The organism is Mucisphaera sp., assembly GCF_965279675.1.
GTDB lineage: Bacteria > Planctomycetota > Phycisphaerae > Phycisphaerales > Phycisphaeraceae > Mucisphaera.
The window spans coordinates 1,888,317-2,003,659 of sequence record NZ_CBDIIJ010000002.1; the positions used below are offsets into that span (position 1 = coordinate 1,888,317).

The window sequence follows — 115,343 nt, forward strand, 5'->3', positions numbered from 1 at the left end:
GCCTGTGATTCGGGGGATGGCTGCGTTTCCGAGGCTTCGTGGGTTGGTGCTGACGGCTCCGCGGCCGGATGCGCGGGTGGTGAATGCTCTGGTGGGCTCGGAGGGTGAGCCGCTTCTGGCGCACTGGCAGGTGGGGTTGGGTCGTTCGGCGGCGTTCACGTCGGATGCGCACAATCGGTGGGCGGTGGACTGGATGACGTGGGAGGGGTATTCGGATTTCTGGGCGCGGATGATCCGGACGATTGCGAGGCCTTCGGCGTCTCGGGAGCTGGAGCTGACGACGGAGCGGCGGGGTGATCGGCTGGTGATTCGGTTGGATGCGGCGTTGTCGGGGGACGGGTCGGGGACGTTCGCGGATTTCCTGGATGCTTATGGGGCGGTGATCGGTCCGGATCAGGAGCCGATGGCGGTGGAGCTTCGTCAGGTCGGGCCGGGGTTGTATGAGGGGGAGACGCGGGCGGAGCAGCAGGGGAGTTACATCGTATCGCTTCGGGTGGATGATCCTGCGGGCGGGTCGCGGCTGGTGGTGGGTGGGGCGACGCGGCCGGCGGGGGCGGAGTTGTCGAGTTTTTCGTCGAACGATGAGTTGTTGGCGCAGGTGGCGGAGATCACGGGTGGTCGTGTGCTGGATGCTTCGGTGGGGGCGGAGCCGAATCTGTTTGCGCGGGATCGATCGTTTTCGATCGACTGGTCTAGGTCGCTTTGGCCTTATCTGCTGCTGGGGTTGCTGCCGGTGTTGTTAATGGATGTGGCGTCGCGGCGGATTGCGTGGAACGGGAGCGAGATGGTGGCGATGGTGCGTGCGGGTTGGCAGCGTCGGCGAGTGGTGTCGGCGGATGCGGCGGAGCGGACGCTTTCGGCGCTGAAGACGAAGCGGATGCGGGGGTCGGTGGTGGAGGAGGCGGAGCGTGCGCCGCAGGTGTCGTCTCGGGTGCAGGCTGAGCCTGCTGAGCGAGCCAGGCCGAAGCCGCGGCCGGTTGCGGAGTCGGTGTCGGGTGGTGGGCGGAGCGAGCGGGCGGCAGGCGGCGGGGATCGTGAGGGGGCGACGGGGCAAGCGGAGGGGTCGGAGGGTGAGGGTTTGACGGGGCGGTTGCTGGCGGCGCGTCGTCGTCAGAAGGGGGACTCATCGTGAAGGCAGAGATTCCTGAAGCAGGGAGTGTGTTATGAGTGAGTCGGCAACGATGGAGCAGGCAGAGCGTTTTCGTGCGGATTATCAGCGTATTCGCGAGCAGGTGACGCGGGTGATTGTGGGTCAGCAGGCGGTGGTGGATGGGGCGCTGACGGCGCTGTTTGTGGGGGGGCATGTGCTGCTGGAGGGTGTGCCGGGGCTGGGTAAGACGTTGCTGGTGCGAACGCTGGCGGAGGCGATGTCGCTGGATTTCTCGCGGATTCAGTTCACGCCTGACCTGATGCCTGCTGACATCACGGGGACGACGATCGTGGTGGAGGGTCGCGATGAGCAGGGCCAGACGGTGCGGGATTTTCAGTTTCGTAAAGGGCCGATCTTCAGCCAGATTGTGTTGGCGGACGAGATCAACCGGGCGACGCCAAAGACGCAGTCGGCGATGCTGGAGGCGATGCAGGAGCGGAGCGTGACGGTGTCGGGCGGGGCCGGCGGGACGTATGCGATGGCCAAGCCGTTCCTGGTGATGGCGACGCAGAACCCTATCGAGCAGGAGGGGACGTACCCGCTTCCTGAGGCGCAGCTGGATCGTTTTCTGTTCAAGCTGGAGGTTGGGTTTGTGAGTCGCGGGGAGTTGCACGAGATCATCGATCGGACGACGGGATCGGAGGAGGCGAAGGTGGAGCCGGTGTTGGATGGGGAGACAATTCTGGCTCATCAGCGGTTGGTGCGGAGCGTGATCGCGGCGCCGACGGTGCGGGATTATGCGGTGCGTGCGGTGCTGGCGACGCATCCGACGAGTGAGGTGGCGACGAAGATGGTGAAGCAGTTTGTGCGGTTTGGGGCTTCGCCCCGGGCTGCTCAGTCGCTGATTCTGGCGGGCAAGGCGCGGGCGCTTTTGGAGGGTCGGGTGCATGTGGCGGTCGAAGATATTCGTGGGGCCTTGGGGGATGCGCTTCGGCATCGTGTGCTGATGAACTTCGAGGGGACGGCGGAGGGGATCACGCCTGATCTCGTGATTCAGGATCTGGTGAATGAGCTGCCGGCTGAGGCGGCGGGTGTTCCGGGTGTGGCGTGAGCGAGCGAGGTGATTGATGGCGGTAACGTCTGAACTGCTGCCGGCTGAGTTGATGGCGCGACTGGATCGCCTGGATGTGCGGTCGCGGAAGCTATTGCGTGGTGGGCTGCCGGGCGAGCGGCGGTCGAAGCGTCGTGGTCAGTCGGTGGAGTTTGCGGACTATCGGCCTTACGTGGTGGGGGATGACCTGCGGTTTATCGACTGGAATCTGTACGCGCGGCTCGATCGGTTGTTTCTGCGGATCTTCATGGAGGAGGAGGATCTGTCGGTGACGGTGGTGATTGATCAGTCGATGTCGATGCGGTTTGGGGAGCCGTCGAAGTTGTTGTTTGCGGCGCGGGCGGCGGCGGCGCTTGGGTATGTGACGCTGACGCATCAGAATCGGTTGAGTGTGCTGGCGTTTGATGGTCCGGGGAGTCGGGCTGGGGATCCCGGGTCGATTCAGCGGCTGACGGGTTTGCGTGGGCATCGGGATTTGCCGCGGCTGCTGGAGATGCTGGAGCCGATGGCGGGGATGGGTTCGGAGATTGAGGGTGAGGTGGAGTCGGTGGATGCTGCGGGGTCGCTTCGGCTGATTGGGGCGACGCATCGGACGCCCGGGATTTTGATTCTGATTTCGGACATGCTGCATAAGGGTGATGCGGCGGAGGGGCTGAGGTATCTGATGCACCCGCGATGGGATGCGATGCTGATTCACGTGCTGAGTCCGGAGGAGTTGTCACCAAGTGCGCACGGGATTACGGGTGATCTGCGGCTTCGGGATGCTGAGGATGGGATGGAGGCGGAGGTGTCGGTGTCGCCTGGGTTGTTGAAGCGTTATCAGCTGCGGCTGGAGGCGTTTCGGGAGTCGGTGCGGGAGGGTTGTTTGAATCGGGACATGGCTTATCTGTTTGCGGACAGCAGTGCGTCGGTGGATCGGACGATTCTGGATCCGCTTCGGCGGCAGCGGGTGCTGAGTTAGGAAGGAGCTGGTGATGACATTTCTGGCTCCGTTGGTGGCGGGGATCGCGGCGGCGGTGGCGATTCCTGCGTTGCTGGTGCTTTATTTTTTGAAGCTGCGTCGTCAGCGTCGGGATGTGGCTTCGACGCTTTTGTGGCAGAAGGCGATTCAGGATTTTGAGGTGAACTCGCCGTTTCAGCGGCTGCGGGGGTCGTGGTTGTTGCTGCTGCAGTTGTTGTTGCTGGTTGTTTTGTTGTTGGCGTTGTCGCGGCCGGTGATTGATGCGCTGTCGATCGAGACGGGTCGGGCGGTGATTCTGATTGACGCTTCTGCGTCGATGGGGGCTCGGAGTGCTTCGGGGCAGACGCGGCTGGAACGGGCTCAGGCGGTGGCTGAGGATCTGGTGGAGCGACTGGATGTGGAGGAGGGCGGCGGGCGCGCGATGGTGGTTCGGTATGCGATGCGGCCGACGGTGTTGCAGACGATGACGGGGGACAAGGGGTTGTTGCGGGCGGCGATTGCTGGGGTGTCGGGGAGTGATGAGCCGACGCGGCTGCTGCCGGCGCTACGGCTGGTGCAGCCGATGGCGGAGCAAGCGGCAGCGGCTGAGACGGCGATGACGGTGTATGTGGTGAGTGATGGGGGATCGGATCAGGCGGAGGTGGTGGATCGGCTGGATCTGCATGGGGCGGAGGTGGTGTTCGTGCCGGTGGATCCGGAGGCGATGGATGAGGCGGAGAACGTAGCGATCACGGCGTTCTCGGGGCGGCGGGATCCTGAGTCGCCTGAGCGGGTGGCGTTGTTTGCGCAGGTGACGAATTTCGGGGCCGAGGCTCGGAGCGTGACGGTTCGTTTTCGGGTGGATGGCGAGGTTCGTCGGACGCAGGAGGTGTCGCTGGCTGGTGCTGGTGTGGGGGCTGTGGGGCGGGAGGCGATGGGTCTGAGTCTGGAGCTGCCTGAGGTGGCGCTGGTGAGCGTGGAGCATGATGGGGTGGATGCGCTGGTGGCGGATGATCGGGCGCATCTGGTGGTGGCGGCTTCGCGGACGACGTCGGTGCTGCTGGTTTCGGAGGGGAACCGGTTGATGGAGCACGCGCTCGAGGCGGCGGGGATCGAGCGGGTGACGGTGGGGGATCTGTCGGTGCTGGACACGCCTGGGGCGTTGGCGGCGGATGTGTGGATTTTTGATCGGTTGGAGCCGGTGGGGATTCCGCAGCGGCCGAGCCTGTCGTTTGGGGTGGTGCCGGGGATTGCGGGGTTGGAACTGGTGGAGCGGGGTGAGGGGGAGGCGCTCACGACGCGGCTGCTGGACTGGCGGCGTGGGCATCCGCTGCTGCGTCATGTGTCGTTTGATGACCTGCTGTTGCGGGATGCGGGTCGGCTGGTGTTGCCGCAGGGGGCTCGGGTGCTGGCGACGTCGGCTTCGGGTCCGTTGATGGCGGAGGTGCGGGTGGGGACGCAGCGGCATGTGGTGGCGGCTTTTGATCCGCTGCGGAGTAACTGGCCTGTGATGGTTGGGTTCCCGGTGTTCTTTGATAATGCGCTGCGTTATCTGGGGGCCGGGGGTGAGGGTGAGACGGGGGTGCTGTCGGTGTCGGCGGGAGAGGCGTGGTCGATCCCGCGGCCGGGCGGGGGTGCGGCGGTGGATGTGGTTTACGAGGGGCCGGAGCGGGTGGTGGCCGCGTATGAGGGTGGGTCGCTGGTGTTCCCGCCTCTGGAACGTGTGGGGTTGTATCGGGCGGCGGGTGACGTGGAACCGTTGTACGGGGTGGTGGCGGTGAATCTGCTGGATCCGGCGGAGAGTGATCTGCGGCGGGTGGCGGCGGATGGTGGTGGTGCGTCGGGGGGTGGCGGGGGTGTCGTGGAGGTGACGGTGCCGACGGAGTTGTGGGGTTATCTGGCGGTGGCGGGGTTGGTGTTGTTGATGGGTGAGTGGGTGTTTTACACGTTGAGGACGCGGGTTTAGGAGGTGGGGTTTTGGCGTGGCACCCGGCTTGGGCTAGTTGGGAGTTGGAAACACAGCCGCGGTGACACACCGCGGCTCGAATGCAGTTGGTTGTTGGTTACTTGGATTTGTTGTTTTTGGTGCCAATGAGTTCGAGGCAGATGCGTTCGATTTTGTAGCCGGTTTTTTGTTGGATGCGTTGGAGGGTTTGTTGGGGGATGGCGTCCATGAGTTCGCGGCCGAGGTCGTGGGGAAGGTCGGCGAACTCGCCTGTGGTCTGGTCGCGGAGGTGGGGGTGGCAGTGGCAGTCGGCGTCGTAGCGAGCGGGGCCTTTGCCGGTGTGTCCGGAGAGTTTGCGGGCGAGGCCGGCGTCGCAGAGGGTTTCGAGGGAGTTGTAGATGGTGGCGAGGCTGACGTTGAGCTGGGGGTGTTGGCAGAGGACGATCTGGTAGAGCTGTTCGGCGGTGGGGTGTTGTTTGCTCTGTTCGAGGCAGGCGTAGATGGCGGCGCGCTGCTCGGTGCAGCGGATGCCGTGGGCGGCGAGTTTGGTTTTGGCGTGGTCGTTCATGCGGTTGTGTCGGATCGGTTGGAGCCGGGCGGGTTGGGTGATCCGTGGTCAGTTTAGGCGTGGTGGCGTGAGAGTGAAGCCGAGGGTGCGAGGTTTCGTACACTGCGGGTATGGGCCAGAAAAGCAGCCAGTCGAGATCGCGGTCTTCTCAGTCGGCGAAGAGGTCGAAAGAGGGTTCGGGGCTGTCTTATGCGGGTTCGGGGGTGGATATTGAGGCGGGTGATCTGGCGGTGCAGCGGATCATGGGGCATCTGCGTAAAACGCATACCCAGCGGGTGCTTGGGAATGATGGGGGTTTCGCGGGGCTGTTCCGGCTGGATTACAACGAGCGGCTGTTTCAGCGGAATTACAGGGACCCGGTGCTGGTGGCGGCGACGGATGGGGTGGGGACGAAGGTGCTGCTGGCGATCGAGATGGGTGAGCATCGGACGGTGGGTCAGGACCTCGTGGCGATGAGCGTGAACGACATGGCGGTTCAGGGGGCGGAGCCGCTTTTCTTTTTGGATTACATGGCGGTGAACAAAGTGGACCCGGTGCTGGTGGAGCAGGTGGTGTCGGGGGTGGCGGAAGCGTGTCGGGCGTGCGGGGCGGCTTTGCTTGGGGGTGAGACGGCGGAGATGCCGGACCTGTATGAGGCGGGGCATTACGACCTGGCGGGGTTTGCGGTGGGTGTGATGGAGTTGAAGCGGGCGGTGGACCCGGTGCGGGTGGAGCAGGGGGATGTGGTGCTGGGGCTTGGGAGTTCGGGGGTGCACAGCAACGGGTATTCGCTGGTGCGTGCGATCATCAAGAGGAAGCGGCTGAAGCTGGATCGGGTGTATGGCGAGTTGGGATCGGAGCGGACGCTGGGCGAGGTGCTGCTGGAGCCGACGCGGCTGTATGCGTCGCCGGTGACGCGGCTGCTACGGGGTTATGCGGTGAAGAAGCCGGTGTCAGCGATGGCGCATATCACGGGGGGTGGGCTGCCTGGGAATCTGAATCGCGCGCTGCCTAAGCATCTGGATGCGGTGCTGGACGGGAAGTCTTGGGAGGTGCCGTCGGTGTTCGGGGCGTTGCAGGGGTGGGGGGATGTGGCGGAGGAGGAGATGCTGAAGGTGTTCAACATGGGGATCGGGTACACGCTGGTGGTGCGGCCTCACTTTGCGGAGGCGATCGCGGAGCGGCTGCGAAAGCTGGGCGAGCGGGTGTACCGGATCGGGAAGATTGCTCGGGGGACGGGTCGGGTGAAGATCAAGGGGTGAGTCGGGGTGTGTGGGTTGTGTCGGGGGTGTGGTGGAGGGTGTGATGGGGTCTGGGTGTGGTCTGGCGGCCACACTTGACGTAAGTGTTTTTTAAATCATGGTTTAGCATTGCGATCGCGTGTGCTGGGGTGTGGTGATCGGGCGACGGGGCTGTGCAGGTGGCACAGGCGGGGCAGGTGTTATGGGCGGCTTTTTTGATATTAGTCTATTTCTGACAGTAATTTATGGCTTAGTAGCGTGGGTTTTGGGTGGGTTGGGGTTTGTGGCATGGGCTTCGTTGATAGAGGGGTGTGCGTGACGGTCTGGCGTTTGGCCGTTGCTTGGGGCTTGACCCGCCCGGTTATGGAAAAGAGAAAGAAAGAGGTGCCCGATGGATGAGAACACCTTCCAGACCAAGTTGACGGAGCTGATGAGCCAGATTTCTTCGCTGCCTGAGGCGGAGCGTGAGAAGCTCACGCGGCTGGCGGAGCAGACGCAGGGTCGTCACGCGCGGTTGAAGAAGAGCATCGGGCAGTTGCAGGAGTCGCTGGATTATCTGCGGTTGTCGCTGAAGTACATGGTGTTTGATCTTGAGGCGACGCGTCGCGAGAACAGCTACCTGCGTTCGATGATCGAGAATAACGAGGAGCACGATCAGGACTGATCGTTGTTCTGTGTGGGGTGGTGGTGGTCGATTCGGTTTCGGCAGTGATTGGGGTTCATGGTTCTGGTGTGTTATGGGTCACGGCTCAGTGGTTCGTCTGACATGGGGTGCGGTGAGGTCATACAATCCGATAGACAAAGGACTGTTTAACCTCACTGCGCCCTTCCTTTCTGTTTGCCGGCTTTGCCGGTGATCGCGGGTTTGGAGGGGCGGCTTCACGGAGCACATGATTCGATGACAGAGCCGCATTTTTCGTCGACGGGTTTCAATCCGATGGATGTTCTGGGGCAGGTGGCTCGGATGCCTGGAGCGGCTGGGATGTATGACCCGGCGATGCCGGCGTCGCAGCTGTCGGCGCCGTACCAGCGTTATCGCGAGATGACGATTGATGAGTTGCTGCTCGAGAACCGGGTGATCTTTCTGGTAGGTGAGATCAACCATGCTTCGGCGATGGGTGTGATCATGCGCCTGCTGCACCTGCAGAACACGAAGCCGGGGGTGGATATCAATCTGTACATCAACTCGCCTGGCGGGGCGGTGGATGACACGCTGGCGATGATCGACACGATGAATCACATCGATTCGGATGTCGCGACGTACTGCATCGGCAAGGCGATGTCGGGTGGGGCGCTTACTTTGGCGTGTGGAGCGAAGGGCAAGCGGTATTGTCTGCCGCACGCAAAGGTGATGATCCATCAGCCTTATGGGGGGATTTACGGGCAGACCACGGATGTGCAGATTCAGGCGGAAGAGATCCTGAAGACCAAGGATGAGCTGAATCAGTTGCTGGCGGATCAGACGGGTCAGCCGGTGGAGCGGATCCAGGAAGATTCGGAGCGGGACAAGTTCTTCTCGGCGGAAGAGGCGAAGGCTTACGGGCTGGTGGATGAGGTGCTGACGCGGCCGTCGCCAAGCGAGAAATCTGCGAGCTGATTTTGAAGGATGAGCGTGCGAGTGCGTCGTCCGGTGGTGAGGTGTCATCGCCGGGGCGGTGGCGGCGTGGTTGGGTTGGGAGTTTTAGGTGTGCGTTTCGGGGGGTGGGTGATCTGATTGCGAGTCAGCGGCATGCGCGGGTGCATCTGCTGGCGTCGGTTCTGGTGGTAGTGTTGGGTGGGGTGGTGGGGCTTGATCGGTGGTCGTGGGTGGCGGTGGTGTTGGCGATGGGGTTGGTGTGGATGGCGGAGGCGCTGAACACGGCGGTGGAGGTGTTGGCGGATGTGGTGACGCTGGAGGAGCATCCTGGGATTCGGCGGGCGAAGGATCTGGCGGCGGGTGGGGTGTTGCTGGCTTCGGTGGCTGCGGGGGTGGTCGGGGTGGTTGTGTTTGGTGGGGTGTTGTTGTTTTGAATGATGGTTGTTTGTGATGGGCACACGCTGGTCTAACTGGCGTCGGGACAAGGTGTGGCACCCGGGAGATGGCTCAGGCGGTTTCGATGGGTTTGGGTTGGTTTTTAAGGACGCGGGAGCCGATGTCTTTGCGGTAGTGGGCGCCTTCGAACTTGATTTTGGCGCAGGCTTCGTTGGCTTTCTGCTGGGCTTCTTCGAGGGTGTTGCCCATGGCGCAGACGCTCAGGACGCGACCGCCATCGGTGACGAGTTGTCCGTCTTTGAGGGTGGTTCCGGCCTGGAAGACGCGGACGTCGGGGTCCTGCTCGGCGTCTTCGATGCCGGTGATGGGGATGCCTTTGCGGTAGCTGCCGGGGTATCCGCCTGAGGCCATGACGACGGAGGTGCAGCAGCGTTTGTCCCAGTTGATCTGGACTTTGTCGAGGGTGGCGTCGCAGGTGGCTTCGATGATGTCGAGGAGGTCGCCTTGGAGGCGCATCATGAGGGGCTGGGTTTCGGGGTCGCCGAAGCGGCAGTTGAACTCGAGGACTTTGGGGCCGCCGGCGGTGAGCATGAGTCCTGCGTAGAGGACGCCTCGGTAGTCGATGTCGCTTCGTCGGAGGGCGTCGACGATGGGGACGAGGACTTCGGCTTCGATGGTGGTCATGGTGGCGTCGTCGATGATAGGTGTGGGGGTGTAGGCGCCCATGCCGCCGGTGTTGGGTCCTTTGTCGCCTTCCTTGACTTGCTTGTGGTCCTGGGCGGGTTCGAGGACGTAGATGTTCTGTCCGTCGACGAGGGCGAGGAGAGAGACTTCCTGTCCGACGAGTCGTTCTTCGACGATGACGGAGGCTCCTGCGTCGCCGAAGGCTTTGTCCTTCATGATGAGGTTGACGGCTTCCATGGCCTGCTCGTTGTTGTCGCAGACGATGACGCCTTTGCCTTTGGCGAGTCCTGAGGCTTTGACGACGACGGGGAGTTCGCGGGCTTCGCAGTAGGCGAGGGCGGCGGATCGTTCGGTGAAGGTCTTGGCGTCGGCGGTGGGTACGGAGCACGCGCGCATGAGGTCTTTGGCCCAGGCTTTGTCGGCTTCGAGTCTGGCGGCTTCGGCGGAGGGTCCGAAGACGCGTCGGTCTTTGGCGCCTGGGGTTTTGGCGAGTCGGTCGGCGAGTCCGGCGGCGAGTGGGTCTTCGGGGCCGATGACGATGAGGGTGACGTTGTTCTTGCGGCAGAAGTAGTCGATGTCGTCGACGAGTTTGGTGTCGATGCGATCGACGTTGAGTTTGAGGTTTTCGCCGAGGGAGGCGGTTCCGCCGTTGCCGGGTGCGAAGTAGAGTTTTCCGCAGCGTTTGGACTTGGCGAGTTTCCAGCCGAGTGCGTGTTCGCGGCCGCCGGCACCGATGATGAGGACGTTGGTCTTCTGCATGGGTGCAATGTAGCAGGGCTTGGCGGGGCGATTTGGTGGGTGTTAGCGCAAGAAAAAACGGGACGGCCCTAAGGCACATCCCGCTTGGTGGGAGCCTGTTTTGGAGGCGGGTCAGCCGGCCTTGTCCAGTTTGAACTTGGTCACGAGCAGGTTGAGCTGTTCAGCCTTGGAGGCGAGGGTGGTGGCGGCCTGGGCAGCCTGATGGGCGCCCTTGTTGGACTCCTCGGTGATGACCTGGATGGAGGAGATGCTTCGGGCGACCTGTTCGCCGGCGGCGGACTGCTGCTCGGCGGCGGCAGCGATGGACTGGATCATGGAGGCGACCTCGCGGGAGGCGTTGACGATTTTTTCGAGGCTTTCGCCGGCGGCGGTGGCCTGGTTGACGCCTTCGGCGACCTGGGCGGTTCCTCGGCCCATCTTATCGACGGCGGCGGTGGTTTCGGTCTGGATGGCCTCGATGGACTCGCCGATTTCCTCGGTGGCCTTGGTGGTTCGGTCGGCGAGTTTGCGGACCTCATCGGCGACGACGGCGAAGCCGCGGCCGTGTTCGCCGGCTCGCGCGGCTTCGATGGCGGCGTTGAGGGCGAGGAGGTTGGTTTGGTCGGCGATGTCGTTGATGACTTCGATGATGGCGCCGATCTGCTCGCCACGCTTGCCGAGTTCCTGGACGGATTTCGAGGAGTCGGTGACGGCGTCGTTGATGGCCTGCATGCCGTCGACGGTCTGGCGGACGGTGTCTCCGCCTGATTCGGCCATGCGTCCGGAGTCGTCGGCGGCCTTGGAGGCGTCGGCGGACTTGCGGGCGACTTCGATGACTGAGGAGGACATCTCTTCGATGGCGGCGGAGACCTGAGAGACCTGGCTGGTCTGGTCGGTCATGCCGGAAGAGATTTCCTCGGAGGCGGCAGCGATCTGGGTGGCCTCCTGGGTAACGCCTTCTGCGGAGGATCGGACCTCGCCGATGAGTTCGCGGAGCGACTCACTCATGCGGTCGGTCGCACGTCCGAGGGAGGCGAGTTCGTCGGAGCCCCTGGGGTTGAGGGGTTCGGCGGTGAGGTCGCCGGCGGCGACGGCTCGGACGGTACCGAGCAGAGCGCTGATGGTTCCGGTGAACTGCTTGATGAGGATCGTAGCGATGGCCACGGCGAGGAGGATGGCGAAGCCGCTGGTGATGAGCGTCCAGGTCATGGTGGAGGCGGTGGTGGCGTCGTTCTCTGCTTTGAGTTGATCGGTGACGACGGTCAGCTCTTGGATCAACTCCTCACCGGCGGCGGCGATCTGGGGGCCGTAGACGTCGAGCTGGTTGAAGACGAGGTCGTCACTTCTTTCGATGGCCTGGCTCATGGCTTCGAGCCTGTCGCTGTAGAAAGCGAGGCCTGCCATGGTTTCGCGAACCCACTTCTTGCGTGTGGGGTTCTGGATTTCCTGATCGAGGCGTTCCAGGGCGCTGTAGGCCTTGGCGAGGTCCTCGAGCGCAGCCTTTTCATCGCTGATGTCGTGTGACTGGAGGTACTTCATCACATCGATGCGGGCGAGGCTCAGACTGCTGAGCGTTTCCGAAGCCACCATCGCGGCGGCGTGATCGTTGTCCTGCGCGGCGGTTTGCTTGATGGCTGTCAGGAGCTTTGCGAGGCGTGGACCGGTCTGATTCAGCTGGCTTTCGAGGATGCCGTTACGGATGTCGCTGGCGGTGACTGTCTCTACAAAGGCTGCGTCGTAGAGGGCCAGCTGTTCGTGGGCCGACTTGAGCCTGGCCTGCTGCTGGGGGTCGGTCAGGTCTTGCTCCAGCTTGGTGAGGAGGCTGTCGGCCTTACCGGCGTACTTTGTGTAGCTAATGAGGTAGCTGTCTTCGTAAAGACGGAGATACTTCTGGCTGTTGAGGCGGAGGCTCAATACGCAGAGCTCGAGTTCATCGAGGTGGGTTTTGTGGGCGTTGGCGGTGGAGTAGCCTTTGAATTTGTTGTCGATCTCGAAGATGCCGTTGATGGCCATGGCGCTGACGAGGAGGATAAGGGTGGCCTGGAGGCCGAGGACGGCGGAGAGTTTGGCGCCGACGGTGAGTTTCCAGCCGGCTTTTTCGTCTTCATCCGCTTTGCTGCGGCCGAGGTGGTAGGCGAGGGCGAGTGTAAGCAGCAGCGAGAGGGCGGTCAGGCCCCAGACGGCGGTGCCGATCCAGTCGTTGCTGGCCTTGGTTTCGTAGGCGGGCTGTTCGGTGGTGTTGGCGGCGGCGAGGCCGAACTCGGGGCGGTCGAAGGTGGCGAGGGCGGGTTCGGTGAAGGTGCCGGGTGCGCCGAGCTCGGCCTGCCATTGTGCGAGGGAGCGGGGCTCGGCCTGCTGGGTGGCGGCCGGGGCGGTGGGTGTCGTGGTTTCAGCGGTGGCGGCGGCCGGCCAGCCGAGGAGGAGTCCGCAGAGGATGGCGGCGGCGAGCAGTGTGGTTCGGCTGGTGTTTTTTAGGCTTTCCAACAGTGAATTGGACAGGCACAGGCGCATGTTGGTGTCTCCCTAGCTCATAGGCTGGAGCGAAGATGCTCCAAGTAAAGGGAAAGATCGGATTGCGCGAATTGAAGGTTTAGGTTGTTTCGAAGCCTATTTCAGCTAACCCCTTTCAGAGCCGTCAGGGGCTATTTTGGCGTGTTGATTGTGGGTAACTACCTAGGTAGAAGCGAGCTATATGCATGGCCAGAAGGCCGTCCGACTTTTTTCGTCGGGCGGCCTGGTCTTTGTTTGATTCGAATTGATCGTTTTGTGACCTAGAAAGGCGACCGGGGTGGTGCGCCGGGAATCTGCTGTGGGGCAGTTGGCGGGGTGGGTGGGGTCATGCCGCCTCCCATCATGAGGCCCATGGCGTTCTGGGCTTCGTTGGCGATGAAGGCGGCGGTGTCGTAGGGGATGTGGATGCGATAGACGAGGCTGTTCTGGTCGATGCCGAGACCGAGGGCCAGGGGTTTGAGGTCGCCCGGGTCTTCGATGGCGGGCATGCCGGTGGCGGGGAGGACGTTGTTGAGGACCTGGAGCAGGCCTGAGGGGCTCAGGTAGGCCTCGGCGGCGAGTCCGGCGGGGAGGTTGGTGCGGGCGTTGGTGATGAACTCGGGGTCGGGGGCTGCCTGGCGGGTGGCGCGGATGGCTTCGGCGAGGAGGTTCTCGTCGGGGACCATGGTGGCGATGAGGGAATCCTCGGTGGTGGTCATGAAGCCGGAGTAGTTGCTGGTCATCTGGACGAAACCGGCCATGGGTCCGAGTTCGGCGGCGACTTCGGGAGGCATCTGCATCGCGACGGAATACTGGTCGTAGGCGAGTCCTTCGGCGGTGCCGGCGTTGGGTCGTTGGGAGGCTTCGTAAGTGGCGCGGATGCCTTGTGATCCCATGGCCTGCTCGTGGCCGTCGACGCTATCGATGGTGTTCGCCACAGCTTGTCGGCCAGCCTCGGGATCGTCGAGGATCATGTTGGCGACCGTTTGGGTGAGGCCGCTGGCCGTGGTGTTGGGGGCTGGTGGGTAGGTGGCGACGCTGTAGCGTTTCATCTGTTTGGCCATGGGGATCCAGTGTTCGTGGCCGATGAAGGACTCGTCGAACTCCGGGGCGACATTGAGCATGGTTTCGTAGAAGAGGCCGAGGTTGAGGGCTTTGGTATCGATGGCGAGGGTGGAGACGCTGGGTCGGTTCGGCAGGACACCGAAGGCACCTTCGAGGTTGGCGTCGCCTGGGAAGATGGAGGTCATGAAGGAGCCGGACTTCATCTGGATGGCGGTGTCGATGGTGGCGGCGTCATCGGTGAGATTGATGGCGAAGACGGCGGCGTTGGCGTCGTTCAGGAGCTGCTTGACGGCGGCTCCGAAGAGTTTGAAGGAGCCGATGGTTTGATCGATGGTGGCGTCGTCCATGTCGGTGCCGCTGAGCTGCATCTCGATCTGGTTGATCTGGGTGTCGAGGCCCATGGTGACGAAGGGCAGGGCGATGGGGCTGAGGGCTTCGAGGTTGATGTAGAAGCCGACGGCGGAGCCATCGAGGGTTTGTTCGAGGGCGTCGGGGAGCTGGTTGATGGCGGGCGAGTTCTGGTTGCCGGGCTGGTAGCCCTGGATGGTGACCTGGTTGGGGCTGAGTGCGGCGTAGTCGCCTAGCTTCTTGACGTGCATGGGGGGGCTGTCGGGCGGGAAGATCTGGGTGATGGCGTCGGAGCCGGAGCCGCCCATGTTTTCGACGAAGCTGTCGTAGTTGCTGACCGGGACGAGTGCGACGAAGGCGGGCTGGCCCATCTGGGCGGTGGGGGCGATCATCATGACGTTGGGGATGACGATGACGGCGGGTCGGCTGGCGTCGTAGCCGGGTCCGAGTTCTTCGAGCATCTCGTTGATGTTCTGCACGGCTTCGGCGAGGGGGATGGCGGGGATGGCCTGCTGGATGGTGTCGAGTCGGGTGGTGACTTCGTCGAGGCCGGGGATGGTGACGGCGATGTGGGCGTTCTCGGGGATGAGTTCGAGGGTGCTCTGGGCCAGCAGGGGGGAGGCCGGCAGCAGGGCTGCTGAGAGCAGGGCTGCGGCGGAGAGGCCGAGGCGGGACTGGGAGCGGATGGTACGCATGGGGTATCTCCTGTCGGTCGTGGCGGCGGCCTGTGTGGTCGCGCTGTGGGGCTCGTCGGCCTCGGGCGGTTTACGGCCGGGGCGGTTGGGGGGTTCGTCAGAGCATTGGTCGGGGCCCAACACCCTTTATTACACACGGCTGCGGATTTTGGTGGCCACAGCGGTGGATTAACCATCTTACAGGGGCTTCGAGGCGGATGAACACGGGTAAGATTGGGATATGTCTGAAGGTCGAGGCAAGAAGGTTGTGCTGGCGATGTCCGGCGGCGTAGACAGCTCTGTGGCGGCGGTGCTGCTGCAGGAGGCGGGTTACGAGGTGGTGGGGTGTTTCATGCGGCTGGGGTCGGACCGGGACAACGAGATTGAGTACGACAACCTGTCGGAGGAGGGCTGCGAGCCGTCGAAGGTGCGGATCGGCAAGCAGGGGTGTTGTTCGGTGAACGATGCGTCGGATGCGCGGCTGGTGGCGGCGATGCTGGGTATTCCGTTTTATGTGTTGAACTTCAAGGCGGATTTCGGGCGGATCATCGATTACTTCGTGGATGCCTATCACGCGGGGCGGACGCCTAATCCTTGTGTGCGGTGTAATGACTGGCTGAAGTTCGGGAAGCTGCATGACTATGCGCGGTCGATCGATGCGGATTTTGTGGCGTCGGGTCATTACGCGAGGATCGAGCGGCGGGAGGGTGAGCCTCGTTTGATGCGTGGGGTGGATGACCACAAGGATCAGAGTTACGTGCTGTTTGGGGCGTCGGCGGAGCGGCGGGCGCAGATGCTGTTGCCGGTTGGGGGTTTGACAAAGGATGAGACGCGGGCGGTGGCGGAGCGACATCGGCTGCCGGTGTTCAACAAGCCGGACAGTCAGGAGATCTGCTTTGTGCCGGATAACGATTACGCGCGTCTGGTGAAGAAGCGGTCGGAGCCCGGGCGGGTGCGGCCGGGGCCGATTGTTGACAGCCGTGGGAAGCAGTTGGGAGAGCATCCGGGTCAGCAGCACTTCACGATCGGTCAGCGTCGGGGGGTGAACCTGGCGCTGGGTTATCCGATTTATGTGGTGGATAAGGACCCGGTTACGAACACGGTGACGGTTGGGACGCAGGACGAGTTGCTGGCGGAGGGCGCGACGGCGAATCAGGTGACGTGGCACGAGCCAGTGTTGCCTGAGGACTGGGTGGGTTGCGAGGTGAAGGTGCGTTACAACTCGCGGCCGGTGCCGGGCAGGGTGCGCGGGGCTGAGGGCGGTTTTGAGGTGCGGTTTGATGAACCGGTGTCGGCGGTGACGCCCGGTCAGGCGGTGGTTTGTTACCGGGAGGATGTGGTGATGGGCGGGGGATGGATCGAGCGGGCGATTCGGTAGGGCGTGGAATCAAAAGTGATGGTTGAGTGTTGAGTTGGGGTCAGTGATCGCGAGGCGATCGGAAAGGCTGTTTTTATGGAAGCGTTTGACCCTGTGTTTCTAGATGCGTTGAAGTCGGCGTCGCGGGCGGTGTTGTGGCTGGTGCTGGGGGCGATGCTTGTGGTGCTGGGCGTTGCAGGAGCGATGCGTCGGGTGGCTCGGGGCGGGGTGCTGGTGGAATCCCGGCGATAGGGCGGGTCGGGGGCGGATGAAGAAAAACCGAAGAATCTGGCCGGGCGGTGACACACAGTTGTCACCGGGTCTGGTTGGGGTGCTCGTAAGTTCGGGTCATGGCAACAAAGTCCACGAGACCTGGTTCGAGAACCTCTTCCCATCCCTTTTCGAAGGAGCCCTTTGCGATGGCCAGACAGACCTTTATGGCATACCTGCGTGAGCATGAGTGTGAGATATCGGAGTTTCACGGGAAGGCTTTGGTGACGCGACGCGAGCGGGTGTCGGCGTTTGAGTTGGGGCAGGGTCGGCGTGGCTCGATTCGTCAGGAGACGATTGCGCGGGTTTGTACGCATCTGGCGATTCCGATTCCGCGTTGAAGCGGACTGGTGGGCGGGCCCCAGCCCTCTCCGGGGCCCGCCTGGCGGTTTTGAAGGTTGGGGCCCGGCTTGGTGTTATCGCTTGATCGAGTAGGTGGTTTCTGCTGTACCTGCTTGCTGCTGTGGGTTGAATCGGTGCCTGAGTGTGCTGCTGGCGTCTACGACACTCCTGTAGGCGACGCCCCCAGGGACGGGCTGCTGGTGTATCGCTGGCTGTGCTGGCTACGAGGTGCTGACGTTGGGTGGTGTTGTCTGGCTTGGTTGTGGCTCTTTTAGGGTTGGATGGCAGCGGCTTAGCTTCGGCTGAGGCGGGTGATGAGGGTGGCGAGTTTGGCGGGGTCGGCGGCCTGGGTGACCTGTTCGATGTCGGCGGGGGTGGCGCCGGCGGATTTGAGGTGGGTGGCGGCGGCAGCCCAGAGTTTTTTGGATTTGGCGGGGGTGTCGGCGAGGTACAGCTCGGAGGCGATTTCCTGAAGCTTGGTGAAGGCGATGGTGTCGCGGTGCTCGTAGTAGCGTTTGACGATTTTTTCCTGGTGGCGGCTGAGGCCCTGTCCTTTGGCCATGGTGGTTTCCTGTGGTTGGGTTGGTTGGTGGGAGCATATGTTGTGGATGGGCTTACGTGGGGCGGGGACCGTTTTTGTGATTGGGGTGGTGTTGGGGGGCGTGCCGATAACCTGAGGGATGTTGCGCAACGGTCAGATCTTGCAAGGGGCGGCTCTCGGGCTGCTGGCGATTGGCTGGGTGATGGTTCACTCGGCGGGGGTGTCGCTGCATGGCTCGGGTGCTGATGCGGGAGTAGGTTGGATGTCGAGTCGGCATACGCTTTATGCGTTGCTGGCGGCGTTGACGCTTTTTGCGGCGTCGCGGATCGATGTTCGGGCGTTGTACCGACATCATTCCTGGCGGAACCCGCTTTTCTGGGTGGTGATCGCTTCGCTGGTGATGGTTCTGCTGACGATGGTTCCGGGTCTGGGGGTGCGGGTGAACGGGGCGACGCGGTGGTTGCGGCTGGGGACGGAGTCGGTGGGGGTCCAGTTTCAGCCGAGCGAATTGGTGAAGTGGTCGCTGGTGGGGGCGTTGGCGTGGTGGGGTGCGCGGCGGGCGTCGGTGCTGCCGAGCCTGACGCAGGGCTTATTGCCGCCTCTGGTGCTGGTGGGTTTGTGCTGTGGGTTGATTGCGTTGCAGGATCTGGGGTCGGCGGCGCTGATCGGGGCGGTGGCGTTGGGGGTGCTGCTGGCGGCAGGGGCCCGGGTGTGGCATGTGGGGGTGTTCTGTGGGATGGGTGTGGCGGCGGTGGCGACGTTGGCGGTGGTGACGCCTTATCGTTTTCGTCGGTTGACGGCGTTTATGGATCCGTGGGCGGACTCGGCGGGGGCGGGGTATCACCCGATCGAGTCGATGACGGCGTTTGCACACGGCGGGCCGTGGGGGATGGGTCTGGGGAACTCGGTGCGGAAGTACTACCTGCCTGAGGACACGACGGATTTTCTGTTTCCGATTCTGACCGAGGAGTTGGGGCTTTTTGGGGCGGCGGCGGTGGTGGTCTTGCTGCTGGTGGTGCTGTGGGCGGGCTGGTCGATTCTGCGGTCGTCGACGGATTTGTTTGCACGGCTGTTTGCGTTGGGGGTGCTGCTGACCTTTGGGATGCAGGCGCTGATGAACCTGGCGGTGGTGACGAGCCTGATGCCGACGAAGGGGATTGCGCTCCCGCTTTTGAGTGCCGGGGGTACGGGTTGGGTGATGACGGCGTTCGCGTTGGGGTTGGTGGCGGGGTTGGATCGGCAGACGGCGGTGGTGGCGGCAGAGGTGCGGGAAGATTGGGCAGACGCTGAGTGTGAGATCGAGGCTGAGAAGACCACGGCGAGGCGTTTGCCGATGCGGGTTCGTCGGACGGCGCGGGATCGGGCGGTGATCGGTGGGTTGATCGGGTCGGTGATTGCGGCGCGGGTGGATGCGGGCGAGGCGCGGGGTTGAGCGGGCCGGTGATGCTGGCTGGTGGGGGGACGGGTGGACATATTTATCCGAATGCGGCGATCGCGGAGCGGCTGATTGAACGGGCTCAGGGGCAGCGGGTGGCTTTTGTGGTCAGTGATCGAGCGGTGGATGCGCGGGTGCGTGAGAGTCTGTCGGTGGGAGGGGCGGATTGGGTGGTATCGGCGGCGCGGCCTTTGGGGCGGTCGGTGCGTGGGGTGCTGGGTTTCGGGATCGGATGGCGGCGGGCGGTGAAGGCGGCGCGGGCTCGGTATCAGCGGGAGCGGCCTTTGGCGGTGGTGGCGACGGGTGGGTTTGTGAGCGGGCCGGAGATCGAGGCGGCGAGGGGATTGGGGATTCCGACGGCGTTGGTGAGTCTGGATGCGACGCCTGGCCGGGCGATTCGGCGGTTGGCCCCGCGGGTGGATCGGGTGTTCTCGGCGTATGCGACCCTTGAGTTGCCGATGGCGGAGGTGATCGGGTTTCCGCTTCGGCGTGAGGTGATGGTGGACGTCGGCGTCGCGGAGGCGCGGGAGCGGCTGGGGCTGGATCCTGAGCGGCCGGTGTTGCTGGTGACGGCAGGGTCGCAGGGGGCGACGACGGTGAATCTCGGGATGGCGCGGGCGCTGGATGAGACGGGGCTGGGTGGGGTTCTGAGCGAAGGGGGGTGGCAGGTGCTGCATCTGACGGGCGAGAAGGATGTGGCTGAGGTCTCGCGCGCGTACGTGAGGGCGGGGGTACCGGCACTGATCAGCAAGTACAAGGACGAGATGGGGCTAGTTTGGCGGGCGGCGGAGCTGGCGGTGGCGCGGCCGGGTGCGAGTTCGGTGGCGGAGGCCTGGGCGAACGGGGTGCCAACGGTGTTTCTGCCTTATCCGTTTCATCGGGACGAGCATCAGCGGCTCAACGCGGAGCCGATGGTCGCGGCGGGTGGGGCGGTGTTGCTGAGGGATCTGGTCAGACCTGAGGCAAATGCAAAGCCTTTGAAGCAAGCGGTTTGTGATCTTGTTCGTGATGTGGAGCGGTTGGGTGTGATGCGGGAGCGTTTGATGGCTTCGGGTGCTTCAGATGGGGCTGCGGTGGTGGCGCGGTGGGTGCTGGAGCGAGCGGGGCGGGGCGGCTGACTCCGGGAAAACCTATACTCGCGTCCGATATAGGGGTTTGTTCTGACGGGAGTTTTTGATGGTTGAATCCCAGGCAGCGGTGTCGTTTGACCTCGACGCCATGATGGCACCGACGGCTCAGGTCGAGAGCTTCATGGCGGATTTTCTGGCGAATCGGCCTTTCCCGGCGAATCTTCGGGACGCGGTGGGTTATGCGCTGCTGGGTGGTGGCAAGCGGCTGCGGCCGTTGCTGGTGCTTCGGTGCTGCGAGGCGATTGGCGGGAAGGTGGATCGGGCGTTGCCAGCGGCGGCGGCGATCGAGATGGTGCATGCCTTTTCGCTGGTGCACGACGATCTGCCGGCGATGGATGATGACGATCTGCGGCGGGGCAAGCCGACCCTTCACAAGCACACGTCGGAGGCGATGGCGATTCTGGCGGGGGATGCGCTTTTGGCGTTGGCGTTTGAGCTGCTGGCCTGTCGGATTTCGGATGCCTCGATTCTGGCTTCGATCGTACGGGAGTTGGCGATTGCCTCGAACAACATGGTGGCGGGTCAGGTGTATGACACGCTGCCTGCGTTCGATGAGGAGGTGAGTGACCGGGAGAAGCTGGAGATCATCCACGAGCACAAGACCGGGGCTTTGCTGCGGTCGGCGTGTCGGATGGGGGCGATTTCGGGGGGGGCGGATGCGGCTCAGCTGGATGCGTTGTCGCGTTACGCGGATCGGGTGGGGCTGATGTTCCAGGTGGTGGATGATCTGCTGGACGCGACAGCGAGCACGGAGCAGCTGGGTAAGGCGTCGGGCAAGGATCAAGAGGCTGGCAAGCTGACGTATCCGGGGGTTTTGGGTATCGAGGCGAGCCGGCAGGAGGTAGAGCGTTTGCGTGGGGAGGCGATGGCTGCGTTGGAAGGATTTGGGGATCGGGCGAACCCGCTGCGTGAATTGTGCGAATACATGGCGGTGCGCACGAGCTAACCGATCATCTTTACGGACTTTGCGTCTCTGCGGCGGTAGCATATGGCGTCGCGAAGCGTTGCATGGTTAAGGAATCTCACTTGTCTGATCGCTCTACCAAGACCGATTTGTCTGCGGGCGTGCTCGCGAGTCTGAAGGGACCCGGAGAGCTTCGCTCGATGAGCCTGGAGGCTTTGGAGGGGCTGGCGGGTGAGATTCGGCAGGCGATCTGCGACCAGGTGTCGCAGACGGGCGGGCATCTGGCGCCGAATCTGGGCGTGGTGGAACTGACGCTGGCTCTGCATCGGGTGTTTGATTTCAGCCGGGACCGGTTGCTGTTTGATGTGGGGCATCAGTGTTATCCGCACAAGCTGCTGACGGGTCGGTACGAGGCGTTTTCGAGGCTGCGGACGCGGGCGGGCATGGCGGGCTTTCCGGAGCCGAGGGAGTCGGATTACGACCTGTTTTCCGTGGGTCATGCGGGTACGGCGATCTCGACGGCGGTCGGGATGGCGCGTGGTGATGACTTCAAGGCGGGTGGGGTGGGCAAGAGCGACCGGAAGGCGGTGGCACTGGTTGGGGATGCGTCGATTGTGAACGGGGTAGCGCTGGAAGGGCTGAACAACGCGGGGACGTTGAAGCGGCAGTTCCTGACGGTGCTGAATGACAACGGGATGTCGATCGCGAAACCGCAGGGGGCCATGGCGGGCTACTTCGATCGGATCCGGGTGTCGTCGACGTATTCGGGGATCAAGCGGGCCGGGAAGAAGGTGCTGGACAAGCTGCCGGGCGGGTCGCTGGTGGAGGAGATCTACCATCGTGGCGGGGACATGCTGAAGGCGGCGATCGCGACGGATCACCTGTTTGAGCATTTTGGGCTGGTGTGCATCGGGCCGATTGACGGGCATGACCTGCCGGGTCTGATCGAGATGCTCGAAGAGGTCAAGGACATCCATCGTCCGGTGCTGCTGCATGTGAAGACGATTAAGGGCAAGGGGTTTGAGTTCTCGACGGGTGATCCGACGACGTTCCATTCGCCGAAGCCATTTGTGGTGAATGGTTGTCGTGCGGAGTTGAAGGGGTCGGGGCGTGGGTTCACCGCTGCGTTTGCGGACGCGATGATCGAGCGGATGGAAGCCGATCCGTCGATTGTCTCGGTGACAGCGGCGATGCCTGACGGGACCGGGCTGAGCAAGGTGATGCAGGCGTTTCCGGAGCGGACGCTGGATACCGGGATCTGTGAATCCCATGCGATGGACATGTGTGCGGGGATGGCGAAAGCCGGGATGCGGCCGTTTTTCGCGGTGTATTCGACGTTTGCGCAGCGGGCGCTCGATCAGGTGTTTCAGGAGGTGACCCTGCAGGGTCTGCCGGTGCGGATCTGTATGGACCGGGCCGGGTTTGTGGGTGGGGATGGGGCGGTGCACCACGGGTTTATGGATATCGCGATGTTCCGGGCGCTGCCTGGGCTGGTGCAGCTGGCGCCGATCGATGAGCCGACACTGAAAGCGGGGCTGGCGTTTATGAATCAGTATGACGCGGGGCCGTCGGCGACTCGGTATCCAAGGGATAACGTGGCGGAGCGGCCGGTGCAGGCGGAGCCGCCTGCGTTTGAGCTTGGCAAGGCAAATCTGATTCGTGCGAGCCGGGGTTCGAAGCCGGACGTGGCGTTGTTGGCTTACGGGGTGATGGCTTATTCGGCGCTTGAGGCCGCTGAGCGTTTGGATGCGGAGGGTATTGATGCGGCGGTGTATGACGGGCGTTTTGCGGCGCCGGTGGATGGCGACCTGATCGAATCACTGCTTGGCGCGGGTGTCCCGACGGTCACGATTGAGGATCACTCGGTGGTCGGTGGGTTTGGTGATGCCGTGCTTTGTGAAGCGCATGAGCGGGGTTTGGCGACGGGGTTGCTGAAGCTTTGCGGGATGCCGAAGGGTTGGGTGTATCAGGATTCGCGGGTGAATCAGCTGGCGGAGGTGGGGTTGGATGTGGAGTCGTTGGTGAAGATGACGCGGGGACACTTTGAGAACTGTCTGCAGCGGTCGAGTGATACTGCGGAGCCTGTGGTTAGCCCGGTGGTTCGGGTTTGATTTAAGGTGATTATTTCACGCCGGAGGGGCCGCCGTCTTCGCGGAGGTATTTTTTACGGACGGCTTCGGAGAGGTCGACGTTGTTGATGTTGGCGAGGGTGCAGAGCCAGGCGAGGACGTCGGCGAATTCGCCTTCGAGTTCTTCGTGGGTGGACCCGCCTGAGGTTTGGCCGCCTTCGCCTCGGATTTTCTGCAGGTTGGTGGCGAGTTCCCCGATTTCCTCGATGAGCCACATGAAGGTGCCGGGGGTTCCGCGGGCGGCGTCCTGCTCGTAGTACTTGTCGCGGATGTAGGCCTGGAAGCCGGCGAGGGTGAGGTCGTGCTCGGTCGGCTCAGGCATCGCGGCGGCGCCGTTTGTAGAGGTAGACGCCCAGGGCGACGGCGAGGCCAGTGCTGACAGCGCCGAGGATGAGGTGATCGGGCTGGGTGAGCCAGTGCCAGCCGATTTCGGTGGGGGTGCCGGTGTGGTTGCCGGGGTGGGCGAGGAGGCTGGCGGGTGAGAGTGCGACAACCAGGAGAGGAGTGATCTTCTTCATAGATCAGATCATAGCCTAGAAGCGTGAGCGTTCGTGGTCGGGGAGGAGATCGAGCCAGGCTTCGGGGAGAACTTCGAGGAGGTAGCGGCCTGAGGCCTTGCGGACGAAGACGCGGCAGCCGAAGGTCTGGGTGAGGTATTCGGGGGTGATGACGTCGTCGGGTGGGCCTTCGGCGACCATGCGGGTCTCTCGCATCAGGAAGACTCTGTCGGTGTTGGGGGGCATTTCCTCGACGTGGTGGGTGATCATGAGGACAGCGGGTCGGGGTTGGGCCTGGGTGAGCATGCGGAGGGTGAGGAGCATCTGCTCCCGGCCGGCAACATCGAGGCCGGCGGCGGCCTCGTCGAGGATCAGGAGCTGTGGCGGGGTGATCATTGCGCGGGCAAGCAGGAGCCTGCGCTGTTCGCCGGTGGAGAGCGAGCCGATGGGTGTGTGTTCCCGGTGGCTGAGGCCGACGACGCGGAGGAGCTGGGCGGCGCGGTGCTGATCCTCCCGATCCGGCTGGCCGTGGAGCATCAGTGTGCCGTCGATGCCGGTGAGGATGGTGGGGATGGGGTGCATGCGGGGGTTGAGCCCGCTAAGGGAGCCGGTGGCACCTGAGAGGAGTCCGGTAGAGCTGACGATGCGCACGCGTTGGCGTAGCTCGTGGACATCGGTGGCTCCGATGGGCTGGCCGAGGACGTGGAGTTGGCCGGAGCGTGGCGGGAGAAAGCCCATCAGTGTTCGGGCGAGGGTGGTTTTGCCGCAGCCGTTGGGGCCGAGGAGGATGGCGGTCTGTCCCTGTTCGAGGCGCATCGAGACGCGATCGAGGAGCGTGTGGCCCTCGATCTGGATAGTCAGGTTGTGGGCTTCGATGGCCGGAGCGGAAGGGGGCATGTGTGGGTTGTATCAGGCTGGTTCGGGGTGTGTTTGCAGCAGTCTTTGCGCTGCGAGGTTGCGCTGCGGCGCAAGGGTTGCCGAGGTTGGCGGACGCGCAGGGCTTGCGCCCGGGGTGCACTGGCTGCGCTTCGGGCTGAATCCGGGTTTGGCACGGGTTGGCTAGCTCGGGTGACGACGGGTTGATCCGGCCGATCGCGAGGTGCTGTGATTTGTTGGTTTTTTGGCTGTTTTTGGGGTGTGAGGGGCGTCGTGGTTTGTTGGTACGGGTGACTGGCACGGCGGTTGCCTTGGGAACGGTGTCGGCAGGAACCGCCGAACAGACCGTATTGACGAGATCCCGAGGCTTGAACCATGTTTGGAACTGATCCGCGACATCCCGAGACCGACGCAGGCGTGAGTGTGCTGGATCTCGCGCTTCGGCTGGGCTCTGGTGATCTGGCGGGCGGGATGCGTCGGTTGTCCGTGATGCTTGCGGCGGCGGATTGCGGGAAGTCGGAGCCGCGTGCTGAGTTGAATCCACCCATCCAGGCCCATGGAGGGGCCGTCAGGCTCGTAGACCGTTCCATCGGGAGCGGGTCGGTTCGCACGGAGGTGAACCGATGAACTACGGCCTGTATCTCTCGGCGTCGGGGATGTTGACGAACATGTATCGGCTGGATGTGTTCTCCAACAACCTCGCGAACGCTCAGACGACGGGTTTCAAGGAGGTGATCCCGGAGATCATGCAGCGTGATCCCGAGCGGATCGAGGATGGGTTGGGTCCGGATGTGGCGAATCATCTGCTGGAGAAGCTAGGCGGGGGTGTGCTTGCTGCGCCGCAGCGGATTGGCTTTGGTTCCGGTCAGCCGATCGAGACGGGGCGGTCGCTGGACGTGATGCTGACGCAGGAGGATGAGTTCTTCGTGGTGGAGAACATCGATGCGGAGACGGGTGAGGCGGGGTTTCTGCTGACGCGGGATGGCAACTTCACGATCAACAGCAGGGGTGAGCTGGTGAACTCGGCGGGGCGTCGGGTGTTGGATGCCAACGACCGGCCGATTTTTCTGACGGAGTCGCCGGACATTCAGATCACCGATTCTGGGCTGGTGATTCAGGATCAGGAGGAGATCGCGGACATTCAGGTGACGCGTGTGGAGGATCGTTCGGCGATCACGATGCATGGCGGGAACCTAATGCGTCTGTCGGACCCTGAGCTTCGGACGGGTGTGGCTGATCCGCTGATCAAGTCGGGTTATCTGGAGTCGTCGGGCGTCAACATGTTCAAGGCGTTGATGAGCGTGACGCGTGCGACGGGATCGGCGAACAGCAACTCCCGGATGATTCGTTACCACGACTTATTGATGGATCGCGCGGTGAATACGTTTGGGCGTATCGCCTGAGTTTTTAGAAAGGCCCGGATTATGGCGGTCATTGCACTGCATTCTGCTGCGACGGGTTTGTCGAGTCTCTCGACGAATCTGGATGTGATTTCCAACAATCTGGCGAACGTGAACACGCCTGGGTTCAAGACATCGCGGGTGAACTTTGAAGACCTGATTTATCAGCACAAAGAGCAGCCTGGCGTTGAGAATGCGGCGGGTGGCCAGCGGCCTGCCGGGCTGCAGGTGGGTCTTGGCGTGAAGGTCTCGAACACGCAGTACGACTTCTCGCCTGGTTCGCCGATCCAAACGGACCAGGACCTCGACATGATGATCGGCGGAGCCGGTTTTTTCGAGGTTGAAATCGTTACCGAGGATGGCGGGGGCATCGGGTACACGCGTGCCGGCAACTTCAACGTGAACGCCGATGGCGAGGTGGTGCTGGGGACGCGTGAGGGTTATCGGCTGGTGCCCGCGATTCAGGTTCCTGCGGAGACGGTGAGTATCGATATCTCCGAGAGCGGGATTGTTTCTGCGATTGATCGCGAGAACAACGCGCAGGAGATCGGTCAGATCCAGCTGACGAACTTTGTGAACTCGGCAGGTCTGAAATCGATCGGCGGGAACATCTACGTGGAGACGCCTGCTTCGGGCCCGCCTGTGAATGGTGAGCCGGGCCAGGGCAACTTCGGGACGATTCAGCAGGGTTTTATCGAGAACTCGAACGTCAACATGGTTCGGGAGTTGGTGTCGCTGATCAAGACGCAGCGTGCCTTCGAGCTGAACAGCCAGACCATCCAGGCGGCTGACCGTGCTCTCGAAGTGGTTGGCAACCTCCGCCGGTTCTAAGTGAGTTTTCTGAAGGAATGATGTCGTGAATCCTGGACGTGTTCACATCCTGATGACCCTTGTCTTGCTTGGCTGCGGGCTGGGTGTGGTGTCGGCGGATGCCATTCACCTGGAGCGCGAGGCAGCGGGTGGGGCTTACGTCATCCGGCTGGGTGATGTGGCTGAGCTGGAAGGAGCTGACGCTGAGGCGTTGGCAGATATCGAGGTGGGTCGATTTGATGATGGCAGTGATGTCTACACGCTGACTGCGGACCGGGTTCGCCAGAAGCTGGCGGAGGCGGGGGTGAACTGGGCTGACTTTTCACTGATGGGTTTTGCGACGGTGACGGTTCACCGTGGTGAGGGGGGGGCGGATCCGGCTGCATCGATCGGGTTCTTGGATGATCCGGCCGTGAGCCTGGTGGCTTCGCCGGCGATCGCGGGGTCGTTGGTTGCGAATCCCGACCAGCCGGTCGAGGCGGTTGCGCCGGTGAGTCTGCGAGACCTGATTCTTCAGCGTCTGACGGAAGAGACGGGTATCGACAGCGGTGAACTCGTGCTGCACATGGAGCCCCGGGACGAGCGGTTTCTGGGTCGTCCGATGTTTGGTCAGCGTTTCAGCGTACAGCTGGAACGTGCCGGGGCGGGCTGGGTGGCGGTGGTTTCACCTGTGACACGTCAGGTGGAGGAGCGTCCCCGGCGGATTCGGATGCAGGTGCTGCGTTCGGCGAGCGTGCTGGTGTCGACGCGTCCGCTTCGTCGGGGCGATGTGTTGCGGCCAGACCAGCTGGAGGTACGGGAGCTTGAGATCCCGCTTCAGGACCGCGGTTATTTTCGGGCGATTGACCAGGCGGGTGGTCTGGTGGCGGGCAAGTCGATTGCGGCGGGTGAGCCGCTGTCGCCTGAGGATCTGATGGCGGAAGAGGTGGTGCAGCGGGGGGATCTGGTGCACGTCGTCTGTCAGATCGGTGGGATTCGGGTGAAGACGGTGGCGATCGCCCGTGATTCGGGTGCGGTGGGTGACACGATCGCGTTGCGCAGTAGCAGCTCGACGCGCACTTTTTACGCGGTGGTCACCGGGCGTCGTCAGGCGCTGGTGGAAACGCCAGAGACACTTGCTTTGGGAGACGCACGATGAATCAGCGGCTGATTGCTCTGGCGGTATCGATGGCCTGGCTGGCTCTGCCCGCAGCGGCTCAGGATGGGGTGGTTGTGGATTCTTCCGACGACGCGACACAGGTTCAGGAGGGGTCTTTTCTCTTCAGCCCCGCTGCGAACGTGGGCGAGCCCGACGTCTATGAGGCTGTTGACGACCGCAAGCGGATGCACGAAGGCATCTCTGAGGTGAGTTATGCGGCGGTGGAGACGCCAGATATCCGTCGGTTCCAGGTGAACGACCTGATCATGATTATCGTGCGGGAATCCTTCTCCAGCAGCGCGGAGCAGACCACGGAGACGGAGAAGGAAGGGGATGTCAGTGCGAATATTTCAAGGCTTCCCGATCTTCGGGCCTCGGATCTGATTGATCTTCAGCTTCGGATGAACACGTTCGGTGTTCAGCCGGGTGTGGACGCCGATTTTTCCAAGAGTTTTGAGGGCGAGGGTGACTACAGCCGTTCGGACACGATGGCGGGGCGCGTGATGGCGCGGGTGGTGGATGTGAAGCCGAACGCGACGCTGGTGCTTGAGGCCAGGGACCGGATCCAGACGGATGACGAGGTGGTCTCGATTGTGGTTTCTGGCACGGCACGTGCTCAGGACGTGACAGAGCAGAACTCGATCGAGTCTGACCAGCTCTATGGGCTGAGTGTGCGCAAGGAGCATGAAGGTGAACTGCGTAAGGCGAACAAGCGGGGCTGGATCACGAGGACTTTCGATGCCATTTTTGACTTCTAAATCCTGCGACCCTGGCATGTGGTTGCTGGCGGTGGTGGCGGTTCTGGCTCTGTCGGTGCCGGTGAGCGCGACGCAGATCGGCGATCTGGTGCGTATCCGTGGGGCTGAGACCAGCAAGATGACGGGCATGGGATTGGTGGTGGGCCTGAACGGGACCGGCGATGGTCGATTCATGCCTGCTTCGCGTCCATTGGCGGAGATGATTGGTCGTCTGGTTGACCCGAATGTGGACGCTAGCGAGCTGCGTAGTGTGAACAACGTGGCGTTGGTATCGCTGACGGTGACGGTGCCTGCGGAGGGCATCCGGGAGGGTGATCTTCTGGATGTGGAGGTGGCGAGCATCGGGCAGGCGACCAGTCTGGTGAACGGGCGTTTGTTCATGGTCCCGCTGGTTGGTCCCAGGCGTGATGTGGTGACCGGGCCCCTGGCTTTTGCTGAGGGCCGGATCACGGTGCACGATCTGGAGAATCCGCTGACCGGTTTCATAGAGAACGGAGCAACGGCGGCGGTGACGCTTCGGCCGAATTACATGGATCGTTATGGTCGGGTGACGCTGATCATCGATCCGAGTCATGCTTCGGTTCAGTTGGCGAACAACATCGCGAATCTCATCAATGGTCTGGTCGATCCTGACGGTGCGCCGGTGGCCCGGGCGATCGATGCGAAGAACATCGTGGTTCAGGTGCCCGAGGCCGATCGCGCAGACATCGTGCCGTTTTTGAGCCGGATTCTCGATCCGTTCATCTCGCCTGAGTTCATCGCCTCGGGTGCGGTGGTGGTGGTGAATGAGGCGACGGGGACGATTGTTTTTTCGGACGAGGTGGAGATCTCGCCGGTGGGCATCTCGCATCGCGGTCTGACGATTCAGCGGATCACGCCTGAGCCGGTTCCGCTTCCCGGTCAGCCGCTGGTTGAGGAGTTGGACGTGGTGGCTCTGGATACGTCGGAACGGCCGAGCCCGAAGCTCGCCGATCTGGTGGAGGCGTTCAATCAGCTGAAGGTCTCGTCGGAGGATCGGATCGCGATCATCCGGGCGCTGGATCGGGCCAAGCGGCTGCATGCGAGGGTGATTTACGAATGAGCGTGACTCCGATCCAGAACGAGTTGATGATTGAGCGTGTGTCGCCCGCGGTCCAGCAGCGCGCTGCCTCGGCGGGGGCGGGGTCGTTTTTCAATCAGCTGGAACGGCTGGTGGCGAGTGACGATACGGAGGCGGTGGAGCGCCAGGTCCGTGATTCCGCCGAGAAGATGATCGCGGGGATGTTCATCGAGCCCGTGCTCAAGCAGCTTCGTAACGGGCCGTTCAAGACCGAGATGTTCTCGGGGGGGATGGGCGAAGAGGTGTTCGGCGCTCAGCTCGATACTGAGTTGTCGATGCGGATGGCGCGTTCGGCGAACTGGCCGCTGGTCGATTCGCTGGTGGACGAGCTGATGGGCAAGTACCGCGAGGCTCGTGGTCAGGCGGAGCCTCAGAAGATGCATGGATGGGAGCTCGATCTTCATGGATGAACGAAGCCTCCGGCTGTTGAGTGAACTGGAAGCACTGCTGACGCAGATGATCGAGCGTCAGCGGCTGTGGCTGGCGGTCTTCGAGCAGAAGACCGAGGCGCTGCGGCAGGGGGATCAGGCGATGATGGCGGCGTTGTCGACGCAGGAGAGCGACCATCTACGGGCCATGAGCGAGTATGAGAAGCGGCGGCTGCATCTGCTGGCGGCGTTGACGCAGATCCTTGAACCGGGTGCTTCTGAGCCGATGCGACTGGCGGCAATGGCGGAGCGGCTGCCTGCTCCGATACGCGATCGGCTCTTGATCCTGCGGAGCAACCTCCGTCACGAGATCGAGCGGTTCAAGACTCGGCTGGCGTCGGTCTCGCAGGCTTCCAACACTCTGATGCGTCATGTGAACGGGGTGGTTGAGACCGTGGTTGCAGCGGCCTCTGGTCATGGAACCTACGCGCAGCCCGGCCGGAAGGGCCAGCCGGTGGCGGCGACATTGAGCACGTTCAGCCTGACGGCCTGAGCCTGTACTTATTCCTCACCCTGAGAGCGATTCGCTATGGGACTCACCAACGCACTACAGATCGGCAAGTCGGGCATCCTCGCCTCGCAGGCCGCGATCCAGGTGGTCGGTGACAACCTCGCGAATGTGGCGACGGACGGGTATCACCGCAAGCGAGTCACGCTGTCGCCGGTTGGGGATCAGCAGGTTCAGCAGGGCGTTTTCATCGGCAGGGGGGTTCAGCTCGAAGCCATCACGCGGCTGGTGGATGAAGCGCTGGAATCAAGGCTGCGTGGGTCGATCGCGAACCAGTCGGGATCGCTGGAGCGGCAGGCGCTGCTGGAGCAGGTGGAGTCGATTCAGAACGAGCTGGCGGATGTGAACGTCACCTCGCAGCTGGGGGCTTTCTTCGGGGCGTGGAGTGCGCTGGCGGGGAATCCCGGGACAACGTCTGATCCGAGCACGTCGCTTCGGTCGGGCGTGGTGAATCAGGGTGAGATCATCGCCGATCATCTCAAGCAGCTGCGGTTGGAGTTGATCGCGCAGCGGGAGCAGGTGGACGGGGCGATCGCCGACAGCGTGCGCACGGTCGATGGGCTGCTCAGTCGTATCGAGGACCTGAACAATCAGATCGCCATTCAGGAAGCGGGTCAGGGATCGGGTGCATCAGGTCTGCGGGACCAGCGGGATATCGTGCTGAGTGAGTTGGCAACGTTTCTGGATATCTCGACCAACGAGCTGAACAACGGCGAGATCGATGTGTTTGTGGGATCGACGCCTCTGGTGCTGAATGGCGACAGCCGGGGTGTGACGCTCGAGGGCGGGATTGGTGAGGATGCTTCCTCGATCAACGTCGTGATTCGTGACGATGGGCAGACGGTGGATTCGAGTAGCGGCAAGCTGGGGGCGCAGATCGCGTTTCGTCAGAACGACTGGCAGAACGCGCTGGATACGGTTGACACGCTCGCTCAGCAGTTGATTTTTGAGGTCAACAAGATTCACAGCACTGGGCAGGGGTTGGTGCCGCAGTCGCGTGTTCGTGGCCTGAACCAGGTGGAGGACGCGGCTGCTGTGCTCGGCAGTGAGGCTTCGGGGCTGAAGCATTCGCCGGTACATGGGTCGTTTCAGATTCACGTCGTTCAGAACGGGGCAACGACGACGCAGCAGATCAACATCGATCTGGATGGCCTCAACGGCAACGACACGACGCTGAACAGCCTGGTTGCGCAGATCAACGACCCGGCTTCGCGGCTCAATGGTTTGATCACGGCTTCGGTGACCACCGATGGCAGGTTGCAGCTGGATAGCGTGGATGCGTCGGCGACGCTGGCGTTCAGCGATGACACCTCGGGTGTTTTGGCCGCGTTGGGTGTGAACAGCTTCTTCGAGGGTTCGAGTGCCCTTGATATCTCGGTGAACGGGGCCCTCAAGTTGGACCCGCGGCAGATCGCGGCGGCCCGTGACCTGTCGATCACGGGACAGGCCGTCGGGACGAACGAGAACGCGCTGGCGATTGCCGAACTGGCCAATCAGGGGATCGATGCCCTGGCCGGTAGGAGTCTTACGTCCTTCTGGACGGACAAGATCGCTGAGGCGGCCTCGGCGCTCAGCGCGACCAAGCAGCAGGCGGAGTCGGACACGCTGGTGAAGAACTCGCTTGAGGCGCAGCGGCAGCAGCTCTCCGGGGTGAACGTGGATGAAGAGACCATCGATCTGATCCAGTACCAGCGGTCGTTCCAGGCGAGTGCTCGCTTTGTGAATGTCATTGACGAACTGATGGACACGCTGCTGGCGTTGATCTAGGTGCACGGCCATGAGGCAGACGGCGATCGATAACACGGTGTTTGCAGGACGGAGGCCGGCATGTCAGGCGTAGGCTCCGTGACCGGACGTACCACGAGCATCCTCAGCAACAACAACCTGCTGGAGCAGCTTCGGCGCACGCAGGTGGACCTGGATAACCAGCAGCGGCAGATCTCGACCGGCCTGAAGTACGACGCGCCGTCGGATGCACCCGGGGATGCGGCGGCGATCCTGCTGCTTCGGCAGCGGCTGCTCGAACGCGATCAGCAGCTGAGCAATCTGGCGCAGGGCAACACGCTGCTGAATACGGCGGATCAGGCGCTCAAGGATTTCAAGGACATCACGCTTGAGGCTCAGGTGATCGCACAGGAGGCAGCGAACGAGCTGGGTGGGACGAGTGCGGAGGCGAGGGCGGCTCAGGCGTTGGTGATTTCGGAGCAACTGGATGCGCTGCTTGGGATTGCGAATCGCGAGATTCTCGGGGTCCCGCTTTTCGGGAGTAACCAGTACGGCGCGAGTGCCGCACCGTTTGAGGAGTTCCTGGGCGGGGTGCGTTACCGGGGCGGGGATACGAACCTCCGGTTGAACACCGGGCAGCAGGACCTGACCGACATCGCGAGCAATGGAGCCGATGCCTTCGGTGCCCTCACGACGCGGGTACGGGGCAACGCCGATCTCGATCCGGACGTCTCGGCGCAGACGCGGCTGTCGGACCTGGAGGGGGCGAGGGGCAGGGGTGTCCAACTGGGGCAGGTTCGGTTGACGGTGGGTGCTGCCACGGCGGTGATTGATCTGAGTGGGGCCGAGACGGTTCAAGACGTTGTCACGCGTCTGTCGGCGGGTTTTGATGGGTTGGCCCCGGGTGCGGCGGCGCTGACGCTGACGGCGGACGGCTTCGCGTTGCAGGCGACCGGGCCTGATCCCGTGGCCGTGGCTGATCTTCAGAACGGGAGTATCGCTGCGGATCTTGGCATCGCGATCGCGAACGCGGGCGGTCCGGCGACGGCTGGGGGAGATGTGGGCCCACGGCTGACCAAAGCGACCCGGATCGCGGACCTTGGCCCTGCCATCGATCTGGCTTCGGGGCTGGTCATCACTCAGGGCCCGCGTTCTGAGACGGTGAACCTCACGGGTGTGGAGACGATCGAAGACCTGCAGAATCGGATACGGGGTCTGGACCTGGGGGTGCGGCTGGAGATCAACGACGCGGCCGACGGGCTGGACTTTGTGAGTGAGGTCAGCGGGGTTGCTTTCTCGGTGGGTGAGAACGGCGGGACCACGGCGACCGATCTGGGGATCCGGTCGTTCACGACGGATACCCGGTTGGATGATTTCCGTAACGGCCTGGGCGTTCTGACCAATCCCGGTTTCGATGATCTGAACCAGAATCGGTACGAGATGGGTTTTCAGTTACACGATGGGACCACCTTCGAGGTGGACATCGACGGGCTGACGACGGTGGGCGAGGTGATCACACGGATCGAAACCGAAGCGGCGGCGGCGGGTGTGGCGGTGGGGACCGACTTTGTGATCGGCATGAACCCGGTGGGTAACGGGATCCAGCTTGTCGACAACACGGTCGGCCCGAACGACTTCCTGGTGGAGGACCTCGGGACGCAGCTGACGGCGGAGCATCTGGGGATCGCGGGCAATGCTGGGGCGGGCGCGACGATCAATGGCGTCGACACGGCGACGGTGCGCACGGACAACGTTTTCTCGCATCTCATGGATTTACGCGACGCATTGACCGCAGATGACACGACTGGCATAGCACTTGCTATGGATCAATTGAACGGCGATCTGGATCGGCTGGATGCCTCCAGGGCCAACGTCGCCACGGCGGCGAGTCGCAACGAGCAGCAGACGCAAAGGCTTGAAGACATGAAGCTGACTGAACAGATCCTGCTTAGCGACCTTCAGGACGCGGACCTCACGGAAGTGATCACGCGGTTTAACCAGTTGCAGCAGCAGCTGCAGGCCTCGCTGACGGCGGGCTCGCAGATCCAGCAGCTGACGCTCTTGAACTTCTTGCGCTAGAGGCGCAATGGATGCGCGTCGCCAGGCCATTTCGGCCGGGACTGGCGACGAACGAACCCGACGGCAGGACGCCGTCGGCCACCCGGAACGAACGGGTGGTACAGGGACCAGGATGGCAGGCCGCAGAGGTAGGTAGCGATGATCATTCAAACATCGCGGTTCGGCGAAATCGAAGTGGACGACAACCGCGTCATCCACTTCCCCAAAGGCTTGCTCGGCTTCCCGAAGTATCAGCGTTATGTGCTGATTGAGTCGGGCGAGGAGTCGACGTTCTGGTGGCTTCAGTCGGTCGATCTGCCGGAACTGGCCTTTGTGGTGACGGACCCGAGCCTCTTCGTCCCGACGTACCAGGTGCCGCTAAGGCGTGAGCAGCTGGCCGATCTGGGGATCGAGAAGCCGGAAGAAGCCCAGGTGTTCGTGATCGTGAACAAGCACGACACGATGCTCACGGGCAACCTTCAGGGCCCGCTGATCATCCACGTGGCCAAGCGCACCGGTGAGCAGATGGTTCTTTCGGACCGCCGGTTCACGACCCGGGTTCCTCTTGTCGAGCTCCGAGCCCCCGCGGAGGCGATCAGCGCCTGACGCGCTGGAGATGAGACGTGAACACTTTCCCCTTTTCCATCACGAGCGCCGAGCCTTCGCAGGGATGCGACGCCCACGGCCTGAGGCCCAAGGAAGGAGCCCAACCCCATGCTCGTGTTATCCCGTCAGCGGGACGAGACCATCATGATCGGCGACGAGATAGAGATCACCGTCGTCGACATCCGGGGCGACAAGGTTCGTCTCGGCATCAACGCCCCGAGGACCGTGCAGGTGCACCGCAAAGAGGTGTACGAAGCGATCCGCCAAGAAAACACGGCCAGCGCGAATGTTCAGATCACCGATCTGACGCGACTGGAAGGACAAGTCAAGCGCCGCGCAGCCGGCGCGGGTGGCTAAGCCGCCCTACGCACGCCACGATTTCGGGACGCTTTGAAGTGTCCACGAGACCGACAATCAAGGAGGATTGTCCATGACGCGCATTAACTCAAACGTATCTGCCATGATCGCGAGGAATCAGTTGGCTGCGACCAACACCGACCTCGCTACACGACTCGAACGCCTAAGCACCGGTTTGAAGATCAACCGTGGTGCGGACAACCCCGCGGGTCTGATCGTCTCCGAACGCTTGCGCAACGAGATCCAGGCCGTTGGGCAGTCGATCGACAACATCGAACGCGCTTCCAACGTGATCGCGACCACCGAGTCGGCGCTGCAGGAGATCAACGACCTGCTGGTGTCGATGAAGAGTCTGGTGGTGGAAGCGGCCAACACCGGTGCCTTCTCGAACGAGGAGATCCGGGCGAACCAGCTGCAGATCGACTCTGCGGTGGATTCGATCACCCGTATCTCGAACACGGCGAGTTTCGCCGGGCTCCAGATGCTCAACGGCTCGCTGGACTACATCACCGAGAACGTCACCACGAGCCAGATCTCGGATGTCCGGGTGTTCGGAGCCAGCTTCGGCACGAACACCTCGATCCCGGTGACGGTCGAGGTGCTGGCCTCGGCACAGAACGCAACCCTGTTCCTGAGCGGCAACTCCGATCCCGGCAACCCGGGCACGCTGCTGAGTTCGGTTGAGTTCTCGGTGGCCGGCACCAGGGGAACGCAGGCCTTCAAGTTCATCTCCGGCGTCTCGATGTCGGCTGTGGTGGCCCAGATCAACTCCCGTAAGGACGCGACCGGCGTTTCGGCGACGCTGGTGAGTGCGACCGATCCCAGCTCGGGCGTGATCCTCAACTCGATCAACTACGGCTCCGAGGAGTTCGTGTCGGTCAAGGTGCTTCAGGATGGCGATTTCTTCCAGCCGCTGGATGCCCAGGGCGGCACGGCGACCCTCCGCGATGACGGACAGGATGTGCTGGCCATCGTCAACGGCAACCTGGCGCTGGGACGGGGCTCTCTGGTCAGTCTGAATACGACGGTGCTTCAGCTCGAACTCCAGCTGACGGATGCGGCGGCGACGCAGACGGGTGTCGAGTACGACTTCGATATCACCGGCGGTGGCGCGGTCTACCAGATCGGGCCCTCGGTCAACTCGTCGCAGCAGGTCGGCTTCGGTATCCAGTCGGTGGCCGCGGCCAATCTCGGCAACTCGACGGTTGGCTTCCTGAATTCGATCAACTCCGATGGCGACAACGCCCTGGTCAAGGGTCGGGCCCGAGAGGCGAGTGATGTGCTCGATGCGGCGATCGATCAGGTCTCCATCCTCCGGGGTCGGTTGGGTGCTTTCGAGCGGAACACGCTGGATACGACCTCGCGGTCGGCCCAGGTCGCGCTCGAGAACCTGACAGCGTCGGAATCACGTATCCGTGATACGGACTTCGCCGAGGAGACCTCGGCCCTGACGCGTGCTCAGATCCTCCAGCAGGCGGGCACGCAGACGCTATCCTTGGCCAACAACACGGCCCAGTCGGTCCTGACGCTGCTGCAGTAAGCGACGCAACACGAGTAATGACAAGCGGCCCGGTTCACGCCGGGTCGTTTTTTGCGCGTCTAGCGCAAGAAAGCCCAGTCAGTATCTGCAGGTTCAGCCGCCTTCCGGGGCCGGGAGGTTGTCGCAGAAGTCGGCGAGGTCGGTCAGGGTCGGGCTCTTGGCGTTGCGGACGTAGAACCCGCTGGTCCCGACACCGGTGCAGAGGCACTGCTCCAGGCTCAAACCGGCAAGCAGACCCAGGCAGAACCCCGCATTGAAGTTGTCCCCGGCGCCTGTCGAGAGCTTGGGCTGTTTGACGAAAGGACCGGCAAACGTCGCTGAGGTCGACTCGCCGTTGATGATACGACAGGCCGCGGCACCGCTTCGAGGATGGACGACCGTGGCGTGGATCCCCATGGCCTCACGGATGGCGATGGCGGTCTGCTCGATCTCGGCTTCGGCGTCCTTGGCTTCGGGCAGGCCCAGGGCCTTGGCGACGTAGGTCGACTCGGCGAGGTTCATGCCGAGGATGACTTCGGCGTGGGCCTGGACCCGTTTCATGACGTCGAGGGCGCTCCGGAGGTCTTCGATGGTTCGCTTGGCGGGGTCGCAGAGATCGAAGAAAACCATGAGCTTTTTTTCCCGGCCGCTGAGGCTGGGCAGAACGTCATCCGCGAGCAGTTCCCAGATGGACTGGGTGCCCGGCATCATGGTCCAGTTGATCATGGCCAGCAGATCGGTCTCGCCGACGACGTCGGTGAAGGCCTCGACGCCAATGGTCTCGCGGATGGTGTCGGCACCGAGGGTGAGCAGGTGGGCGTACTTACCGAGCATGAGCTTGCCGTCGTCGAACTCGACGGCGTCGGTGGCTCCGGCATCGGCGAGGGGCACCACGGCCTCGGCGCGTTCGACCAGTTCGGCGAAGATCGGGTCCGGGTTTGGATAGCCGACAGCGCCCATGTAGGTGGTGGCGACCTGCCCGGCGGCGAGGGCGTTGGCCATGATGGGTCCATTGCCGCCAAGCTTCTGGAGCGTTGTCACGAACTCGAAGTTGGCGCTCTTGCCAGCGGCGGCGGAGATCCGTCCGCCAAAGACATCGATGGTGGGTATGGCGTCGAAGGAAACGGGGTCGTAACGGCGGTCGACGACGCGGATGATGGAATCGATGAAGCCGTCGAAGCCGATGACGGCCCTGGCACCATCGGCCTTGGTTACGCGTTGGCCATAGGCTCGCAGGCCGGCTGCAGCTGCCTTGGCAATGGCTGTTCGATCTGCCATGGGTCATCTCCTTGGGTACGTCCAAATCTGGGCGGGCAGATTAGCAGATCAGGACAGCTCGACTCACGCCTTGGCTCTGTGGGATACTGCGGTGATGGCTGTGAACAGCATCCAGGACGGGCTGGCGTATCCGTCGATCCGGAGTCGTTGGCACGATGGCCGCGTCGCAGCGGTGTTGCCCATCGCCCCGTGGATCGCCGTGAATCGCGGGGCTCATGCCTGGGGCTGGCCCGGGGCGGCTGCAGCTCACCTCGTGGGGTTGGTTGGTTGGCCGCTCTGGTATGCAGCACCCGAGTTGCTGGGCGAGCCCGGCTACCTGATGGCCATCATCCTGCTGATCGAGCTGGTGCTGATCGCGGCAGCGGGGGGTCTGCAGGTCTGGACCCATCTGGATGGCAAGAGCCTGCGGACCTATCTGCTGGCGATCAAACGCGTCTATCTGTTGATGCCGTTTCTGGCGCTGTTCGGATGGTGTGTCTGGGGCGTGGGCTGGCTGCTCGTGACGGCACAGTTTGGTCTCAGGGATGCCTACTACGAGACCCATCCCGAGCAGAGGGACCTGCGCGAGCTCCAGCGGTGGTTGATCGAAGCCATCAGCTATGTGGGGCTCTGGCTTGCCGTGGTTTGGCCTGTGCTGGTAACGCTTCTGACCGTGCGTGCGGGCCGGCCGGGCTGGTCCTCGCGCTGGCCGGCCCACTGTGAGAAGTGTGATTACACGCTGCTGGGCCTTGAGCCTCACGCGTCTTGCCCTGAGTGCGGGGAGCCTGTGGTGAACTCACTGGTTGAATCGCCAAGGCAGCGCAGGGATCCAGCCTACGAGTCATCGTCCCTATGGAAACGTGGGCGTCTGGTTCTGCGCAAGCCTACAAAGTTCGGCGAGATGGCTCAGAGCAGGTCACCTGAGCGCATCCCCTGGGTTTCCGTCGTCGTCTGGCTGCTTAGCGTCGTGCTGGTCATGGCCTACACCACCTCCATCTACGCCTATAGCCGTCAGTACAGTGCGAACTTTGGATTCGGGAGGTCGATTTCGCCAGAACCCTATGAGCTTCTTGAGGTTTTCACGTTTGGGGCGCTTCGGGATTTCCGTGGGATCGATGATTTTTTCTGGATCGTTGTCTGGGTCCTCGCCTGGCTGGGCTTGTTTTATTCGCTCTGCCTGTTGGGTCTGCTCAGTTCTTCGCTGCTGCTGGCTGAACGCGCGGGTGGCAACCGCGGCTACGGACCCCTGCGGCAGGCGGTCTATGCCTCTCCAGGCCAACTCGCGCTTGCGATCTTCTTTGCCTGCGTCTTGTTCATCTGGTCTGCGTTAGCCGAGATCTGGACTTTTCTGAATCCCCTCCTGATGTTCTTCGAACAACTCGGCCACTGGGGCCTGAGCATCCCTGAGTCTCTCACAGACCTTGCATGGGGCACGCCCTGGGCTTTGTTCTTCCTCTGGTGCATCGGCTTCTACGGCTGGTACACCTACGCGCTATCGTGCGTAGCGCGGGCGGCACGATACGCAAACGCTTAGTTGGGGACGGGTGTCAGCCCTTGGCGCGCTTGTTGAGGAAGGCCTTCGCCGGTGCAGGGAACAGCAGCATCAGCAGCAGGTCGCGGTGGTTCTTGATGATGTCGCCGTGTTCCTTGTAGATCTTTGTCAGATCGGCGCGTTCGACGTACTGAGCCGGCCGGCCGGTAAAGAGTTCACGGCCTTGCGAGACTTTCTTGAGCACTTCCGGATCTGCGGGTCCGGGCAGCTTGCCGTACTTGCCGAGCATCACTTCACGGAAGGGCTCGGAGACAAAGCCGTAGGGCTCGCCCTGGATCACGTTGAAGGCGGCCTGAGTCCCGACGATCTGGCTGGTCGGCGTCACGAGCGGGAGATAGCCGGCGGCGGCCCGGACCTTCGGGATCTCTTCGAGGATCCTGGGCATCTGGTCGAGTTTGCCCTGCTCCTTGAGCTGGTTGTGGAGGTTGGAGATCATCCCGCCGGGGATCTGCGAGGCGAGTTGGGCCTTGTCGATCGCGGGATAGCCCTGTGGTTCCATGATCTTCTGCTCGATGAGATCGACGGCCTGATCGCAGGAGGCCTTGTCCTTTTTTTTGAGCAGGTCGATGGCCTCGCGGATGACCTTGAGCATCTCGGGCGTCGGCTCTGCCGGCCAGGGCTCGCCGAAGTGGTCCGGGTCCTTATCGACCTCGGCCAGCTCCTTGCGGATGGCTCGGAGTTCCTTATCGATGGCGGGGGCCGTCGAGAAGTCGACGTTAAGTTCGACCCCGAGTTCGCTGGCAAAGAAGCGGATCAGCTCCGCGGGCGGCTGGGCCGTGCCGTGAGCCATCGGGCCGTAGCAGGTGTCGAGGTGATCTACGCCGGCGAGCATCCCGACGACGTAGCTCGCCGTTGCGAGGCCGTTCGTGCAGTGGGAATGCAGCGTCAGGTCGAGATTCGGGTAGGTGGCCTTGAGCTTCTCGATCAGCACCCAGGCGTCGGCGGGGTGGAGCAGGCCGGCCATGTCCTTGATAGCGATCGAGTCGGCACCGGCATCGACAACGCGTTGGGCGAATCGGAGGAAGTGATCGGTGTCGTGAACCGGCGAGACGGTGTAGCTGATGGCGGCCTCGGCGTGACCGCTGAAGGTCTTGGTCGCCATGATGGCGGTGGTGAGGTTCCGGTGGTCATTCAGGGCGTCGAAGATACGCATCCGATGCAGCTTGCCGCCGCCGGTTCGGATGGCCTCTTTCAGGAATTCGTAGACGACGTTATCCGGATAGGGGTTGTACCCGAAGAGGTTCTGGCCACGACAGAGGGAGCGGATCTCGATCTCGCAATCGCCCTCATCGAGCACCTGGCGGAGGGTTTCGAGCCGCTCAAAGGGATCGTCGCCGGTGAATCGGAGGGAGGAATCGAGGATGGCCCCGCCCCAGAGTTCGAGGATCGTGTAACCGGAATCACGGAGCAGCGGCAGAACCCGGAGGGACTGTTTGAGGGACATCCTCGTGGCCAGCAGGGACTGATGGCCGTCTCGTAAAGAACAATCAATGAGGTTCACGCGCCGTCCAGACATCACCGATATCCCTAAATAAGACCTGAAAATCCGGGTCACAAGGCCCGGGTGTCCTTAGTTTACGGGATATTCGAAGCCGTATGTGTGGGAGTCTCCCCAGTTGGAATTGATCCTGAAAAACGAGTAGATCGGATCCCCGACCTAGGGTGAAGATCTCATCCGACTGACAGGTTCTCGCGAAGTAGCTGCTTCTACAGAGCACCGGCACGTAGGCTGCTCGTATTGAGCCTGCTTGCAAGCGGTAGCAGACCTGTATTATGCAAAAGCAGCCCTACGGAATTTTTCATTGTCGCGTTCCCGTCCCAGAGTCATCATCGTTGCCGACAATGCTTCCGCCCGCTTCGGCGGCGAGGCGATCCTCCCGCTTCACTACTTCCGCTTCCTGCGGGCTAGGGGTATCGAGGCCCATCTCCTCGTTCACGACCGAACCCGAGACGAGCTGCTCGCGGTCATCGAGCCCGCGGACCATCCCCGCCTGCACTTCGTGCCCGACCTCGCCGCCCACCGTTTGCTCTGGGCCATCGGCCGCAGGCTGCCTCATCGCCTGGGCATCATGTTCACCGGCACGCCGATGCACCTGCTCACGCAGGTCCAGCAGCGGCGTCTGGCCCGTCGGCTGGTCCGGGACCACGCGCTGACGATCGTCCACGAGCCCATCCCCGTGTCGCCCAAGACCCCTTCCCTCATGCACGGGATCGGGGTGCCGGTGGTGATCGGCCCCATGAACGGTGGGATGACCTACCCCGCGGGATTCCGCTACCTCGAATCCTCACTCGAACGCCTGCTGATCGGCCTGGGCCGCGCGGCATCCGGGCTGGCCAACGCCCTGATCCCGGGCAAGCGCCGGGCGGCCGCCCTGCTGGTCGCCAATCAGCGCACTGCCCGGGCCTTGCCAGCAGGCATCAGGGCCCCGGTGATCGAACTCGTCGAGAACGGCGCCGATCTGAGCCTCTGGCAAGCACCCGAGCTTCGGAGCCAGCCCGATGGCGTCACACGCCTTCTCTACATGGGCCGTATGGTCGACTGGAAAGCGATCGACCTGCTGCTTCATGCCCTGGCCCGGCTGGTCCGTCAGCCCGACGCCCCCCGTGTCCACATTGACCTGCTGGGCGATGGCGATCAGCGGCACGCCCTGGAGAGCCTGTCCCGGGAACTGGGCATCGGGCAGCACCTGAGCTTCCACGGCTTCCTGCCCCAGGCCGAGTGCGCCCTGCGGCTCGCGGCCTGCGACGCGCTCGTGCTCCCGAGTCTTTATGAATGCGGCGGCGCGGTGGTCCTCGAGGCCATGGCCATGAGCAAACCCGTCATCGCCACCGACTGGGGCGGACCCGCTGATTACCTCGACCCGACCTGCGGTATCCTCGTCCCGCCCACCGACCGCGAAACCTTTATCAGCGATCTCGCCCGCGCGATCAGTGAACTCGCCCGGGATCCCGACCGCCGTGTCACACTCGGTCACGCCGGTCGGGTCAAGGTCGAGACGCACTACGACTGGCAGGTGAAGATCGACCGCATCCTGGAGATCTACCAGCAGGTGATCCACCGCGATCAGGAGCCCCACTCGTGACCGATGCCCCCCGACGCAGTGTCTCGATGGTCCTCGGCGTCGGCTCGCTCGGCTACGCCCGGCTCTGCCTGCGCAGCCTGCTCCATCACGCGATCGAGCCTCTGAGGCTGCGTCTGATCACCGACAACACCGCCGACGCCGGGCAGCTCGCCGAAGCGGTGGCCGAACTGGAGCCGCCCGAGCGTCACCGTTGGTCAGCCCACGGGTTTGAGGAGCTCAATGACCTCGCCGCCGCGAAGATCCCCCAGCACCGCCACGTGCGCACGTTCATGCTGGGCCATCCCTGCTGGCGGAAGATCACCGATCCTCTGCTGCTCGCCGAGGACGGCGAGGAAGCCATCATCCTCGACCCGGATGTCTTTTTCCCCAGCCCCTTCACCTTCGAGCCCACGCCCGAGTGGGGTCTGCTCCTCATGTGGCAGCCACCCAACTGCCTGCTGCCCCCGGAGACCGTCGAACGCGCCTTCGAACTCGGCCCGCTTGCCGATCACACCGACATCGGCGTCGCGCACGCCCGAGCGCCGCTCGACTGGGACTGGCTCGATACCTACGTCCAGGCCCTGGGCGGCGCGGATCTCCCGCGCTCCATGCACGTCGAGTCGATCGTCTGGGCCGCGCTGGCCCTTCGGATCGGCGGGGGCTACCTCGATCCGGCCCGCTGGTGGTGCTACCGCAGCGCCCAGTGGAAACGCGTCGCCATCAAGCTGGGCGTCCCCGGCACCGCCATCCTGCGGCACGAGCCGCTGGGCTCGGTCAAGGCCTTCCACGCCGGCGGGCTCGCCAAGCACTGGCTGGTCCGGGCCAATCCGGCGGAGCCCGTGCATCCCGACCCCGCACTGACCCGGCCGTCGCCGGTCCGGCCCTTCGTCGCCTTCCCGCAGGCCAAGCACCGGGCCAAGCTCCGCAGGACCGCGGCCCTCCGCTCGCTGGGGTACTACCGCCTGCTCGGTTCCGGCTGAGCCCCGGGATCGCTTATCCTGAGCGGTCCCATGACCAACCCCACCCCCCATACGACCTACGACTTCGCCGCCATCGAGGCCCGCTGGCAGGCGTACTGGGCCGAGCAACACACTTTCCATGCCGCGAATCCCGATGAGGATCGGTTCGATCCGAACAAGCCGAAGTTCTACGTCCTGGATATGTTCCCCTACCCCTCCGGTGTCGGGCTGCACGTAGGGCACCCGCTCGGGTACATCGCGACGGATATCGTCGGCCGTTACAAGCGGATGCGGGGTTTCAATGTCCTCCATCCGATGGGTTTTGATGCCTTCGGTCTGCCCGCGGAGCAGTATGCCGTCGAGACAGGCGTCCACCCGCGCGAGACCACCGACAAGAACATCAACAACATGGTCCGGCAGCTCAAGCAGCTCGGGCTCGGCTACGACTGGAACCGCCAGCTCGCGACGACCGACACCGACTACTACCACTGGACGCAGTGGATCTTCCTGCAGCTGTTCAACAGCTACTTCGACCCGGTCGCCAACGCCGCCCGGCCGATCAGCGAACTCCGCCACAAGCTCGAAGAGGAGGATTACTACGTCGGGATCGATGGCGAACTCATCGAGTCGGGTGATGCCGAGAACATGGCCGCGTTAGCGGGCATCGGCGACCCCAACATCCATAAGTACCACGAGCTTGAGCCCGATCAACGCATGCGCCTGATCGACAGCTACCGGCTGGCCTATCTTGCCGAGGTCGATGTCAACTGGTGCCCGGCGCTCGGCACGGTGCTTGCCAACGAGGAAGTCACCAACGACGGCCGCTCGGAGCGGGGCAACCACCCGGTCTTCAAACGCCCGCTCAAACAGTGGATGCTGAGAATCACCGCCTACTCCGATCGCCTGATCGATGAGCTCGACCGCGTCGACTGGCCCGAGCCCATCAAGCTCCTTCAACGGAACTGGATCGGCCGTTCGACCGGCGCCGAAGTCGACTTCGCCATCGAGGGCTCGGACGAATCGATCCGCGTCTTTACGACCCGACCCGACACGCTGTTCGGCGCGACCTACATGGTGCTCGCCCCCGAGCACCCGCTGGTCGAAGTCGTGACGACCGCCGATCAACGCAAGGCCGTCGACGACTACCAGGCCGAAGCCGCTGCGAAATCCGAGATCGATCGCGGGGCCGAAGGCAAAGAGAAAACAGGTGTGTTCACCGGCGGCTACGCCCTCAACCCGGTCACAGGCCGGCCGATCCCGGTTTGGATCGCCGACTACGTCATGATGGGTTACGGCACCGGCGCGATTATGGCCGTGCCCGCGCACGACACCCGCGACCACGCCTTCGCCACCAAGTTCGGGTTGCCGATCATCCGCGTTGTCGAAGGCGGCTCAACGCCGATCGAAGACGAGGCGTTCACCGGCGTCGGGCCGAACGTCAATTCCGAGAACGATGAGGTCTCCCTCAACGGCCTCGCCACCCCCGAAGCCAAGCAGCGCATCATCGACTGGCTCGTGAGTAAGAAGCTCGGCAAGGCGACCGTGCAGACCAAGCTCCGCGACTGGCTCTTCTCCCGGCAGCGCTACTGGGGCGAGCCGTTCCCGATCCTCCACGAACTCGACGACGACGGTCAGCCGACCGGCATGATCCGTGGCGTCCCCGAACAATTACTGCCTGTCAGCCACCCGCACCTCGATGACTTCCGTCCCGAAGCCGTGGACGATCCGAACGCCCCGCCTCGCCCGCCGCTCGGTCGGGCACCTGAAGACTGGCGCATCGTCGAGCTCGACGGCAAGCGTTACCAGCGGGAACTCAACACCATGCCGCAGTGGGCCGGCTCCTGCTGGTACTACTTGCGCTTCCTCGATCCCTCCAACCAGCACCGCTTCGTCGCCCCCGAGACCGAGCGATACTGGATGACACGCGCTGAAGAACAGCCCGGCGGCTACGAAGGCGGGGTCGATCTCTACGTCGGAGGGGCCGAGCACGCCGTGCTCCACCTGCTCTATGCCCGCTTCTGGCACAAGGTGCTCTTCGACCTCGGGCACGTCCTCGACGGTCGAGCCCTTCGGCCGGCTCTTCAATCAGGGCTACATCCAGGCCTACTATTACGAAAAAGACAACGGCACCCGCGTCGAGGCCACAGAGGTCACCACCGAAGACGGCCGACCGGCCTACGAGGCCCAGGGCCAACCCGGCACGAAGTTCGTCTTCGAAGGCGAACCCGTTACCGAGCGCTACGGCAAGATGGGCAAGTCGCTCAAGAACGCCGTGGCCCCCGACGACATCTGCCACGAGTACGGCGCTGACACCCTCCGGCTCTACGAGATGGCGATGGGCCCCCTCGACCAGTCCAAGCCCTGGAACACCAAGGACATCACCGGCGTCCACCGGTTCCTGCAACGGCTCTGGCGTAATTTCTTCGACCCCGAAACCGGCGTCTGCCAGCTCACCGATGAAGCCCCGTCCGACGAGCTCGAACGGCTGACCCACAAGACCATCGCCCGCGTGACCGAGGCCATGGAGGCGATGACCTTCAACGTCGCCATCGCCGCGATGATCGAGCTCAACAACAAGCTCGTGCCCGAGCCCAAGCTTCCCCGCAGCATCGCCGACCGGCTGGTCCGCATGCTCGCGCCGCTGGCCCCGCACGTCGGCGAAGAGCTCTGGGCCGCCCTTGGCCACGAGCCCTCGGTCGCCGACGCCGACTGGCCGACCTTCGACCCCGAGATGCTCGTCGAAGACACCATCGAGATGCCGATCCAGGTCAACGGCAAGCTACGCGGCAAGATCTCCATCCCCGCCGACGCCGATCAGCCGGCCATCGAAGCCGCCGCTAAGGCCGATCCCAACGTCGCCAGCCACCTAGAGGGCAAGACCATCCGCAAGGTGATCGTCGTGCCCAAGAAGCTGATCAATATCGTGGTGAGCTAAGATCCGGTCATGATCCTCCTCATCGATAACTACGACTCCTTCACCTACAACCTCGTTCAGCGGTTGGGTGAGGTGCTCATGGCCAACGGGCTCACCGCCGAGCAGGCCGAGCAACGGTTGCACGTCGTCCGCAACGACAAGATCACGACCGACCAGATCACCGAGCTGGCTCCCGAAGCCATCATCATCTCGCCCGGCCCCTGCACGCCGAACGAGGCCGGCGTCTCCTGCGCCGTCGCCGAGGCGTTCGCCGGAAAGATCCCGCTCTTCGGCGTCTGCCTCGGGCACCAGTCCATCGGCCAGGCCTACGGCATGACGGTCGCCCGCAACAGTCACGTCATGCACGGCAAGACCTCGCCGATCCACCACGACGGCCAGGGTGTTTTCGCCGGGATGTCCAACCCATTCATCGCGACCCGGTATCACTCACTCGTCGTCACGCCCGAGACAGTCGACAAGGAACGCTTCATCGTCTCGGCCTGGACCGACGAAGGCGAGGTCATGGGCCTCCGTGCCAAGCCCGGCGTCTTCGGCGATGCCTCGGTCGAGTCCGTCCAGTTCCACCCCGAATCGTTCCTGACCACCGAGGGCCACCGACTCCTCGCCAACGTCCTGAGCCTGCCGAACGCCCCGGTTTCCCGGGACGCGGTGGCTTAAGCCAGCAAACTCACTCCAACACCACCGGCCGCTCCAGCACGGTGATGGTCTGCGCGTCCGCGTCCATCTCCACCAGCACGCCGAAGGGAAGCGTCGCGTTGTCCGCCACGTGGCCCGCGGGGAAGTTCTTGATGATCGGCACGCCGAGGTTCAGGAAATAGTCTTCGAGTACCTCGCGCATCGTCGTGGTTTCGTTCGAGGTGTCCTCTCTGGCTCGCCGGGTGAATCGACCGAGGATCGCGCCGCTGATCTGGTCGAGCTGGCCCGAGTCTTTCATCTGTCGCAGCATCCGATCAACCCGGTAGGGGGCTTCGCCGATGTCTTCGAGGTAGAGAATCTTGTCGACGGTGTCGTACTGATAAGGCGTGCCGGTCACGGCCTGCACTAGCGAGAGATTCCCGCCGACGATCTGCCCGCGAGCGATCCCGCCCACCATCGTCTCGACGGGCACTTCGACGCGTTCGTCCGACTTGATGACATAAGGCTCTGCGTCTTCTGCCTCATAGCTCGACTTGAGCAGTGCCCGCCAGAAGTAGTCGGCCGAGAACGGCCGGAGGTTGCTCTCGCTGCCGAGGCCCCACATCGGATTCGGTGAGTGAAACGTCACCAGCCCGGCTCGCTGGTGGAAGGCCGCATGCAAGGCGGTGATGTCACTGAAGCCGATGAAAACCTTCGGGTTGGCCCGGATCACCTCGTAGTCGAGCAGTTCAAGGATTCGCGTCGCCCCGTACCCGCCCGTGCCGGGGAAGATCGCATCGATCTCCGGGTCCTGGAACACCGCCATCAACTCCGCGGCCCGCTCGTGGTCGCTTCCGGCCAGGTAGCCATGCTTCCGGTACAGATTCGGCGGGATCACGATCTTAAAGCCCATGTCCGCGAGCCGGACCTGCGCCCGCTCGATCCGTTCCTGATCCAGTTCGCCCGCAGGGGCGACAAAGGCGATCGTGTCACCCGGTTCGAGAGCTTTGGGCTTGATCAGCGGCCGTACCGGAGCATGAGATCGATCAGCGGTGCTGTTGAACGCTGTGCTGCAGCCGTTAAGCAGCACCGTCGCAGTCAGCAACACAGTGAACGCGCTTCGCAAGGAAAAACTCAACATGGAAAACTCCTCAAGAGTCCTGCAATATACCCAGACGCATCAGTAGCCTCGGGAAACAAGGTGGATTGCGTCGGTATCGACAGAACGACCGCATGGCCTATCCTCTAGCCATGACCACGTTCCAGTCTGCTCAGGGCCGCCCGTTTCGCAAGGACTTCGCTCCGCCGATCGAGATCGGCAAGCTCTTCGGCAAGCTCCCGCCCGTGCCCCGCGAAGCCGAGGCCGCTGTGCTCGGTTCGATCCTGCACGACCCCGAGTCCACCGCCGACATCATCGAGATCATCCGCGGCCCGGAAGACTTCGGGCACGCCCCCAACGCGCTGGTCTACGGAGCCATGGTCGAGCTCTACGACCAGACGCAGACCGTCGACATCGTCCAGCTCAACCAGAAGCTCGCCGACAGGCAGCAACTCGAACTGGCAGGGGGGACGGCCTACCTCGTGGAACTCGCCGAGTCCGTCCCGTCCGCCGCCGGCGGCAAGCACTGGGCCCGGATCGTCCACGACAAGGGCACCGTCCGCCGGATGATCGACGCCGCCGGACAGATCCTCCACGACTGCTACAACACCGACGAAGCCGCCGCCAATATCCTCGACCGTGCTGAACAAAAGGTCTTCGAGCTCGCCGAGGCCAAGACCGATACCGACATCGCTGAGCTCCGGGTGCTCCTGCAGGAGACCTACGAGCGGCTCGAAGCCCAGGAAGGCCGCGCCGTCACCGGCGTCGCCACCGGCTTCTACGAACTCGACGAGATGACCAACGGCCTGCAGCCCGGCGAGATGATCATCATCGCCGCCCGCCCTTCGATGGGGAAGACCGCCTTTGCCCTGAACATCGCCGAACACGTCGCCGCGACCAATCAGCACGGCGTCGCCGTCTTCAGCCTCGAAATGGGTAAGCAGCAACTCGCTCAGCGTCTGCTCTGCTCCCGCTCAGGCGTCGACTCCCACCGCCTCCGTCGAAACATGCTCTCCCGCGACGACTTCGCCAAGCTCTCACTCACCGTCGGCGAACTCTCCGAAGCCCCGATGTTCATCGACGACACCCCCGGCCTTTCACTCCTCTCGCTCCGCGCCAAGGCGCGCCGTCTCAAGGCCCGGCATGACATCCAGTGTGTGGTGATCGACTACCTCCAGCTGATGTCCGCCGCAGGGGCGTCCTCCCGCGAGCAGGAAGTCTCTTCGCTGTCCCGTGGCATCAAGGCCCTGGCACGTGAGCTCGAAGTCCCGGTGATCTGCCTCTCGCAGCTCAACCGTGCCGCCGAACAACGCGAAGGCCACCGCCCCCGGATGTCCGACCTCCGCGAATCCGGCTCGATCGAGCAGGACGCCGACGTCGTGATGATGCTCCACCGGGAGGACTACTACCACCGAGGCGACGAGGACTACGTCGATACCAACACCGCCGAGGTCATCCTCGCCAAGCAGCGTAACGGCCCGACCGGCACCGTCCGGCTCCAGTTCGATGGCGGATCGACCCGGTTCAACAACCTCGCGACCGGCTCGGGCTTCTAGGAAACGCTGCCGGCTTTCACCCCGCTGCGATACCGCTGCGCAATCGGCACCCGACGTCCGAAGCCAAACGCGCGCCCGGTCACCTTGAGACCCGGGGCCGCCTGCTTGCGTTTGTACTCGTTCCGATCGATGAGCCCGGCGATGCGTCGCACGGTCTCTTCGTCGAACCCGGTCTCGTTCACGATCCGATCGACCGGCTGGTCCAGTTCGACGTACCTCTCGATGATCGCATCCAGCACCTCATAGGCAGGCAGCGAATCCTGATCGACCTGGTCAGGGCGGAGCTCAGCTGATGGGGGTTTGGTGATGGTCGGCTCGGGGATGATTTCCTTCGCGTCGCCGGGCACCACCTTCCGGGGGTTGGCGTTCATCCACCGGGCCATCTCGTAGACCTGGGTCTTGGGCACGTCCGATAACACGCCCAGCCCGCCAGCCATGTCGCCATAGAGCGTGCAGTACCCGACGGCGACCTCCGACTTGTTCCCGGTCGTCAGCAGCATGGCCCCGAGCTTGTTCGAGATCGCCATCAGCAGCGTGCCCCGCACCCGCGCCTGGACGTTCTCCTCGGTGACATCCGGCTCCAGGCCCTCGAAGATGCCGCTCAGGGCCGTCTCAAAGGCTCCGTGGGGCTGCTCGATCGGGATCCGTTCGAAGCGGATGCCGAGATTCTTGGCCAGGGTTTTGGCGTCCGAGACCGATCCCTCGGACGAATAACGTGATGGCATAGCGACACCTATGACCCGATCGGCTCCGAGTGCCGCGACCGCGATGGCCGCTGAGACCGCCGAATCGATCCCACCAGACAGCCCGAGCACCACCGATTTGAAGCCGCATTTGACGCAATAATCACGCAATCCGAGCACCAAAGCCTCGAAAACGCCCTCGATTCCCCTCGGATAAACCGGCTCGATGGGCTGTCCGGCACCCCTGAGCGGGACATCGACGGTCATAAAATCCTCAGCAAAGCAGGCGGCATGAGCCAGCAACTGCCCCTCGCTGTCCACCACGCAGGACCCGCCATCGAAGACCAACTCGTCGTTCCCGCCCACCTGATTGACGTAAACCAGCGGCATGGCGTATCGCCTGGCGACGTGCTTCATCAGCCGGAGCCGGAAGTCCTGCTTATCCCTGGTAAACGGCGAGGCTGAGGCGTTGACCAGCATCTCGGCCCCGGCCTGGGCCAGCAAGCCGGCGGGCTCCGAGGTGTAGAGCCGTCGCTCGAACAGGTCTTCCTCGTTCCAGAGGTCCTCGCAGATGCAGACCCCCAGCGAGGCTCCCGCGGCCCGGACCGGCTCCAGACCGGTACCCGGCTCGAAGTAACGGCGTTCATCAAAAACGTCATAGGTGGGCAGAAGCGTCTTGATGACGCTTCGCTGGACGGCCCCATCGGCACAGACCGCAGCGGCATTGACCAGAGGCGGGCCCAGCTTGGCATCCGAAACCGCCGGATAGCCGATAACGGCGGTAAGGCCGTGGCAACGCCCCGCGAGTTCGTGGACGACCTCGCCGCATGCCTCAACCAGGTCCGGCTTAAGGAGCAGGTCTTTGGGCGGATATCCGCAGACCACCAGTTCGGGTAGCACGAGTAAATCCGCCCGAGCCGACAACGCCCGATCGATCGCCGAAGCGATCCGATCGCGGTTGCCAGCTATGTCACCCACCGTCGGATTGATCTGACCAAGTGCCACACGCATTCGATTGACCTCACAAGGGAACCAAACCTCCCCGCAGCGAGTATCGTAGGACCATCATGCACGACACGGGACACACACGACGACGCTCGACCCAAACCCTCCTCGGGGCCGGGCTCCTGCTCACCCTCACCCTCTTCGCTGGCACCGGCTGCGAAACGACGGCTCTGGACCCGCTTCAGACCCGATCCGTCAGCGATTCGAGGGCCACCGTCCTCGTGGCTCAGGCCGATGAACTGGTCGACGCGGGCAACACCGGCGAAGCCCTCGCCGTGCTGGCCGAGGCGATCGAGCGTGATCCCGATCTGACCGAGGCTCACGTGGCCGTCGGCGAAATCCACCTCAACGCCGGCAACCTGAACGCTGCCGAGCAGGCGTACGAGCGTGCCGTCCAGACCGACCCACGCGATTACGACGCCCAATACGGCCTCGCGGTCGTGAATCAGCTCCTCGGCCGGGTGAGCGAGTCCGTGACCGGCTATCTCCGGGCTCTCTCGATCGAGCCGGAGTCCTTCGAGGCCCGGCGGAATCTCGCCTCGGCCTACCTCCAGGCCGGCCGGCCCGACCTCGCGCTCCGGCACGCGGTCATGTCCACCGAAAAAGATCCCGAGAGCCGGGGAGCCTGGATCAACCTGGGCGCGACCTACAGCATGCTTGGCGACCACGAGAAGGCTGTCCGCTGCTACCAGCAAGCCGCTGAACTCGGCGAGCTCGACCCGCCTCTGCTGCAGAGCTGGTCGCAGGCCCACCTGAACCTCCGCGAATTCGACCGTGCCGCCAACCTGCTGCAGCAACTGGTGCGCGAGCAGCCCTCGGCCTACGCCCATGAACGCTACGGCTACGCCTTGTTCAAGCAGGGCCGCAGGCAGGACGCGATCGTCCAGTTCCAGGCCGCTCTCGAACTTGACCGGCGGATGCCCCCGGCCCTCAACGGTATCGGCGTCTGCCTGATGGCCGAGTTCCTCGAAACCGGCCGCCGAAACCCTGCGTTGCGTGACCGGGCCATCGCGGCCTGGCGTCGTTCGCTGACCATCGAGCCCCAGCAGCCGAAGATCGTCGACCTGATGTCTCGCTTCGGCCGCATCGCCCTGTGACCACGGCCAACACGCCGGGGTCCAGCGCGTGCCGGCTCTGGCAGGACCTGGTTGACCATCATCCCGACCTGATTCGGCAGGCCGAGCAGATCGATCGCACCTCGGTCTCTGCGATCGCACGGCTGCGCAAGCACGCTTCCCCAGAACTGGCCCATCGGGCCGCACAACTCGCCGAAGCCAGGCAGCGGGCTCGTGCCAAGCTGGGTGATCGAGCCGCCGAGTTGATCGCCGATATCCAGGGCGTCGAGCAGGCCAGCCACCTCGCGATCGCGACCATCAAAGCCGAGCGCTTCCAGCAAGCCGGGTTCACCGAAGCCATGGACCTCTGCTCCGGGATCGGCGTCGATGCCATGGCCTTGTCCGACTCGGGGATCGAGACCCTCGCCGTCGATCTCGATCCGCTCCGAGCCTGGATGACCTCTTGCAATGCCAACTGTTCGGCGACCGCGGGCGATGCCGGGTCCGTCGATGTGAGCCGGTGCGCCGTCCACCTCGACCCCGCCCGACGATCCGAAGGCCAGCGGTCTAAATCTCTGACCGACTATCTGCCCGATGCCGCCGCTATGGCCGCCATCCTCGGCAAGGCCCCCGCGGCCTGCATCAAGCTCAGCCCCGCTGTTGATCTGGCCGAAGCCGAGGACTACCTCACCCCCGCCTGCCAGCAACGCTCGATCGAATTCGTCTCTCTTTACGGCCGACTGGTCCAGGCGCTCTGGTGGACGCAGTCTCTGGCACAACCCGCGACCGACTCGGGTGAGACACCTCGAGCTGCCCTGCGCATCGACGATGCCGGGATCCATCGACTCGTCGCAGAACCCGAGTGGCCGGACATCGGTCCCGTGCCCGAGCAGGGTGTCCTCCACACTCTCGACCCTGCCGCCGAGCGAGCCAACCTCGCCACCCATCTGTGCTCGCTGCATGGCGGGACCATGCCACACCCCCGGGCCGGTCTGATTGCCGCTGCAGAGCCGATCGATTCGCCCTGGCTCACCTCTTTTCGCGTCGAAGCCGAGCTTCCCTGGCGGCAGGACAAGGTCCACGCCTGGCTCAAGCAGCACCGGACCGGGCTCGTCGAGATCAAGCCGCGCGGGCTCACGCTCGACACCGATCAGCTCCAGAAAACTCTCCGTGGGCCGAAGAAGCAGACACCGCGCACCCTCTTCATCACCCGGATCGAATCGAAAGTCCGCTGCTGGATCACTCAGCGGCTTTCGCGGACCTGAGTCCGAATGCCTTGACTCACCCAAACCCACGGGGCCGGAGTCACTAAAATCCTCCGCCCATGACCGCCACCTCGACACGGAGCATCCAAATCACCGGCCTCGGCCTCGTCACGCCGTTGGGCGTCGGCGCTTGGCCGACCTTCCGCGGGCTTCTGGACGGACGCCGAATCACCGACCGGAGGTCCGAACTCCCCGAGGACACCGATGCCACCTCCCTCGTCCGGGCCATCGGCTGCGTTGCTACGGCTCAGCACACCGCCACCGATCCGACGGTCGAACTCGCCGAACGCGCTGCCCGCGAAGCCCTCGATCAGGCCGGCATCGTTAGTGAAGAACGCATCCCGACCTACCTCGGCACGAGCAAGGGAGCTGTTCTGGCTCTCACGCACCAGCACGCCGAGCACCGCCACCTCGCGGTGGCCCTCGGACCCCACGGCTATCTCGATCACCACCTCAGCCAACGGCTGCCCATCGAACCACGAGGCCACCACGTCGCTGCTTGCGCCTCATCACTCACGGCACTCGACGCCGCTCGCCGGGCGATCCTCCGGGGTGACTGCGATCGGGCGCTCGTGCTGACCGCCGAGTCGGCCATGTCGCCCGCTTTCATCCATGCCTATCACCGGCTGGGTGTGCTCGCTTCCCCGAACAAACAGGCTTACCGGGAGACGCCGCTCGCCCAAGAGCGTGGCGGCTTCACGCTCGCCGAACTCGCTGCGGCCGTGGTGCTCTCAGCCAGCGACGCTGTCACAGAGACTGCCCGCACGGGCAGGGGGGTGGAATTGCTCAACACCGCCACCGCCGCCGAGGCCGAGCACCTGATCCATCCCGGCGAGTCGATGTCGGCTCTGGCACATATCGCCGATGAACTGTTTGATGGCCGGGCCATCGATGTTCTCCATCCCCACGCGCCCGGCACGTCCGGCCACGATCCGCGGGAGTGCCGGGTGCTCTCAGCGGCCTGTTCCGAATCTTCCCCGCTGATCTACGCCAACAAGGGCGCCCTCGGCCACGGGCTCGGCGCATCCGGACTCGTCAGCGTGGTGCTGGCCTGCATGTGTCTGCGCACCGGTCGGATCCCGCCGATGTCCTGGCTGGCTGATCCCGACAACCCGCCGATGGAGGGCAGCCAACTTCCACTCACCGCATCGCCTCAAAGCTGCGGCCGTACTGGCACCCACGCCATCTTCGCCGCCGGCTTTGCTGGACACACCGCTGGGGCTGTCATCAAAGGCTGAGCCGTCTTAACGCTCGACTCGGCCAGAGCCATCGCCGCCTGCCAGCTTCAAGACTTCATCGGCGGACACGAGGTTGAAATCACCGGGAATCGTCTGCTTGAGGCACGAGGCTGCCACGGCGAACTCAAGAGCACGCCGGGTATCGCCCAGCGACAGCAAGCCGTAAATCAGACCCGCTGCGAAGCTGTCACCCCCGCCCACCCGATCGACGAGCTGAACGTCATAGACCTTCGAGCGTGTGGCGGTCGAACACGCTTTGTCATCCAGCATGATCGCCGACCAGCCGTTACGCGATGCCGAATGGCTTTCACGGAGTGTGATCGCCACGGTGTCAAACGAAAACTCGGCCTTCAGCCGCTCGGCCAGCTTGCCGTAGCCCGCCAGGTCGAGCTCACCCTTGGTGACATCTGTCCCGTCGGGCGATATGCCGAGTGATTTTTCAGCGTCCTCCTCGTTGGCGATGCAGACGTCCACCTGCTCCATCAGCGGACGCATCACCGCCTGGGCCTGCTCGGTCGTCCAGAGTTTTTTGCGGAAATTCAGATCGCAGGAGACCCGGCAGCCCGCCTGCTTCGCGGCTTCGAGCAACCCAGCGAGTGTCTTCTGAGCCTGCTCTCCTAACGCCGGTGTGATGCCCGTCCAGTGGAACCAGCCAACACCTGCAAACAATCCATCCAGGTTCAGTTCATCGGCGCGGAGCGTGGTCACCGCCGCCGCCGCACGGTCATAGATCACCTTGCTGGCCCGCTGGCTGGCACCCGTTTCGAGAAAGTAGATCCCGATCCGATCCCCGCCACGTACGACGTAGTCGGTGTCGACACCGAAGCGGCGCAGGTGATTCACCGCCGCCTGCCCGATCTCGTGCTCCGGCAGTTTGCAGACGAAACGACTCGGGATGCCGAACTGCGACAACGACGCCGCGACATTGGCTTCGCCCCCGCCGAAGGTCACATCGAGTGAGTTGGTCTGCGTGAAGCGTGTGAACCCCGGCGTCGACAGCCGCAGCATGATCTCGCCGAACGTCACGACCCCAAGTCGATCATCAGCCATCCGATTTATCTCCAGTCTCTGAGCATTGCAGAATCAACCGACACCATCGGCCGACGCACGGACCCTCGCAGCGTTCGCCGTAATCGCATCCCAGTCACGGTCCACGAGCTGCTGCTTCGTCGCGAGAGCACTACCCACGCCCACGGCCACCGCGCCGGCCTTCAGCCAGTCGCCGGCGTTATCGAGTGTCACCCCGCCGGTTGGCATCAGCCGCAGCCCGGGCATCGGTGCGAGGACTGCTTTGAAAAAGCCCATGCCCACGACGTCCGCAGGAAACACCTTCATCACATCGGCACCGGCTTTCGCTGCACGATGGATCTCGGTCGGCGTCAGGCAACCGGGCATGGCCGCGGCCCCGCCGGCGTGAGCCGCCCGCACCACGTCCTCATCGAAGACCGGGCTCACGACATACTTGGCACCCGCCTCGACCGCGGCTGAGGCCGTTGCCCCATCGGTAACCGAGCCGACACCAATGAAAAGCTCATCCCCACGCTGCGCCGAGAGGCCGCGGATCACCTCGATGGCGTTCGGCGTGCTCATCGTGATCTCCAGGGCCCGGACGCCCCCTGCGACCAGCGCATCAGCCAGACCATCGACCATCTCGGCATCGGGCAGCCGCAAGACGGCCACCACACGCTCTGTTACCAGCCTGTCGAAGATCCCTTCACGACTCATCGGAACACCTCATCCTCGGGCTCAAAGCCGCTGCGTTGTCAGCCCGCCATCGACCATGATGGCCTGACCCGTTGCATAGGGTAGATCGCCACGAACCAAAGCCGCCACCGCCGAGCCCACATCTTCTGGCGTCCCCCAGCGGCGATCAATCGCGATCCCGTCCGCGAACAGTTTGTCGTATTTCTCGGTCACTCCCGCGGTCATGTCCGTCTTGATGATGCCGGGCCGCACCTCGTAGCAGTTGATGCCGTATTCACCCAGTCGAGCCGCCCAGAGCTGGGCCGCCATCGCCAGCCCCGCCTTGGTGATGCAGTAATCGCCGCGGTTGGTCGATACCACCGTCGCACTGATCGAGGTCACAAACACGATCGAGGGTGTCCGCGCCGAATCCTGCTGCTTCTGCTCAACCATCCACTTCGCGGCCTGCTGGGTCAGAAAATACGGCCCGCGCAGGTTGATCGACATCAACCGATCAAAACTCTCCGTCGATGCCTCGAGGATGTCGGCCCGCTCTGCTGGCGCTACTCCGGCGTTGTTCACCAGAGCATCGAGCCGACCGAAGCGTTCACGCACCCGGGAAAGCATGGACGCGTGGTCGTCGAGTGATGCCACGTCACCCCGCACGTACAGCGCAGAGACACCAAGACCTTCCAACTCATCGAGCACCGGACGCACATCGTCCTCAGGCCTGCGCCCGTTGATGACCAGATCAAAGCCATCAGTGGCTAGCCGCTTCGCGATGCCCAGACCGATGCCGCGTGACCCACCCGTGACCATCGCCACCAGACGACTCATGATCGGGCTCCCTTCTCAACCGGACCGAAGAAGCAGTAAGCCGGCTCATTTCTGGCCAGCCGCTGCACAGTCAACGCGGCTTCCCGCAGGTGGTAGTCACCCCACATCGCCGCCTCGCCGCAGGGAATCTTCCGTCCCGCGGGGGTGTGATCCCAGTCATTCGGCCGGTGATAGATCTGGTGCAGCAACAGGCCCTGGTGCTCATCGTCCACTGCCAGATAGGTATCCGTCAGCAGCGTGCGCAGCGTCGTCAGACCGGTCTGGAGGTAGCGTTTGCCCGCCGTGTCGTCGTCCTTGCTGCTCAGGTAAAGCCCAAGCCGGATGAGGCCCTGGCAACCGATTGCCGACGCCGAACTATCCACCGGCTCGTGGTCGTTGAACGGCTCTGCGGGACGATCGAGGTAGTCACCCATGTTGGCCAGCCCGGGCGCTCCCGTGTCCCAGTAGGTGATGCCATCGGCGGGCGTGTGCTCGATGAAGAAGTCGCAGGTCGCCCTTGCGGCTTCAAGCATGAAGCCCTCGATCTCAGCCCGCCCGCCGAAGGGTTTCAGTTCGCTGTCGTCCAGCGTCGACAGCCATTCCAACTGTTCGGGATAGCCGACCATGGCCCATGACAATCCGCGTGTCCAGGTGCTGAAGGCCGAGTAACCCTGCTGCGTCGAAGGACACCGGTAGTCGCCGTTGTTGGTATTGAAGACCGATTCGTGAGCCGTCCGGCCGCGCACGTCGTAGTAGTCACGCGGGCCGTTCTCGCTGTCTGGCCCGTACCAGATGTTGTATCTCGCCGTGTTCCGGGCGTGCTCGATGATGCGGCCGAGCAGGTTGATGCGTTCATCTCGCTCGCCCTGCAGCTCGTGGCCAAGCTGATGGCTCACCGCCAGCGCCCGGCAGCTGCGGATGGTGTCCACAAACAAGGATTGTGGCCCGTTGAACGAGCAGATGTAGCCGGTGCCATCTGATGTAACCGACCACCGGGCCGCCTGCACGGCACCGGTTACTTTCAGAGCCAGTTCATAGAAATCGATCTCCGCCGCAGAAGCCTCAAACCGGCCTTCCTTCGCCAGCCGCCAGAGATTGCCGTAGGTCGAGACATTATTGAATCCGTGATCGTGGACACCGACATGGGTCAGGTGTGGGGCCATGACGCCCCGCGTGCGATCTCTGGCCAGTTGCAGGAAGCGCTCGTCGTCGGTCGCGTCGAACTGCAGGGCCGCGGAGCCATATTGAAAGCCCTGGGTCCACTCGGTCCAGCCCTGGGCCACGTACTTGCCGTCCACCGTGAACACCGGCGTCGATGAACCGGGCGGGAAAGCCTTCTCCATCATGTCGATCTTCGCCGCGGACAGCGACCACATCCGCTCGATCCCGGGCAGCAGGTCCTGTGCTGTCAGGCCGTTGTCTATCTGAATCATCGATTCACTCCGATTGTGTCCTTAGAAACACCTCACGCCCCGAGAATAGACCCCAACGCAGCACCCCGCCACACCCAAGAAAAATTTTAGACAGATCTGGACACAAAACGTCTTGATAAGCATAATCTAATGGCGGCGCACCATGGATTCGAGCGATGGAAAAAGCCAGAAGCCTCGACAGCATGACCTCGGATCAGGCGGTGATCGACACCTGTGCCCGACTCTTCCGCGAGCAGCAGCCCATCGTCGACACCATCGCACGGCGGGTTGGTTCGGCGATCGAAGTCCTGCCCCACGCGCACCGCTCAGGGTTTCAGCTCGTTCTGCTGCGGCGTTGTGCGGGCCGTGCCATGGCCGCTGGCGACTGGGTCGGCGTCTCGGGCACGACCCTCATGGCCTCCTATCCCAACGATCGTCATGGCTACGAGATCAAGCCCACGTCGGCTTCGGCGGAGATGGTGGTCATCAAGCTTGCCATGGCCGCCAACTGGCCGGCCGCCCGCCATCGCCCCTGGCCCGCCGTGGTCACCGCAACCAGTGAAACACCCCGCCTGACCGAAGCCATCGACCGTCTCCGCAGAGATGTTCGCCCCGTCGGAGCCGCCATCCCTTCCTGGGTGGCCGACGCCACCGCCGTCTTGTGCGCCTGGATCCGATCCGACCAGCCCAACGCCCCGCAGCACGACGCTGAGGCCGATGACCCAGCCATCCAGGCCGCTCTGAGCCTCATCGAAGAACGCCCAGCGGACCCGCCATCACTCGAAGAAATGGCCGCTGTGGCACATCTCTCTCCCCGGCAGTTCGCCAGACGCTTCGAGCGCGCGGTCGGTCGAACCCCGCACGAATACACGTCCGAACGCAGGCTGGAACGAGCCAAAGCCCTGCTCTTTGACGACCGCATCTCGGGCGAGCAGGTCGCCCGTGCCGTCGGGTTCAGCTCGCAGGCCACCTTCACCCGCTGGTTCCGCCAGCGCGTCGGCCGCACGCCGATGCAGTACCGCTCGGACCCGATGGTCCTCTAGCCCATATGCGACATATCTGTCCAGATGCGCATAGCAGGTGGTCCGCACAAATTGAAGCTCGCAGGGCCTCGTCGCATAGGCTTCTGTGAACCTACCCTTCAGGAGATCAGCGATGGCAGAGCAGCGAATCGGCGTCATCATGTCGGGCGTCACCGGGCGCATGGGCACCAACCAACACCTCATCCGTTCCATCCTCGCCATCATCAAGCAGGGGGGTGTCAAGGTCTCTCCGGAGCTGACGCTCATGCCCGACCCCATCCTCGTCGGCCGCAATGAGAACAAGCTCCGCGCACTGGCCGAAGCCCACGGCCCCGATGCCATCGGCAAGCCTCTCCGCTACACCACCGACCTCGAAGCTGTCCTCGCCGATGAAAACGAGCACGTCTTCTTCGATGCCTCGCTCACCCAACTCCGCACGCAGTTTGTGAACAAAGCCATCGAAGCCGGCAAGGCCATCTACTGCGAGAAACCCACCGCCACCAACACCGCCGAGGCCCTCGCGCTGGCCGACAAGGCCGAAGCCGCGGGCGTCAAGAATGGCGTCGTTCAGGACAAGCTCTGGCTGCCGGGCATCCGCAAGCTCTCGATGCTCATCCAGCAGGGGTTCTTCGGAAAAATCCTCTCCGTCAAGGGGGACTTCGGCTACTGGGTCTTCTCGGGCGAGATCGACGACCAGCCCGCCCAGCGACCCAGCTGGAACTACCGGGAAGAAGACGGCGGCGGCATCATGGTCGACATGTTCTGTCACTGGCGCTACGTGATCGACAACGTCTTCGGTCCCGTCGCCTCCCTCGTCGCCCACGGCTCGGTCGATCTCGACAAGCGCATCGATGAAAACGGCAAGCCCTACAAGGCCACCGCCGACGACTCCGCCTACGGCATCTTCCTCCTCGAAGACGGCACCACCTGCCAGTTCAACTCCTCTTGGTGCACCCGTGTCCGCCGGGACGACCTGCTCACCATCCAGGTCGATGGCACCCACGGCTCCGCCGTCGCCGGCCTCCGCGAGTGCTGGGTCCAGTCAATCGCCGAGACCCCCAAGCCCATCTGGAACCCCGATATCGAGCAGCCCATTAAGTTTTTCGAGAACTGGCAGCAGGTCCCCAACGCCACCCACTACGACAACGCCTTCAAGATCCAGTGGGAACTGTTTCTCCGACACGTCGCCCTCGACGAGCCCTTCCGATGGGACCTCCGCGAAGCCGCCAAAGGCGTCCAACTCGCCGAACTCGGCCTCGAAAGCTGGAAGAACCGCACCTGGGTGGATGTGCCCGCCCTCGAGCCGGCGGCCGCCGCCCGATGAGCGCTTCGCCCATCACCCTCGACCGGATCGCCATCCACACGATGACCAACAAGCCATGGTCGTTGGCCGAGTGTTGCGAGCACTACGGCCAGGCAGGCGTCGCGGGCATCTCCGTCTGGCGCAACGTCATCGAGCCCATCGGCATCGATGAGGCCAGCCGGATCGTCAGGGATTCCGGGCTTGCCGTTCCCGCACTCGTGCGAGGCGGGTTCTTTGTCACCAATGATGCCACGCAGCGACAACCCGCCATCGACGACAACAAAGCCTGTATCGATGAAGCCGCCGCACTCGGTGCCGAGATGGTCGTCCTCGTGGTCGGTGCACAGCCGGGCACACCCCTGGCTGAAGCCCGCCAGCAGGTCGCCGATGGCATCGCCGACTGCCTCGCACACGCCGAGCAGGCCAACGTCAAGCTCGCCATCGAGCCGCTGCATCCGATGTACGCCGCCGACAAATCCTGCATCAACCGCATCGCCGAAGCCCGCTGGGTCTGCGACCGGCTCAACCACCCGCTCGTCGGCGTTGCCGTGGATGTCTACCACGTCTGGTGGGACCCGGACCTCGAAACCGAGATCCAGCGACTCGGTCAGACCCGCCGTCTGTTCGGCTTCCACGTCTGCGACTGGCGCGTCAACACCCGCCACCTCCTCACCGACCGCGGGCTCATGGGCGAAGGCTGCATCGACATCCCGGGCATCAGAGCCATGGTCGAAGCCGCCGGCTTCTCCGGCCTGAACGAAGTCGAGGTCTTCTCCGAAGAGCACTGGGCCGAAGACCAGGCGGTCTACCTCAAGCAGATCACCAATGCCTGCCTGACCGCCACTTGATTGCACACCTCGGTCAGTGCTGCTTCCATGCGCCACAGCCCGCATAGCGAACTAGGGGTCTTTTCTAGGCTGGCTTATAAGTTGTTTCTGGTATGCTTCAGAGCGCCTGCAACATGGTTTCGGAGAGGAAAACCCATGAAGAAGCGAACAACGCTGGCTATGTGTAGCGCTTTCGCCATGGCAACCCCGGCTTTTGCCACCACCATCGGCTTCGATCTCACAGGCGCGGGCGGGCTTCTCGGCTCCTCGTTCGACTTTACCGAGGACGGCCTGACCCTCACCGTCGCCGCTTTCACCATCAACACCAACACCAGCCCCGTCGGCTCCACGCCGGCAGGACTGGTTCAGACCGGCTTCGGCCTAGGCGTCGATTCCGGTCCGGGCATCTTTATCGACAACCCGATCTCGATCGATGAACTCATCTTCAACTTCACCGAAGCCCTCGTCATCTCCTTTGATGTCGATGTGACGCTCGACAGCATCGACCTCTTCACCATCGATCCAGGCGACAACGCCCTTATCCGCGTGCTTGGTGGAGGCCCGACCTTCATCACCGCACTCGGCTCAGGCGTGAACACCATCACCGGCCCCATCACGCTGCCGGCTGGGTCTCAGGTGGCTATTGGTGCTCCGATCGGCGGGGCTGCCATCCTCGATAATGCCTTCACCCTCAGCGGCCTCACCGCCACGACCTCGGATGATCCCGACCCACCACCCACGGTGCCATCACCCGCTGCTGCCGGTGCCGGGCTCGTGCTTCTGGCTGGTCTGACACTCCGACGCCAACGCTGACCGCCACGCAGTCGGGTCACTCCCGGAACGAAGATAGTTATTTCGTAGGCTAGACGGGCGCGTTCGCCTCGTGCTCGGCAATGATGGCGTACAACGCCTCTGCATCTTCTGCCGCCTTAAGCGAGGCACGCAGTGATTCGTCCGTCAGCATCCGGCTGATCTTCGCCAGAGCCTGGATGTGCGGACCCGTCTGGTCCAGCGGTGATGCCAGCAGCAGGATCAGGTCCACCGGCTGACCGTCGATCGCGCCGAACTCGATCGGCTCACTCGGACGGCCGATCGCCATCCGCAGCTTGTCCACGCCTGAAGCCTTGCCATGAGGGATCCCGATGCCGTGACCGATGCCCGTCGTCCGGGTCTCTTCACGCTGCCAGATCGCCTCCTTCAACTCATCCGCCGAAGCGATAGGCGAGTTGGCGGCCAGCAAAGAGGCAAGCTCATCGATCACACCATGCTTGTCCGTGCCCTGCAGAGGAACCACCACGCACTCGGGCTGAAGAATATCGGTCAGACGCATCGATCTCATCCGTGATTAGAGAAAACCCCAGGCTCTGCCTGGAGTCGGTCCAGCACCTTACTGACGGCCCCATCCCCGGGCAACCGCAAGCCTGCAACGCACCTGATAGCCGCCTCGACGTACCGATCTGTCCCTGTTTACAATGCGTGGCTCGCGACCCCACGCGAGGCCGCCGAGCAGGGCTTCTTCCAGAACACCGGGTACAGCCGAGACGCCTCATGATTACAGCCGATCGACTGGTCAAATGGTACGGACCCACCCTCGCCGTCGATGACGTCAGCTTCACCGTCAACCCGGGCGAGGTCGTCGGATTCCTCGGCCCCAACGGGGCCGGCAAGTCCACCACGATCCGTATGCTCACCGGCTACCTCCCGCCGTCGTCCGGCACCGCCACCGTGAATCAGCACAACATCCTCACCGCCTCCAAAGCCGCCAGAGCCGACATCGGCTACCTCCCCGAATCCACCCCGCTCTACCCCGAGATGCGGGTCCGCGAATACCTCGACTTCCGCGGCAAGCTGCTGGGCCTCAGCCGCTCCGACCGCCGGGAACGCTCAGCCAGCGTGATCGACCGCTGCGGGCTCACCGCCGTTGAGGCCAGAACCATCGGCCGCCTCTCCAAGGGCAACCGCCAACGCGTCGGCCTCGCCCAGGCCCTCCTCCACGACCCCGCCGTGCTCATTCTCGACGAGCCCACCTCCGGCCTCGACCCCGCGCAGATCGGCCAGTTCCGCGGCCTCATCCGAGAACTCGCCCAGAAGCACACCATCCTGCTCTCCTCCCACATCCTCCCGGAGATCGAGAAGACCGCCGACCGCGTCGTCATGATCGCCTCCGGCCGCAAGGTCGCCGAGGGCACCATCGAGGAACTCCGCAACCAGACTTCGACGGCCGGACGGCTGATTGTCGAAGCCCGTACGGACGCTCAGAAGCTTAAGTCGATCCTCACCGCCGACCTGGCCATCGACACTATCGAGGCCAGCGACCTCACCGAAGGCTGGACCCGAGCTCGGATCACCACCAAAGACCACGCCGACCGCCGGGAGGCCATCGCCGCCAAACTCAGCGAGGCCGGCGTCCGTATCCGAGAGCTCCGAGCCGAAACCGCCTCCCTCGAAGCCTTCTTCATCGAGATGACCGCCAGCCAGCGTCAACCCAACGCCGCCTGACCCAACCCACGCAGCCACACGCGAGACAGACCGAATGCACGCGACCTGGACCATCGCCAAAAGAGAAACCCTCAGCCTCTTCTACGCGCCCGTCGCTTATCTCGTGCTCGGGCTCTTTGCCGTGATCTCATCCATGCTCTTCCTTGCTGGTTTCGACGCCGGGGCCCCCGCCAACCTCCGCTACCCGTTCACCGGCGTTGTTTGGCTGCTCGCCTTCACCCTCCCGGCCATCAGCATGCGTCTGCTCAGCGAAGAACTCCGCACCGGCACCCTCGAACTGATGATGACCGCCCCCATCTCCGACGCCCAACTTGTTGCCGGCAAATGGCTCGGTGCCATGTGCTTCTACCTGGCCCTGCTCAGCCCGCTCGTCCTCCACGTTGTCATCCTCGAAGTCCACGGCACCCCCGACTACGGCCCCATCCTCACAGGTCTCGTCGGCATGGTCCTTGTCGGCGGGCTCTACCTCGCCATTGGCACCTTCGCCTCCTCCATGAGCGACAGCCAGATCGTCGCCTACATGGTCACGGCCCTCTTCACCGGCATCATGACCGTCGGCATGGCCATCATCCCCAACGCCGTCACCTGGCTGCCCCAGTGGGCCCGCGAGGCCTGCTACGTCATCAGCGTCGACCGCCAGTACGAAGACTTCGCCAAGGGCCTTATCGATACCAGCAACTTCGTCTACTTCGTCTCCCTGATCGCGTTGTTCCTCTTCCTCGCCGTCAAGCTCATCGAGAGCCGCCGCTGGCGATGAACCTTACAGCCTCTGTTAGAACCCACGGAGCCGGACAGGCATGAGCCAACCACCGACACCGACATCCACCGCCCCCAAACGAGCTGTGATAGGCCTGAGCGTGATCCTCGCCGTCGCCGCTGCGCTCGCTATCGTTGTGTTCGTCAACTTCATCGCCTACCGGCAGTTTCTCCGCTTCGACTTCACCCAGACCGGCCGCTACAGCCTCTCCGAGCAAACCCAACGCGTCCTCGCCGACCTCGACACCCAGCACCAGATCGTTGGCCGCTTCCGCACCGACACCGAACCCACCCAGCAGCTCGCCGACCTCCTCAACGAATACGACCTCCGCTCCGACCGCATCGATCTCCAGATGATCATCCCCGGCCGCGACGTCGTGGCCCTGGATAACTTCAACAACACCCTCAAAGAGCGCTACGTCGAGAAACTCGAACCCGCCCAGCAGGCCATCGACAGCGCTCTGACTCGGATCGACGCCATCCTCACCGGCCTGACCCCGCCCATCGCCGAACTCGCCACCGCTCTCGAAGACGACACCCTCCGCGGACGCAACGCCGACCAGCTCCGTCAGCTCGTCAACGTCATGCGCCTCCTGCCCTCCTCCTGGTCCGAGCAGGCCTCTGCCTGGCGGGACCAGATGGAAGAGCCCCTGCCGCCCCTCGAAGCCATCCGCAGCCAACTCTCCGGCAGCCTCCGCGAGATCGAACAGTCCATCCTCGTCGCCGCCAACGCCTGGCTCGACGACGCAGGTTCGGACAGCTCACTCCCGCCCGCCATCCGCGACGCCTCTCTCCGCGCGGCCGCCCAGACCGGCCGCTTCCGCGCCGCCGCCGAAACCATCACTGGCGAACTCGACCAGCTCGCCGGCCTCGACGAGTACGACCAGCTGACCCAGGACCTCCAGCGAGAATCCGTTGTCGTCCTCTCACCCGACAAGGCTCGCGTCATCCCGATCGACCAGATGATCCAGGCGACGCTCCCCGATGAAGCACAGGACCAGACGCAGTACCGCTTCCTCGCCGAAGAACAACTCACCGGTGCCCTCATCAGCCTCGGCCTCGAACAGCAACCGCTCGCCGTCTTCCTCGCACTCGGTCCCGGACGCCCCGCCATCGGCGCGCGAGGCGACTACGCCCACGTCGCCTCCCGACTCCGCAGCGCCGACTTCGAACTCATCGAGTGGAACCCGTCAGGCGGCATCGCCCCCACAGGCCAACGCCTGCCGCCGACCCCGCCGCCGACGGTTGAGTCCGGCCGTCCGGCCGTCTGGATCGTCCTCCCCGCATCCCCGCCCGATCCCCGCAACCCCATGGCTGGCGGGGCCACCGCCGCTGCCAAGCAGCAGGCCGCCAGCCTCCTCCAGCAGCGCCTCGAAGCCGGCGATGGCGTCATGATGATGCTTGCCAACGACCCCGGCGCCCGCTTCGGCACCACCGATCCCCTCGCCGACCTCGCCGCCAGCCGCGGCCTTCAGGCCCGCACCGATCAAATCATTCTCAGCGAGATCCCCCAGGGCGAACGCCAGAACCGCGCCTCGACCTACCAGGAACTCCGCCAGTGGCCCGATGACAACCCGGTCAGCCGGGCCCTCGCCGGCCTCCCGGGCATCGTCATGCAGGCCAGCCCCATCACCCTCCTCCCGCAGGACACAGCCGCAAGCGACGGAGACCAAACAGAACCAGGCACAGAGGCCTCCGAAACCACCGACCCCCAGCCCGAAGCCGCACCCGCCACCTATACCACCTCGATCATCGCTCAGGTCTCGGGCCCAAGACTCTGGGCCACCGCCGAGGCCGCTGCCGCAGGGTCGCTGGAAGAAGTCCCCTTCGACCCCGCCCTCGCCGCACCCGACTTCGTCGTCGGTGCCGCCTCCCAGCCCGATCAAGCCGATGGCGGTCGCCTCATCGTCGTCACCGACCCCGTCTGGGCCACCGACCAGATCACGACCTATGGCGTCATCCCCGCCCTCGGCATGGCCTCCGTCGGCTTCCCGGAATTCGCACTCTACCCGGCCAACGCCGAACTGTTCGTCAACAGCGTCTTCTGGCTCAGCGAGATGGACCACCTCATCGCCGCCAGCGCCCGCACCCAACGCGTGCCCCGCATCGGCGATCTCTCCGCCGAAACCCTCACCGCCTACCAGCTCGGACTCCTGCTCGGACTGCCCACGCTCATCCTTGCGATGGGTGTCTCGATGCACCTCATCCGACGCTCTGGCTGAACAAGCAACCAGCCTCCAGACCACGGAGACACTTAGATGAATCTCAAGACGACCATCGCACTCCTGCTGATGCTCGCCGGCGTAGGCTCCTACGTCTTCTTCGTCGAGCTCGACCGCGAAACCACCTTCGACCGCGAACAGCGCGAAGCCGAAACCATCCAACTCGATGGCGAAGCCCTCTTCCCCCGCGATACCCGCCCCGACGTCACCGACATCCAACGCCTCGAACTCACCCTCGACAAGCAGACCGTGGTCATCGAACGCCAGGACAACGGCTGGCAGCAGATCGCACCCGTCACCTTCCCCATGCAGGGCTTCGCCGTCGACCGCGTGATCCGTGAACTGCTCGAGATGCGCCGCTTCGAAACCCTCGAAACCTCAGATACCGACACGCCCACCACCGCCATCGCCCGCCTCGACCCGCCCGAAGCCACCCTCACCCTCACTACTGCTGACAACCAGAAAATCCAGGCAAGGCTCGGCAAGCGTCTCCCAGGCGACAAGGCCTACCTCCAACGCCTCGATACCACAGACGCACCCGATCCCACTCTCCCCATCCTCGTTGTCGATGACGACCTCCACCTCGCCATCCTGGACGAAGGTGTCAACAACTGGCGCACCACCACACTGAGCGCGCCCACCCCCAACCAGATCGACAGCCTCATCATCACCCCCGCCGCCGAAGACCCCCTCACCCTCTTCCGCCAGGCCGACCGCTGGAGCCTCGACAACAACGGCATCGAACGCACCGACCAGCAGGCCGCCACCAGCCTCATCCAGGCCCTCTCCCGACTGCGCATCGACAGCTTCACCGCCGACAACCCCATCGACCTCACCCTCTACGGCCTGCTCCGCCCGCGACTGGTCGTCAGCGCTATCCCGAAGAAAACCGAAGACGCCGTCCCGGCCACCGGGTCATCCGAAAACGACCCCGCACTGCCCGGCCCGACACACACACCCGCTCTCAACCTCCTCATCGGCGCACCCGCCGACATGGAAACCACCACTCGCTTCGCCGCCATCGCCCAAGGCGACGAACCCATCTCCGTCGTCTTCACCCTCCGCGACGGCGACATCGAAGCTTTCCGCCAAACCGCTGATGATCTCCGCGACCCGCGCGTTCTCGCCATCACCACCACCGATATCGAACGCATCACCGTCGATACCGACCAGCAGGCATACACCCTGCTCCGGGGCGATAACGGCGCCCTCAGCTTCGACAACCCATCCCCCGGCTACGCGCCCGACACGCTCGTTACCGACGAAGCACTGAACAACCTCGCCGGCCTCGCGTCCAACGAGTTCGTCCCCACCTCACGCACCAACCAGCAGCTCGCCAGCCTCACCGTCAACGTCCTTGGCGAAACCGAACCCATCCGGCTCACAATCTATACACCCACTGACCTGGAGGAAGACACCGAGCCCCGTCTCCTCGTCGTCCGCGATCCCGAACCCTTCGCCTACATGGTTCCCCCCGACACCCTCAGCGACTGGCTCGACGGCCCGCTTACACTCAAAGAGCGCACCCTCTTCTCGGCAGCCCGGCAGGACATCACCCAGATCGAAGTCCGCTACCCGCTGCGCCAGACCGTCGAACTGATCCGGAACCCCGAGACCAACGCCTGGGTCGTCAACGGCGAAACCTCAGCCAACCCGGCCATCGATCGCCTGCTCAACGAACTCTCGATCCTCCGTGCCGACCGATGGTTGTCACCCGAAGACACCCCCGCGGCGCAGATCGAAGCCGATCAGTCACGCCTGACCGTCTGGACCGGCAACGCCAGCGAACCCGCCCTCCAGATCACCCTCCACGCGCCCTCTGGGACAGGTCACCACACCGACAACCCGGCCGAACCCTTCACACTCACCAACAGCACCCTCGAAACCCTGCTCGCCGAACTCCGGCCCACCGACCTCCTGACCGTCTCACCCGCAGAGGTCCGGTCCGTCACCCTCACCAGCCAGAGTCAGGAACTCACCCTCCAACGCGATCCCGCCGGCACCCTCACAAGTGCCGACGGAGCAGAGCTCCTCGATCCCGAGTCCGCTATCCGCTTGATCGATGAACTCGCTCAGCTCCGCGCTGAACGCCTGCTGACTGAACGCCAGACGCCCGATCCCGACTACGGCGTCAGGCTCCGCCTCACCCTCCAGGACAGTCGCCAGATCACCCTCCAACTCACCGACCTAGCCCCCAGAGACCTGATGCTCCCCAGTTCTGACACCGCCGCCGTCGCGATCTTCAACCGCCGGCCCGTCCTCGTTGACCAATCCCTCCATGACCTCGCCGTCCAGATCCTTACGACCGAATCACGCATCCCCTGAGATAGCACACCATCGGTAACAGGCAAGTGTAGAAGGGGGGCTAGCGGCCGTTGAGGTCCGTGACCCTGCCACTGCCCGACATCACCCGCTCGCGTTCCTGCTTGGCCTCATCGCTCCGCTGCTGTTCCAGCCGACTCAGGTAAGGCTCATCCACATCCCCGGTCACGTAGACACCATCGAACACCGAGCACTCGAACTGATCGATCGCCGGGTTCCCCTCCGCCGCCGCCGCGACCAGATCATCCAGATCCTGATACACCAGCCAGTCCGCCCCGAGCACCTCCGCCACCTCTTCATCCGTCCGACCGTGGGCGACCAACTCCGAGGCCGTCGGCATATCGATGCCGTACACGTTCGGATACCGGATCGCCGGCGCCGCCGAGCAGTAAAACACCTTCTTGGCCCCTGCGTCCCGCGCCATCTGAATCAGCTGCCGGCTCGTCGTGCCCCGCACGATCGAGTCGTCCACCAGCAGCACGTTCTTGCCCTTGAACTCCAGGCCGATCGGGTTGAGCTTCTGCCGCACGCTCTTATCCCGAACCTTTTGGCCCGGCATGATGAACGTCCGCCCGATGTAGCGATTCTTGATGAACCCTTCCCGGTACTTGAGCCCCAGATCGTTCGCCAACTGCAGCGCAGCCGTCCGGCTCGTATCCGGAATCGGGATCACCACATCGATCTGATCCTTCACCCCCAGCCGTTCGAGCTTGACCGCCAGGTGTTCACCCATCCGCAGCCGAGCCTTGTAAACAGAGACCGAATCGATGATCGAGTCCGGCCGAGCGAGATAGACATGCTCGAAGATACAGGGCGTCAGCTTCGTCTCATCAGCACAGATCGCGCTGTGAAGCTCCCCCTGCTCCGTGATGTAAACGGCCTCACCCGGGGCCACATCACGAATCAGCTCAAACCCGAGCGCGTCCAGCGCCACCGACTCAGAAGCCAGCAGGTACTCCGTGCCCAACAATGACTCCCGCTGACCGATCACCAGCGGCCGAATCCCATGAGGATCCCGCACCCCCACCATCCCATACCCCGCGATCATCGCCACGAACGCATAAGCCCCCCGGCATCGCTCGTGCACACGCCTCACCGCCTGAAACACGTCCTCCGGCTCAGGCTTCAGCTTGTGCTGCACCCCTAACTCGTGCGCAAATACATTCAGGAGCGCTTCCGAGTCAGATCCCGTATTCACGTGCCTCAGGTCCGATTCGAACAGCTCCGCCGACAGTGCTTCGGTGTTCGTCAGGTTACCGTTGTGGGCCAGCGTGATGCCGTAAGGCGAGTTCACGTAAAACGGCTGCGCCTCAGAATCGGAGGAACACCCCGCGGTCGGATACCGACAGTGGCCGATGCCCATCCCACCGGTCAGCGCCGTCATCTCGTCCTGCTCGAAGACGTCCCGAACCAGGCCGTTGCCCTTCCGCAGCATCAGCCGACCCCGATCACACGTCACAATCCCCGCCGCATCCTGACCGCGGTGCTGAAGCACCGTCAGGGCGTCATAGAGATCACGGCAGGCGTCGACCTGAGCGACGATCCCGGCGATACCACACAAGGTGGAAGCTCCATCACAGTTGAGTAGGCGGCACCCGAACACACGCTCCGCGTGTTCCTCTACTCACACTAGCCCTCGCCCATGACACGGTCAACTCAATCCCCCGCAGCCCCAGCCAGACCCGCCGCAGACCCTCGATTCAGGCTCGACGAAGGGCCTGATCCTCCTGGACAAAACTCAACTCCAGATACCGGGCCACGTAATCGATGATCGATGCCGCCTCGGGAATCTCAGGATTGTTCGTCGCCCCCATCGGCTCAAACCGCATCCCCTTGAACCGACGCACCGCCTCATCAAGGGGCAGCCCGTACTGAAGCGCTAGCGAGAACGCCCGACAGTAAGCCTGAACCATGCCGGACAACGTCGAACCCTCCTTGGCCATCTTGATAAACACCTCACCCGGCTGCCCATCTTCGAACAAGCCGATCGTCAGGTACCCCTCGTAGCCCATGATCTGAAACTTGTGCGTGATCGACTCACGGGTCACCGGCAGGGAAGATCGGATCGAGGTAGACACCATCAGATAGCAACTCCTGTCAGACACAACGCACGGCCTTCAGCGGACCTCCGCCGACGATGGCTAAGATCGACCGTTTCAGGTTATCGGCTCCAATCCCAGACACAACGCCATGCCCAGAACCCACACCCTCTCCACCGCCAGCACCGAAGCTAAAACGGCCACCGATCTGACCACTTGGCACAGCAAAAACCGCCGAGACCTCCCCTGGCGTGCTCCCTGGGGCCAAAATCCCGATCCTTACCACGTCCTCGTCTCCGAGTTCATGCTCCAGCAGACCCAGGTCGCCACCGTCATCCCCTACTTCCACCGCTTCCTCGAAGCCTTCCCGACCCTCCAGCACCTGGCTGAAGCCCCCGCAGACACCGTCATGCGCCACTGGCAGGGCCTCGGCTACTACCGACGGGCCAAACGCCTTCAGGCGTGCGCACAGGCCATCGTCCAGCAGCACCAAGGCCGCTTTCCCCAGACCTACGACCAGCTCGCCGACCTGCCTGGCGTTGGCCCCTACACCGCCGGCGCGATTGCCTCCATCGCCTTCAACCAGCCCGTCCCCGCCATCGACGGCAACGCCAACCGTGTCCTCGCCCGCCTCTTCGACATCCCCGACCCCGTCGATAAAACCCCCGGCAAAAAAGCCATCCAGCAAGCCGCTGAAAGCCTCCACGCCGCCGCACCACGCGCCAACCCGGGGATGCTCAACGAGGCCATCATCGAACTCGGCGCCACTCTCTGCACACCCACGGAACCCCAGTGCCTCCTCTGCCCCGTCGCCGACCACTGCCAGGCCCGCGCTTCTAACACCATCCACCTCCGCCCGGTCACCACGCCCAAAAAGAAACCCACCGCCGTCACCCATCACATCCTCGCTATCTTCAAACCGAGAAGGGGGTCAGTCCCAGAGTCTGCCGGACACTGGCTCCTCCGCCAACGTCCCGCCTCCGGCCTCTGGGCCGACCTCTGGGAACTCCCCACCCTCGAAGAGGACGCCACGCCCGAAGCCCTCACCGAATGGGCCCACGACACCTTCGGTCTCCGCATCACCACCCCCAAGCGACGCCACCGCTTCCAGCACCAGACCACCCACCGCACCATCACCTTCGTGCTCTGGCACGCCACGCCCCAGTCCGGCCGCCTCAAGCCCCCCTCAGCCCGCTGGCTGACCCCTGCGCAGATTGATCAGGTCCCACTCGCCAAACCCCAGACAACCGCTCTCAGCCAACTCAGTGTTCTGAACCCCTCAGGCTAACCTCACATGCCCAGCAGCTTCTCCGGACTCTCCGACTGCCCCGTCCTGAGACTCAAAACCGATGCACGGCAGCAGGCCACCACACGATCAAGCATCCCGGCAGACATCCCCCGTTCCACGCCGTAACCCTCCATGCAACGCTTGATCTCTCTGGCAATCAGCCCGCCACGTCCCATCTTCTCCCCCGTCCAGGCATCGATCAGCGACCCGTCTGCCCCCATCAGCCGATAGCCCTCATCCGTCAGCTCCAGACTCCCGCCATCCCCGATCACCCGCATCCGCCGTTGCCACCGCCCCGTCTGATCCGTCACGGCCAGCAGCACCGCCTCCCGACCCATCGACCGTCCCGAGACCGCCAGCGATCCACCCAGCAACCGCTCACCCTCCAGGCGTCCGCCAACCAGCGACGCCGATACCTCCTCAGGCAGACCCACCATCCCCAGCGCCGCCAACCAGGCCTGAAACAGCCCCGCCGACAACAGCCCGCTGCTCTTCTCCAACTCGAACTCCAGCGTGGCCAGACGACCCTCCCCAAGCAAGTCACCCGGATCGTTCGCCGCCTGCATCCCCGGCGAGGCCAGCAACTCAGGTGAAAACACCATCTGTCCCCCATCCCCACCGAGCCGCTTTCTCAGCCCGCCGATCTGCTCCAGACGCTCCGCTGGCAACTCCGCAAAAACCACCAGATCGCAACGCTCAGCAGCTTCCAGTATCTCCGCCTCGCCAGGAGGAACCGCCGAAGCCACCAGCACCACCCGTGCCGGCCGATCGATCACCAGCTTCCGCAGATCGGCCTCACAACTCAGCGACAACGCCTTACACAGGTCGTCAGGCAGCGCCCCCGCAGGCCCACCAATCCCCAGCACACGCCAGCTCGATCCTAAACCGTCAAGCACCTCACGCACGAGGTCCTGACGATCGCGATCGACCCACACCACCAGCTCAGACGTTGCCTCTCCGTCAGCCATGCCCCAACAATATCACCCAAAACCATCACCGGCCTGATACCCTCAGCGCGTGGCGTGGCCGTGGCGGCCGCGTGTCTCCCCGCGAGGCACGAGGAAAGTCCGAACACGGCAGGACACGGTGGTGGGTAACACCCACCCGCCCGGTTGGCGACGACCGGGTGCGAGACAGGGCCACAGAAAGCAAACCGCCGATGGTCTCCTCACCGAGGCACAGGCAAGGGTGAAAGGGTGCGGTAAGAGCGCACCGCTCCGTTGGCGACAGCGGAGGCACGGTAAACCTCACCGCGTGCAAGGCCAAGCAGCGGGGTCTGCTCGCAGCCGGGTGGTCCGCCCGGTCGAAAGAGCCCCGTGGGTAGGCCGCTCGAGCCCACCGGCAACGGTGGGCCTGGAGAAATGGCCGCCGCCCGGCGTCAAAACCGGGTCACAGAATTCGGCTTACGAGCCACGCCACCTTCGAAAAAGCCCCGGCGTTTAGACGCCAGGGCTTTTTTGATATCCAAAAAATATCAGTGAGATCAACGCACGTAGCGAAGCACCTGGTTGACACCGCTCTCGGTCGGCAGCGACAGGGCCCCGTGAGCCCGAGCCGCCGCCAACGCCAGCTCGCCCGTGCTCTCAACCACGAGATCGCGTACGCCATCGACCAGCCGGGAATCAATCAGGTTGCCGTGGAACCGGGCCGACTCAGCCAGACTGCTCAGCAGCGCCAGCTGTACCGCACCCGACGCCTGCAGCGCCCTGTCGGCAAGAGCCGCCTGAGCCGCCGGCGACGGGAGGTGCTCCAGCGCCTGACCCGAAGCCATGATCACCGTCTCACGCTCGTCGCCGAGCGCCTGGATCATCGCCACTTCTGCATCACCCGCGTAGTACACCGGGTCCGTCGAGCCGATCTGTTCCAGTAGCTCCAGCGCCGTCATCGCAAAGGCCTCCGCCTCCGCACCACGGATGCTGTAGCCCTCGTACTGCTCCGACACCGCATCAATCGCGCCACGCAGCGCCGCCGCACTGTCCACCATCAGGGCACTCGCAAAACGAGGCTCAGCACGGAACGTCTCGGTCAGCGTGATCTGCTCAGGCGCCGTCACCATCGCCAGCACCGGCGAACCCCCCAACCGAGGATCGCCCTTGGTATCCAGGAAGAACGCTTCCACATCCCCCTCGCTCATCGCCAGCACCACCAGGTCAACACCCGGCCGCAATGCGATCTCATTATCAATGTCCTCGCGGGACAGACCACCGAAGGCCTCAAAGCCCGCGTCGCTGAGCACGCCCAGCAGCAGGTTCAGCGTCTCGAAGTCATCAGCCACCACCGCCGCATAACGCGAATCCGACTGACGAACCGCCTCACCCAGCGTCGGCACGACACGCTCCGATTCCGGGAAGCTCACCACCGGCCGTGCCGCCGCCAGCGTCTCCGCCGCGCGGAAACGCACCCGACGATCGGGATAAGTCAGAGCCCGCAAAAGCGGCTGCCGACCCGAAGCCCCGTCAACCAACGCGTTCGCACCCGCCGTCTTCCGCAGCGCTTCGATCGCATCCAACGCCAACGCCGGGTCCTCATCCGATAGCGCCCTATCCAGCACCTCATGCAGCCGCTTCGGACCAGACAGCATCGCGTAGTACGAAGCCTCCAGCATGTCCGCCGGGTAGCTCGCATCGACCTCGCCCGCAGGCAGCCGGTTCTCCCGACGAAGATTCGAACGAAGGAAAAGCGTCATCGCCGCATCCGTGTCCGGGGCCAGCTTCAGCGCCTTGATCGAGGACCGAACCGCTAGCGAATCTGCGAAAATCTCCGCGGGCACCTGAATCGCCACCAGACCTGTCTCAGGCGTGTACTCCCAGAGCGTCGCGTCCAGCGTCTCCGCGCCCAGACCCGGGATGTCCGCGCGATTCGTCCCCGCCACGTACTGAGCCTCACCCGCCGCCACATAAAGCAACGCCGCGCTCGTGTCCGGCCGCACGTTCACCGTGCCAACCAGTTCGTTGTAGGCAGCCATCAGATAAGCCAGCGCCGTCGGGTCGGTGCGCGGGTCCTCGATCGCTTCCTTCAGATAAGGCAGCGCCTGCGGATAACCGATCCGCATCAGCACCTGAGCAATCTGACCCTGCTGCACCGGCTCCAGCTTCGGCAGCGCCTCAGACAGCGGGTAAACCATCGACCGCCCGATCGCCACCATCGCCTCCTGCACGAACGGATGCAGGTTGGCACGCTGCCGATCCTGAAGCGTCTCCAGCAGCAGAGGGGCCGCGAACTGACCCGCTCCACGCAGACGCTCAACCGCATTCATAAACGCACGCCGATTCACCGAAAGCCGCTCGATGTTCTCCAAAATCCGGGCCGGATCCCGCGACACCGAGATCTGCGCCTCCTGGATCCGAGCCAGCAATCGGGTCGCCACCGGCTCAACGGCTTCCACCCGCGTCGCTCGGATCAGAGCCGCCTCGTAGTCGGAGAAGTCAGAAGACTCAACGACCTCCAGCAGCAGCCCGTCGTCATCGCCCACCTCACGAAGCAACGCCTGGCCCGCGCCAGCCGCCAGCTCCGGACGAGCGATCAATAGATAGTGATTGAAGTCATCCCAGAGCGACGACGCCGTCTGCGCCAACGCCGTTGCGGGACTCATACCAGCCACCATCGCCAACACCGCGAACAAGACCGCCAATCGGCGTCCCGTTGGACGTGAAAGAACCGTCATAACCGGGCTACTCCTGCAGGGATATCGGATGCCTGAGCACTCTAAAGACGCCCGGAACCACCGTCAAACACATCCTTCCCTCGCCAGCTACAGGTTCAGCCCCATCAAGCCCTTAGCGAAGCCCGCTTGCTCAGCCGCCCCCATCCGGCCATCATCCACGTATCCGGTCATATCGACCGACGGTTAGGAACCAGAAAACGACATGCTCAGGTTCGCCCTGCCAACCATCGCAGGCTTCGGCCCCGACTGGACCCCCCGAAACGCCCACAGCCTCGGGCCCGACGGACACCCCCTCCGTGCCAGCATCACCGTCGAGAATGGCGAGATCATCGTCGACCGCCGCGAAGTCATCGCTACCGCCCTCGGACTCCTCTATCCCGTCGACGAGCTGGGCGAACTCACCCTCCAGACCTGCCTGCTCCCCGACAGCGACCAGCCCTACCGCCTCAGCATCGAGCTCGCCCGCCACCGACTGATGGTGCTCTACACCCACCTCGAGGAATGGTCCATGTTCGACCTCCCCGAGCAGCACCCCGTCCATCGGAGAGCTATCGAGGCCCGCGAAGCCTTCATCCAGGCCCTCTGCAGCGCCAAGGAAGACCCCCACGTCGCCGACACCCACGCCAACGCCTCCCTCGTCGCATCGCTCGACGCCTCCGAAGAACTCGCCCTGGCCCACGCCGAACTCCTCCTCGACCGCCGCGTCCAGACCAGCAAGCTCCCCCCGCACATCCTTGGCCTTGGCGTCCCGCTCGATCACAACCACGAGAGCACCACCAAGCTGCTCCAGGGCGTCGGCTCACTGGTCGCCATCCAATCCCCATGGAACGCCCTGGCACCCGTCGAAGACGCCAACGCCTGGGACGCCCTGGACCGCTGGGCCGAATGGGCCAAGCAGGCCGGCACGCCCCTCGCCGCGGGACCCCTCATCAGCTTCGAGACCCACCACGTCCCCGACTGGGTCTACATCTGGGAGCACGACTACGAAACCCTCCGCGACCTCATCTACGACCATGTCGAACGCGTTGTCACCCGCTACAAAGACAGCATCTCGGTCTGGAACGTCGTCTCCGGACTCCACGTCAACCAGAACTTCCCGCTCTCCTTCGACCAGGTGATGGACATCACCCGCACCGCCACCCGGCTGGTCAAGCGACTCCAGCCCGCTGGCCGCGCCCTCATCGGTATCCGCCAGCCCTTTGGCGAGTATTACGCAGCCAACGTCCGCTCCATCCCCCCCGCCCTCTACGCCGACCTCGTCGTCCAGGCCGGCAACGCCTTCGACGGCTTCAGCCTCCAGATCCTCATGGGCCAGGCCCGCCCCGGCCAGTTCTGCCGCGACCTCATGCAGTTCGCCAACCTCATCGACCGCTTCGGCGCCTTCGGCAAACCCCTCCAGGTTGTCATAGGGGCCCCCAGCTCACCCGTCACCTCCGAAATGATCCACGAGCCCTCCTCCGACCTCCCCGCCGACGACCGCGCCGGCACCTGGCGACGCCCATGGAACGGAACCGTCCAGGGACACTGGCTCGAAGCCGTCACCCAAATCGCCGCCAGCCGACCCTTCGTCGAAACCGTTCTCTGGAAAGAAACCGTCGATCATCCCGACATGACCCTTCCCCTGTCAGGCCTTCTCTCCGAAACCCACGAACCCAAACCCGCCGCCGCCCGCCTCCTCGAACTCAAACAACGCTTCAAGCTCGGCAACAACTAGCAAGACGCAGGCCACTCACCGTCACCGATACATCAGATACCGCTCACGTACCGGCAGAAACGCCGCCAACTCTGCCTGCCACACGCCCGGAATCGTCTCCGGATCCACCGTCGTCATCAGCTCATCCATCGCCGCATCGTCCTGGATCATCCGCCGCACCGAATCAAGGTCGTAAGCCTCCGGGAAAAGCCGCTCGATTTCCCACGCGATCGTCATCCCCGCCGACACCGGCTCCAACGCCTCACGATCCATCACCATCACATACACCCCGCCGCACACCTGATCCTTGTAATGACGGACGGTTGGCGTAAACCGCATCGGCACAAACCGCAGCCCCGGAATCCGCCGCTCATTCAGCGCCGCCGCCAGCGCGACCCCATCGATAAACGGCGCCCCGAAATACTCGAATGGCTGATCCGTCCCGCGACCCACCGAAATCATCCGCCCCGACTCCAACAAACCAATCCCCGCATAAAGCGTCGCCTGCGTCAGATTCCTCATATTCGGGGACGGATTCGTCCACATCTGTCCCGTCTCATCAAACCACATCTCCCGACGCCAACCCTCCACCGGCACCACCGTCAGATCACAACCAATCCCGTACTCCGTGTTGAACAGCTTCGCCAACTCACCCGCCGTCATCCCATGCCGTAGCGGGATCGGTCCATACGCCGTAAACCCCTGATGCCGCTCATCCGCAATCGGCCCCGACACATCCACCCCGTTGATCGGATTCACCCGATCCAGCACCACCACCCGCACCCCGTGCTCCTTCGCCGCCTCCATGCACAAACCCATCGTCGAGATGTACGTATAGAAACGCGTCCCGATGTCCTGAATATCAAACACCAGCGTGTCCACACCCTCCAGCATGTTCGCCGTCGGGATCCGCGTCTCGCCATAAAGTGAATACACCCGTAAACCGGTATCCGGGTCCACCCCGTGATCCACCTTCTCATCCAGCTCGCCATACAGCCCGTGCTCAGGCGAGAACAGCTTCATCACGTCCACATTTGGTGCTTCATTCAGAAGCGTCACGATATGCTCACCCGCCCGGTTCAAACCCGTGTGATTCGTCACAATCGCCACCCGCTGACCCTCGAGCAGCTCAAACCCGTCCCGCTCCAGCACATCAATCCCATTTAACACAACAGGCGTCGTGACAACCTCGTCGTAGGTCACCTGTCCGATCGACTCACACCCAGCCAACACCATCACCAGCAACAACAGCACGACAGGTTTCATCACGTCATCACCTCATGCAGGTAAAAGTCCCGAACGCCCGCGAGTCTAACAAACCCGAATCACCTCCAGCCCCAGCAGCTTCCCGAGCTTGTCCAGCCGATCCCCCGCATGCCCCACGCCGATCGCGCAGTGATGCGCCGGACCCTGCTCGTTCCACGCCTCCACAAACGTCCGCGCCCCGCACGCAAACCGATACCGGCTGTTCGTGTTCCCGATCTCCAGAATCGGCCCCGGCACCGACGCCCCTTCCGCCACCAGCAACGCCAGCGTCCCATCCCGACGCTGCACCACCGACAGCAACGTCACCTCCCCATGCTTCACCGTCATCTCCACCGACAAACCACGACCCACCTTCCCGTGATACACCTCCAGAGGCCGCACCTTCGTCTTCCCCTCCGCAATCTTCAGGTGCCCCGGCCCGTCATGCCCCATCAGCACGATGTCATCCTCAAAGTCCATCGCGTAGTACTCCGTAAACGACCCCCCGATCCCGAAGCTGTCAAGGATCTTCATCGCCTGAGCATTCTTGATCTCATACTCACCCGCCACCGGCACACCCCGCGCCGTCAATAGCGACGTCCCCAGAATCACCGACGAAATCACATCCTCGTGCTCATGCCCCGGCACCGAATGATAGAAATAAGCCATCGACCCCAGCCGCCGCTCATCCACCAGCCGATCGAGCGCCACACTCGTCTTCGCCGCCCGCGCTAACTCTTCTTCCGCGCAGTCCGCCTGCACCTCAAACACCTCCCGGAAATGTGCCACCCGCTCAGCCGCCTCCGCATCACCCACCCCCTTGCGCAGCTCCGCCAACGCGTCCACCTCAACGATCTCGACATGCCCCCCGAACGCAGCCAGCTGCTGCGTCATATCCGAATAAATATCCAGCATTCCGTTGTAGTAATGCCCCATCACCCCCAGCCGGTTGTGCTCCATCTCATGCTTCACCCTCGCGGCACTCACCCAGTCCTCAAGCTCCTTCCAGCAGCCATCCGACGCATCCAGCACCCCCGTCACCTGATGAAACGAAACCCCCGCCCGATTGAACACATTCGCGATCTCCGGCACAGGACACGCCCCACACGAAGCCAGCCACGTCCCCGTCATCGTCGTCCGATCCCCCAGCCGATTGAAGCTCGCATAGTCAATCGCTTTCTCCGGCTGCACGTTCAGCACAATCACCGGCACCCCCGCGCGACGAACCACCGGCAGCACCGTCGACGACAACGCATAGGTCGTCACATGCAGCACGATCAGATCTACATCTTCCCGCCGAAACGCATGACCCGCCTCGAACGCCTTCTCCACCGTGTCCACCAGCCCCAGATTCACCACCTCCACGCCGGGCGAAGCCAGCCGCTCCGCCGTCACCCCCAGGTACCCCTCCAACCGGTCCTTCAACCCCGCAAACTGCGACCAGTAAGCCTCCAGTCCAATCCCGAACAACCCAATGCGAACAGAACCGCCTTGTGCAGACATCGCCATTCCTCAATAAGAACCATCAGGCACGCCAGGCCAGAAACAATCAGGAGCTAGGTGCAACATACCGCAGCATCAGAAGGGGGGTCACACCACCGCGTGGACCCATCGGAAACCGCATCTAGATTTTCAGGTGCGCACTCCAAAGCGGGGGTATGACCGGGAGTCGAAGCCAGAAATGACGAATATATGCATGCATAAATACAATATTAACCATATTTTATACCAATTACAGGATGAGCCCAAGATTGTCTGGGAGTTTGGCCATCATTCAGGTACACTTCCTTCCAGAAGACTTTTTGGCTCTCTCGATTCGATTCGGACGCATGTGAGGAGATGAAGTGATGATGCGATACGCAACCTTGCTGGCCTGCGGCCTGGCGATCACCGCACCCGCAACGGCTCAGATCACCACCAGTTCAACCTTCGACACCGATACCTTCGCCTTCGACAGCCTCCTGCTCGACGACGACCTCGTCGCCGGCAAACTCGCCACCGAACTCCCCGAAGACCAGGGCTGGCACCCCGCCAATGCCGCATCCATCTTCGGCTCCACCTGGCCCTCCGGGCTCCCCGCCTTCACCGATGGCATCAACGGACTCGCCACCGACGGAACCTACGGACTCCTCAACGACTTCCCCGGCGAAGGCACACCCACCAAGGCCATCCAGTTCGACCTCGATGAACCCTCGAACATCACCAACATCAACATCCTCTCAGGCAACAATAACAACGCCGACGGACGCATCTTCACCACCACCGTCATCCGCTACTCCACCGACAACGCCGCCAGCTTCACCGAACTCGGCTACTTCGAGTCCGCCGATCTTGGATCACTCAACAACGAGTCAGGCGACCCAGGCACCAACGCCTTCAAAGCCCTCTTCTTCGAGATCTTCGACGCCAACAACGGCAACCTCGCCTCAGGCGTCACCAATCTCCAGTTCGACTTCTACGCCGTCGATAACACCGGCGGCCAGTACCGCGATCCCTTCGAAGGCGTCAACCCCTTCACAGGGATCGACGACGGCCTGAGCTTCGCCTTTGTCTCGCCCCTCGTCCTCGAGATCGATGTCATCGGTGCACCAGGCACCGCCATACCCAACGACCTCAACGGCGACGGACTCGTCAACGCCGACGACGTCGACTTCATCGCCGCTGGCTTCGGCGGCACAGACTCCGCCCGAGACGTCGACGGCTCCGGCACCGTCGATCAGGACGACGTCGTCGAATACGTCACCGTCGACCTAGGTACCTTCCTGGGCGACGCCAACCTCGACCAGGCCGTCGATCTCATCGACCTCAGTGCCCTCGCCACCAACTTCGGCAGCAACGCCGGATGGGCCGGCGGTGACTTCAGCAGCGATGGCCTCGTCGACCTCATCGACCTCTCAACCCTCGCCACCAACTTCGGTAACGCCAACCCCGTGCCTGAACCCATGAGCGCCCTCCTGCTGGGCCTCGGCCTCCTCGCCTCCGCCAGGCGTCGCTAAGCACCCAACCGAGTGCTCATGGTTCCAGAGCGGGCCCTTCCGGGTCCGCTTTTTTTCAGTCATCCGCAATCTTCAGAGCTGGACCTACTCAACGCGCCGAATACGCGGATCCGTAAACACATCCAACTCATCTCGACTTGTGCTCGAAAACTCCGTCACCACCGCGCCGGTCGGTCCCCCCTGAAACCAATGCAGCGTGTTTGGCGGGATCGTGTACTGATCTCCCGGATGCAGCACAATCTCGTGAAACACCGTGTAGTACGACTCGCTGCCCGCCGGCACCCGAGCCTTGATTTCCCCGCGATCCCCCTCACCCTCCACGTACAGATACACAACTCCCGACCGACACCGGAACGTCTCCATCTTCCCGGGGTCCGTCCGCCCATCCTCCAAGGGGACAGGCGGATGCCGATGCTCCGGACACGTCTGATGCGGCAGCAACACCAACTCCTTCCCGCAATAACGATCCGTGTTGGCATACACCACCAACGCCAACCCCTCCTTCGCAAAATCATCCAACCCGAAACCCGCTAGCTCGATCTCGTCCAGCTCCTTCGCCGTCAGAACAATCCCCGCATCTCGCATCCGGTGAATCGCCTGCTCACGAGCCCGTTCGGGAGTCATTGCGTCTGACACGTCGGTCTCCTTCGATCCATGAACCAGCTAAGAACGTGATTCCGGTTTCAGATGATTCGCCGCCAGCAACGCCCGCGTCACATCTCCCTGAATCTTAACCGCTGGCCGATCAACGCCCTGATTGGCATGATGCCGACGGATCAGCGACATGAAAGCCTTTGGACTCACAAACCGCAGACGATCAGCCGCGTCACCACGCTTCAGATGCTCAATCAGCTCAGCCAGCCACCCAGGCGACTTCAACACACTCCGAAACACAAGAAACTGCGTCCCTCCCTCCGCAAGATGGGACATCACAGACTCCGCCGCCACGGCCGGAGGACCATCAAGGTCGGCTGTCATCCTCGCATAAGGCATCTGCCCTTCGTGCACGCCATGCTCGGGCAGATGGCGATGCGCGATCACCCCGCCCCGCGAGAAGCGGGCATAAGCAGCCAACCCCCGCTCGCCGATCCCCGGCGCCCGCCCCTCAATGATGAACCCCGTGATGCTCAGGTCGTAACGCTCATAAAAGCGCCGGCAGTGCTCGCACCATACGTCGTAACCATCACCGATCCCCGACTCACGCAGAGCCCCCTCCAGCATCGCTGGGCTGACATACCCGGCCCCCGAATCGCCCGCCACAAAGTAATCCCGCGACGTCGCCATGACCCGGGCATAGTGCATCGCGTGCGGGGCCCGCTGGTCAAGATTCGGGTTGAACGCCCAGCACAAATCCACCGAACCACGTGCCGGATCCCTAAATAGCCTCGGGAGTTCCTGATTCAGCCACGCCGACGCGTCATAATCCCCCATGTAGAAAAGCACATAAGCCCGCTCCGCGACCCCGCCCCCAGCATCCTCCACGACCCCGGATTCATCAGCCACCACCCCATTCACCTCAACCTGCGGGTAATGATCCCGCAAGGGAAAATGCTGGTAAAACGAAGCATTCGACATCCCCGCCAGCGAGATCGCATCCGCATCCAGATAGGCGTTATACGAACTCAATATCTTGATGAGCTCCCACTCGCTCTGGACACCATGATGAGCCGAACCCGCCCCCGGCTCACTCGAATACTTCCAGGCCCAGGGCGTAAACCCACCCACCTGCAGCATCTCCCGCCCCCGAGCCCCATGCAGACCCCTCAGTAGCCCCTTCAACGTCATCAGATCAAGCCCCGCCGGCTGATCCGGCTCATCCACCGATGATTCATCCCCCCACGCGTTCAGGTCCAGAATCATCGCACGATGCCCAATGAAATAATCATGGTTGACCAGCGTGCAGTTCTGAAGCGGCTGAATCCCCGGTCGCTCCAACCAATAGCTATCGATGTAGTAACCCAGCTTCGAAACACTCATCCGCCCCGTCGCCATATAACGTGCAGCCAGCCACCGATAGGCATTGTTCTTTGTGCTCGTTGTCGCCTCATACCCACCACGCTCCTCCGCCCGCTCCCAGATCGGCCGCCCGCCCTCATCCACCAGATCGATCCGGTCCTCGAACAACACTGGCAGACGTGCTTCGAGCCTCTCCGCCAGATCACCAGCATCCCCCGACAAAAACACCGGCAGCCTCTCCTCCACACCCGCAATCGTCGACGCCACATTCGACGCCGCATAAGGCCGCGCCCGATACGTCACCACACCCCCAAGCTCATCCCGGAAGTGTTCCACCGCATCCTCAACACGAGTTAGCTTCACCGCCTCACTGCTATGCAGCCATCCATCTGGCTCGTGAAACCAGTCCCACCAGAAATCATCCACCTCAGGCAGAAACCGGATAAACAGCCGCGGCCCCCGCCGATTCACCAGACCCTGCAACCCCGCCGCCGCATGAAGCATCCCCCACGCCTCCCTCGCAGATGCCGGTCGTTCCAGGTCAACCCGCTGCAGCCATTGCAGGTCAAGCAGCACCACACCCGCCCGCTTGTCCCCATGACTCAGGGGTTCTTCTGAAACGACATGCGGGGTCATCAGCCATCCAATCGCTCTTACGAGCCACGAAACAGAAACGAGTCAGCCGAAATACGGTTCAGATACGGTCTGAGAAGGGTAAAAAAACAGCGGCTGAAACTACCTAAAGCAGCATAACCCAGTAAAACAACGCCTACAAGACAAAAAACCCGGAGAATTCAATCGCGAAAAAGTCTTGACGCAGTTGCGCACTCGCAGTACGCTTCAAAACAGGTAAGCAGAATCTCGGCCGTTTCACGCGATTCACCAAGGCTCACACGAATGTCCATCACGCCCGCCAACCGAGCCGTCATGGAAATCACCAACGAGCTCCGTACGTTCGCCAAGAGCATGCCCAAAGGCAGCCAGCTGCCCTCCACGCGTGACCTCATGAAACGCTACCGCGTCGGCCAGGCCTCCGTCCAGCAGGCCATGGAATCCCTCGAACAGGAAGGCCTCCTCGTCCGACGCATCGGCAAAGGAACCTTTGTCGCCACCCAGGAACCCATGACGACCACCCGAACCATCATGATCCTGAGAAGCGATTACCCCAGCCGACGCGGCGACCGCATCACCCGCGAACTCCAGAACACCCTCAGCAAAGCCGGCGACCAGTCCCTCGTCATCACCTACTCAAGCATGACCACCGTCGTCGGCATGCTCAAAGGCGCCGCACGACCCGACGCCATCATCCTCCAGCCCATGACGCCAAGCGTCCCCCTCGACGTCATCTGGAACCTCCTGCGCATGAGCGACACCCTCGTTGTCGATCACCCCGTCGATGGCGTCAACCTCGACTCCATCGGCATCGACTGGCGCGACGGCCTCACCACCGCCGTCCGACACCTCCAGGACCTCGGCCACCACCGCATCGCACTCGCCTCAGGAGAACCCGCCCAGGCCTGGGACCAGCTCGCAAGACACTTCCAGCTCATCGAAGGCCTCGCCGCACCCGATGGCGACAGCCTCCACGGCACCGTGGTCACCGCCAAAACCGAGCAGGGGGGCTCCGCCGCCCGCGGCATGCGCGAAGCCACGGCGCAGCTCATCAATGACAACAACGGCAAGCTGCCCTTCACCGCCATGATTATCAGCAGCTACGCCAGCGCTGTCGGCGCTATCGACGCCCTCCACGAACACGGCATCAATGTGCCAACCGACCTCAGCATCGTCGTCCTCGATAACCCCGACCTCGGACAGGACCCCGACCACGTACCCCTCACCATGGTCGGCTGCAGCAGCGCCACCCACGCCGAGGCGCTCATCGAACTCGCCAACAAACGCATCGATGGCGACAGCAGCCAGCACGGCTGCGTCTGGCAGACCCCTGACCTCGTGACCCGCGCTAGCACACAGCAACTGACCTAGTTTCTCGAGCCGCCGCAGCGTAGCGCCGGCTCACGCCTTGGTTTCAAACGTATCTGGCATGTCTTATTCACCACAGAGGATTGAGGAGAAAATCATGAAACACGCAGCACTCACCCTGGCCGCCACGGCCCTCACCACCGGCTCAGCGATGGCCGCCGTCACCAGCACGACGACCTTCGACGCCAACGCCTTCGGCTTCGAAGCCCTGCTCAGCAACACCGACATCATCGCAGGGCAGGTCGGCGTCGAACTGCCGGACAACGGCTGGCACCCCGCCACACCGGGCGAACCCGCTCGCCTCATCCAACTCACCGACGGCACAACCGGCGGCGGCCTCAACGGCCTGCTTAACGACTTCCCAGGCGTCGGCGTCCCCACCAAACGTGTGGTCTATGACGCGGGCGGTCAAGACATCGCCGGCATCAACATCCTCTCCGGCAACGAAGGCGGAGACGGCCGCATCTTCAACACCGTCGCCATCTACACCGACGGCAACCTCCTCGGCTACTTCGAGTCCGGCCTCCTCGGCACACTCAACCCCGACCCAACCGCTGGACCCAGCCGCGCAGCCTTCATGCAGATCTTCGACGACGCCTCCAACACCCTCGCCGCTGGCGTCAACGAACTGCAATTCGATTTCTACGCCGTCGACAACACCGGCGGCCAGTACCGCGACCCCTTCGACGGCGTCAATCCCTTCACCAGCATCGACGACGGCCTCTCAGCCGCCTTTGTCTCGCCCCTGATCTGGGAAATCGACGTCCTCGCCGTCCCCGAACCCGCCTCCATCGCCCTACTGGGCCTTGGCGGGCTCGCCCTCGCCGCACGCCGACGCGCCTGATCCAACACCACCACCCGGTCCGGCTCAGCGGCCGAACCGGGCCTTGAACGCAGCACAATAAAAGCCTCCCCAAGTGAGCTATCCAATGCGCGCAAACAAGCTGGCCACCAAAGGCTTCACCCTGATCGAACTGCTGGTCGTCATCTCGATCATCGCTCTCCTCATCGGCATCCTCCTCCCCGCCCTCGGAGCAGCACGAGCAACAGCAAGATCCATGAGCTGCCTCAGCCTGCTCAGGCAGTACGGCATGGCCAATCAGATGTACGCCGTCGATTTCGATGGATACCACGTCCCACTGCAGAATCCCGGGCATCGAATCGCCAATGGCGAACCAAGGTGGACGCAGAATGACGAGTGGTTCCTCAATGGCGAGTACCTCTCCTACATCTCCAAACAGGATGCAGCAGGTAACTTCGACGGTTTCAGCGACCCCGCATTCCTGTGCCCCAACGCCGAATCGGCACTCGAAGAACAGGACATCCAGTTCTCCTACGGCATGGTCAACGATGGGGCCGCCACCTACGCCATCACCCTGACCGGGCTCGAACCCAACATCAGCCTCCACAGCCAACGCATGATGACCTCCCCCACCCAGGGCATGATGATGATGGACGGCCTCGACTGGCATCTCGAAGGCTATAAAGCGCTAGGCGTCGGTTTCTCCAAAGCCAATCCCGATAACGGATGGAACGAACACAAGGAGCTTGCCTACAGCGACCTTGGCAGTGGATTAGGGCAGCTTAGCTATGGCGTCGTCGCCTACCGGCACCCATCCGAAAGCGCCAACGTCGCCTTCTTCGACGGACACGCCTCTAACCGCAACGTGAACCAGCTCTGGCAGGACGGCCACACCGGTGGCAACGGCGAACCAACATCCGACGCCGACATCTTCATGTACGAAACCTGGCTCGGTCACTATGCCAACCCCAACTGGTGGAACCCCGGCACGCTTCCTCAGGACCTCTACCCCACCCGATGACCGCCGGACCCAGGCAAAAGATCTTCCATAGGAATCTATCTCCCATGCTCGGACTTCGTTCACGTCTTGGCCTGCTGATGATGGCCTGCCTCCTGAGCCTCACGCCATCCCTCCTCGCCAGCGCCCCCACCCACCTCCTCATCGACTTCACCAACCCCACCGCCAAGGTCAACCGCGCCATCTTCGGCATAGAAGGCCATCCCAAGGTCTTTATGGTCGCCCAGCAGAACCCTCACGTCATGGAGGCCTTCCTCCGACTCAACCCCTCCGGCACCGTCGCCCGCATGGAAACCTGGATCGGCTTCCTCGAACCCGAAAACGACAACGACGACCCCTACACCTACAACTGGGACCGCCTCTACCCCGACAAGATGATCCGCTTCATCGAGGACCGACCCGCCTTCGAGAACTGGCTCCGCGAGATCGACGTCGAACTCATGCCCCTGCTCTGCTACAGCACCGAATGGCTCCAATCAGGCAACGAAGACGACCAGATCAGCGACAAACACGAATGGGCCGAGTTCGCCGCCGCCGCCATGCACTCATGGAACGCCGATGGCGACGACCTCCGCGCACGCTACGCCGAAGTCTGGAACGAACCCAACATGCCCATGTTCGGCATGGGCAAGCGCGAGGCCTACTTCGAGCTCTTCAACATCGCCGCCGAAAGACTCCGCGCCGAAGACCCCACGCTCATGGTCGGCGGGCCAGCCCTCACACCCGCCCACTGGGCCGAACCCATGGAGTGGTACGCCGACTTCATCGAAAATTGCGGGCACAACGCCGACTTCGTCATCCACCACATCTACCACGGCTCCGATGTCACCGCCGACGACGAGGTCCAGCAGATCATCGAAATGACCGACCAGTTTCGCGCCGTCCCCGGCCGCGAACACGGCAAGATGGCCCTCACCGAAATCGATGCCTGGTACGCCGGATGGCCCAAGTTCCAGTACCTCATGCAGCGACACTTCGGCTACATGTCCATCGCCGACCGCATCCTCTCCGTCCACCACTTCACCACCCTCGCCTACAACGAGCACGGAACCTACACCTTCGGCGTCATGACCGAACAAGGCGCGCCCATGCTCGGCACCTACTGGCCCTTCTGGATCGTCCGCAACATCGACGGCCTCCTCGTCAACACCATCAAGCGAGGCGACGCCGGCCAACTCGACGCCATGGGCTCCACACACACCAGCGAGCAAGGCCACAGCAACCTCGCCACCGTGATCTACAACCGCACCGAACAACGCGTCACCACCCCCATCACGCTCGTCTTCGAACCCACCGACCACGACCGCTGGCTCCGCATCGACGAAACCACCAGCACCTTCCAGGGCGTCCGCGAACTCATCAAAGTCCCCGCCGGCGAGCAACAACTCACCCTCAACCGAACCATCCAACCCCAGACCGCCGCCGCCATGACCCTTCTCACCCCCGGCGACCGCCATTACCAATTCGCCGACCTCAACGACCAGGAAGCACCCGCCGTCGAACTCTCAGCAACCACCGACCAGATCACCCCCGATCAGGATTTCACCCTCACCGCCCGTGTCGTCAACACCACCGACCAGCCCATCTCCGGCAAGCTCAGCCTCATCGACCTCCCCGAAGGCTGGCAGGCCACCAGCACCACCATCGACACCGGCCTACTCGCCACCGGAGCCGCCGCATCTTTCGACATCACCATCACCGCCTCAAACAAACCTCAACCCCTATCCCGCATGACCGTCGGGGCCACCAGCACCATCCCCCACCTCAACCAGGCCATCGCCCCCGTCGCCCAGTTTGTCGATGAAGCCGGCGCTTCAAAAACGTCCCTCCCAGTCGATATCGTCTACGTCGATCACCAGGAGACAGAAGCGCCATGAGCACCATCGATCGACCCGACACACACACCGCCAAAGACCCGCAGGCCACCACCACCCGACAGGCCCACTACGTCCTCTCTACGCACTGGGACCGCGAGTGGTACCAGCCCTTCCAGCTCTACCGCTACCGCCTCGTCCAACTGATGGACCGCATCCTCGACGGCATCGCTTCAGGCGAACTCCGCGGCCCCTTCCAGACCGACGGCCAGGCCATCATCCTCGACGACTACCTCGAAATCCGACCCGAACGACGCGCCGACATCGAAACCCTCGCCCAATCCGGCAAACTCGTCATCGGACCCTGGTACGTCCTCCCCGATGAGTTCCTCGTCACCGGCGAATCGATCATCCGGAACATCGCCCTCGGACGACAGATCGCCCGCGACTACGGCGGCACACCCTCCAGCGCCGGCTTCGTCTGCGACCTCTTCGGACACATCTCCCAACTCCCGCAGATCCTCGCCGGCTTCGGCGTCAAAGGCGGCTTCCTCTGGCGCGGAACCAACGACGTCCACACCCGACATCTCAACTGGATCGGTGCCGACGGCACCAAACTTCCCTGCTACCGCTTCGGCATCCGCGGCTACTGCGACTACGCCTCCCGCGTCCGCGGCGCCTCCGATTTCGATACCACCTACACCCCCGAACAGCTCGATGAACGCCTCAACAGCTACCTCCAGGAAGAAGCAACAAAGTCCGCCGTCGATCCCATCCTCGTCTTCGATGGCGGCGACCACATGGAATGGGACCGAGACGCCTATACAGCCCTCGCTCACCGCATGGACGATCCCATCCCAGGTATCGAGATCGTCCACAGCTCACTCGACGGCTACCTCGACGCCATGCTCGCCGAGGCCGACCAGATCACCGAAACCCTCCACGGCGAACTCCGCGAGCCCGGCAAGGAACTCATGGAGACCGACGAACAGTGGGTCATCCCAGGCGTCGCCTCCAGCCGAGTCTGGATCAAGCAGGCCAACGCCCACTGCCACGCCCTCCTCACCCAATGGGCCGAACCCCTCTCTCTCTTCACCCACCTCACCCTCGGCACCCAAGGCGACGAAGGCTTCCTCAACACCGCCTGGAAATGGCTCCTCAAAAACCACCCCCACGACTCCATAGGCGGCTGCTCCGTCGACCTCGTCCACGAGGACATGAAGTTCCGCTTCAGCCAGACCCGGCAAATCGGCGAGGAACTCACCGAACGCGCTATCAATCGCATCACCGCCTCGGTCGAAGGGCCCATCGAGGACAACCAGGTCCGCATCGGCGTCTTCAACCCAACCCCCCGCAAACACACCGGCCCGATCAAGTTCGACATCGAAGTCCCCACCGACTGGCCACGCTTCAACGAGTTCTTCTTCTTCGAAGAAAAACCCGCCTTCCGCCTCTACGGACCCGACGGCACAGAAGTCCCCTACCAGCGACTCGCCCAGGACATGGACCGACGCAGAAAACGCCTCGCCACCACCGCCTTCCCCGCCGAAAGACAAGTCAACGTCATCACCGTCATCGCCGATCTCGAGATCCCAGGCATGGGATACACCACCCTCACCGCGGTGCGCGCGGAGAAGACGCACCACCACACCCGGCATCCCGAAAAACCCGGGCTGGCGGTGTCATCCCATGCCCTCGAGAACGGCAAACTCCGCGTCGAAGTCGAACCCGGAGGACGACTCACCCTCACCGACAAACAGACCGGCCGAACCTATCCACACCTCCTCACCTTCGAAGACGCCGCCGACATAGGCGACGGCTGGTACCACGGACAGGCCCTCCGCGATCAGGTCTTCTCCTCCGCCGCCGCAGGACAAACCGATGTCGCCATCGTCGCCGACCTCGCCAGCTACGCCGCCATCCGAGTCCGCACCACCATGCACCTCCCCGAAGCATTCGACTTCAACCGCATGCGCCGCGTCGAATCCTTCAAGCCCCTCACCATCGACTCCCTCATCGAACTCTATCGCGACGCCGACCACCTCAACATCACCACAACCATCGACAACCAGATCAAAGACCACCGCCTCCGCGTCCTCTTCCCCTCCGGCTGCCAATCCGCGAACACTTACCTCGCCGACACAGCCTTCGACGTCGTCGAACGAGACATCCCCCTCCGCAAAGACAACCACCTCTACCGCGAACTCGAAATCGAAACACGACCTCAGCAATCCTGGACCGCCGTCCACGACGATACCGGCGGCCTCGCCGTCATCACCCTGGGACTCCTCGAAACCGCCGTCCGCGACCAACCCGATCGACCCATCGCCCTCACCCTCTCACGCTCAACCCGACGAACCGTCCTGACCAATAGCGAACCCGAAGGCCAAATCCAGGGACCGCTCACCTTCAACTACCGACTCACCCCACTCAACGGCAAACCCGACACCTCCAGACTCTTCGACCTCGCCGAAGACCTCCACGCCGGCAAGAAAACCACGGTCGTCATGCCCGCCGACCGCCGCCACCACCTCGACGGCATGCCCGAACCCAACCAGCCCGCCACTTCTGGACTCCTCGAAGTCGATGGCAAGGCCAAACTCACCGCCGCTCGCAAGATCAACAACGCCATCGAACTCCGACTCTTCAACCCAACCGATGCCAGCATCAACAGCACCCTCAGCCTGCCACGCCTCGGCCCCGCCTGGAAACAGGCCCACCCTGTCGATTTCGAAGGCCACCCGGTCGATAACCCCATCCCCGTCAGCAACGGCACCATCGACATCACCATTGAACCCAGGAAAATCCTGACCCTCCACCTCAAACAGGAATGACCACGATGTTCCGTCACCTGTCCATCACGATCGCCGCAGTCCTCCTGATCGCAGCGCCCGCCGCCGCGCAGGACAAACTCTACGGCGTCCACTGGTGGGACTACGACGGCAACACCGCAGGGCCCGGCACCACCGGCGGCCTCGCCGTCGAAACCATCATCACCCACTCCGCGCCCTGGTGGTCAGCCAACTACTTCCTCCCCCTCTACCAGCAGGCAACCACCCAGCACAACGCCACCTTCGTCACACGCATCGACTACAACTGGGGTGAAACCGTCCCCAGCCCCAACTCGCTCGCCGCCGCCGACTGGGCCACCGCCGTCCTCGACGCCGTCAACACCCTCGGCGACCACGCCAACATCTGGGTCATCGGCAACGAGCCCAACGTCACCTCCGAAGGCAACAACTGGCCCGACCAACGCATCCAGCCCGCCGACTACGCCTCCATCTACACCACCGTCCGCACCGCCATCAAAGCCCAGCGACCCGACGACCTCGTCCTCCTCGCACCCCCAAGCCCCGGACCGGCAGGTGGGATCCGCTGGATGTCCGGCAACGACTACCTCGCCCAAACCATCGACGCCGTCATCGGCCGAAGAGGCGGAGCCATCGACGGCTTTGCCCTCCACGCCTACGGCAACCCCTTCACCTCGAACCCCACCACCGCCGCCGCCGGCTTCCAGGCCAGCTACATCGAACAGCTCAACATTATCGACAACAAAGGCTTCCAAGACGCCCCCGTCTGGATCACCGAGTGGGCACGCTCCACCTCAACCACAGGCGATCTCGCCGCAAATGAAGCTGTCACCGCCCAGTTCATCACCCAGGCACTCGCCGATCTCCACGACTGGAACCAGACACCCGGCAACCACAACATCGTCTCCACCGCATGGTTCGTGAACCAGGGCTACGGCGGCTGGGACGAGTTCGCCCTCGAATGGTGGGCCACCCGTGGCAACCCCGCCGGCGACCCCAACGACATGCTGACCGCCATGCTCAACAGCGCCCAATACCCCGCCGGCCTCTACGGCACACGACCCAACCCCTTCCCAGGCGACCTCAACGCCGACGGCCTCACCGACCACCTAGACATCAATCTCCTCTTCGCCAATCTCGGCAACCCCGCCTACGACGTCGACGGCAACAACACCGCCGACTTCGCCGATGTCGCCCACCTCATCCGTGAACTCATCGGCACCGAGTTTGGCGACATCAACCTCGACCAGGCCGTCGACCTCATCGACCTCTCCATCCTCGCCACCAATTTCAACACCACCGGCATCGGCTGGCAGCGCGGCGACTTCAACGGCGACACCCAGGTCAACCTCAACGACCTCTCCGTCCTCGCCACCTACTTCGGCTTCAACGCAAACCCGGCCATCCCCACACCCGCCACCGCCACACTCATCGCCACACTCGTGCCCGTCGCCAGAAACCGTCAACCCAAGGACACCCCACACCATGCCTGAGTTCGACGGCCTCTTCTGCGACATGGGGAACATCCACCGCCTGTCCAAAGCGCAGACACGATCCATCAGCGCCGAAAACCCCACCGGCGCTAAAGCCCAGGGCGGCAGAGCCACCGAAGGCATCAGCCAGGAGCGCGCCACCGACCTCGGCCGCGGCTGGAAAATCAACCCCGCCATCGAGATCCAACCCGGAAACACCGCCGAGATCGCCGACATCGACGGCCCCGGCGCCCTCCAGCACCTCTGGATGACGCCCACCGGCCACTGGCGCTTCCTCATCCTCCGCATCTACTGGGACAACCAGGACCAACCCTCCGTCGAATGCCCGATGGGTGACTTCTTCGCCTGCGGATGGGGCTCCTACGCCCAGGTCTCATCCATCCCCGTCACCGTCAACCCCGGCAGCGCCCTCAACTGCTACTGGCCCATGCCCTTCCGCAAACACTGCCGCATCACCGTCGAGAACGTCGGCACCCAACCCGCCTATCTCTACTACCAGATCGACTACGCCCTCAACCACGTCCCCGAAGACGCCGCCTACTTCCACGCCCAATTCCGACGCGCCAACCCACAACCCTACGGCAAAGTCTTCACCATCCTCGAAGGCATCAAAGGACATGGACACTACGTCGGCACCTACATGGCCTGGGGCGTCAACAACCGCGGCTGGTGGGGCGAAGGCGAGATCAAGTTCTACATCGACGGCGACCTCGCACCCGATCAATCCGTCGATAACGACGTCGCCGAACACGGCGGCTCCGCCTTCCCAACCATCTGCGGAACCGGTACCGAAGACTACTTCCTCGGCTCCTACAACTTCGAAAACCCCCACACCAGGCAGTATCAGGAATACACCACCCCCTACGCCGGCATGCCCCAGGTCATCCGACCCGATGGCGTCTACGAATCCCAGCAACGCTTCGGACTCTACCGCTGGCACATCCCCGACCCCATCCGCTTCCATCAGGACCTCACCGTCACCATCCAGGCCCTCGGCTGGCGAAAACGAGAGCCCATCCACTACCTCCCCCTCCAGGACGACATCGCCTCCGTCGCCTACTGGTACCAGTCACTACCCACGCCAACCTTCCCGACACTCCCGCACCGCGACCAGCTCGAAGTGGTCTAGCCCAGCTACAAAGAGATAGAACATGAACACCACCACACTCACCGTCGCCGACCAGTACGCCCAGCAGGGCTTCTACATCGCCACCGATCCCGTCATCTCACCAGAGCTTGTCCAGGCCGCCGAACAAGGCATGGAAAGAGTCCGCCAGGGCGAGTACCGCACCGGACAACCTCCCTTCGACTCCCCATGGAAGCCAGGCGACGACGACACCAAACTCTGCAAGATCGAGATGCCCAACCTCGCCGACCCCGACATCCAACAAGCCATCGCCAGCCCGCAACTAGGCGAGCTCGCCGCACGACTCACCGGCGCAAAGATGGTCCAGGTCTGGTGGGTCCAACTTCTCCACAAACCCTCCGTCGATCCCAACAAAGCGGGGGGCCCCGCCGTCGGCTGGCACCAGGACGCCCAGTACTGGCCCGAATGGACCGACGACTCCGAACTCTTCACCGCATGGCTCGCCATCTCCGACGTCACGCCCGAAGCCGGACCCATGGCCTTCGTCCCCGGATCACACCACGCCGGACTCTTCGAAGGCGGCGACTTCTTCTCCTCCGACCTCGACCAGCTCAAAAAGAACATCCAACTCCCACCAGGCGTCGCATGGGAAGAAGTCCCCTCCATCCTCAAGCCGGGCGGGGTCTCCTTCCACCACCGCCACACCCTCCACGGCTCGGGCATCAATACCTCAGACAGCCCCCGTAAATCCTTCGCCATCCACCTCCGCACCGAAAAATCTACCCTCACCGACCACCCCCGCGTCCTCACTCAATACATCGACGACGAAGAAAAGTGCCCCGTCATCTACGGCAAACGCTGACACAACAAAAGCCTCAACTCATCCCGCCGACATCACCGGCCCGTCACCCACCACACGCCACCCCGGCAGCGCAAGACGCACCGGATGACTCGCCCACCCACGCTCAATCCGCCGCTCAACCTCCGCCCAAGCTGGCACCGCGCTCACCGCGTCCGCTGACGCCACACTCGCCGCCCCCACACCGACCGCCGAACGAATCGCCAGCTCAGGCCCTTCGCCCCGCAGCAGCGCCGCTAGCAAACCCGCGATCGTGCAATCGCCAGCGCCCGTCGTCCCCACCACCTCGGTTTGATAGCACGGCACATACAACCGACGCCCCACCCACGCATCCACAGCCAAACCAAGCACCTTCACCACACGATCCAAGCGCCCCACATCATCACCCGTCCGCAGGTACAGCCCCTCATCGCCCAGCTTGATCGCCACGATCCCCGCCCTCATCGCAAGCAGACGCTCACCCACCCGATCCAACGCCTCGATCGTCAACGCCGGCACCTCCCCGTCCAGCATCGTGCACACCTCGTCATAACTCGGCACAAACAGATCAACCTCAGGCAGCACCCGAGCCAGCCAGCCCCGCCAATCCACCCGCCCCGTCTCCGAAGCCGGGTCAATCGCCGCCATGTCCAGCGACGTCACCAGCCCCTCGCCATGCGCACGCTCAAAGATCCCCCGCATCGCCTCACCCCCATCCACCTGCAGGTTCCGCATCAGAGGCGGGTAACCAAAATGCAGCAGCCGCGCACCCCTTAGCGACCCAGCCGGCACATCCTCAAGCCCGAACGTCGCATTGGCCCCCGGACAGTGAAGGAAATAACGATCCACGCCAGGCGGGCTGATCACCACCGTATAACTCGTCGTCTCACCCGCCACCCGACGCATCCGCTCCGCTAGCGAAGCCTCATAACCCTCAAGAATCGCAACCACCTCACCCGCAAACGTATCCTCCCCCAGCTTCCCGAGCAGGGCCGTCGCCACCCCCAGACGATGCAGCGCCAGCCCCGTATTCGCCACCGCACCCCCCGTCGACATCAACGCCGGACCCACCTCCGTCAACGCACCCGGCACCAGCGCCCCATCGCCATGCGTGAACGCCGGGATGATGTCCAGACAGATATGCCCCGCCACCACGACCTCAGCCGCCTTCGCCATCGGGCCCACCTTTCACCGAATCAACCGTCACCGTCCGACCCGTCGCTTCCGACGCAAGAGCCGCCGTAAACAAATCATGCGATGCCGCAGCCTCCTCCGGACGCGCACACGTAAACGGCTGCATCATCCCCTCACGACCATGCACCAACTCATCGCAGAACGCAGCCCACATCTGCAGAATCGAATCCGAGAACCCAAACTCAAAGATCCCACCCGTGATCGTCGGATAAGCCGACTTGTAAGCCGTATCCACCACGTGCCACGCCTGCTCACCTCCCGACACATAAGGCAGCGACCGCAGACACTTCGGGTCCTTCGTCGAAAACGCCGCAGAAAACGCCGTCCCATTGATCCGAATAAACCACGTGTTCGCATGACCCGGCGCAATCCGCTTCGTCGAAAGCACCATCGGCACCGCCTCACCGGCATGCTCGAACGTCGTCGCCAGGATCGCGTTGTCCCACGTCTCGCACGCCACCAGCTCACCCTCAGCCCCAGGCCGCTCCCGCATCACATTCGCCAGCAACGCCCGCACCTCCCCCGGCCGCCACCCATACCGAAGCGGCAAATGCAGAACATGCATCCCCAGATCACCCATGCACCCATAAGCCCCGTTGCTCGCAATCATCCGCTTCCAGTTGATCGCCTTATTAGGATCCAGATCCGAGGAGTGCCAGAACCCCGCCTCCACATCAATCAGCTTCCCGAACCGACCCTCCTCCACCCACCGCGTAATCTGATAAGCCCCGGGAAAAAAAGGAAACTCCGAAGAGCACCGCACCAGCACATCCGGGTGCTCCTCAATCACCGCCATGATCTTCCGATTCGCCTCCCGATCAATCCCAAACGGCTTCTCGCCCAGCAGATGCTTCCCCGCACGAACAATGTCCATGTACAGCCGCTCGTGCAGATGATGAGGCACCGCGCAGTAAACCGCATCGATCTCCGGATCATCCAGCAGCACCCGATAGTCCGCTAGCGCCTTCTTCACCGTCGGCACGTGCGCTTCAAACCAGCCCGTCGCCGCCGGATTCGGATCACAAACCGCCGTGATCATCGGCACGAAATCAACCTCACCGAGATGACACCACCGCCCAACCGCCGAGGCGAACTCTCGCCCCATCAGCCCACACCCAATCACACCAAAACGAATCTCTCGCTTCGCGCCCATGCTCAGCTTCCCTTCACCAAGTGAATCGCGTCAGCAGCAGACATCCCCTCATGCACCACCGCCATCAGCGCCCGCGTGATACCCGCCGGCCGCTCATGCTGGATCACATTCCGCCCGTAAACAATCCCCCGTGCACCCGTCTTCATCAGCCGCTCGGTCCGCTCGAGAATCACCTCGTCCGACACCTTCCCGCCCCCACGCACCAGCACCGGGATCTCACCCGCCGTCTCAATGATCTGCGGATAATCGCTCGGATCATCCGTCGGGTCCGCTTTGATGATGTCCGCCCCCAACTCCACCGCCTGACGAACCAACGGCAGGATCTTCTCCGGATCACCATCCACCATGTACCCGCCCGCCTTCTCGTTCGCCTGGAACACCAGGGGCTCAATCATCAGAGGCATCGCCGCCTCATCCGTCATCGGCTTGAGCTTCAGGATGTTCTGGATGCACTGATCCGTCACCTCCGGCTGCTCCGGAATCTGAAACAGATTGACCACCACACACGCCGCATCCAACCGCACCGCCTGCTTCACCGGCTCCTCAATCATCCGACTGAACAACGCCCGAGGCAGCTTCTTCCCATACACATTCGCCACATCCGTCCGCAGCACCAGCGACGGCTTCTGACGACCCGGCAGCCGCTGCAGCATCCCCGCCTGACCCACCGTCAACTGAATCGCGTCAGGTGACGCATCCACCAACGTCTCGATCGCCCTCCCGATGCTCTCCAAACCACCCCGAATAAAACCGAGCTCATTGAAAAAACCATGGTCGATGGCCACGTCAAAACAGCAACCCGACACCGCGTTGAACAACCGCTTGATCCGATAGTCTTTCATCGATACACCTCATCTTTCCTGTCAATCACAGACCATCAAAGACTCAACCCTTGATAGCACCCAGCTGAATCCCCCGAACCAACTGCTTCTGAAGCAGCACAAACACCACAATCATCGGTATCACCGCCATCGTCACCGCCGCCATCATCAGATGCGTCGCCTGACCCGACGTCGTATCAAAAGCCAACAGCGCAATCGGCAGCGTGAACTTGTAATCACTCCGCAGCATCACCAGCGGCCAGAAGAACGAGTTGTAATTCCCCATGAACGTCAGAATCGTCAGCGTCACCAGACCCGGACGAGCCAACGGCATCACAATCTCCCAGTAAATCTGCCACTTGCTCGCGCCATCAATCGCCGCCGCCTCATCCAAAGACGGTGGAATCGTCAGCATGAACTGCCGCAACAGAAAAGTCCCGAACGCTGTGAAAGACGCCGGAATGATCAGCCCCGCCAGCGTGTCCACCAACCCCAGACTGATCATGATCTGATAGTTCGGAATCATCATCACCAGCCCAGGCAGCATCATCGTCGAGAGATACAGCAGAAACACCCACTCACGACCCGGCCAACGCAGACGCGCAAACGCAAACGCCGCCATCGACGACGTGAACACCTGCAGAAACGTCACCCACGTCGCCACGAATAGACTGTTCATATACGCTCGCGCAAACGGCACACGCTCAAACACCTCCAGATAATTCCCCCACTGAAACCCGCCCTCGCCAGGCAGCCAACTCGCCTCACCCAGATCGCTCACACTCTTCACACTCGTCAGCAACATCCACACAAACGGCAATACCAGCAGAAAACCCATCAACGCCAGAAGCACGTTCAACAGCAATCCGCCAACGTACCGCCGCCGCGCCGCGGCCCCCACAGGATGATGGGTGATCGACTCAGTCATTGACATACCGATTCCCAAACTTCCAGTTGAATAGCGTCACCCCGAACACCAGCAAAAACAAAACCCACGACACCGCCGAAGCCAGCCCCAGCCGACCCGTCACAAACCCCTCCAGATACACGTGCATCTCCAGCGTCGTCGTCGCTCCCGCCGGCCCCCCATTCGTCATCACCCGCGCCATCTCAAACCCGCCCTGCAAACCCGCGATCGTCGAGATCACCACAATGAAAAACGTCGTCGGCGCCAGCTGCGGCCACGTCACACCCCAGAACCGCTGAAACCGCGAAGCCCCATCGATATCCGCTGCCTCGTAAAGCTCCTCGGGCACATTCGTCAACGCAGCCAGATAAAGCAGCATGTTGTTCGAACCCACCGCCGCCCAGAGCGCCGTAATCATCAAAGCCGGCTTCGCATAATCAGGATCATTCAACCAGCTAGGCGGGGCCAACCCATCCTCCGCCATCCCCGGCAGATGAAAAGCCACCACCGCCAGACCCAACACCACAAACTGACCCACCAGACTCACCAGCCCGATCACCAGCGCCGCATCAAAACCGCTCCACGGCCTGCTCGGGAAACGAGCCTCCGACCCTAGCCTCTTGAGTTGATACAAACCCACCAGCACCACCATCACCGCCAGCACCCACCACGTCGCCGCCGTCATCGACCACTGCGAAGCCACCACCACCGGAACCAGACAAACACCCACCGGCAACACCGCCGCCCGACCATCCAACTCACCATCCAGATAAGACCGCCGCATCCGACCCAGCCCCCAGCCAAGCAGCAACGCCACCAACCCGTAACCCACAAACAACAACGATTGCACCACCACACCCGGCAGACCCTGCACCACCACCGCCAAGCCATCCAGCACCGGCTCCAGCCCACGGTTCACCGGCCCCGTCTCCCGGCTGTACATCTTCTTCCACACCAGAAACGTCGCCACACCCGCCACAAACGAAGGCGTGTAGAAGATCGTCCGGTAGAACGTGTTCCCGAAGATCGGCCCACCAATCAGCAACACGCTCAACACCGACAGCAGCATCACCACCATCGCCGACCACCCCATCCCGATCGCCACCAGCACCACACAACTCGAAGCCAGCCCCAGACTCCCCAGCAACCAGGCCAGCACACGCCCCCCACCACCACGAGGGTCCTTGCTCAGCAGCATCGCAAACGTCAGCGATCCCATCACCGCGAACGGTATCCCCATCATGAAAAACAGCGTGTTCCCCAGATAAATAAGAAACTTCGCGTCCCACGAAAACGCATCGCCCACCGAGAACATCTCAATAAAGTTCCCCAGACCAACAAACTCGAGGTTCCCGTCCTCCTTGTACTTGTTGTGAAGCGTGATATCCCAGTTCGTAAACGCCATCATCAGGCTGAAAAACACCGGAAACACCGTGAACACCAGCACCCCCACGATGTTCGGGCTCAGGAACAACAACCCCGCCGCCAGATCCGAACGCCGACGCTTCACAACGAGTCCCCCTCACCATCAGATTCATGTAGTTTCCCCAGCGATCGATAGTAAGCCCGAAGAAACGGATTGCTCACCCACGCCGCCGGGATCGGTCGCCCCTCAGCCTTGAGCGCATCGATCTCCGCCTGCAACGCCAGCCCACGCTCGTAAGACGCCCGCAGACCCGGATCCCGCTCCACCCGCTTCGCGATCTCACGGTTGAGCGTCGCCTCCGTCCGCTCCGCCGCCACCTCCGCCGAGATCATCCCCGCCAGGTAACGATCCCGAAAATCCTTAATCTCCTGCTCCACCACCGTCGGCAACACGAACGGGCTGTACTCATCTCCAATCGCAATCGTCTCCGCGATCCGCGCCGCCGGCCCATGCAGACCCCACTCATTCGGATACGCCTCAGGCCGAAGATAAGCCTCGGTCCGCGTAAACGCCGGGTTAGGCGGGAGCGCATCCGCATCCTCAACAATCAGCTGGTTGTAAGCCTCACTCGCCAGATAAGCCAGAAACAACGTCGCCAACTCAGGATGATCCGTGTCCTTGTAAACAATCGCGCCACGCGTTCCGATACTCGTGTTCGCAAACCCACCATGAGGCGGCTCAGCAAACCCAAGCTCACCCAATTGCTCAAAGTGCCTCAGCTGCAGCAACCAGTACCGCCCACCCTCGATCATCCCGTACTTCCCCGCCCCGAACATCGGCAGGTCCGCACCCCCATAAGCCTGAGCCGATGAAAACGCATCGATGTCATCAGGCGTCGGCACAATGTTCAGGTCATACATCCACCGCCGACCCCGCTCCAGCGACGACGCATACCGAGGATCATCCAGCACCGAAGCCGTCATCGTCTCGTTGAAGCGCGACAACCCCAGCCCGCGATGCATCCGCACCCAGTCGATCTTGTTCAGAAAGAACACCTCCCGTCGCTGCAGACCCTCGTTCGCACGCTCACAGAACGCAACCCCAATCCGCTCAAACGTCTCAAAGTCCCAACGCTCAGGCGGCGGATCCATCCCCAGCGAACGAAACAGGTCTACGTTCACCGTCAGAAAACTCGACGACACATTCCCGGGGAACATGTACTGCCGACCATCCACGAGCAACTCCGGCTCCAACGCCGCATACGTCCGCGACAGATCAAACCCCATCTCCTTCGCACGCTCCGTCACGTCCAGCAGCACCCCCATCTCCACGAACATCCGCATGCTCGAACCGTTGAACACGTCCATGATGTCCGCCGCCACACCCGACACCGCCTGAATCTTCTGCTTCGTATCATCTCGGCTCGCCGTATCCAGCCGCACCTCCGCCAAAGGCAGCCGCACCGTCACAGGTAGCGACGACGCCACCACCGACCCGTCAAACACATCCGCCACACCCGGCTGCACCGCCACAACGTCGTCCACCAGCGTCTCCGGGATCTCCTCCCGAAGCGCTGCCGCTTCATCCACCGAACCCACCACCACCTCCATGTGGTGCTCCGTCTGCATCTGCCAACGATGAAACCGATTGACCTGCTCGCCCCGCGTCGGTGCCGGGTCCGTCACCCAATAAAGCACCGTCACCCGACTCGACAGATCCGGATAGCTCGCGCGCACCAGCACACTCGCCACCACCAGCAGCCCAAACAAACTGGCAAACAGATACTTCATCCACAGTCCAGAACGAGAACCAGAAACTCACGCATACCCGGGCAGATACGCCGCCTGAGTCTCAAACATCTCACCAGCCATCTCAGCAATCTCACCAGGCGTGCAAACCGCCTGACACAACGGATCCAGATACAAAGCCTCCGTCGCCGCCTGCCTGCTCCGCTCGATCGCCGCCGTCGCCGCCAGATCAAAGAAGCCCATGTTGCTCGCGCACACATGCCCCATCACCGCCGGCAACGCTCCATACCGCGTCGGCTGCACCCCGTTGCCATCCACCAGACACGCCACCTCCACCGCACCATCCCCTGGCAGATTCGTAATCAGCTTGCCCGCCTCACCGCTCCCACCCAATGGCCGATTCATCACATTCCCATGAATCCGGTAAGGCACGTCCTTCTCCATCGCCTCGATGATCCACGACGCATACTCCCACGACCGCTCAAGATCGAACGTCTCCTCGCCCCTGAGCATCCGCTCCCGGTACCCATCACTCGCCGCACGCCAGGACGGCCAGTTCGTCGCATAAAACCGCGATCCCCCGTGATACCCGAGCCGAAGCAGCTTCCTCCCCGCCTCAGACTTCCGGTAGTAAGGCAGATACTCCGACAAATGCCCCGAACTCTCCGTGATAAACGCCCCGAAGTGCAGACACATGTCCTTCCGTACCAGATCGTCGTGCCGGTACCCCCGCTCCACCTCCTCGCCCTTCGTGTCATCCGCAGCATCAAACCGAGCCAGCCCCGCCTCCGCCTCAGCGATCCCCTCCCCAACCTCACGCTCAAACCGCGCCATCAGCACCTTCTGATAAAGATCCTCACCCCGATGCTCGAGCTTTGTGAACCACGCCAGGTGATTGATCCCCGCACACGCCCAGTCCATCTCCTCGTAAGGCACCCCCGCGTAGTCCGCCAGCAGATGACTCGTCCCCTGCACGCTGTGACACAATCCAACCACCGGCACCTCGGGCACCGCACGCCCCGCCGCCAGCACCATCATGCTCATCGGGTTCGTGTAGTTGAGCATCGGCGCCCCCGGGCACAGCTCCGCCATGTCCCGAAGAATCTCCAGAAACACCGGGATCGTCCGCAGCCCCTTGAACAACCCGCCCGGACCCATCGTGTCGCCGATGCACTGATCCACGCCATACCGAAACGGGATGTCGTAGTCCGTGTCCACACACGCCCGACCCGAAACCTCGACGCAGCAAACCGCATAGTCCGTCCCAGGCAGCGCCCGACGCCGATCCGTCTCCGCCCGCACCGTCCACGTCCCCGACTGCCCCATCTGCTCGATCAGCAAGCCGATCACTCGCTTCATCAACGCCAGCCGCGCCTCATCCACATCCACCAGCCGAAACTCACCCCCAGACCCACCCGGAATCGCCATCACGTCACGACACAACACCGGACAGAACATCGACCCCGCCCCCAGAAACGTCACGTTCAACGGACGCCCCACCTCACCCGCAAACCCGCGCACACCCTCCGCCCGCTTCACATGCCCCTCATGCCCACCTTTCGCCTGATCCGATGCCATCGACAAGAACCTCAAGTAAGACACGATGCAGTAATTCGTGAAGTTACCATTCGATTCGCTGGCAAAGACGACTATATTGTGAGGATATGTGTGCAAAAAGTGATATCCAGCCCCAGCGACACGCCGCCCGCAAAGCCGGCCCCGCCCTCTGGCAGCTCCGACAGTTCGGCCGCGAAGCCAACCCCACCGGCCGCCGCTACGAGTTCCACAACACCAGGCGATCCCCCGCCGGACTCCTCGTCATCCAGGCCTCACTCCAGGGCCACCTGCAGATCAAAAACCATCAGGGCACCTTCCACGCCCCCGAAAAATCGCTCATCCTCTTCCAGTACGGCGACGATTCCCACTACCAACGACCCAACCCCACCGACGGCCCATACCACTGCGCCTGGATCGGCATCCTCGGCGCCGGCGTCTCCGAACACGCCCGCGAACTCACCGCCATCAACGGCCCCGTCATCGACACCACCACCGACCCCTCACTCATCACCGACCTCGAACACCTCATCGACACCGCCGACCCCATCAACGAACCCGACCAGGCCAAACTCGCCGCCGCCTCGTACCACTACCTCACCCGCCTCTACCACCACGTCACCAACCGCCAGCAGGCCAAACTCCCCCCCGTCGAGCAGGCCGCCCAAACCCTCTACCAGCAACCCCTCCGACCCGTCACCGTCACCCAGATCGCCCAACGCTTCAACGTCTCCCGCGAACACCTCATCCGAACCTTCACCCAGCACCACGCCGAAGCACCCCACGCCTACCTCACCCGAAAACGCACCGACCAGGCCATCCAACTCCTCACCCAAACCTCCCTGCCCCTCGCCGACGTCACCCGACAGGCCGGCTTCAGCTCCCAACACACACTCGCCCGCCAGATACGCGCAGCCACAGGACTCGCACCCACCGCACTCCGCAACCAGCACCGCTAGGCTCTAGCCAACACGGAGACGCACATGCCCAACCACCTCAACCCCCAACTCGTCGAAACCCCCCTCCAACTCGGCGGGATACGCACCGGAACCCTCGACCACCCCCAGCCAATCGGCGCTACCTCCACCCGTGTCGCCTTCATCGATACCGGCTCCGGACTCCGCTACACCGTCGCACTCGACCGAGGCGGCGACATCATCGAAGCCGCCTACAACGACACACCCCTCGCCTACCTCACACCCAACGGCCTCTCGAAACCCGACCAGGCCCACGCCCACGGCATGGACTGGCTCCGATCCTGGGCCGGCGGGCTCGTCACCACCTGCGGGCCACTCCACGTCGGTCCCCCCAAACCCAACGATCCCAACGCCCCCGGCCTCCACGGCCGCCACCACCTCACACCCGCCGCCATCACCGCCATCGACAACCCCAACCCCCGCGCGGGCAAACGCGACTTCGCCCTCCACCTCCGCATCGACCACACCCGCATGTTCGGTCCCTCCCTCTCCATACACCGAACCATCGCTGGCACCCTCGGCCAGCCCACTATCCACCTCACCGACACCCTCACCAACACCGCCGACACCCCCATCCCCCAGAGCACCCTCTACCACTGCAACCTCGGCCACCCCTTCCTCGCACCCGGCTGCACCATCACCACCGACGCACAACCCCTCTCCGCCTGGGGCACCCTCGAAAACGAAACCGACCCCAACGCCTTCAAAACCATCACCGAACCCCGCCCCGACCACACCGGCACCGGCGAAGCAGGCGTCATCCTCAAAGCCATCCCCAGCCAGGACGGCACCACCACCGCCGCCCTCCACAACCCCCACCGCCAACTCACCCTCGCCATCACCTTCAAACCCTCCCAACTCCCAAACCTCGCCATCTGGCAACACCTCAGCCCAACCAGCTATGTCACCGGCATCGAACCCCTCATCGGCCCCACCCCAGGCCCCGACTCCGACGGCTCCAACCCCCACCCACCCATCCAACCCCAGGAATCAAAAACCTACGAGCTCAGCCTGAAACTGACACAGACACCAGACACCCCCAGCTAGCTTGCAACGGCAACACACAATTGGCGAGAAACAAAACCAAGCGGACGGGGTGGGATTCGAACCCACGGTACGGGAAACCCGTACACCGGTTTTCGAAACCGGCTCCTTCAGCCGCTCGGACACCCGTCCAGGGACGCAGATCAGCCCGCCAACACCACCGCAGGCCGACCCGAGCGAATCGCTAAGATAGCACATCAAGCCCGGCCGATCAGCCAATGGCCGCCGAAGGGACCACCACAACCATGGCAGAAACCCAGCACACCTTCGAACCCGGCACGCGGGTCGTCGTCACCCAGCAGATCCCCCAACGAGACGAAGTCTGGACCGAAAAAATCGAAGGCACCGTCGTCCGCTACGAACAATCCAAAACCGGCTCCTGGTTCGCCCACGCCAAAGACGACCGCCTCTGGCTCGACCGACTCGTCCTCAAAAAAGACGATGGCGAAACCGCCGTGGTCAACCTCGATCGCTACACCCACGTCGAACAAGCCCCCTGAACCATCCCCCCAAAGCCACACGGAGCCCAGCCATGACCCAGGCATCCGATCCCGGCAAGGCCGTCCGCGAAGCCTCCGCCGTCGAAGTCAAAACCCTCCTCGACTCCGACAACCCGCCCATCCTCCTTGATGTCCGCGAGCCCGAAGAAGTCGCCACCGCCGCCATCGACGGCGCCATCGTCATCCCCATGGGCGAAATCCCCTCCCGACTCTTCGAACTCCAGGAACACGCCGAGTCCACCGTCGTCACCTTCTGCCACGGCGGGATCCGATCCCTCAACGTCGCCAACTACCTCGCCGCCCAAGGCTTCGAAGACGTCATCTCCATGGCCGGCGGCATCGACGCCTGGTCCCAGCACGTCGACCCCACCGTCCCCCGCTACTAGTCCAGTAATCACCCGCCCCCGACCCCAGCGCCCCGGATGATCGCGACGCCAACCCCGATCACGCCGATACCACCTATCCCATGACCGACACCCAGCCACAACCGATCGACTGGTCAGCCCTCCACGCCGACAGACTCAAAAACAGACGACTACTCGTCACCGGCGGAGCAGGTTTTATCGGGTCCCACCTCACCAGCGCCATCCTCAAGGCCGGCGGCGCCGTCACCGTCCTCGACGACCTCTCCACCGGCGACCGCCGCAACGTCCGCGAACCCTCCGACCACTACCGCTTCGTCGAAGGCACCATCCTCGACCAGGCCACCATCGAACAAGCCGCCGACGGCTGCGACGCCCTCATCCACCTCGCCGCCCTCGGCTCCGTCCCCCAGTCCGTCGCCGAGCCCCACCGCTACCACCAGGTCAACGAACTCGGCACCCTCCGCGTCCTCGAAGCCGCTCGAGCCAAGGGCCTCCGCCGCGTCCTCCTCGCCTCCAGCGCCGCGGTCTACGGCAACGACCCCACCCTCCCCAAACACGAGGACATGCCCGTCGACCCCGCCAGCCCCTACGCAGCCAACAAAGCCGCCGGCGAAGCCATGCTCAAAGCCTGGGCCCGGGCCTACGCTCCCCTCGACACCGTCGCCCTCCGCTTCTTCAACATCTTCGGACCCGGCCAGAACGCCAACTCCGCCTACGCCGCCGCCATCGCCGCCTTCGCCAACCGACTCTCCCACGGACTCCCACCCCGTATCTTTGGCGACGGCGAGCAGTCCCGCGACTTCTGCGAAGTCTCCAACGTCGCCCACGCCTGCCTCCTCGCCATCACCCACCCCGACCGCCTCGAAGGCCTCCCCATCAACATCGCCTGCGCCGAAGCCATCTCCGTCAACCGCCTCGCCCAGGGCATGATCGACCGCTTCCAACGCCCCGACTTCACCCCCGCCTACGAACCCGAACGCCCAGGCGACGTGAAACACTCGCTCGCCTCCATCGACCGCGCCAAGGCCATCCTCGGCTACCAGCCCCTCGTCGACTTTGACACCGGCCTCGCTCGAACCTGCGACTGGTACCTCCAACAGGCCCAAGCCCCCGCAGCCACCTGAACACCCACCTTTTTGCTGGACCCCTACCACGCCACACCCTTAAGCTCTAACCATGACCCAGGCCCCCGTCGAAACCCCCACCACCAGCGGCTACGTCCCGCCACGGAACATCCAGTTCTCCGTCTTCGTCGATAACCGCGTCGGCCAGCTCCTCGACGTCGCCCAGTGCTTCGTCAGCCAGAGCCTCACCCTCGCCGGCCTCTCCGTCGTCGACTCCGCCGACCACGCCGTCGTCCGACTCCTCACCTCCAACGCCGACCTCGCCCGCCGACTCCTCAAACGCAACGAAATGGCCTTCTCCGAAAGCAACGTCCTCGCCGTCGAACTCTCCGAAGGCCGCTCCCTCCAGGACCTCTGCGAACAACTCGTCGCCGCCGAACTCAACATCTACTTCGCTTACCCCCTCCTTGTCCGCCCCCGCGGACTCCCCGTCATGGTCATCCAGACCGACGACATCATGTTCACCGCCCAACTCCTACGCAAAAAACTCTTCACCCTCCTCGCCGAAAATGACCTCGGCGACAACGCCCCCCGAAACCGCCCCGACGCCGGCCTCAGCCCGAATTAGCAGCTCCCCCGATTCACTAAATACGCCCGTAGAACGACACTGTCGATCACCAGGAATCACGGGTGGCTCTGTTCACGGCGCAGCCGTGCCCACAGAACCAACACCCCAAGCCGGGCCGCGACGCGGCCCCGGTCCAACCTGCCCACTCCCTCACCCAATCCGATCCAACGCCAACGCATGCGCCTCGTGATACCGACGCCCGAGGTTGTGCCAGTCAAAGTGCTCCGAGAACGACTCCACCTTGTTCCGCAGCGTGATCCGCTCACGCCGCGATAGCTGACACATCCGGAACATCTGCTCCGCGATCTGATCCGCCGTCGCATGGAAATCTCGATACCGACGCTCCACGATCGAAACCCCCTTCGACTCGTGATCCGCCATCAACTGCAGCAGATAGGAACCAAACCCCGACAGGTCCGACGTCAGCGCCGGCACGCCCAACGCGATCGACTCCAAAGGCGTATACCCCCACGGCTCGTAATACGACGGGAACACCCCGAGGTGACAACCCCGCACAAACTGCTCGTACTCCATCCCGAAAAGCGGGTTACTCGTCGTGATAAAAGCCGGGTGATAGATCACCTTCACCGGATCATGCGGACCATTAAACAAATGACACGCCCGCAACTGATTCAGCACGTCGTCGTTCTGATCATCCAATAGGTCATGCGTCACAATCGGCGGCAACGACCCCCGCCGCCAAGCATGCAGCGACCGCTTCAAACGCAGCCGCCAATACTCATCCACCAGCTCATTCAGATCCGGCACACGCCCCTCCGCCGCCGCCAGCATCACGCCCTTGCCCACCTGCTCCTTGATCGCATTCGCCACATCGTGGAACTCGCTCAGCATCGACCGCGTCTCAAGCGTCTGCACATTGATCGAACGCACCGGCGCCTTCGTGATGATGAAAAACACCACATTCACCGGCGAACCGCTCGCCTTCAACCGATGATTCAGCCGCGCCAGCGCCTCGATCGTGACATCCATCCCCTTGTTCTTGTACTCGTACCGACCCGACGTGAAGAAGTACAGCGTCGTGTCGAGGTCCATCCGGTACGACGGGAAGAAATGCCCGATGGTGAACTCGTGAATCTCCTCCTTGTACTGCGCGTGCAGGTTCTGAAACTCATGCAACGCCGCGAAACGCTGAATGTTCAAGCCATTCGGCAGCAGCACATCAGGCGACCGCTTCAGCAGATGCGTGCACTCATCACCCGTGATGTCCGATACCGTCGTAAACACATGCGACCCATGCGCCGCCGCCGACTCAATCTTGTGCTGCGCCTCCAGGTTGTAATGCTTCGCCTCCGCGTCTCCATCCAGCATCGACAGATGCCCGTAAAACTCCGGATGCTGCATCGCCAGCACGCGCCCCAGCCGCGTCGCATGGGTCGTGAACACCGTCGCCCCCGGCCAGTTTTCCTGCCGAAGCATCGGAATCGCCAGCCCAGCCAGCCACTCATGAAAATGCGCGATCAGCGGCCGCTTGCCCGCCTCCTGCTCCGCCAGCAGCGTCAGCAGCACCCGCACCGCCTCACCGAACGCCACCACGTTGTTGATCTCTTCGTCATCGTTAGGCGTCGGAATGTTGTGATCTCGCCAGATCCGCGCCTTCACGTCATACAGATAACGAAACACCGAAAGATGATTCACCAGAATCACATTCGGCCGACCCGTCACCAGCCACCGACCGAAATGCGCCTCGATCCCCGCCTCATTCAGCGCCTTCACCGCCTGCCCAAACGCACCAATTAGCGGCCGCGGCTCAAACTCCACCTGCGCCTTGTCCGGCAGATAAGGGCCGATCAGGCAATACCGGTTGCTCCACCGACTCACCATGCTCGGCACCTTCGACCGCAGCACCGTGTAGATCCCGCCCACCTGATTGCAAACCTCCCAGGCACACTCAAGCAGCAACGGCTCGGCACGGCGGGAACGCGTCGTCGCATCGCTCCCCGAAGAACCAGCAGGCAGATCTGAAGGCATGAAACATCCTCAAAGACATCGGGCAACACGAACCATGAACAAGGATTGTAAAGCCCCCGCGACCCGCCCGCAGACCGCGTACTATCCACGACACCAACGCCCAGCAGGAGCAACCATGGTTCGACCGGCAGACCTCATCGAAGCCCTGGAACAGGACGACGTCTCGGCCGCCCGAGACCTCATCGCCGCCAACGAAAAAGTCCTACACACCTACGTCGGACGCCAACGCGACTGGGGCGTCGAGCTCTGCCTGCCCCTCCACCTCGCCGTCGAAGCCTGCTCCGTCGAGATGGTCAGCGCCCTCCTCGACCGCGGCGCGATGCCCGACAGCCGCACCCGCTTCGAAACACCTCTTCACGCCCGACGCACCACCCTCCACTTCGCCGCCGCCCGCGGCGACCTCGCCATCCTCGATCTGCTCCTCAACCATCCCGCCGAAGTCGAAGTCCTCGACGCCGACCAGCGAACCCCCGTCACCGAAGCCGCCGCCCACAACCAGCCCGGCTGCCTGGCCCGGCTGCTCGAAGCCGGCGGCACGGTCGATCGGGTTGATCTGGCCGGCCGGACGCCATTGCACCACGCGATCCGTGCCAAAAGCGTGGCCTGCGCGAAGATGCTCATCGAGGCCGGGGCCGACGTCGATCATCCCTGCCCGAAGGAGCCGGAAGCCTTCACACCGCTGCACCGGTGTGTGGCGGTGGGGGAGGAAGCCTACGGCATCGCCGTGTCGCTCCTCGCGGCGGACGCGGATCGTGCGCTGACAGATCCCCGGGAGAACCAGACGGCGCTGGACCGCGCACGGGCGGCCCAGATGCAGAGCTACATCGACTTGCTTGCAGGCGAAGGCAGCTAAAGCAGTTAGATAGAGATGGTGCTGCCTGCCCCGCACATCCGTCGCCGAATCTTTTGACGCATCCACCCACGCACCTTCAGCAGTCGGCGTTGTCCGGTTACGTCCGACTGTGCGCGTGGGCAGTTTCAACCAGCGGCCATCCGGCCAGGCGCGGTGGTGACACAGAAGGTCACTCGACCGCCCATTAGGGGCCTCAGAGGGCTGCGGGGGGGTCAGGCTTGGAAATAGGCGGGTTCGTTGCCGGGCTTCCACTTGATGTTGCAGCCCATGGAGGGGATCTGCTTCTCGGCGGGCTGGTCGCCTTGGAGCATGGCGTCGAGGGCGGCCCGGAGGTCGGCGCCGTGGGCGGGGGTGGTCTCGAAGTCGTAGACGCCCGACTCGATCCGCTTGGGCCGGGTTTCGTCTAACTGGCCGCGGTAAAAGAGTTTGTGGTTGCTATCAAACAGGAAAAAGTCGGGTGTGCAGGCGGCGGTGTAGGCCTTGGCGACGGACTGATCGGCGTCGTAGAGGTAGGGGAAGGGGTAGCCGCGGGCGGCTTTTTCTTCTTTGAGCTTCTCGGGGGCGTCATCGGGGTAGGCGTCGGCGTCGTTGGCGCTGATGGCGACGACGGCGACGCCCCTGGGCTGGTAGTCATCGGCGAGGCGTTTGATCTCTGCGGCGATGTGCTTCACGAAGGGGCAGTGGTTGCATATGAACATGACCAGCAAGGGTTTACCGGCGAAGCTCTCGCGGGTGACGGTCTGGCCGTCGGTGTCGGCGAGGGCAAAATCGGGGGCGCGGGTGCCGAGTTCGAGCATCGTGGAAGCGGTCATGACCATGGTTGGATTTCCTGTATGCGGTTCGGATCCACGAACGATAGGCGCGGTCCGAGACGTTGCGGGCTTTCTAACGGCGGGGGGAGATCGTTTGATGAAAGATGTCCCGATCCGCGCACAAGCGTGACTGGAGGCGCTTTAACCGGGTTGAATCGGGTCGGATTTCGCGCGGTTTTACGCCGGTCTTGCTCGGATCGGTTCGTTCCTGAAGCAGATCGACCGGGTTTGGAGCGCGGATTCCGGCGCGTCGGACAGGTTTGTGCGCCGGATCGTGACAGCCTCGTGATGACGCTCCAGAGGCGGCGTTTGCTCCGCTCGGCTCATCAGGTTGAGGGCGGGTCGGCCTTCGGCGGATCTCACTTTGTTCGGCGGGTCAGGCTCAGGGCGGTCAGGCCGAGCAGGGCGGCAGTGGTGGGTTCGGGGATAGGGGTGAGGTCGAGGTGAAGGTCGTCGATGCCGAAGTGGACCTGGCGGCTGGCGGGTGAGTTGCCGGTGTAGCGTGGGGCGAGGATGAGGGTGCCGTACTGGAGGCTGCGGAAGGGCGAGGTGAACTCGACCGAGACGGGGGCCCACTCGTCGAAGGCGTTGCCGGTGAAGGGGAGGAAGGCGACGGACTCGGCGTTGTTGAGGGTGCCGTCTTCGCTGAGCAGGACTTCGTAGCCGCCTTCGAAGGAGGTGTTGAAGGTGCCGCTGACGATGGAGTCGCTGGCGATGAGTTGTGCGGAGAAGGTGTAGTCGCGGACGGGCGAGAGTCGCTGGGGGAGTTCGACGCCAAAGGGCTCGAAGAGGTCGGGCCGTTCGACGGCGCCGACGAAGCGGTTGCCTTCGATGGCGGTGTTGCTGAAGAAGGGTTCGTTGCCGAAGCTGGAGAAGGTCTGAGTGACGGGGATGCCGCCTACGCCGTTGTTGGCGTGGGTGTCGGGGCTGGAGGTGCTGGGGTGGTTGTTGTTGGCGAGGGGCGTCCAGGGATCGGGGATGTCGCCGAGGCCGACGCCTGCGTTGAAGGGATCGCCAACAAAGCCGGTTTCGAAGCCGGGGTTGGGGATGAGGTTGGCCTGGGCGCTGGCAGCGAAAACGAGTGTTGCCACGCAGGCATGGGCGGCTCGGTGCATGTGACTTCTCCTGGGTCTTCTAGATTGGGGACTCGGATAGCGTAATCCGTTGGTTCTGGTGCACAAGTCTGACGGTGTTTCGCTGGGTTACGGCCTGCTTAGCGGCGGCGTGTGAGGCCGGTTGCCAGCAGCAGCAGGGCGGCGGAAGCCGGCTCGGGGATCGGGGTGGCGTAGTTGACTGAGAAGCTGGTGCCGGCGGCGATTTCGATGAAGTCGTCGTCGGAAAGGGGATTGATGGGGTCGAGGCGGAGTGTGCTTTCGGTGATCCAGGTGATGCTGCCGGTCTCGGAAGCGGTGACATCGAAGGGGGCTCGGGAGCTGAAAAGCAGCGTTTGCTCGTCGGCGGAGGCGTAGATGCCGAAGCTGGTGTTGGCGACAAAGTTACGGGCGGCGATGTCGCGGTGGATGATGCCTTCGCTGTGGAGATAGGGGGTTAGGGCGGTGTTATCGAAGATGAAGCTGATGGACTGGATGGATCCTGTCGATCCCGGGTCGGCTGCGCCCTCGGGTTCGTAGAGGGGGTTGTTGGCGACGGTGTTTTTGTCTTCGTAGAGGGGGCTGCTGCCGCCGACGGGATCGCGGACGATCTCGACATCGATGATGAAGGGCGCGTTGGTGAGAATTTGGGTAGGTGTGGGCTGATTGCCGAGGCGGG

98 protein-coding genes, 1 tRNA gene, 1 other RNA gene and 1 pseudogene (2 of these 101 cut by a window edge) are annotated in these 115,343 nt (G+C 63.2%); 64 read left to right on the forward strand and 37 right to left on the reverse strand.

Features of this window, described 5'->3' with window-relative positions; translation table 11 throughout:
• The 4 genes in view from ACQZAB_RS08150 to ACQZAB_RS08165 are tightly spaced (at most 31 nt apart) and all read left to right on the forward strand, a layout consistent with a single transcriptional unit that may run on beyond the window.
• A protein-coding gene (locus ACQZAB_RS08150; protein WP_428388758.1) for a VWA domain-containing protein crosses the window boundary here: on the forward strand, positions 1–1,132 show its 3' end. It extends 1,973 nt beyond the left edge of the window; the window shows 1,132 of its 3,105 coding nt (coding positions 1,974–3,105); its start codon lies beyond the left edge, outside the window; its stop codon occupies positions 1,130–1,132.
• Positions 1,133–1,163: 31 nt separating this feature from the next.
• Complete coding sequence (locus ACQZAB_RS08155) at positions 1,164–2,201, forward strand: AAA family ATPase (RefSeq protein WP_428388760.1); 1,038 nt, start codon at positions 1,164–1,166, stop codon at positions 2,199–2,201.
• A 16-nt stretch (positions 2,202–2,217) separates the two neighbouring features.
• Positions 2,218–3,162 (forward strand): DUF58 domain-containing protein, encoded by a 945-nt coding sequence (locus tag ACQZAB_RS08160; protein WP_428388762.1) that lies wholly within the window; start codon positions 2,218–2,220, stop codon positions 3,160–3,162.
• 13 nt (positions 3,163–3,175) lie between these two features.
• Complete coding sequence (locus ACQZAB_RS08165; RefSeq protein ID WP_428388764.1) at positions 3,176–5,107, forward strand: vWA domain-containing protein; 1,932 nt, start codon at positions 3,176–3,178, stop codon at positions 5,105–5,107.
• Between the two features lie 97 nt (positions 5,108–5,204).
• On the opposite strand, the gene ACQZAB_RS08170 is transcribed toward ACQZAB_RS08165, so the two are convergent.
• The gene (locus ACQZAB_RS08170; RefSeq protein ID WP_428388765.1) at positions 5,205–5,654 is read right to left on the reverse strand and encodes a Fur family transcriptional regulator; all 450 of its coding nucleotides are present in this window, start codon (positions 5,652–5,654) and stop codon (positions 5,205–5,207) included.
• A gap of 110 nt (positions 5,655–5,764) precedes the next feature.
• On the opposite strand from ACQZAB_RS08170, the gene purM reads away from it, so the two are divergent.
• From purM to ACQZAB_RS08190, 4 genes are all read left to right on the forward strand, one after another.
• Positions 5,765–6,895 (forward strand): phosphoribosylformylglycinamidine cyclo-ligase, encoded by a 1,131-nt coding sequence (gene purM / locus ACQZAB_RS08175; protein ID WP_428388767.1) that lies wholly within the window; start codon positions 5,765–5,767, stop codon positions 6,893–6,895.
• 370 nt (positions 6,896–7,265) lie between these two features.
• Complete coding sequence (locus tag ACQZAB_RS08180) at positions 7,266–7,538, forward strand: hypothetical protein (protein ID WP_428388768.1); 273 nt, start codon at positions 7,266–7,268, stop codon at positions 7,536–7,538.
• Between the two features lie 234 nt (positions 7,539–7,772).
• Positions 7,773–8,471 carry a ClpP family protease gene (locus ACQZAB_RS08185; RefSeq protein WP_428388770.1) on the forward strand — a complete coding sequence of 233 codons (699 nt, stop codon included), beginning with the start codon at positions 7,773–7,775 and terminating at the stop codon, positions 8,469–8,471.
• Between the two features lie 41 nt (positions 8,472–8,512).
• On the forward strand, positions 8,513–8,884 hold the full coding sequence (locus ACQZAB_RS08190) for a diacylglycerol kinase family protein (RefSeq protein WP_428390149.1): 372 nt from the start codon (positions 8,513–8,515) through the stop codon (positions 8,882–8,884).
• A 73-nt stretch (positions 8,885–8,957) separates the two neighbouring features.
• Here ACQZAB_RS08190 and purD read toward each other — a convergent pair whose 3' ends face one another.
• The 3 genes from purD to ACQZAB_RS08205 form a co-directional block, all read right to left on the reverse strand.
• The gene (gene purD / locus ACQZAB_RS08195) at positions 8,958–10,289 is read right to left on the reverse strand and encodes a phosphoribosylamine--glycine ligase (protein WP_428388772.1); all 1,332 of its coding nucleotides are present in this window, start codon (positions 10,287–10,289) and stop codon (positions 8,958–8,960) included.
• A 111-nt stretch (positions 10,290–10,400) separates the two neighbouring features.
• Complete coding sequence (locus tag ACQZAB_RS08200) at positions 10,401–12,752, reverse strand: methyl-accepting chemotaxis protein (protein ID WP_428388774.1); 2,352 nt, start codon at positions 12,750–12,752, stop codon at positions 10,401–10,403.
• A 287-nt stretch (positions 12,753–13,039) separates the two neighbouring features.
• Positions 13,040–14,866, reverse strand: a complete 1,827-nt coding sequence (locus tag ACQZAB_RS08205) for a hypothetical protein (RefSeq protein WP_428388776.1) — start codon at positions 14,864–14,866, stop codon at positions 13,040–13,042.
• A 220-nt stretch (positions 14,867–15,086) separates the two neighbouring features.
• On the opposite strand from ACQZAB_RS08205, the gene mnmA reads away from it, so the two are divergent.
• The 3 genes from mnmA (at position 15,087) to ACQZAB_RS08220 (ending at position 16,813) form a co-directional block, all read left to right on the forward strand.
• Positions 15,087–16,223: a tRNA 2-thiouridine(34) synthase MnmA gene (gene mnmA, locus ACQZAB_RS08210; RefSeq protein WP_428388777.1), complete on the forward strand. Its 1,137-nt coding sequence runs from the start codon at positions 15,087–15,089 to the stop codon at positions 16,221–16,223.
• A gap of 75 nt (positions 16,224–16,298) precedes the next feature.
• Entirely contained in the window at positions 16,299–16,454 is a 156-nt protein-coding gene (locus ACQZAB_RS08215) for a hypothetical protein (protein ID WP_428388779.1), read from the forward strand.
• A gap of 167 nt (positions 16,455–16,621) precedes the next feature.
• Positions 16,622–16,813: a hypothetical protein gene (locus ACQZAB_RS08220; RefSeq protein WP_428388782.1), complete on the forward strand. Its 192-nt coding sequence runs from the start codon at positions 16,622–16,624 to the stop codon at positions 16,811–16,813.
• Between the two features lie 293 nt (positions 16,814–17,106).
• Here the strand turns inward: ACQZAB_RS08220 and ACQZAB_RS08225 are convergent, their stop codons facing one another.
• Positions 17,107–17,376 (reverse strand): hypothetical protein, encoded by a 270-nt coding sequence (locus ACQZAB_RS08225; protein ID WP_428388784.1) that lies wholly within the window; start codon positions 17,374–17,376, stop codon positions 17,107–17,109.
• Positions 17,377–17,494: 118 nt separating this feature from the next.
• On the opposite strand from ACQZAB_RS08225, the gene ACQZAB_RS08230 reads away from it, so the two are divergent.
• The 4 genes from ACQZAB_RS08230 to dxs all read left to right on the forward strand — a co-directional run bounded on the left by ACQZAB_RS08230 (position 17,495) and on the right by dxs (position 22,935).
• Positions 17,495–18,787, forward strand: a complete 1,293-nt coding sequence (locus ACQZAB_RS08230) for an FtsW/RodA/SpoVE family cell cycle protein (RefSeq protein ID WP_428388785.1) — start codon at positions 17,495–17,497, stop codon at positions 18,785–18,787.
• Positions 18,784–19,908, forward strand: a complete 1,125-nt coding sequence (locus ACQZAB_RS08235; protein WP_428388787.1) for a UDP-N-acetylglucosamine--N-acetylmuramyl-(pentapeptide) pyrophosphoryl-undecaprenol N-acetylglucosamine transferase — start codon at positions 18,784–18,786, stop codon at positions 19,906–19,908. Before ACQZAB_RS08230 ends, ACQZAB_RS08235 begins: the two co-directional genes overlap by 4 nt.
• 58 nt (positions 19,909–19,966) lie before the next feature.
• Entirely contained in the window at positions 19,967–20,866 is a 900-nt protein-coding gene (locus ACQZAB_RS08240; RefSeq protein ID WP_428388789.1) for a polyprenyl synthetase family protein, read from the forward strand.
• Between the two features lie 80 nt (positions 20,867–20,946).
• Entirely contained in the window at positions 20,947–22,935 is a 1,989-nt protein-coding gene (gene dxs / locus ACQZAB_RS08245) for a 1-deoxy-D-xylulose-5-phosphate synthase (RefSeq protein WP_428388791.1), read from the forward strand.
• Between the two features lie 10 nt (positions 22,936–22,945).
• Here the strand turns inward: dxs and ACQZAB_RS08250 are convergent, their stop codons facing one another.
• From ACQZAB_RS08250 to ACQZAB_RS08260, 3 genes are read right to left on the reverse strand one after another with little or no spacing between them, the layout of a single operon-like run.
• On the reverse strand, positions 22,946–23,275 hold the full coding sequence (locus ACQZAB_RS08250) for a MazG nucleotide pyrophosphohydrolase domain-containing protein (RefSeq protein ID WP_428388793.1): 330 nt from the start codon (positions 23,273–23,275) through the stop codon (positions 22,946–22,948).
• Positions 23,268–23,471, reverse strand: coding sequence for a hypothetical protein (locus ACQZAB_RS08255; protein ID WP_428388795.1), 204 nt, complete (start codon positions 23,469–23,471; stop codon positions 23,268–23,270). Before ACQZAB_RS08255 ends, ACQZAB_RS08250 begins: the two co-directional genes overlap by 8 nt.
• Positions 23,472–23,486: 15 nt before the next feature.
• Entirely contained in the window at positions 23,487–24,347 is an 861-nt protein-coding gene (locus tag ACQZAB_RS08260; protein WP_428388797.1) for an ABC transporter ATP-binding protein, read from the reverse strand.
• Positions 24,348–24,701: 354 nt separating this feature from the next.
• Between ACQZAB_RS08260 and ACQZAB_RS08265 the strand changes: the two genes are divergently transcribed.
• From ACQZAB_RS08265 to ACQZAB_RS08325, 13 genes are all read left to right on the forward strand, one after another.
• The gene (locus ACQZAB_RS08265) at positions 24,702–24,953 is read left to right on the forward strand and encodes a hypothetical protein (protein ID WP_428388799.1); all 252 of its coding nucleotides are present in this window, start codon (positions 24,702–24,704) and stop codon (positions 24,951–24,953) included.
• Positions 24,950–25,729, forward strand: coding sequence for a flagellar hook-basal body protein (locus ACQZAB_RS08270; protein ID WP_428388801.1), 780 nt, complete (start codon positions 24,950–24,952; stop codon positions 25,727–25,729). Before ACQZAB_RS08265 ends, ACQZAB_RS08270 begins: the two co-directional genes overlap by 4 nt.
• Positions 25,730–25,750: 21 nt before the next feature.
• The gene (gene flgG / locus ACQZAB_RS08275) at positions 25,751–26,557 is read left to right on the forward strand and encodes a flagellar basal-body rod protein FlgG (RefSeq protein ID WP_428388803.1); all 807 of its coding nucleotides are present in this window, start codon (positions 25,751–25,753) and stop codon (positions 26,555–26,557) included.
• A 25-nt stretch (positions 26,558–26,582) separates the two neighbouring features.
• Entirely contained in the window at positions 26,583–27,674 is a 1,092-nt protein-coding gene (gene flgA / locus ACQZAB_RS08280; protein ID WP_428388805.1) for a flagellar basal body P-ring formation chaperone FlgA, read from the forward strand.
• Complete coding sequence (locus ACQZAB_RS08285) at positions 27,671–28,432, forward strand: flagellar basal body L-ring protein FlgH (protein WP_428388807.1); 762 nt, start codon at positions 27,671–27,673, stop codon at positions 28,430–28,432. Before flgA ends, ACQZAB_RS08285 begins: the two co-directional genes overlap by 4 nt.
• Positions 28,433–28,448: 16 nt before the next feature.
• Positions 28,449–29,513, forward strand: coding sequence for a flagellar basal body P-ring protein FlgI (locus ACQZAB_RS08290; RefSeq protein ID WP_428388809.1), 1,065 nt, complete (start codon positions 28,449–28,451; stop codon positions 29,511–29,513).
• Positions 29,510–29,941 carry a hypothetical protein gene (locus ACQZAB_RS08295; protein WP_428388811.1) on the forward strand — a complete coding sequence of 144 codons (432 nt, stop codon included), beginning with the start codon at positions 29,510–29,512 and terminating at the stop codon, positions 29,939–29,941. The genes ACQZAB_RS08290 and ACQZAB_RS08295 overlap by 4 nt, the downstream gene beginning before the upstream one ends.
• Positions 29,934–30,452, forward strand: coding sequence for a flagellar export chaperone FlgN (flgN, locus tag ACQZAB_RS08300; RefSeq protein ID WP_428388813.1), 519 nt, complete (start codon positions 29,934–29,936; stop codon positions 30,450–30,452). Before ACQZAB_RS08295 ends, flgN begins: the two co-directional genes overlap by 8 nt.
• A 36-nt stretch (positions 30,453–30,488) precedes the next feature.
• Positions 30,489–32,234 carry a flagellar hook-associated protein FlgK gene (gene flgK, locus ACQZAB_RS08305; protein WP_428388815.1) on the forward strand — a complete coding sequence of 582 codons (1,746 nt, stop codon included), beginning with the start codon at positions 30,489–30,491 and terminating at the stop codon, positions 32,232–32,234.
• 78 nt (positions 32,235–32,312) lie between these two features.
• A complete protein-coding gene (locus ACQZAB_RS08310) occupies positions 32,313–34,271 on the forward strand; it encodes a flagellin (protein WP_428388817.1) in 1,959 nt (652 codons plus the stop codon).
• A gap of 138 nt (positions 34,272–34,409) precedes the next feature.
• A complete protein-coding gene (fliW, locus tag ACQZAB_RS08315; protein WP_428388819.1) occupies positions 34,410–34,856 on the forward strand; it encodes a flagellar assembly protein FliW in 447 nt (148 codons plus the stop codon).
• A 108-nt stretch (positions 34,857–34,964) separates the two neighbouring features.
• Positions 34,965–35,213, forward strand: coding sequence for a carbon storage regulator CsrA (gene csrA, locus ACQZAB_RS08320; RefSeq protein ID WP_428388821.1), 249 nt, complete (start codon positions 34,965–34,967; stop codon positions 35,211–35,213).
• 73 nt (positions 35,214–35,286) lie between these two features.
• Positions 35,287–36,753 (forward strand): flagellin, encoded by a 1,467-nt coding sequence (locus ACQZAB_RS08325; protein WP_428388823.1) that lies wholly within the window; start codon positions 35,287–35,289, stop codon positions 36,751–36,753.
• A gap of 93 nt (positions 36,754–36,846) precedes the next feature.
• Here the strand turns inward: ACQZAB_RS08325 and ACQZAB_RS08330 are convergent, their stop codons facing one another.
• Positions 36,847–38,010: a PfkB family carbohydrate kinase gene (locus ACQZAB_RS08330; protein WP_428388825.1), complete on the reverse strand. Its 1,164-nt coding sequence runs from the start codon at positions 38,008–38,010 to the stop codon at positions 36,847–36,849.
• 94 nt (positions 38,011–38,104) lie between these two features.
• On the opposite strand from ACQZAB_RS08330, the gene ACQZAB_RS08335 reads away from it, so the two are divergent.
• Entirely contained in the window at positions 38,105–39,523 is a 1,419-nt protein-coding gene (locus ACQZAB_RS08335; protein WP_428388828.1) for a hypothetical protein, read from the forward strand.
• Positions 39,524–39,536: 13 nt separating this feature from the next.
• Here the strand turns inward: ACQZAB_RS08335 and ACQZAB_RS08340 are convergent, their stop codons facing one another.
• Positions 39,537–41,057 carry an oxaloacetate decarboxylase subunit alpha gene (locus ACQZAB_RS08340; protein WP_428388830.1) on the reverse strand — a complete coding sequence of 507 codons (1,521 nt, stop codon included), beginning with the start codon at positions 41,055–41,057 and terminating at the stop codon, positions 39,537–39,539.
• Between the two features lie 286 nt (positions 41,058–41,343).
• Here ACQZAB_RS08340 and ACQZAB_RS08345 point away from each other — a divergent pair, with 286 nt between their 5' ends.
• From ACQZAB_RS08345 to ACQZAB_RS08360, 4 genes and pseudogenes are all read left to right on the forward strand, one after another.
• Complete coding sequence (locus ACQZAB_RS08345; protein ID WP_428388832.1) at positions 41,344–42,624, forward strand: glycosyltransferase family 4 protein; 1,281 nt, start codon at positions 41,344–41,346, stop codon at positions 42,622–42,624.
• Complete coding sequence (locus ACQZAB_RS08350; protein ID WP_428388834.1) at positions 42,621–43,583, forward strand: hypothetical protein; 963 nt, start codon at positions 42,621–42,623, stop codon at positions 43,581–43,583. Before ACQZAB_RS08345 ends, ACQZAB_RS08350 begins: the two co-directional genes overlap by 4 nt.
• 30 nt (positions 43,584–43,613) lie before the next feature.
• Positions 43,614–46,497 (forward strand): annotated as a pseudogene (gene leuS, locus ACQZAB_RS08355) (leucine--tRNA ligase).
• 9 nt (positions 46,498–46,506) lie between these two features.
• A complete protein-coding gene (locus ACQZAB_RS08360) occupies positions 46,507–47,154 on the forward strand; it encodes an anthranilate synthase component II (protein WP_428388835.1) in 648 nt (215 codons plus the stop codon).
• Between the two features lie 10 nt (positions 47,155–47,164).
• On the opposite strand, the gene ACQZAB_RS08365 is transcribed toward ACQZAB_RS08360, so the two are convergent.
• Complete coding sequence (locus ACQZAB_RS08365) at positions 47,165–48,253, reverse strand: S66 peptidase family protein (protein WP_428388837.1); 1,089 nt, start codon at positions 48,251–48,253, stop codon at positions 47,165–47,167.
• 110 nt (positions 48,254–48,363) lie between these two features.
• On the opposite strand from ACQZAB_RS08365, the gene dnaB reads away from it, so the two are divergent.
• Positions 48,364–49,767, forward strand: coding sequence for a replicative DNA helicase (gene dnaB, locus ACQZAB_RS08370; protein ID WP_428388839.1), 1,404 nt, complete (start codon positions 48,364–48,366; stop codon positions 49,765–49,767).
• Here the strand turns inward: dnaB and ACQZAB_RS08375 are convergent.
• Positions 49,764–51,461, reverse strand: a complete 1,698-nt coding sequence (locus ACQZAB_RS08375; protein ID WP_428388841.1) for an NAD+ synthase — start codon at positions 51,459–51,461, stop codon at positions 49,764–49,766. The genes dnaB and ACQZAB_RS08375 overlap by 4 nt on opposite strands.
• 56 nt (positions 51,462–51,517) lie before the next feature.
• Here ACQZAB_RS08375 and ACQZAB_RS08380 point away from each other — a divergent pair, with 56 nt between their 5' ends.
• Genes ACQZAB_RS08380 through ACQZAB_RS08390 form a run of 3 tightly spaced genes read left to right on the forward strand, consistent with a single transcriptional unit; the run spans position 51,518 to position 55,013 of the window.
• Entirely contained in the window at positions 51,518–52,552 is a 1,035-nt protein-coding gene (locus ACQZAB_RS08380) for a tetratricopeptide repeat protein (RefSeq protein ID WP_428388843.1), read from the forward strand.
• Entirely contained in the window at positions 52,549–53,775 is a 1,227-nt protein-coding gene (locus ACQZAB_RS08385; protein WP_428388845.1) for a THUMP-like domain-containing protein, read from the forward strand. The genes ACQZAB_RS08380 and ACQZAB_RS08385 overlap by 4 nt, the downstream gene beginning before the upstream one ends.
• A gap of 59 nt (positions 53,776–53,834) precedes the next feature.
• Complete coding sequence (locus ACQZAB_RS08390; protein WP_428388847.1) at positions 53,835–55,013, forward strand: beta-ketoacyl synthase N-terminal-like domain-containing protein; 1,179 nt, start codon at positions 53,835–53,837, stop codon at positions 55,011–55,013.
• 6 nt (positions 55,014–55,019) lie between these two features.
• Here the strand turns inward: ACQZAB_RS08390 and ACQZAB_RS08395 are convergent, their stop codons facing one another.
• The 4 genes from ACQZAB_RS08395 to ACQZAB_RS08410 are packed head-to-tail and all read right to left on the reverse strand — an operon-like array spanning position 55,020 to position 58,945.
• Entirely contained in the window at positions 55,020–56,063 is a 1,044-nt protein-coding gene (locus ACQZAB_RS08395) for a PfkB family carbohydrate kinase (RefSeq protein ID WP_428388849.1), read from the reverse strand.
• A gap of 33 nt (positions 56,064–56,096) precedes the next feature.
• A complete protein-coding gene (locus tag ACQZAB_RS08400; protein WP_428388851.1) occupies positions 56,097–56,738 on the reverse strand; it encodes a bifunctional 4-hydroxy-2-oxoglutarate aldolase/2-dehydro-3-deoxy-phosphogluconate aldolase in 642 nt (213 codons plus the stop codon).
• 21 nt (positions 56,739–56,759) lie between these two features.
• Complete coding sequence (locus ACQZAB_RS08405) at positions 56,760–57,533, reverse strand: 3-ketoacyl-ACP reductase (protein ID WP_428388853.1); 774 nt, start codon at positions 57,531–57,533, stop codon at positions 56,760–56,762.
• Complete coding sequence (locus ACQZAB_RS08410) at positions 57,530–58,945, reverse strand: glycosyl hydrolase (protein WP_428388855.1); 1,416 nt, start codon at positions 58,943–58,945, stop codon at positions 57,530–57,532. The genes ACQZAB_RS08405 and ACQZAB_RS08410 overlap by 4 nt, the downstream gene beginning before the upstream one ends.
• Positions 58,946–59,100: 155 nt before the next feature.
• Between ACQZAB_RS08410 and ACQZAB_RS08415 the strand changes: the two genes are divergently transcribed.
• From ACQZAB_RS08415 to ACQZAB_RS08430, 4 genes are all read left to right on the forward strand, one after another.
• Positions 59,101–59,967, forward strand: coding sequence for a helix-turn-helix domain-containing protein (locus tag ACQZAB_RS08415; protein ID WP_428388857.1), 867 nt, complete (start codon positions 59,101–59,103; stop codon positions 59,965–59,967).
• A gap of 112 nt (positions 59,968–60,079) precedes the next feature.
• On the forward strand, positions 60,080–61,270 hold the full coding sequence (locus ACQZAB_RS08420) for a Gfo/Idh/MocA family protein (protein WP_428388859.1): 1,191 nt from the start codon (positions 60,080–60,082) through the stop codon (positions 61,268–61,270).
• Positions 61,267–62,097, forward strand: coding sequence for a sugar phosphate isomerase/epimerase family protein (locus ACQZAB_RS08425; RefSeq protein WP_428388860.1), 831 nt, complete (start codon positions 61,267–61,269; stop codon positions 62,095–62,097). The genes ACQZAB_RS08420 and ACQZAB_RS08425 overlap by 4 nt, the downstream gene beginning before the upstream one ends.
• Before the next feature lie 177 nt (positions 62,098–62,274).
• Positions 62,275–62,889: a hypothetical protein gene (locus ACQZAB_RS08430; RefSeq protein WP_428388862.1), complete on the forward strand. Its 615-nt coding sequence runs from the start codon at positions 62,275–62,277 to the stop codon at positions 62,887–62,889.
• 49 nt (positions 62,890–62,938) lie between these two features.
• On the opposite strand, the gene ACQZAB_RS08435 is transcribed toward ACQZAB_RS08430, so the two are convergent.
• Entirely contained in the window at positions 62,939–63,406 is a 468-nt protein-coding gene (locus ACQZAB_RS08435; protein WP_428388864.1) for a PTS sugar transporter subunit IIA, read from the reverse strand.
• A gap of 218 nt (positions 63,407–63,624) precedes the next feature.
• On the opposite strand from ACQZAB_RS08435, the gene ACQZAB_RS08440 reads away from it, so the two are divergent.
• From ACQZAB_RS08440 to ACQZAB_RS08455, 4 genes are read left to right on the forward strand one after another with little or no spacing between them, the layout of a single operon-like run.
• Positions 63,625–64,575, forward strand: coding sequence for an ABC transporter ATP-binding protein (locus ACQZAB_RS08440; protein ID WP_428388865.1), 951 nt, complete (start codon positions 63,625–63,627; stop codon positions 64,573–64,575).
• 34 nt (positions 64,576–64,609) lie between these two features.
• Positions 64,610–65,332, forward strand: coding sequence for an ABC transporter permease (locus ACQZAB_RS08445; protein ID WP_428388867.1), 723 nt, complete (start codon positions 64,610–64,612; stop codon positions 65,330–65,332).
• 40 nt (positions 65,333–65,372) lie between these two features.
• Positions 65,373–67,553, forward strand: a complete 2,181-nt coding sequence (locus ACQZAB_RS08450; protein WP_428388869.1) for a hypothetical protein — start codon at positions 65,373–65,375, stop codon at positions 67,551–67,553.
• A 36-nt stretch (positions 67,554–67,589) separates the two neighbouring features.
• Complete coding sequence (locus tag ACQZAB_RS08455; RefSeq protein ID WP_428388871.1) at positions 67,590–69,878, forward strand: DUF4340 domain-containing protein; 2,289 nt, start codon at positions 67,590–67,592, stop codon at positions 69,876–69,878.
• A gap of 40 nt (positions 69,879–69,918) precedes the next feature.
• Here ACQZAB_RS08455 and purF read toward each other — a convergent pair whose 3' ends face one another.
• Positions 69,919–71,436: an amidophosphoribosyltransferase gene (gene purF / locus ACQZAB_RS08460; protein ID WP_428388873.1), complete on the reverse strand. Its 1,518-nt coding sequence runs from the start codon at positions 71,434–71,436 to the stop codon at positions 69,919–69,921.
• Between the two features lie 139 nt (positions 71,437–71,575).
• Entirely contained in the window at positions 71,576–71,956 is a 381-nt protein-coding gene (locus tag ACQZAB_RS08465; protein ID WP_428388875.1) for a hypothetical protein, read from the reverse strand.
• A 109-nt stretch (positions 71,957–72,065) separates the two neighbouring features.
• Between ACQZAB_RS08465 and mutY the strand changes: the two genes are divergently transcribed.
• Positions 72,066–73,202 (forward strand): A/G-specific adenine glycosylase, encoded by a 1,137-nt coding sequence (mutY, locus tag ACQZAB_RS08470; RefSeq protein WP_428388877.1) that lies wholly within the window; start codon positions 72,066–72,068, stop codon positions 73,200–73,202.
• 2 nt (positions 73,203–73,204) lie between these two features.
• Here the strand turns inward: mutY and ACQZAB_RS08475 are convergent, their stop codons facing one another.
• The gene (locus tag ACQZAB_RS08475; RefSeq protein ID WP_428388879.1) at positions 73,205–74,170 is read right to left on the reverse strand and encodes a hypothetical protein; all 966 of its coding nucleotides are present in this window, start codon (positions 74,168–74,170) and stop codon (positions 73,205–73,207) included.
• A 50-nt stretch (positions 74,171–74,220) separates the two neighbouring features.
• On the opposite strand from ACQZAB_RS08475, the gene rnpB reads away from it, so the two are divergent.
• Positions 74,221–74,624, forward strand: an RNA gene (rnpB, locus tag ACQZAB_RS08480) — RNase P RNA component class A.
• 61 nt (positions 74,625–74,685) lie between these two features.
• Here the strand turns inward: rnpB and ACQZAB_RS08485 are convergent.
• Positions 74,686–76,794, reverse strand: coding sequence for a HEAT repeat domain-containing protein (locus tag ACQZAB_RS08485; RefSeq protein ID WP_428388881.1), 2,109 nt, complete (start codon positions 76,792–76,794; stop codon positions 74,686–74,688).
• A 274-nt stretch (positions 76,795–77,068) separates the two neighbouring features.
• Between ACQZAB_RS08485 and ACQZAB_RS08490 the strand changes: the two genes are divergently transcribed.
• Positions 77,069–78,580, forward strand: a complete 1,512-nt coding sequence (locus ACQZAB_RS08490) for an endo-1,4-beta-xylanase (RefSeq protein WP_428388882.1) — start codon at positions 77,069–77,071, stop codon at positions 78,578–78,580.
• A gap of 21 nt (positions 78,581–78,601) precedes the next feature.
• Here ACQZAB_RS08490 and ACQZAB_RS08495 read toward each other — a convergent pair whose 3' ends face one another.
• Positions 78,602–79,825: an exo-beta-N-acetylmuramidase NamZ family protein gene (locus ACQZAB_RS08495; RefSeq protein WP_428388884.1), complete on the reverse strand. Its 1,224-nt coding sequence runs from the start codon at positions 79,823–79,825 to the stop codon at positions 78,602–78,604.
• A 45-nt stretch (positions 79,826–79,870) separates the two neighbouring features.
• Positions 79,871–81,307: an arabinose isomerase gene (locus ACQZAB_RS08500; protein WP_428388886.1), complete on the reverse strand. Its 1,437-nt coding sequence runs from the start codon at positions 81,305–81,307 to the stop codon at positions 79,871–79,873.
• Between the two features lie 344 nt (positions 81,308–81,651).
• Between ACQZAB_RS08500 and ACQZAB_RS08505 the strand changes: the two genes are divergently transcribed.
• A complete protein-coding gene (locus tag ACQZAB_RS08505; protein ID WP_428388888.1) occupies positions 81,652–82,800 on the forward strand; it encodes a PEP-CTERM sorting domain-containing protein in 1,149 nt (382 codons plus the stop codon).
• Between the two features lie 84 nt (positions 82,801–82,884).
• On the opposite strand, the gene ACQZAB_RS08510 is transcribed toward ACQZAB_RS08505, so the two are convergent.
• Positions 82,885–83,424 carry a D-lyxose/D-mannose family sugar isomerase gene (locus ACQZAB_RS08510; protein ID WP_428390150.1) on the reverse strand — a complete coding sequence of 180 codons (540 nt, stop codon included), beginning with the start codon at positions 83,422–83,424 and terminating at the stop codon, positions 82,885–82,887.
• Positions 83,425–83,463: 39 nt separating this feature from the next.
• On the reverse strand, positions 83,464–85,392 hold the full coding sequence (locus tag ACQZAB_RS08515) for a hypothetical protein (RefSeq protein WP_428388890.1): 1,929 nt from the start codon (positions 85,390–85,392) through the stop codon (positions 83,464–83,466).
• A gap of 261 nt (positions 85,393–85,653) precedes the next feature.
• Between ACQZAB_RS08515 and ACQZAB_RS08520 the strand changes: the two genes are divergently transcribed.
• From ACQZAB_RS08520 to ACQZAB_RS08555, 8 genes are all read left to right on the forward strand, one after another.
• Positions 85,654–86,739, forward strand: coding sequence for a substrate-binding domain-containing protein (locus ACQZAB_RS08520; protein ID WP_428388891.1), 1,086 nt, complete (start codon positions 85,654–85,656; stop codon positions 86,737–86,739).
• A gap of 94 nt (positions 86,740–86,833) precedes the next feature.
• The gene (locus ACQZAB_RS08525) at positions 86,834–87,580 is read left to right on the forward strand and encodes a PEP-CTERM sorting domain-containing protein (RefSeq protein WP_428388893.1); all 747 of its coding nucleotides are present in this window, start codon (positions 86,834–86,836) and stop codon (positions 87,578–87,580) included.
• Positions 87,581–87,665: 85 nt separating this feature from the next.
• Entirely contained in the window at positions 87,666–88,559 is an 894-nt protein-coding gene (locus ACQZAB_RS08530; RefSeq protein ID WP_428388894.1) for a type II secretion system protein, read from the forward strand.
• Positions 88,560–88,603: 44 nt separating this feature from the next.
• Entirely contained in the window at positions 88,604–90,433 is a 1,830-nt protein-coding gene (locus ACQZAB_RS08535) for a GH39 family glycosyl hydrolase (RefSeq protein ID WP_428388896.1), read from the forward strand.
• The gene (locus ACQZAB_RS08540; RefSeq protein ID WP_428388899.1) at positions 90,430–93,204 is read left to right on the forward strand and encodes a glycoside hydrolase family 38 C-terminal domain-containing protein; all 2,775 of its coding nucleotides are present in this window, start codon (positions 90,430–90,432) and stop codon (positions 93,202–93,204) included. The genes ACQZAB_RS08535 and ACQZAB_RS08540 overlap by 4 nt, the downstream gene beginning before the upstream one ends.
• A 5-nt stretch (positions 93,205–93,209) precedes the next feature.
• The gene (locus ACQZAB_RS08545) at positions 93,210–94,673 is read left to right on the forward strand and encodes a dockerin type I domain-containing protein (protein WP_428388901.1); all 1,464 of its coding nucleotides are present in this window, start codon (positions 93,210–93,212) and stop codon (positions 94,671–94,673) included.
• Positions 94,666–95,802: a glycoside hydrolase family 172 protein gene (locus ACQZAB_RS08550; RefSeq protein ID WP_428388903.1), complete on the forward strand. Its 1,137-nt coding sequence runs from the start codon at positions 94,666–94,668 to the stop codon at positions 95,800–95,802. The genes ACQZAB_RS08545 and ACQZAB_RS08550 overlap by 8 nt, the downstream gene beginning before the upstream one ends.
• A 22-nt stretch (positions 95,803–95,824) precedes the next feature.
• Entirely contained in the window at positions 95,825–96,622 is a 798-nt protein-coding gene (locus ACQZAB_RS08555) for a phytanoyl-CoA dioxygenase family protein (RefSeq protein WP_428388905.1), read from the forward strand.
• 18 nt (positions 96,623–96,640) lie between these two features.
• On the opposite strand, the gene ACQZAB_RS08560 is transcribed toward ACQZAB_RS08555, so the two are convergent.
• Genes ACQZAB_RS08560 through ACQZAB_RS08590 form a run of 7 tightly spaced genes read right to left on the reverse strand, consistent with a single transcriptional unit; the run spans position 96,641 to position 105,365 of the window.
• Positions 96,641–97,774 (reverse strand): carbohydrate kinase family protein, encoded by a 1,134-nt coding sequence (locus ACQZAB_RS08560; RefSeq protein WP_428388907.1) that lies wholly within the window; start codon positions 97,772–97,774, stop codon positions 96,641–96,643.
• Positions 97,758–98,945, reverse strand: a complete 1,188-nt coding sequence (locus ACQZAB_RS08565; protein ID WP_428388909.1) for a Gfo/Idh/MocA family protein — start codon at positions 98,943–98,945, stop codon at positions 97,758–97,760. Before ACQZAB_RS08565 ends, ACQZAB_RS08560 begins: the two co-directional genes overlap by 17 nt.
• 2 nt (positions 98,946–98,947) lie before the next feature.
• Complete coding sequence (locus ACQZAB_RS08570) at positions 98,948–99,787, reverse strand: class I fructose-bisphosphate aldolase (protein ID WP_428388911.1); 840 nt, start codon at positions 99,785–99,787, stop codon at positions 98,948–98,950.
• Between the two features lie 43 nt (positions 99,788–99,830).
• Positions 99,831–100,694, reverse strand: coding sequence for a carbohydrate ABC transporter permease (locus ACQZAB_RS08575; RefSeq protein ID WP_428388913.1), 864 nt, complete (start codon positions 100,692–100,694; stop codon positions 99,831–99,833).
• Positions 100,687–102,183, reverse strand: coding sequence for a carbohydrate ABC transporter permease (locus ACQZAB_RS08580; RefSeq protein WP_428388915.1), 1,497 nt, complete (start codon positions 102,181–102,183; stop codon positions 100,687–100,689). The genes ACQZAB_RS08575 and ACQZAB_RS08580 overlap by 8 nt, the downstream gene beginning before the upstream one ends.
• Positions 102,180–103,829 carry an extracellular solute-binding protein gene (locus ACQZAB_RS08585; RefSeq protein ID WP_428388917.1) on the reverse strand — a complete coding sequence of 550 codons (1,650 nt, stop codon included), beginning with the start codon at positions 103,827–103,829 and terminating at the stop codon, positions 102,180–102,182. The genes ACQZAB_RS08580 and ACQZAB_RS08585 overlap by 4 nt, the downstream gene beginning before the upstream one ends.
• A 27-nt stretch (positions 103,830–103,856) precedes the next feature.
• A complete protein-coding gene (locus ACQZAB_RS08590; protein ID WP_428388919.1) occupies positions 103,857–105,365 on the reverse strand; it encodes an alpha-glucosidase/alpha-galactosidase in 1,509 nt (502 codons plus the stop codon).
• An 86-nt stretch (positions 105,366–105,451) separates the two neighbouring features.
• Between ACQZAB_RS08590 and ACQZAB_RS08595 the strand changes: the two genes are divergently transcribed.
• Positions 105,452–106,300, forward strand: a complete 849-nt coding sequence (locus tag ACQZAB_RS08595; RefSeq protein WP_428388921.1) for a helix-turn-helix domain-containing protein — start codon at positions 105,452–105,454, stop codon at positions 106,298–106,300.
• Between the two features lie 24 nt (positions 106,301–106,324).
• Positions 106,325–107,365: a DUF4432 family protein gene (locus ACQZAB_RS08600; protein WP_428388923.1), complete on the forward strand. Its 1,041-nt coding sequence runs from the start codon at positions 106,325–106,327 to the stop codon at positions 107,363–107,365.
• Between the two features lie 41 nt (positions 107,366–107,406).
• Here the strand turns inward: ACQZAB_RS08600 and ACQZAB_RS08605 are convergent.
• Positions 107,407–107,494 (reverse strand) — tRNA-Ser (locus ACQZAB_RS08605).
• Positions 107,495–107,607: 113 nt separating this feature from the next.
• On the opposite strand from ACQZAB_RS08605, the gene ACQZAB_RS08610 reads away from it, so the two are divergent.
• From ACQZAB_RS08610 to ACQZAB_RS08625, 4 genes are all read left to right on the forward strand, one after another.
• Positions 107,608–107,862 carry a hypothetical protein gene (locus ACQZAB_RS08610; RefSeq protein ID WP_428388925.1) on the forward strand — a complete coding sequence of 85 codons (255 nt, stop codon included), beginning with the start codon at positions 107,608–107,610 and terminating at the stop codon, positions 107,860–107,862.
• 32 nt (positions 107,863–107,894) lie between these two features.
• Complete coding sequence (locus ACQZAB_RS08615; RefSeq protein ID WP_428388927.1) at positions 107,895–108,248, forward strand: rhodanese-like domain-containing protein; 354 nt, start codon at positions 107,895–107,897, stop codon at positions 108,246–108,248.
• An 80-nt stretch (positions 108,249–108,328) separates the two neighbouring features.
• Positions 108,329–109,351: an NAD-dependent epimerase/dehydratase family protein gene (locus tag ACQZAB_RS08620; protein ID WP_428388928.1), complete on the forward strand. Its 1,023-nt coding sequence runs from the start codon at positions 108,329–108,331 to the stop codon at positions 109,349–109,351.
• A 52-nt stretch (positions 109,352–109,403) separates the two neighbouring features.
• Complete coding sequence (locus tag ACQZAB_RS08625) at positions 109,404–109,919, forward strand: acetolactate synthase (protein ID WP_428388930.1); 516 nt, start codon at positions 109,404–109,406, stop codon at positions 109,917–109,919.
• A 150-nt stretch (positions 109,920–110,069) separates the two neighbouring features.
• On the opposite strand, the gene ACQZAB_RS08630 is transcribed toward ACQZAB_RS08625, so the two are convergent.
• Positions 110,070–111,908, reverse strand: a complete 1,839-nt coding sequence (locus tag ACQZAB_RS08630; RefSeq protein ID WP_428388932.1) for a glycosyltransferase — start codon at positions 111,906–111,908, stop codon at positions 110,070–110,072.
• A gap of 115 nt (positions 111,909–112,023) precedes the next feature.
• Between ACQZAB_RS08630 and ACQZAB_RS08635 the strand changes: the two genes are divergently transcribed.
• Positions 112,024–112,761: an ankyrin repeat domain-containing protein gene (locus ACQZAB_RS08635; protein WP_428388933.1), complete on the forward strand. Its 738-nt coding sequence runs from the start codon at positions 112,024–112,026 to the stop codon at positions 112,759–112,761.
• 212 nt (positions 112,762–112,973) lie between these two features.
• Here ACQZAB_RS08635 and ACQZAB_RS08640 read toward each other — a convergent pair whose 3' ends face one another.
• The 3 genes from ACQZAB_RS08640 to ACQZAB_RS08650 all read right to left on the reverse strand — a co-directional run.
• The gene (locus ACQZAB_RS08640) at positions 112,974–113,579 is read right to left on the reverse strand and encodes a thioredoxin family protein (protein WP_428388935.1); all 606 of its coding nucleotides are present in this window, start codon (positions 113,577–113,579) and stop codon (positions 112,974–112,976) included.
• A gap of 353 nt (positions 113,580–113,932) precedes the next feature.
• On the reverse strand, positions 113,933–114,688 hold the full coding sequence (locus ACQZAB_RS08645) for a hypothetical protein (RefSeq protein ID WP_428388937.1): 756 nt from the start codon (positions 114,686–114,688) through the stop codon (positions 113,933–113,935).
• Between the two features lie 98 nt (positions 114,689–114,786).
• On the reverse strand, positions 114,787–115,343 hold the 3' portion of the coding sequence (locus ACQZAB_RS08650; protein ID WP_428388938.1) for a hypothetical protein. 88 nt of this gene lie beyond the right edge of the window; only the last 557 of its 645 coding nucleotides appear in the window; the start codon falls outside the window, past its right edge; its stop codon occupies positions 114,787–114,789.

Coding starts and splice junctions, on each gene's coding strand:
- ACQZAB_RS08155 (WP_428388760.1), top strand. CDS start 1,164: ATGAGTGAGTCGGCAACGATGGAGCAGGCAGAGCGTTTTCGTGCGGAT.
- ACQZAB_RS08160 (WP_428388762.1), top strand. CDS start 2,218: ATGGCGGTAACGTCTGAACTGCTGCCGGCTGAGTTGATGGCGCGACTG.
- ACQZAB_RS08165 (WP_428388764.1), top strand. CDS start 3,176: ATGACATTTCTGGCTCCGTTGGTGGCGGGGATCGCGGCGGCGGTGGCG.
- ACQZAB_RS08170 (WP_428388765.1), bottom strand. CDS start 5,654: ATGAACGACCACGCCAAAACCAAACTCGCCGCCCACGGCATCCGCTGC.
- purM (WP_428388767.1), top strand. CDS start 5,765: ATGGGCCAGAAAAGCAGCCAGTCGAGATCGCGGTCTTCTCAGTCGGCG.
- ACQZAB_RS08180 (WP_428388768.1), top strand. CDS start 7,266: ATGGATGAGAACACCTTCCAGACCAAGTTGACGGAGCTGATGAGCCAG.
- ACQZAB_RS08185 (WP_428388770.1), top strand. CDS start 7,773: ATGACAGAGCCGCATTTTTCGTCGACGGGTTTCAATCCGATGGATGTT.
- purD (WP_428388772.1), bottom strand. CDS start 10,289: ATGCAGAAGACCAACGTCCTCATCATCGGTGCCGGCGGCCGCGAACAC.
- ACQZAB_RS08205 (WP_428388776.1), bottom strand. CDS start 14,866: ATGCGTACCATCCGCTCCCAGTCCCGCCTCGGCCTCTCCGCCGCAGCC.
- mnmA (WP_428388777.1), top strand. CDS start 15,087: ATGTCTGAAGGTCGAGGCAAGAAGGTTGTGCTGGCGATGTCCGGCGGC.
- ACQZAB_RS08215 (WP_428388779.1), top strand. CDS start 16,299: ATGGAAGCGTTTGACCCTGTGTTTCTAGATGCGTTGAAGTCGGCGTCG.
- ACQZAB_RS08220 (WP_428388782.1), top strand. CDS start 16,622: ATGGCCAGACAGACCTTTATGGCATACCTGCGTGAGCATGAGTGTGAG.
- ACQZAB_RS08225 (WP_428388784.1), bottom strand. CDS start 17,376: ATGGCCAAAGGACAGGGCCTCAGCCGCCACCAGGAAAAAATCGTCAAA.
- ACQZAB_RS08230 (WP_428388785.1), top strand. CDS start 17,495: ATGTTGCGCAACGGTCAGATCTTGCAAGGGGCGGCTCTCGGGCTGCTG.
- ACQZAB_RS08240 (WP_428388789.1), top strand. CDS start 19,967: ATGGTTGAATCCCAGGCAGCGGTGTCGTTTGACCTCGACGCCATGATG.
- ACQZAB_RS08250 (WP_428388793.1), bottom strand. CDS start 23,275: ATGCCTGAGCCGACCGAGCACGACCTCACCCTCGCCGGCTTCCAGGCC.
- ACQZAB_RS08255 (WP_428388795.1), bottom strand. CDS start 23,471: ATGAAGAAGATCACTCCTCTCCTGGTTGTCGCACTCTCACCCGCCAGC.
- ACQZAB_RS08260 (WP_428388797.1), bottom strand. CDS start 24,347: ATGCCCCCTTCCGCTCCGGCCATCGAAGCCCACAACCTGACTATCCAG.
- ACQZAB_RS08265 (WP_428388799.1), top strand. CDS start 24,702: ATGTTTGGAACTGATCCGCGACATCCCGAGACCGACGCAGGCGTGAGT.
- ACQZAB_RS08270 (WP_428388801.1), top strand. CDS start 24,950: ATGAACTACGGCCTGTATCTCTCGGCGTCGGGGATGTTGACGAACATG.
- flgG (WP_428388803.1), top strand. CDS start 25,751: ATGGCGGTCATTGCACTGCATTCTGCTGCGACGGGTTTGTCGAGTCTC.
- ACQZAB_RS08285 (WP_428388807.1), top strand. CDS start 27,671: ATGAATCAGCGGCTGATTGCTCTGGCGGTATCGATGGCCTGGCTGGCT.
- ACQZAB_RS08290 (WP_428388809.1), top strand. CDS start 28,449: ATGTGGTTGCTGGCGGTGGTGGCGGTTCTGGCTCTGTCGGTGCCGGTG.
- ACQZAB_RS08295 (WP_428388811.1), top strand. CDS start 29,510: ATGAGCGTGACTCCGATCCAGAACGAGTTGATGATTGAGCGTGTGTCG.
- flgN (WP_428388813.1), top strand. CDS start 29,934: ATGGATGAACGAAGCCTCCGGCTGTTGAGTGAACTGGAAGCACTGCTG.
- flgK (WP_428388815.1), top strand. CDS start 30,489: ATGGGACTCACCAACGCACTACAGATCGGCAAGTCGGGCATCCTCGCC.
- fliW (WP_428388819.1), top strand. CDS start 34,410: ATGATCATTCAAACATCGCGGTTCGGCGAAATCGAAGTGGACGACAAC.
- csrA (WP_428388821.1), top strand. CDS start 34,965: ATGCTCGTGTTATCCCGTCAGCGGGACGAGACCATCATGATCGGCGAC.
- ACQZAB_RS08325 (WP_428388823.1), top strand. CDS start 35,287: ATGACGCGCATTAACTCAAACGTATCTGCCATGATCGCGAGGAATCAG.
- ACQZAB_RS08330 (WP_428388825.1), bottom strand. CDS start 38,010: ATGGCAGATCGAACAGCCATTGCCAAGGCAGCTGCAGCCGGCCTGCGA.
- ACQZAB_RS08335 (WP_428388828.1), top strand. CDS start 38,105: ATGGCTGTGAACAGCATCCAGGACGGGCTGGCGTATCCGTCGATCCGG.
- ACQZAB_RS08340 (WP_428388830.1), bottom strand. CDS start 41,057: ATGTCTGGACGGCGCGTGAACCTCATTGATTGTTCTTTACGAGACGGC.
- ACQZAB_RS08360 (WP_428388835.1), top strand. CDS start 46,507: ATGATCCTCCTCATCGATAACTACGACTCCTTCACCTACAACCTCGTT.
- ACQZAB_RS08365 (WP_428388837.1), bottom strand. CDS start 48,253: ATGTTGAGTTTTTCCTTGCGAAGCGCGTTCACTGTGTTGCTGACTGCG.
- dnaB (WP_428388839.1), top strand. CDS start 48,364: ATGACCACGTTCCAGTCTGCTCAGGGCCGCCCGTTTCGCAAGGACTTC.
- ACQZAB_RS08375 (WP_428388841.1), bottom strand. CDS start 51,461: ATGCGTGTGGCACTTGGTCAGATCAATCCGACGGTGGGTGACATAGCT.
- ACQZAB_RS08380 (WP_428388843.1), top strand. CDS start 51,518: ATGCACGACACGGGACACACACGACGACGCTCGACCCAAACCCTCCTC.
- ACQZAB_RS08390 (WP_428388847.1), top strand. CDS start 53,835: ATGACCGCCACCTCGACACGGAGCATCCAAATCACCGGCCTCGGCCTC.
- ACQZAB_RS08395 (WP_428388849.1), bottom strand. CDS start 56,063: ATGGCTGATGATCGACTTGGGGTCGTGACGTTCGGCGAGATCATGCTG.
- ACQZAB_RS08400 (WP_428388851.1), bottom strand. CDS start 56,738: ATGAGTCGTGAAGGGATCTTCGACAGGCTGGTAACAGAGCGTGTGGTG.
- ACQZAB_RS08405 (WP_428388853.1), bottom strand. CDS start 57,533: ATGAGTCGTCTGGTGGCGATGGTCACGGGTGGGTCACGCGGCATCGGT.
- ACQZAB_RS08410 (WP_428388855.1), bottom strand. CDS start 58,945: ATGATTCAGATAGACAACGGCCTGACAGCACAGGACCTGCTGCCCGGG.
- ACQZAB_RS08415 (WP_428388857.1), top strand. CDS start 59,101: ATGGAAAAAGCCAGAAGCCTCGACAGCATGACCTCGGATCAGGCGGTG.
- ACQZAB_RS08420 (WP_428388859.1), top strand. CDS start 60,080: ATGGCAGAGCAGCGAATCGGCGTCATCATGTCGGGCGTCACCGGGCGC.
- ACQZAB_RS08425 (WP_428388860.1), top strand. CDS start 61,267: ATGAGCGCTTCGCCCATCACCCTCGACCGGATCGCCATCCACACGATG.
- ACQZAB_RS08430 (WP_428388862.1), top strand. CDS start 62,275: ATGGCAACCCCGGCTTTTGCCACCACCATCGGCTTCGATCTCACAGGC.
- ACQZAB_RS08435 (WP_428388864.1), bottom strand. CDS start 63,406: ATGCGTCTGACCGATATTCTTCAGCCCGAGTGCGTGGTGGTTCCTCTG.
- ACQZAB_RS08440 (WP_428388865.1), top strand. CDS start 63,625: ATGATTACAGCCGATCGACTGGTCAAATGGTACGGACCCACCCTCGCC.
- ACQZAB_RS08445 (WP_428388867.1), top strand. CDS start 64,610: ATGCACGCGACCTGGACCATCGCCAAAAGAGAAACCCTCAGCCTCTTC.
- ACQZAB_RS08450 (WP_428388869.1), top strand. CDS start 65,373: ATGAGCCAACCACCGACACCGACATCCACCGCCCCCAAACGAGCTGTG.
- ACQZAB_RS08455 (WP_428388871.1), top strand. CDS start 67,590: ATGAATCTCAAGACGACCATCGCACTCCTGCTGATGCTCGCCGGCGTA.
- ACQZAB_RS08465 (WP_428388875.1), bottom strand. CDS start 71,956: ATGGTGTCTACCTCGATCCGATCTTCCCTGCCGGTGACCCGTGAGTCG.
- mutY (WP_428388877.1), top strand. CDS start 72,066: ATGCCCAGAACCCACACCCTCTCCACCGCCAGCACCGAAGCTAAAACG.
- ACQZAB_RS08475 (WP_428388879.1), bottom strand. CDS start 74,170: ATGGCTGACGGAGAGGCAACGTCTGAGCTGGTGGTGTGGGTCGATCGC.
- ACQZAB_RS08485 (WP_428388881.1), bottom strand. CDS start 76,794: ATGAGTCCCGCAACGGCGTTGGCGCAGACGGCGTCGTCGCTCTGGGAT.
- ACQZAB_RS08490 (WP_428388882.1), top strand. CDS start 77,069: ATGCTCAGGTTCGCCCTGCCAACCATCGCAGGCTTCGGCCCCGACTGG.
- ACQZAB_RS08495 (WP_428388884.1), bottom strand. CDS start 79,825: ATGAAACCTGTCGTGCTGTTGTTGCTGGTGATGGTGTTGGCTGGGTGT.
- ACQZAB_RS08500 (WP_428388886.1), bottom strand. CDS start 81,307: ATGTCTGCACAAGGCGGTTCTGTTCGCATTGGGTTGTTCGGGATTGGA.
- ACQZAB_RS08505 (WP_428388888.1), top strand. CDS start 81,652: ATGATGCGATACGCAACCTTGCTGGCCTGCGGCCTGGCGATCACCGCA.
- ACQZAB_RS08510 (WP_428390150.1), bottom strand. CDS start 83,424: ATGACTCCCGAACGGGCTCGTGAGCAGGCGATTCACCGGATGCGAGAT.
- ACQZAB_RS08515 (WP_428388890.1), bottom strand. CDS start 85,392: ATGACCCCGCATGTCGTTTCAGAAGAACCCCTGAGTCATGGGGACAAG.
- ACQZAB_RS08520 (WP_428388891.1), top strand. CDS start 85,654: ATGTCCATCACGCCCGCCAACCGAGCCGTCATGGAAATCACCAACGAG.
- ACQZAB_RS08525 (WP_428388893.1), top strand. CDS start 86,834: ATGAAACACGCAGCACTCACCCTGGCCGCCACGGCCCTCACCACCGGC.
- ACQZAB_RS08530 (WP_428388894.1), top strand. CDS start 87,666: ATGCGCGCAAACAAGCTGGCCACCAAAGGCTTCACCCTGATCGAACTG.
- ACQZAB_RS08535 (WP_428388896.1), top strand. CDS start 88,604: ATGCTCGGACTTCGTTCACGTCTTGGCCTGCTGATGATGGCCTGCCTC.
- ACQZAB_RS08540 (WP_428388899.1), top strand. CDS start 90,430: ATGAGCACCATCGATCGACCCGACACACACACCGCCAAAGACCCGCAG.
- ACQZAB_RS08545 (WP_428388901.1), top strand. CDS start 93,210: ATGTTCCGTCACCTGTCCATCACGATCGCCGCAGTCCTCCTGATCGCA.
- ACQZAB_RS08550 (WP_428388903.1), top strand. CDS start 94,666: ATGCCTGAGTTCGACGGCCTCTTCTGCGACATGGGGAACATCCACCGC.
- ACQZAB_RS08555 (WP_428388905.1), top strand. CDS start 95,825: ATGAACACCACCACACTCACCGTCGCCGACCAGTACGCCCAGCAGGGC.
- ACQZAB_RS08560 (WP_428388907.1), bottom strand. CDS start 97,774: ATGGCGAAGGCGGCTGAGGTCGTGGTGGCGGGGCATATCTGTCTGGAC.
- ACQZAB_RS08565 (WP_428388909.1), bottom strand. CDS start 98,945: ATGGGCGCGAAGCGAGAGATTCGTTTTGGTGTGATTGGGTGTGGGCTG.
- ACQZAB_RS08570 (WP_428388911.1), bottom strand. CDS start 99,787: ATGAAAGACTATCGGATCAAGCGGTTGTTCAACGCGGTGTCGGGTTGC.
- ACQZAB_RS08575 (WP_428388913.1), bottom strand. CDS start 100,694: ATGACTGAGTCGATCACCCATCATCCTGTGGGGGCCGCGGCGCGGCGG.
- ACQZAB_RS08585 (WP_428388917.1), bottom strand. CDS start 103,829: ATGAAGTATCTGTTTGCCAGTTTGTTTGGGCTGCTGGTGGTGGCGAGT.
- ACQZAB_RS08590 (WP_428388919.1), bottom strand. CDS start 105,365: ATGGCATCGGATCAGGCGAAAGGTGGGCATGAGGGGCATGTGAAGCGG.
- ACQZAB_RS08595 (WP_428388921.1), top strand. CDS start 105,452: ATGTGTGCAAAAAGTGATATCCAGCCCCAGCGACACGCCGCCCGCAAA.
- ACQZAB_RS08600 (WP_428388923.1), top strand. CDS start 106,325: ATGCCCAACCACCTCAACCCCCAACTCGTCGAAACCCCCCTCCAACTC.
- ACQZAB_RS08610 (WP_428388925.1), top strand. CDS start 107,608: ATGGCAGAAACCCAGCACACCTTCGAACCCGGCACGCGGGTCGTCGTC.
- ACQZAB_RS08615 (WP_428388927.1), top strand. CDS start 107,895: ATGACCCAGGCATCCGATCCCGGCAAGGCCGTCCGCGAAGCCTCCGCC.
- ACQZAB_RS08620 (WP_428388928.1), top strand. CDS start 108,329: ATGACCGACACCCAGCCACAACCGATCGACTGGTCAGCCCTCCACGCC.
- ACQZAB_RS08625 (WP_428388930.1), top strand. CDS start 109,404: ATGACCCAGGCCCCCGTCGAAACCCCCACCACCAGCGGCTACGTCCCG.
- ACQZAB_RS08630 (WP_428388932.1), bottom strand. CDS start 111,908: ATGCCTTCAGATCTGCCTGCTGGTTCTTCGGGGAGCGATGCGACGACG.
- ACQZAB_RS08635 (WP_428388933.1), top strand. CDS start 112,024: ATGGTTCGACCGGCAGACCTCATCGAAGCCCTGGAACAGGACGACGTC.
- ACQZAB_RS08640 (WP_428388935.1), bottom strand. CDS start 113,579: ATGGTCATGACCGCTTCCACGATGCTCGAACTCGGCACCCGCGCCCCC.
- ACQZAB_RS08645 (WP_428388937.1), bottom strand. CDS start 114,688: ATGCACCGAGCCGCCCATGCCTGCGTGGCAACACTCGTTTTCGCTGCC.